Origin of the sequence: Aliiruegeria haliotis (assembly GCF_003003255.1) — a bacterium.
In the GTDB taxonomy this organism is placed as follows: Bacteria; Pseudomonadota; Alphaproteobacteria; order Rhodobacterales; family Rhodobacteraceae; genus Tropicimonas; species Tropicimonas haliotis.
Genome location: NZ_PVTD01000001.1, coordinates 744813 through 856230, shown reverse-complemented (window position 1 = coordinate 856230; position 111418 = coordinate 744813). Strand labels below are relative to the sequence as shown.

The 111418-nt window shown below is 64.3% G+C and carries 106 protein-coding genes, 1 tRNA gene and 1 pseudogene (1 of these 108 running past the window's edge); 54 read left to right on the top strand and 54 right to left on the bottom strand.

Features of this window, described 5'->3' with window-relative positions:
• Positions 1–461, top strand: the end of a protein-coding gene (locus CLV78_RS03880) for an AbrB family transcriptional regulator (protein WP_106203419.1). It extends 580 nt beyond the left edge of the window; only the last 461 of its 1041 coding nucleotides appear in the window; its start codon lies beyond the left edge, outside the window; its stop codon occupies positions 459–461.
• Positions 462–512: 51 nt separating this feature from the next.
• Positions 513–689, top strand: a complete 177-nt coding sequence (locus tag CLV78_RS24115; protein ID WP_170111643.1) for a hypothetical protein — start codon at positions 513–515, stop codon at positions 687–689.
• 90 nt (positions 690–779) lie between these two features.
• Here the strand turns inward: CLV78_RS24115 and nqrM are convergent, their stop codons facing one another.
• Together nqrM and CLV78_RS03870 are read right to left on the bottom strand one after the other, a co-directional pair.
• Complete coding sequence (gene nqrM, locus CLV78_RS03875; RefSeq protein WP_106203418.1) at positions 780–1010, bottom strand: (Na+)-NQR maturation NqrM; 231 nt, start codon at positions 1008–1010, stop codon at positions 780–782.
• A gap of 30 nt (positions 1011–1040) precedes the next feature.
• A complete protein-coding gene (locus CLV78_RS03870; protein WP_106203417.1) occupies positions 1041–2078 on the bottom strand; it encodes an FAD:protein FMN transferase in 1038 nt (345 codons plus the stop codon).
• 258 nt (positions 2079–2336) lie between these two features.
• On the opposite strand from CLV78_RS03870, the gene CLV78_RS03865 reads away from it, so the two are divergent.
• From CLV78_RS03865 to CLV78_RS03830, 8 genes are all read left to right on the top strand, one after another.
• Complete coding sequence (locus CLV78_RS03865; protein ID WP_106203416.1) at positions 2337–3683, top strand: Na(+)-translocating NADH-quinone reductase subunit A; 1347 nt, start codon at positions 2337–2339, stop codon at positions 3681–3683.
• 3 nt (positions 3684–3686) lie between these two features.
• The gene (locus CLV78_RS03860) at positions 3687–4901 is read left to right on the top strand and encodes an NADH:ubiquinone reductase (Na(+)-transporting) subunit B (protein WP_106203415.1); all 1215 of its coding nucleotides are present in this window, start codon (positions 3687–3689) and stop codon (positions 4899–4901) included.
• The gene (locus CLV78_RS03855; RefSeq protein WP_106203414.1) at positions 4894–5706 is read left to right on the top strand and encodes a Na(+)-translocating NADH-quinone reductase subunit C; all 813 of its coding nucleotides are present in this window, start codon (positions 4894–4896) and stop codon (positions 5704–5706) included. The genes CLV78_RS03860 and CLV78_RS03855 overlap by 8 nt, the downstream gene beginning before the upstream one ends.
• Positions 5706–6359 carry an NADH:ubiquinone reductase (Na(+)-transporting) subunit D gene (locus CLV78_RS03850; RefSeq protein WP_106203413.1) on the top strand — a complete coding sequence of 218 codons (654 nt, stop codon included), beginning with the start codon at positions 5706–5708 and terminating at the stop codon, positions 6357–6359. The genes CLV78_RS03855 and CLV78_RS03850 overlap by 1 nt, the downstream gene beginning before the upstream one ends.
• On the top strand, positions 6359–6967 hold the full coding sequence (gene nqrE, locus CLV78_RS03845; protein WP_106203412.1) for an NADH:ubiquinone reductase (Na(+)-transporting) subunit E: 609 nt from the start codon (positions 6359–6361) through the stop codon (positions 6965–6967). Before CLV78_RS03850 ends, nqrE begins: the two co-directional genes overlap by 1 nt.
• A gap of 12 nt (positions 6968–6979) precedes the next feature.
• Positions 6980–8203, top strand: coding sequence for an NADH:ubiquinone reductase (Na(+)-transporting) subunit F (gene nqrF / locus CLV78_RS03840; protein ID WP_106203411.1), 1224 nt, complete (start codon positions 6980–6982; stop codon positions 8201–8203).
• Between the two features lie 321 nt (positions 8204–8524).
• Positions 8525–9046, top strand: a complete 522-nt coding sequence (locus tag CLV78_RS03835) for a CBS domain-containing protein (protein ID WP_106203410.1) — start codon at positions 8525–8527, stop codon at positions 9044–9046.
• 419 nt (positions 9047–9465) lie between these two features.
• Positions 9466–10458 carry a zinc-binding metallopeptidase family protein gene (locus CLV78_RS03830; protein ID WP_106203409.1) on the top strand — a complete coding sequence of 331 codons (993 nt, stop codon included), beginning with the start codon at positions 9466–9468 and terminating at the stop codon, positions 10456–10458.
• Here CLV78_RS03830 and CLV78_RS03825 read toward each other — a convergent pair.
• From CLV78_RS03825 to ypfJ, 4 genes are all read right to left on the bottom strand, one after another.
• Positions 10455–11807, bottom strand: coding sequence for a TRAP transporter large permease (locus CLV78_RS03825; protein WP_106203408.1), 1353 nt, complete (start codon positions 11805–11807; stop codon positions 10455–10457). The two genes, CLV78_RS03830 and CLV78_RS03825, sit on opposite strands and share 4 nt — an antisense overlap.
• Complete coding sequence (locus CLV78_RS03820) at positions 11804–12397, bottom strand: TRAP transporter small permease (RefSeq protein WP_106203407.1); 594 nt, start codon at positions 12395–12397, stop codon at positions 11804–11806. The genes CLV78_RS03825 and CLV78_RS03820 overlap by 4 nt, the downstream gene beginning before the upstream one ends.
• Position 12398: 1 nt before the next feature.
• Positions 12399–13691: a flavin-dependent oxidoreductase gene (locus tag CLV78_RS03815; RefSeq protein ID WP_106203406.1), complete on the bottom strand. Its 1293-nt coding sequence runs from the start codon at positions 13689–13691 to the stop codon at positions 12399–12401.
• A gap of 136 nt (positions 13692–13827) precedes the next feature.
• Positions 13828–14685, bottom strand: coding sequence for a KPN_02809 family neutral zinc metallopeptidase (gene ypfJ / locus CLV78_RS03810; RefSeq protein WP_106203405.1), 858 nt, complete (start codon positions 14683–14685; stop codon positions 13828–13830).
• Positions 14686–14757: 72 nt separating this feature from the next.
• Between ypfJ and CLV78_RS03805 the strand changes: the two genes are divergently transcribed.
• Together CLV78_RS03805 and CLV78_RS03800 are read left to right on the top strand one after the other, a co-directional pair.
• A complete protein-coding gene (locus CLV78_RS03805; RefSeq protein WP_106203404.1) occupies positions 14758–15336 on the top strand; it encodes a YqaA family protein in 579 nt (192 codons plus the stop codon).
• Positions 15333–15800: a disulfide bond formation protein B gene (locus tag CLV78_RS03800; protein WP_106203403.1), complete on the top strand. Its 468-nt coding sequence runs from the start codon at positions 15333–15335 to the stop codon at positions 15798–15800. Before CLV78_RS03805 ends, CLV78_RS03800 begins: the two co-directional genes overlap by 4 nt.
• A gap of 25 nt (positions 15801–15825) precedes the next feature.
• Here CLV78_RS03800 and CLV78_RS03795 read toward each other — a convergent pair whose 3' ends face one another.
• A complete protein-coding gene (locus CLV78_RS03795; protein ID WP_106203402.1) occupies positions 15826–16092 on the bottom strand; it encodes an usg protein in 267 nt (88 codons plus the stop codon).
• Between the two features lie 507 nt (positions 16093–16599).
• Between CLV78_RS03795 and gyrA the strand changes: the two genes are divergently transcribed.
• The 5 genes from gyrA (at position 16600) to gluQRS (ending at position 23022) form a co-directional block, all read left to right on the top strand.
• Positions 16600–19359, top strand: coding sequence for a DNA gyrase subunit A (gene gyrA / locus CLV78_RS03790; protein ID WP_106203401.1), 2760 nt, complete (start codon positions 16600–16602; stop codon positions 19357–19359).
• Between the two features lie 539 nt (positions 19360–19898).
• Positions 19899–20489, top strand: coding sequence for a hypothetical protein (locus tag CLV78_RS03785; RefSeq protein WP_106203400.1), 591 nt, complete (start codon positions 19899–19901; stop codon positions 20487–20489).
• A 114-nt stretch (positions 20490–20603) separates the two neighbouring features.
• Positions 20604–21983: a methylenetetrahydrofolate--tRNA-(uracil(54)-C(5))-methyltransferase (FADH(2)-oxidizing) TrmFO gene (gene trmFO, locus CLV78_RS03780; protein WP_106203399.1), complete on the top strand. Its 1380-nt coding sequence runs from the start codon at positions 20604–20606 to the stop codon at positions 21981–21983.
• Positions 21980–22168 (top strand): hypothetical protein, encoded by a 189-nt coding sequence (locus tag CLV78_RS03775; RefSeq protein WP_106203398.1) that lies wholly within the window; start codon positions 21980–21982, stop codon positions 22166–22168. Before trmFO ends, CLV78_RS03775 begins: the two co-directional genes overlap by 4 nt.
• Positions 22165–23022 (top strand): tRNA glutamyl-Q(34) synthetase GluQRS, encoded by an 858-nt coding sequence (gene gluQRS, locus CLV78_RS03770; RefSeq protein WP_106203397.1) that lies wholly within the window; start codon positions 22165–22167, stop codon positions 23020–23022. The genes CLV78_RS03775 and gluQRS overlap by 4 nt, the downstream gene beginning before the upstream one ends.
• A gap of 15 nt (positions 23023–23037) precedes the next feature.
• Here gluQRS and hisI read toward each other — a convergent pair whose 3' ends face one another.
• Positions 23038–23397: a phosphoribosyl-AMP cyclohydrolase gene (gene hisI / locus CLV78_RS03765; protein WP_106203396.1), complete on the bottom strand. Its 360-nt coding sequence runs from the start codon at positions 23395–23397 to the stop codon at positions 23038–23040.
• A gap of 66 nt (positions 23398–23463) precedes the next feature.
• On the opposite strand from hisI, the gene CLV78_RS03760 reads away from it, so the two are divergent.
• The gene (locus CLV78_RS03760; protein ID WP_106203395.1) at positions 23464–23910 is read left to right on the top strand and encodes an iron-sulfur cluster assembly scaffold protein; all 447 of its coding nucleotides are present in this window, start codon (positions 23464–23466) and stop codon (positions 23908–23910) included.
• Positions 23911–23986: 76 nt separating this feature from the next.
• A complete protein-coding gene (locus tag CLV78_RS03755) occupies positions 23987–25405 on the top strand; it encodes a methyl-accepting chemotaxis protein (RefSeq protein ID WP_106203394.1) in 1419 nt (472 codons plus the stop codon).
• 179 nt (positions 25406–25584) lie between these two features.
• Here the strand turns inward: CLV78_RS03755 and CLV78_RS24735 are convergent, their stop codons facing one another.
• The 5 genes from CLV78_RS24735 to sciP form a co-directional block, all read right to left on the bottom strand.
• Positions 25585–25707: a hypothetical protein gene (locus CLV78_RS24735; RefSeq protein WP_281261123.1), complete on the bottom strand. Its 123-nt coding sequence runs from the start codon at positions 25705–25707 to the stop codon at positions 25585–25587.
• 110 nt (positions 25708–25817) lie between these two features.
• Entirely contained in the window at positions 25818–27908 is a 2091-nt protein-coding gene (gene recG, locus CLV78_RS03750; protein WP_106203393.1) for an ATP-dependent DNA helicase RecG, read from the bottom strand.
• The gene (gene ligA, locus CLV78_RS03745) at positions 27905–30025 is read right to left on the bottom strand and encodes an NAD-dependent DNA ligase LigA (RefSeq protein ID WP_106203392.1); all 2121 of its coding nucleotides are present in this window, start codon (positions 30023–30025) and stop codon (positions 27905–27907) included. The genes recG and ligA overlap by 4 nt, the downstream gene beginning before the upstream one ends.
• Before the next feature lie 170 nt (positions 30026–30195).
• Positions 30196–30909, bottom strand: coding sequence for a response regulator transcription factor CtrA (gene ctrA / locus CLV78_RS03740; protein WP_106203391.1), 714 nt, complete (start codon positions 30907–30909; stop codon positions 30196–30198).
• A gap of 127 nt (positions 30910–31036) precedes the next feature.
• Positions 31037–31321 (bottom strand): CtrA inhibitor SciP, encoded by a 285-nt coding sequence (sciP, locus tag CLV78_RS03735; RefSeq protein ID WP_106203760.1) that lies wholly within the window; start codon positions 31319–31321, stop codon positions 31037–31039.
• A gap of 125 nt (positions 31322–31446) precedes the next feature.
• Here sciP and mnmA point away from each other — a divergent pair, with 125 nt between their 5' ends.
• Both mnmA and CLV78_RS03725 read left to right on the top strand, forming a co-directional pair.
• Positions 31447–32589: a tRNA 2-thiouridine(34) synthase MnmA gene (gene mnmA, locus CLV78_RS03730; protein ID WP_106203390.1), complete on the top strand. Its 1143-nt coding sequence runs from the start codon at positions 31447–31449 to the stop codon at positions 32587–32589.
• 16 nt (positions 32590–32605) lie between these two features.
• A complete protein-coding gene (locus CLV78_RS03725; RefSeq protein WP_106203389.1) occupies positions 32606–33685 on the top strand; it encodes an NAD(P)/FAD-dependent oxidoreductase in 1080 nt (359 codons plus the stop codon).
• Positions 33686–33807: 122 nt separating this feature from the next.
• Here the strand turns inward: CLV78_RS03725 and lpxB are convergent, their stop codons facing one another.
• From lpxB to pyrH, 13 genes are all read right to left on the bottom strand, one after another.
• Entirely contained in the window at positions 33808–34974 is a 1167-nt protein-coding gene (gene lpxB / locus CLV78_RS03720; protein ID WP_106203388.1) for a lipid-A-disaccharide synthase, read from the bottom strand.
• On the bottom strand, positions 34974–35786 hold the full coding sequence (locus CLV78_RS03715; protein WP_106203759.1) for an LpxI family protein: 813 nt from the start codon (positions 35784–35786) through the stop codon (positions 34974–34976). Before CLV78_RS03715 ends, lpxB begins: the two co-directional genes overlap by 1 nt.
• Positions 35787–35791: 5 nt before the next feature.
• The gene (gene lpxA / locus CLV78_RS03710) at positions 35792–36589 is read right to left on the bottom strand and encodes an acyl-ACP--UDP-N-acetylglucosamine O-acyltransferase (protein WP_106203387.1); all 798 of its coding nucleotides are present in this window, start codon (positions 36587–36589) and stop codon (positions 35792–35794) included.
• A gap of 4 nt (positions 36590–36593) precedes the next feature.
• Positions 36594–37070 (bottom strand): 3-hydroxyacyl-ACP dehydratase FabZ, encoded by a 477-nt coding sequence (gene fabZ / locus CLV78_RS03705; RefSeq protein WP_106203386.1) that lies wholly within the window; start codon positions 37068–37070, stop codon positions 36594–36596.
• Positions 37071–37220: 150 nt separating this feature from the next.
• Complete coding sequence (locus tag CLV78_RS03700; RefSeq protein WP_106203385.1) at positions 37221–37949, bottom strand: OmpH/Skp family outer membrane protein; 729 nt, start codon at positions 37947–37949, stop codon at positions 37221–37223.
• Positions 37949–40354, bottom strand: coding sequence for an outer membrane protein assembly factor BamA (bamA, locus tag CLV78_RS03695; protein WP_245924821.1), 2406 nt, complete (start codon positions 40352–40354; stop codon positions 37949–37951). Before bamA ends, CLV78_RS03700 begins: the two co-directional genes overlap by 1 nt.
• A gap of 121 nt (positions 40355–40475) precedes the next feature.
• Positions 40476–40607, bottom strand: coding sequence for a hypothetical protein (locus CLV78_RS24730; RefSeq protein WP_281261122.1), 132 nt, complete (start codon positions 40605–40607; stop codon positions 40476–40478).
• Positions 40608–40681: 74 nt separating this feature from the next.
• Positions 40682–42019: an RIP metalloprotease RseP gene (gene rseP / locus CLV78_RS03690; RefSeq protein WP_106203384.1), complete on the bottom strand. Its 1338-nt coding sequence runs from the start codon at positions 42017–42019 to the stop codon at positions 40682–40684.
• A 6-nt stretch (positions 42020–42025) separates the two neighbouring features.
• On the bottom strand, positions 42026–43204 hold the full coding sequence (gene dxr / locus CLV78_RS03685) for a 1-deoxy-D-xylulose-5-phosphate reductoisomerase (RefSeq protein WP_106203383.1): 1179 nt from the start codon (positions 43202–43204) through the stop codon (positions 42026–42028).
• Positions 43201–44019 (bottom strand): phosphatidate cytidylyltransferase, encoded by an 819-nt coding sequence (locus CLV78_RS03680; RefSeq protein WP_281261121.1) that lies wholly within the window; start codon positions 44017–44019, stop codon positions 43201–43203. Before CLV78_RS03680 ends, dxr begins: the two co-directional genes overlap by 4 nt.
• Complete coding sequence (gene uppS / locus CLV78_RS03675) at positions 44012–44737, bottom strand: polyprenyl diphosphate synthase (protein ID WP_106203381.1); 726 nt, start codon at positions 44735–44737, stop codon at positions 44012–44014. Before uppS ends, CLV78_RS03680 begins: the two co-directional genes overlap by 8 nt.
• A gap of 40 nt (positions 44738–44777) precedes the next feature.
• A complete protein-coding gene (gene frr, locus CLV78_RS03670) occupies positions 44778–45344 on the bottom strand; it encodes a ribosome recycling factor (protein ID WP_106203380.1) in 567 nt (188 codons plus the stop codon).
• Positions 45345–45625: 281 nt separating this feature from the next.
• A complete protein-coding gene (pyrH, locus tag CLV78_RS03665) occupies positions 45626–46363 on the bottom strand; it encodes a UMP kinase (RefSeq protein WP_106203379.1) in 738 nt (245 codons plus the stop codon).
• Between the two features lie 83 nt (positions 46364–46446).
• Between pyrH and miaA the strand changes: the two genes are divergently transcribed.
• Both miaA and CLV78_RS03655 read left to right on the top strand, forming a co-directional pair.
• Entirely contained in the window at positions 46447–47319 is an 873-nt protein-coding gene (gene miaA, locus CLV78_RS03660; RefSeq protein WP_106203757.1) for a tRNA (adenosine(37)-N6)-dimethylallyltransferase MiaA, read from the top strand.
• Positions 47320–47423: 104 nt separating this feature from the next.
• Positions 47424–48230: an AraC family transcriptional regulator gene (locus CLV78_RS03655; protein ID WP_106203378.1), complete on the top strand. Its 807-nt coding sequence runs from the start codon at positions 47424–47426 to the stop codon at positions 48228–48230.
• A gap of 824 nt (positions 48231–49054) precedes the next feature.
• Here CLV78_RS03655 and CLV78_RS03645 read toward each other — a convergent pair.
• Together CLV78_RS03645 and CLV78_RS03640 are read right to left on the bottom strand one after the other, a co-directional pair.
• On the bottom strand, positions 49055–50224 hold the full coding sequence (locus tag CLV78_RS03645) for a cytochrome-c peroxidase (RefSeq protein ID WP_106203376.1): 1170 nt from the start codon (positions 50222–50224) through the stop codon (positions 49055–49057).
• 111 nt (positions 50225–50335) lie between these two features.
• The gene (locus CLV78_RS03640; protein WP_106203375.1) at positions 50336–50932 is read right to left on the bottom strand and encodes a lytic transglycosylase domain-containing protein; all 597 of its coding nucleotides are present in this window, start codon (positions 50930–50932) and stop codon (positions 50336–50338) included.
• Positions 50933–51113: 181 nt separating this feature from the next.
• Between CLV78_RS03640 and ssb the strand changes: the two genes are divergently transcribed.
• Both ssb and CLV78_RS03630 read left to right on the top strand, forming a co-directional pair.
• The gene (ssb, locus tag CLV78_RS03635) at positions 51114–51632 is read left to right on the top strand and encodes a single-stranded DNA-binding protein (RefSeq protein WP_106203374.1); all 519 of its coding nucleotides are present in this window, start codon (positions 51114–51116) and stop codon (positions 51630–51632) included.
• A 264-nt stretch (positions 51633–51896) separates the two neighbouring features.
• A complete protein-coding gene (locus CLV78_RS03630; protein WP_158263411.1) occupies positions 51897–53003 on the top strand; it encodes a porin in 1107 nt (368 codons plus the stop codon).
• A gap of 326 nt (positions 53004–53329) precedes the next feature.
• On the opposite strand, the gene CLV78_RS03625 is transcribed toward CLV78_RS03630, so the two are convergent.
• Positions 53330–53911 carry an outer membrane protein gene (locus CLV78_RS03625; RefSeq protein ID WP_106203372.1) on the bottom strand — a complete coding sequence of 194 codons (582 nt, stop codon included), beginning with the start codon at positions 53909–53911 and terminating at the stop codon, positions 53330–53332.
• A 337-nt stretch (positions 53912–54248) separates the two neighbouring features.
• Complete coding sequence (locus CLV78_RS03620; protein ID WP_106203371.1) at positions 54249–56090, bottom strand: ABC-F family ATP-binding cassette domain-containing protein; 1842 nt, start codon at positions 56088–56090, stop codon at positions 54249–54251.
• A gap of 537 nt (positions 56091–56627) precedes the next feature.
• On the opposite strand from CLV78_RS03620, the gene CLV78_RS03615 reads away from it, so the two are divergent.
• A complete protein-coding gene (locus tag CLV78_RS03615) occupies positions 56628–56996 on the top strand; it encodes a hypothetical protein (protein WP_106203370.1) in 369 nt (122 codons plus the stop codon).
• On the opposite strand, the gene CLV78_RS03610 is transcribed toward CLV78_RS03615, so the two are convergent.
• Complete coding sequence (locus tag CLV78_RS03610) at positions 56993–57754, bottom strand: GNAT family N-acetyltransferase (protein WP_245924819.1); 762 nt, start codon at positions 57752–57754, stop codon at positions 56993–56995. The two genes, CLV78_RS03615 and CLV78_RS03610, sit on opposite strands and share 4 nt — an antisense overlap.
• Positions 57755–57933: 179 nt before the next feature.
• Here CLV78_RS03610 and msrB point away from each other — a divergent pair, with 179 nt between their 5' ends.
• Complete coding sequence (gene msrB, locus CLV78_RS03605; RefSeq protein ID WP_106203369.1) at positions 57934–58335, top strand: peptide-methionine (R)-S-oxide reductase MsrB; 402 nt, start codon at positions 57934–57936, stop codon at positions 58333–58335.
• A gap of 214 nt (positions 58336–58549) precedes the next feature.
• Here msrB and CLV78_RS03600 read toward each other — a convergent pair whose 3' ends face one another.
• A complete protein-coding gene (locus tag CLV78_RS03600) occupies positions 58550–59017 on the bottom strand; it encodes an outer membrane protein assembly factor BamE (protein ID WP_106203368.1) in 468 nt (155 codons plus the stop codon).
• Between the two features lie 85 nt (positions 59018–59102).
• Between CLV78_RS03600 and CLV78_RS03595 the strand changes: the two genes are divergently transcribed.
• The 8 genes from CLV78_RS03595 (at position 59103) to CLV78_RS03560 (ending at position 65185) form a co-directional block, all read left to right on the top strand.
• A complete protein-coding gene (locus CLV78_RS03595) occupies positions 59103–59642 on the top strand; it encodes a YceD family protein (RefSeq protein ID WP_170111642.1) in 540 nt (179 codons plus the stop codon).
• Positions 59643–59946: 304 nt separating this feature from the next.
• Positions 59947–60153 carry a 50S ribosomal protein L32 gene (gene rpmF, locus CLV78_RS03590; RefSeq protein ID WP_106203367.1) on the top strand — a complete coding sequence of 69 codons (207 nt, stop codon included), beginning with the start codon at positions 59947–59949 and terminating at the stop codon, positions 60151–60153.
• Positions 60154–60184: 31 nt separating this feature from the next.
• Positions 60185–61276: a phosphate acyltransferase PlsX gene (plsX, locus tag CLV78_RS03585; protein ID WP_106203366.1), complete on the top strand. Its 1092-nt coding sequence runs from the start codon at positions 60185–60187 to the stop codon at positions 61274–61276.
• Positions 61277–61333: 57 nt separating this feature from the next.
• A complete protein-coding gene (locus tag CLV78_RS03580) occupies positions 61334–62305 on the top strand; it encodes a beta-ketoacyl-ACP synthase III (protein WP_106203365.1) in 972 nt (323 codons plus the stop codon).
• 172 nt (positions 62306–62477) lie between these two features.
• Entirely contained in the window at positions 62478–62780 is a 303-nt protein-coding gene (gene ihfA / locus CLV78_RS03575; protein ID WP_106203364.1) for an integration host factor subunit alpha, read from the top strand.
• A 13-nt stretch (positions 62781–62793) separates the two neighbouring features.
• Positions 62794–63879 carry a MerR family transcriptional regulator gene (locus tag CLV78_RS24415; protein WP_245924818.1) on the top strand — a complete coding sequence of 362 codons (1086 nt, stop codon included), beginning with the start codon at positions 62794–62796 and terminating at the stop codon, positions 63877–63879.
• A gap of 64 nt (positions 63880–63943) precedes the next feature.
• Positions 63944–64020, top strand: a tRNA-Pro gene (locus tag CLV78_RS03565).
• Between the two features lie 88 nt (positions 64021–64108).
• Positions 64109–65185, top strand: coding sequence for a 2'-deoxycytidine 5'-triphosphate deaminase (locus CLV78_RS03560; protein WP_106203363.1), 1077 nt, complete (start codon positions 64109–64111; stop codon positions 65183–65185).
• Between the two features lie 85 nt (positions 65186–65270).
• Here CLV78_RS03560 and CLV78_RS03555 read toward each other — a convergent pair whose 3' ends face one another.
• The 10 genes from CLV78_RS03555 to CLV78_RS03510 form a co-directional block, all read right to left on the bottom strand.
• On the bottom strand, positions 65271–65666 hold the full coding sequence (locus CLV78_RS03555) for a VOC family protein (RefSeq protein ID WP_106203754.1): 396 nt from the start codon (positions 65664–65666) through the stop codon (positions 65271–65273).
• 198 nt (positions 65667–65864) lie between these two features.
• Entirely contained in the window at positions 65865–66911 is a 1047-nt protein-coding gene (locus tag CLV78_RS03550; RefSeq protein ID WP_106203362.1) for a fasciclin domain-containing protein, read from the bottom strand.
• A gap of 185 nt (positions 66912–67096) precedes the next feature.
• Positions 67097–68359, bottom strand: a complete 1263-nt coding sequence (locus tag CLV78_RS03545; RefSeq protein ID WP_106203361.1) for a carbohydrate porin — start codon at positions 68357–68359, stop codon at positions 67097–67099.
• Between the two features lie 149 nt (positions 68360–68508).
• Entirely contained in the window at positions 68509–69186 is a 678-nt protein-coding gene (scpB, locus tag CLV78_RS03540) for an SMC-Scp complex subunit ScpB (RefSeq protein ID WP_106203360.1), read from the bottom strand.
• Complete coding sequence (locus CLV78_RS03535) at positions 69179–69982, bottom strand: segregation and condensation protein A (protein WP_106203359.1); 804 nt, start codon at positions 69980–69982, stop codon at positions 69179–69181. Before CLV78_RS03535 ends, scpB begins: the two co-directional genes overlap by 8 nt.
• Positions 69975–70991, bottom strand: a complete 1017-nt coding sequence (gene nagZ, locus CLV78_RS03530) for a beta-N-acetylhexosaminidase (RefSeq protein ID WP_106203358.1) — start codon at positions 70989–70991, stop codon at positions 69975–69977. The genes CLV78_RS03535 and nagZ overlap by 8 nt, the downstream gene beginning before the upstream one ends.
• The gene (locus CLV78_RS03525) at positions 70988–72031 is read right to left on the bottom strand and encodes an SPOR domain-containing protein (RefSeq protein WP_106203357.1); all 1044 of its coding nucleotides are present in this window, start codon (positions 72029–72031) and stop codon (positions 70988–70990) included. The genes nagZ and CLV78_RS03525 overlap by 4 nt, the downstream gene beginning before the upstream one ends.
• Positions 72032–72125: 94 nt before the next feature.
• Positions 72126–73871 (bottom strand): arginine--tRNA ligase, encoded by a 1746-nt coding sequence (gene argS / locus CLV78_RS03520; protein WP_106203356.1) that lies wholly within the window; start codon positions 73869–73871, stop codon positions 72126–72128.
• A gap of 63 nt (positions 73872–73934) precedes the next feature.
• Positions 73935–75758 (bottom strand): cation:proton antiporter, encoded by a 1824-nt coding sequence (locus CLV78_RS03515; RefSeq protein WP_106203355.1) that lies wholly within the window; start codon positions 75756–75758, stop codon positions 73935–73937.
• Between the two features lie 112 nt (positions 75759–75870).
• Entirely contained in the window at positions 75871–77013 is a 1143-nt protein-coding gene (locus CLV78_RS03510) for a deoxyguanosinetriphosphate triphosphohydrolase (RefSeq protein ID WP_106203354.1), read from the bottom strand.
• 84 nt (positions 77014–77097) lie between these two features.
• On the opposite strand from CLV78_RS03510, the gene CLV78_RS03505 reads away from it, so the two are divergent.
• Both CLV78_RS03505 and xth read left to right on the top strand, forming a co-directional pair.
• Entirely contained in the window at positions 77098–77415 is a 318-nt protein-coding gene (locus CLV78_RS03505) for a HesB/IscA family protein (protein ID WP_106203753.1), read from the top strand.
• A 132-nt stretch (positions 77416–77547) separates the two neighbouring features.
• Positions 77548–78330 (top strand): exodeoxyribonuclease III, encoded by a 783-nt coding sequence (gene xth / locus CLV78_RS03500; RefSeq protein ID WP_106203353.1) that lies wholly within the window; start codon positions 77548–77550, stop codon positions 78328–78330.
• Between the two features lie 111 nt (positions 78331–78441).
• Here xth and CLV78_RS03495 read toward each other — a convergent pair whose 3' ends face one another.
• The 5 genes from CLV78_RS03495 to pdxH form a co-directional block, all read right to left on the bottom strand.
• A complete protein-coding gene (locus tag CLV78_RS03495; protein ID WP_106203352.1) occupies positions 78442–78933 on the bottom strand; it encodes a hypothetical protein in 492 nt (163 codons plus the stop codon).
• A gap of 368 nt (positions 78934–79301) precedes the next feature.
• On the bottom strand, positions 79302–82991 hold the full coding sequence (locus tag CLV78_RS03490) for a vitamin B12-dependent ribonucleotide reductase (RefSeq protein ID WP_106203351.1): 3690 nt from the start codon (positions 82989–82991) through the stop codon (positions 79302–79304).
• Between the two features lie 858 nt (positions 82992–83849).
• Positions 83850–84329: a DUF192 domain-containing protein gene (locus CLV78_RS03485; protein ID WP_170111641.1), complete on the bottom strand. Its 480-nt coding sequence runs from the start codon at positions 84327–84329 to the stop codon at positions 83850–83852.
• Complete coding sequence (locus tag CLV78_RS03480) at positions 84329–84868, bottom strand: cold-shock protein (protein ID WP_106203350.1); 540 nt, start codon at positions 84866–84868, stop codon at positions 84329–84331. Before CLV78_RS03480 ends, CLV78_RS03485 begins: the two co-directional genes overlap by 1 nt.
• A 247-nt stretch (positions 84869–85115) precedes the next feature.
• Positions 85116–85718 (bottom strand): pyridoxamine 5'-phosphate oxidase, encoded by a 603-nt coding sequence (gene pdxH / locus CLV78_RS03475; protein ID WP_106203349.1) that lies wholly within the window; start codon positions 85716–85718, stop codon positions 85116–85118.
• Between the two features lie 166 nt (positions 85719–85884).
• Here pdxH and fabI point away from each other — a divergent pair, with 166 nt between their 5' ends.
• The 6 genes from fabI (at position 85885) to trpE (ending at position 93575) form a co-directional block, all read left to right on the top strand.
• Positions 85885–86703, top strand: a complete 819-nt coding sequence (fabI, locus tag CLV78_RS03470; protein ID WP_106203348.1) for an enoyl-ACP reductase FabI — start codon at positions 85885–85887, stop codon at positions 86701–86703.
• 7 nt (positions 86704–86710) lie between these two features.
• On the top strand, positions 86711–87229 hold the full coding sequence (gene gpt / locus CLV78_RS03465) for a xanthine phosphoribosyltransferase (protein ID WP_106203347.1): 519 nt from the start codon (positions 86711–86713) through the stop codon (positions 87227–87229).
• A gap of 257 nt (positions 87230–87486) precedes the next feature.
• A complete protein-coding gene (locus CLV78_RS03460; RefSeq protein ID WP_106203346.1) occupies positions 87487–88260 on the top strand; it encodes an L-iditol 2-dehydrogenase in 774 nt (257 codons plus the stop codon).
• A gap of 603 nt (positions 88261–88863) precedes the next feature.
• On the top strand, positions 88864–90054 hold the full coding sequence (locus CLV78_RS03455; RefSeq protein WP_106203345.1) for an aminotransferase: 1191 nt from the start codon (positions 88864–88866) through the stop codon (positions 90052–90054).
• 153 nt (positions 90055–90207) lie between these two features.
• Positions 90208–92055, top strand: a complete 1848-nt coding sequence (locus CLV78_RS03450) for a peptidyl-prolyl cis-trans isomerase (RefSeq protein ID WP_106203344.1) — start codon at positions 90208–90210, stop codon at positions 92053–92055.
• 5 nt (positions 92056–92060) lie between these two features.
• Entirely contained in the window at positions 92061–93575 is a 1515-nt protein-coding gene (trpE, locus tag CLV78_RS03445; protein ID WP_106203343.1) for an anthranilate synthase component I, read from the top strand.
• Positions 93576–93635: 60 nt separating this feature from the next.
• Here trpE and CLV78_RS03440 read toward each other — a convergent pair whose 3' ends face one another.
• Entirely contained in the window at positions 93636–94082 is a 447-nt protein-coding gene (locus CLV78_RS03440; RefSeq protein WP_158263410.1) for a GNAT family N-acetyltransferase, read from the bottom strand.
• 102 nt (positions 94083–94184) lie between these two features.
• Here CLV78_RS03440 and CLV78_RS03435 point away from each other — a divergent pair, with 102 nt between their 5' ends.
• Positions 94185–95267, top strand: coding sequence for an AI-2E family transporter (locus CLV78_RS03435; protein WP_106203341.1), 1083 nt, complete (start codon positions 94185–94187; stop codon positions 95265–95267).
• Between the two features lie 336 nt (positions 95268–95603).
• Here CLV78_RS03435 and CLV78_RS03430 read toward each other — a convergent pair whose 3' ends face one another.
• Together CLV78_RS03430 and cls are read right to left on the bottom strand one after the other, a co-directional pair.
• Positions 95604–96359: an endonuclease/exonuclease/phosphatase family protein gene (locus tag CLV78_RS03430; RefSeq protein ID WP_106203340.1), complete on the bottom strand. Its 756-nt coding sequence runs from the start codon at positions 96357–96359 to the stop codon at positions 95604–95606.
• 157 nt (positions 96360–96516) lie between these two features.
• Positions 96517–97929: a cardiolipin synthase gene (gene cls / locus CLV78_RS03425; protein WP_106203339.1), complete on the bottom strand. Its 1413-nt coding sequence runs from the start codon at positions 97927–97929 to the stop codon at positions 96517–96519.
• A 232-nt stretch (positions 97930–98161) separates the two neighbouring features.
• Between cls and speB the strand changes: the two genes are divergently transcribed.
• Positions 98162–99112, top strand: a complete 951-nt coding sequence (gene speB, locus CLV78_RS03420; protein ID WP_106203338.1) for an agmatinase — start codon at positions 98162–98164, stop codon at positions 99110–99112.
• A 2-nt stretch (positions 99113–99114) separates the two neighbouring features.
• Here speB and CLV78_RS03415 read toward each other — a convergent pair whose 3' ends face one another.
• The 3 genes from CLV78_RS03415 to CLV78_RS03405 form a co-directional block, all read right to left on the bottom strand.
• On the bottom strand, positions 99115–99756 hold the full coding sequence (locus CLV78_RS03415; protein WP_106203337.1) for a TIGR02453 family protein: 642 nt from the start codon (positions 99754–99756) through the stop codon (positions 99115–99117).
• Positions 99756–100118, bottom strand: a complete 363-nt coding sequence (locus CLV78_RS03410; RefSeq protein WP_106203336.1) for a TfoX/Sxy family protein — start codon at positions 100116–100118, stop codon at positions 99756–99758. Before CLV78_RS03410 ends, CLV78_RS03415 begins: the two co-directional genes overlap by 1 nt.
• Positions 100119–100187: 69 nt before the next feature.
• Positions 100188–102200: a divergent polysaccharide deacetylase family protein gene (locus CLV78_RS03405; protein WP_106203335.1), complete on the bottom strand. Its 2013-nt coding sequence runs from the start codon at positions 102198–102200 to the stop codon at positions 100188–100190.
• A 143-nt stretch (positions 102201–102343) separates the two neighbouring features.
• Between CLV78_RS03405 and CLV78_RS03400 the strand changes: the two genes are divergently transcribed.
• The 7 genes from CLV78_RS03400 to lexA all read left to right on the top strand — a co-directional run bounded on the left by CLV78_RS03400 (position 102344) and on the right by lexA (position 107847).
• On the top strand, positions 102344–102925 hold the full coding sequence (locus CLV78_RS03400; protein ID WP_106203334.1) for an anthranilate synthase component II: 582 nt from the start codon (positions 102344–102346) through the stop codon (positions 102923–102925).
• On the top strand, positions 102922–103941 hold the full coding sequence (gene trpD / locus CLV78_RS03395; RefSeq protein ID WP_106203333.1) for an anthranilate phosphoribosyltransferase: 1020 nt from the start codon (positions 102922–102924) through the stop codon (positions 103939–103941). The genes CLV78_RS03400 and trpD overlap by 4 nt, the downstream gene beginning before the upstream one ends.
• On the top strand, positions 103938–104606 hold the full coding sequence (locus CLV78_RS03390; protein ID WP_106203332.1) for a uracil-DNA glycosylase: 669 nt from the start codon (positions 103938–103940) through the stop codon (positions 104604–104606). The genes trpD and CLV78_RS03390 overlap by 4 nt, the downstream gene beginning before the upstream one ends.
• Entirely contained in the window at positions 104603–105427 is an 825-nt protein-coding gene (trpC, locus tag CLV78_RS03385) for an indole-3-glycerol phosphate synthase TrpC (protein WP_106203331.1), read from the top strand. The genes CLV78_RS03390 and trpC overlap by 4 nt, the downstream gene beginning before the upstream one ends.
• Positions 105427–105903 carry a cyclic pyranopterin monophosphate synthase MoaC gene (gene moaC / locus CLV78_RS03380; RefSeq protein WP_106203330.1) on the top strand — a complete coding sequence of 159 codons (477 nt, stop codon included), beginning with the start codon at positions 105427–105429 and terminating at the stop codon, positions 105901–105903. Before trpC ends, moaC begins: the two co-directional genes overlap by 1 nt.
• Entirely contained in the window at positions 105900–107072 is a 1173-nt protein-coding gene (locus CLV78_RS03375; protein WP_106203329.1) for a molybdopterin molybdotransferase MoeA, read from the top strand. Before moaC ends, CLV78_RS03375 begins: the two co-directional genes overlap by 4 nt.
• A gap of 79 nt (positions 107073–107151) precedes the next feature.
• Positions 107152–107847, top strand: a complete 696-nt coding sequence (gene lexA, locus CLV78_RS03370; protein WP_106203328.1) for a transcriptional repressor LexA — start codon at positions 107152–107154, stop codon at positions 107845–107847.
• A 13-nt stretch (positions 107848–107860) separates the two neighbouring features.
• Here lexA and CLV78_RS03365 read toward each other — a convergent pair whose 3' ends face one another.
• Positions 107861–109882: a ComEC/Rec2 family competence protein gene (locus CLV78_RS03365; protein WP_245924817.1), complete on the bottom strand. Its 2022-nt coding sequence runs from the start codon at positions 109880–109882 to the stop codon at positions 107861–107863.
• 431 nt (positions 109883–110313) lie between these two features.
• Here CLV78_RS03365 and CLV78_RS24410 point away from each other — a divergent pair.
• Positions 110314–110838, top strand: a pseudogene (locus CLV78_RS24410) (peptidylprolyl isomerase); the annotation flags it as partial.
• Positions 110839–110853: 15 nt separating this feature from the next.
• Complete coding sequence (locus CLV78_RS24725) at positions 110854–111387, top strand: calcium-binding protein (protein WP_281261130.1); 534 nt, start codon at positions 110854–110856, stop codon at positions 111385–111387.
• Positions 111388–111418 lie beyond the last annotated feature (31 nt).

Below are 111418 nucleotides of genomic sequence, written 5' to 3'. Positions count from 1 at the left end.
CGCTCGGATTGGTGTTCCTGAAACTGAAACTGCCCGCCGCCTTCCTGCTCGCCGGGATGGCGGCCAGTGCGGCCGGTCACCTGGGAGAGATCACCCCGGGGCGGATGCCCGACGCGCTCGCCGTCGCCGCGCTGCTGGTGATGGGGGCGCTGATCGGCACCCGGTTCCGTGGCGCCGGAATGGTGGCGTTCCGCAATTGCATCCTGGCCGGTCTCTGCATCACCGGCATCGCGCTGGCCTTTGCGCTGCTCGGCGCGACGGTGGTGATGGCGACCCTTGGCCTGCCCATCGACATGCTGATCGTTGCCTTCGCACCGGGCGGGGTCGAGGCCATGGCGGCCATTGCGATCCAGGCCGGGCTTGATCCGACCTTCGTCGCCGCCCATCACGTTGCCCGGCTTGCGCTGCTGACGGTCATGATCCCGCTCCTGGCACGCCATACGCTTGGAAAGACCGATTGACCCGCGTGCCTGCGCCGCGTTACCCGGACCCGAACCAATCCGGAGAATGACATGACCCTGACACCGCTCGTCGCGACGATCCTCGTTGTGGTCATGGTACTGTGCGGCCGCAATTTTCGGGTCAACTGGAAGGCGCAGGAAGACGGATGGGTCCTGAGGGCCTGGCTCTATGGTGTGCCGGCCGCGGCGAGCCTGCTGACGCTCGCCTTCGTCCCATTCAACGTCTAGTCACCGGGGACCGCCTCCCGAAAACGCGGTCGGAAGACGCACATGTTCGACTGTCGGCTCCAAAAGGCGCAGGGACGGAACAGCCCTTGGTCAGAACTCCCTGACGGTTTCGCAGGCGCGTTTGCAGGTCAACTGGTCGCGCAACGGGCTGTCAGGATCGACATCCTTCTTGCAGACCACGCATTTGTCGGCCCCGGCAATTGCGTTCAGCCCGCCGCAGCTTCCCTTGATCCGCATCTTCTGTCCCACCAGCATCACGCCGATGGACATGCCTGCAACGATCAGGCCCATGAAGAGGAAAACGAGGAAGAATGTCGCCATGGTTCAGCCTTTCCGATCGCTCCCGCGAACCTAGTCCTTCTCGCGCAGCTTTTCAAATGCCGGGCTGGAGGTCTTCACGTAGTCTTCATCCGCGCCCGCCTCGGCGCGGGAGATGAAAAACACCGCGAGATCGTTGGCTTCGGCCACCCGCATACCGTCGACCTCCCCCAGCACCATCATCGCCGTGGCCAGCGCGTCGGCCATCATGCCGTTCTCTGCGAGCACCGTGACGGAGGTCGCACGGTGGGTGATCGGCCGGCCTGTCGTGGGGTCGATCAGGTGCGAGTAGCGCACGCCGTCTTCCTCGAAGAAGTTCCGGTAGTCGCCTGATGTCGCCATGCCAAGATCGCTGACCGGCAGGATCATTTCGACGGCCGTCGAGCCCGCGTCCGGGGTTTCGATCCCGATCTTCCAGGGCTCGCCCTTGTCGTTCTGGCCAGTGGCCACGAGGTCGCCACCGATCTCTACCAGGTAGCGCTCGATACCGAAGCCGCGCAGGGTCTCGGCCACGGCGTCGTTGCCATATCCTTTCGCGATGGCGGACAGGTTGACGGAGACGGGCTCCGCGGCCTTTTGCAACATCTGACCATCGAGCGTGACAAGGTCCGCCTGACCGACATTTTCAAGTGCGGCTTCAATCTCCGCATCGGAGGGGATGGGTTCCCCCGGCTTCTTAGCCCCGAAGCCCCAAAGCTCGATCAACGGGAACAGGGTGACGTCGAACTTGCCCTCCGACAGCGCGTGAACCTCGTTTGCAGCGGCCATCACATGGGCGAACTCAGCCGAAACCTCGAAGGGTTCGGTGCCGGAATCGCGGTTGAAACGCGACACCTCCGAGTCCTTGTCCCAGTTCGACATCGAGCTGTTGACCCGTGCCAGCGTCTCCTCCACGGCCACCGACAGCTCGGTCTCCGTCACCTCTTCGGGCACGTCCACGGCCACGACATTGTAGGTCGTGCCCATAGTCTCCCCGGACAGGCGCAGCACGATCGGTTCGTCTTCGCCAAAGAAACAGCCCGAGGTCATGGGCACCACGAGGGCGAGGGAAACAAGGACAGAAAGGCGCATGGGTGCGGGTCCGGAATTGCCTGAAGGATCCCCTGCGGGATCTCAGATTGGCCATGGCCTGTCAACTCGCCAGAGCTTCCGTAGCGCCCCTGAGACAATCAGCGCGCCGAGTTTTGTTGCGCTGCGGCGAGACACTCAATATGAGGTGTAAAAATGCCTGCATGCCAATGGATACCGTGACTTTCGGAGCCTTTCGGGAGATGGTCGGCGCAGGACGGGAACGAACAGACAAACGAGACGGATACTCCAGCGAAGTACATGCCCGAGTTTGCTTTCAAAAAGGGTCTGGACCTGCCGATCATCGGCGATCCGGAACAGCAGATCCACGACGGACCCGAGGTCCGTTCCGTGGCTGTCGTCGGGGACGATTATGTCGGCCTCAAACCGAAGATGCTGATTGGCGAAGGGGACGAGGTCCAGCGTGGGACACCGCTCTTCTGCCACAAGGACTCGCCTGAGGTGATGTTCGTTGCGCCCGCCACCGGCCGGGTCCGCGCGATCAACCGTGGCGCGCGCCGGGTGCTGGAAAGCGTCGTGATCGACGTCGACAATGCCTTCGACGCAGGCGTCGAGTTCGGCCGGATCGACACCGGCACCGCCACGGACGAAATCGTAGAAAAACTTCTGAATTCAGGTCTCTGGACGGCATTCCGCACACGTCCCTACTCAAAGATTCCGGCCGGGAGCAGCCGCCCGGCGGCGATCTACATCCAGGCCATGGACACCGAGCCGCTGGCGGCAGATCCAACGGTGATCATCGCCGAGCGGTCCGAGGATTTTGCCGCTGGCGTTGCCGTGGTTGCACGGCTATCCGAGGGCAAGACCTACCTGTGCAAGGCCACGGGCGCGGATGTTCCCGGCGGCGATGTCGAGGGTGTCGAGGTGGCGAGCTTTTCCGGCCCCCACCCAGCCGGCCTGCCCGGCACGCATATGCACTACCTTGAGCCGCCCACAGCACAGAAGGTCGTCTGGACGATTTCCTACCAGGACGTGATCGCGATTGGCGCACTGGCCCGGACCGGCTTCCTCGATACCTCCGTGGTGGTGTCGCTCTGTGGTCCGCGCGCGGCGAACCCGCGATTGATTCGGACCAACCTTGGCGCGAGCATCACCGATCTCACCACCGGTGAGATCACCGGCGACGAGCCCTTGCGCCCGATTTCCGGATCGATCCTGACCGGCCGCATCGCCGAGGATTCCTTCGACTACCTCGGTCGGTATGCCCGCTCCGTGACGTTGATCACCGAGGATCGCAAGCAGAGTTTCCTCGCCTGGATTGCCCCCCGCAGCGACCAGTTCGCCGTGTTGCCGGTGCTTGCCTCGGCGTTCGACCGAGCCAAGAAGTTCTCCATGGGCTCCAACCTGCATGGCGGACGGCGCGCGATGGTGCCGATCGGCACGTTCGAGGAGTTGATGCCACAGGACTTCCTGCCGACACAGATCCTGCGGGCGCTGCTGGTCATGGATACCGACGCGGCCCAGCAACTGGGCGCGCTGGAACTCGACGAAGAAGACCTTGCACTCTGCACCTTTGCCTGCCCGGCCAAGTACGAATACGGCCTGGCGCTGCGCGACAGCCTGACCAAGATCGAGAAGGAGGGCTGACCCATGAAGTTCATCCAGAATTTCTTCGACAAGATCGAACCGAACTTCGTGAAAGGCGGCCGCTACCAGAAATGGTATCCGCTCTATGAGTCGATCGCGGCCCTGTTCTTCTCGCACCGGACCGTAACCTCGGTTGCCCCGCATGCCCGTACTTATACGAACATGCAGCGGATCATGATCTATGTGCTGATCGCGGCGCTGCCCTGTGCATTCTTCGGGATGTGGAACGCCGGCCACCTGGCCAACGAGGCGATTGCCGCCATCGGCGACGACGCGCTGGTCGGCTGGCGCATCGGCCTGATGCAGATGCTGGGCGGCTTCGGGCTCAACCCCGATAGCCTCATCGCCTGCCTGTTCCACGGGTTCCTGTATTTCCTGCCGATCTACGCGGTCACGATGATCGTCGGCCTGTTCTGGGAGATCCTCTTTGCGATCGTCCGCGGGCATGAGGTCAACGAGGGTTTCTTTGTCACCTCCATCCTCTATGTGCTGATCCTGCCGGCCTCCACGCCGCTGTGGCAGGTCGCGCTTGGCATCACCTTCGGTGTGATCATCGGCAAGGAAGTCTTTGGCGGCACGGGGAAAAACTTCCTCAACCCCGCGCTTGTCGCCCGTGCCTTCCTGTATTTCGCCTACCCGGCGCAGATGTCGGGAGATTCGGTCTGGACCCCGGTTGACGGCTTCTCCGGCGCCACCGCGCTCGGTATCACCGCGGCCAACGGCGTCGAGGCGCTGGCCGGAGAGGGCATCACCTTCATGTCGGCCTTCTGGGGTACGATCCAGGGCTCTCTCGGGGAAACCTCGGTGGCGATGTGCCTGATCGGCATGGTCTTCCTGCTGGTCACGAAGATCGCCAACTGGCGCCTGATCGTCGGCTGCCTCGCGGGGACCATCGCCTTCTCGACACTGCTGAACCTGATCGGGTCGGATACCAACCCGATGTTCGCCATGCCGTTCTGGTGGCACATCGTTCTGGGCGGCTACGCCTTCGGGCTGGTCTTCATGGTGACGGAGCCGGTGACGGCCTCCCACACCAACATGGGCCGCTACTGGTACGGCGCATTGATTGGTTTCATGGTCGTGATGATCCGCGTCGTGAATCCGGCCTTCCCGGAAGGCATGATGCTCGCCATCCTGTTCGCAAACATCTTCGCCCCGCTCATCGACTACTTCGTCGTGCGGGCCAACATCGCTCGGAGGGCAAAGCGCAATGCCTGAGAACGACGCCAATCAGGGCGGTTTCCTCGCCCGCTGGAAGGCGCTCCCCGTCGACTCGGTTCCAAAGACCGTCTTTGTCGCCGTCTCTCTCTGCCTGTTCTGCTCCATGGTGGTTTCGGCCGCCGCGGTCAGCCTGCGTCCCGCGCAGGAGGTCAACAAGCTCAAGGACAAGCAGATGAACATTCTGCAGGTCGCCGGGCTCTACGAGGACGGGATCAACGTGCGGGAGGCCTTCGCGGCATTCGAGCCGCGCGTGGTGGACCTGGAGACCGGCACGTTCACCGATGATTTCGACGCCGCAACCTTCGACGACCGCGCCGCGGCAAGCGATCCGTCGCTCTCCCGCGCGCTCGAAGACGACCCGGCGGGGATCGGTCGGCAGACGAACTATGCCGTCGCCTACCTGCTCAAGGACGACGCCGGCGATCTCGACAAGATCGTGCTGCCGATCCACGGCTATGGCCTCTGGTCCACGCTCTACGGCTTCATCGCCCTGGAAGAGGACGGCAACTCGATCTACGGGCTGCAATTCTACGACCACGGCGAGACCCCCGGCCTGGGCGCAGAGGTGGACAACCCGCGCTGGAAGGCAATGTGGTCGGGCAAGGAACTGCGCGATGACAGCGGGGATCTGAAGATCACCGTGGCCAAGGGTGTCCCATCCCCGGACATGAAAAACCATCAGATCGATGCGCTGGCCGGTGCCACGCTGACCTCGGTCGGCGTCGACAACCTCGTGCGTTTCTGGATGGGAGAAGAGGGCTTCGGCCCGTTCCTCGACAACCTCAAGGCGGGAGACGTGTAATGGCGCAGACGCGACGCACCTACCTGGTCGATCCGCTGGTCGACAACAACCCGATCACGCTGCAGGTGCTGGGCATCTGCTCGGCGCTCGCGGTGACATCGAGCCTCCAGGTCTCCTTCGTCATGGCGCTTGCCGTGACCTTCGTGACGGCCTTCGCCTCGATGTTCATCTCGATGCTGCGCAACCATATCCCCAGCTCGATCCGGATCATCGTGCAGATGGTCATCATCGCCAGCCTCGTGATCCTCGTGGACCAGGTCCTGAAGGCCTTCCTCTACGACATCTCGAAGACGCTGTCGGTCTTTGTCGGGCTGATCATCACCAACTGCATCGTAATGGGCCGCGCGGAGGCCTTCGCGATGAAGAACCCTCCGATCGACAGCTTCATCGATGGGGTCGGAAACGGGCTTGGCTATGGTCTGATCCTGATGCTGGTAGGCTTCTTCCGGGAGCTGTTCGGCGCCGGCACGCTCTTTGGCTTCACCGTGCTTCCGACCGTGAACAACGGCGGCTGGTACGTGCCGAACGGCATGCTGTTGCTGCCGCCCTCCGCTTTCTTCCTCATCGGCCTGATTATCTGGGCCTTCCGCACCTGGAAGCCGGAGCAGGTCGAGGAGCGTGAATTCAAGATCCAGACGGTGGAGGCGCACTGATGGAAGGGCTTATCTCCCTCGCCGTAAAGGCGATCTTCGTCGAAAACCTCGCGCTGTCCTTCTTCCTCGGCATGTGTACCTTCATCGCCGTGTCGAAGAAGATCTCCACTGCAATCGGGCTCGGCATCTCTGTCATGGTGGTACAGACTATCACCGTGCCGGCGAACAACCTCATCCTCAACGGGCTGCTTAAGCCTGGTGCGCTGGACTGGGCCGGCTTCGGGGATGTGGACCTGACCTTCCTCGGGCTGATCTCGTATATCGGCGTGATCGCGGCGATGGTGCAGATCCTGGAAATGGTTCTCGATAAGTACTTCCCGCCGCTCTACAACGCGCTCGGGATCTTCCTGCCGCTCATCACCGTGAACTGCGCCATCCTCGGCGGCTCGCTCTTCATGGCGCAACGGGACTACAACTTCGCCGAATCCGTCACCTACGGCGCGTCCTCCGGTTTCGGCTGGGCGCTGGCGATCACCGCCATGGCCGGGGTGCGCGAGAAGCTGAAGTATTCGGACATTCCGGACGGGCTGCAGGGCCTTGGCATCACCTTCATCACCGCCGGCCTCATGGCCATGGGCTTCATGTCCTTTTCCGGCGTGAAACTGTAAGGAGGCGCGGAGATGAGCACATTCATCCTGGGCGTTGCCCTCTTCACACTGATCGTCCTCGCGCTGGTGACGATCATCATGTTCGCACGGTCCAAGCTCGTGTCCACGGGCAACGTGACCATCAGGATCAACGGCGAAAAAGAAGTCCTGGTTCCCGCCGGTGGCAAGCTGCTGCAGACGCTGGCGGAACAGAAGCTCTTTGTCCCCTCCGCCTGTGGCGGCGGCGGCACCTGTGCCCAGTGCCGGGTGCGGGTGCATTCGGGCGGCGGGTCGATCCTGCCCACCGAGGAAAGCCACATCACCAAGCGGGAAGCCGCTGCCGGGGATCGCCTGTCGTGCCAGGTGGCCGTGAAACAGGACATGGATGTCGAGGTTCCCGAGGAGGTCTTTGGCGTCAAGAAGTGGGAGTGCACCGTGCGCTCCAACGAGAACGTCGCAACCTTCATCAAGGCCCTGATCCTGGATCTGCCGGAAGGCGAGGACGTGAACTTCCGCGCCGGCGGCTATATCCAGATCGAGGCGCCGGCCCACGAGCTCAAGTACACCGAGTTCGACGTCGAGGACGAGTACCGGGAGGACTGGGACAAGTTCAACCTGTGGCAGTATGAATCGGTCGTCAACGAGCCGGTCGAACGCGCCTATTCGATGGCCAATTACCCGGAAGAAAAGGGCATGATCATGCTCAATGTCCGCGTGGCTTCGCCGCCGCCGGGCACGCAGGGGATCCCGCCCGGCAAGATGTCGTCCTATATCTTCAACCTGAAGCCCGGCGACAAGGTCACGATCTCCGGCCCGTTTGGCGAGTTCTTCGCCCGCGACACCGACAAGGAGATGGTCTTCATCGGCGGCGGTGCCGGCATGGCCCCGATGCGCAGCCACATCTTCGACCAGCTCAAGCGGCTGAAGAACAAGGATCGAAAGATCACCTTCTGGTACGGTGCGCGGTCGAAGCGGGAAATGTTCTTCGTCGAGGATTTCGACGAACTGGCCAAGGAGTTCCCAAACTTCACATGGCATGTGGCGCTGTCGGATGCGCTGCCCGAAGACAACTGGGATGGCTACACCGGCTTCATCCACAACGTGCTCTATGACGAGTATCTCAAGGATCACCCGGCGCCCGAAGATTGCGAATACTACATGTGCGGTCCGCCGATCATGAACTCCTCTGTGATCAACATGCTGCTGGAACTGGGCGTGGATCGCGAGGACATCATGCTGGACGATTTCGGCGGTTGAGCCGATTTCAACGAAGACAGGACGGAGGCCGGGGCGTGTTCCCCGGCCTTTTTTTGCTGAGGGCTCCCGCCCGTCGTCAGGCATCAAAGATGCCCTCCTCCCGTTGGGCCGGGCCGCGCGCTGACGCGCGCGGCGGGTGGCACCCGGAGAGGGGCCCGCAGAACAGTAGAGTGCCCGAATCGATCCCGATGCCCCCCCGGGGGGATGCGTTCGATTGTTGCAGGTTCGAATCAGGGCTGGGGAATCCTGCAAACAGGATTAAACTCGCCCCGACGCACCCGAGTCGGCGCAGCGACGTCGCAACAGGAACGAGAGAGAGAGATGGTATCCAAGAGCAAGAAGCCGCATTTTGGCCATGAGAGCATGCACACCCACAGCCAGTCGATTGAAGCCGCCGTTGTCGAGCGCTCCAAGGCGACGGCTGCGCATATCCTTGAGACCAAGGGGCACGACGTTGTCTCTGTCCGGCCGAAGGACTCGATCCACAAGGTCACCGAGGTCATGAAGGAGCATGGTATCGGCTCCGTGATCGTCAAGGATCAGAACGGGCACATGGTCGGCATCCTGACCGAGCGCGACATCGTCCGTGGCTTTGCCGACGAACCTGACAACACCTTTGACGAGATCGCCGAAGACTTGATGACCCGCGATGTCGTGACTGCCACGCCGGAGACGCCGCTTCTGGTTTTGCTGCACAGCATGTCCGAAGGCCGGTTTCGGCATATCCCGGTGCTCGACGGAGAGCATATCGCCGGGCTGGTTTCGATCGGCGATGTTGTGAAGTTCCGTCTGCGGGAACTGGAATACGAAGCGTTGAAGCTCAAGCAGATGATCGTCGGCTGACACCGGCACGTCGGGCTATCCCGGACTGAGATCTACCGGGCTGGCCGATTTCGGTTGTGGTGTCCAAAGCCCCCGCGGCGGGTCGCCACAGGGGGCATGCCTGCGACGGGCCGGTCGGCCGGTCTGATGGCCAGAGCGCGGCCAATACCCTTATGGCTCCGCAGGATCGCGCACCGCTCTGGTCATGCACCAGATTGCATGCGGTGGAGGGGTCGATCGTCCTATGCCCCCACGCGTCGGTGGTCTACGGTTGTGCCACGGTTTCCGGCCGCCGACCCTCCCGCGCAATTCGTGTCGCCCGAGGTATCCCAATCCAACGATCCGGGCTTATATCAGAGCAGTGCCAAGACGACGTGTCCGACAACGTAGGGCTGCGCCGCGCTGCACCGCGAGGCGACCCCGGTCCACGAGGATCTGCGATGAAGCTCCATGAATGCCCGTCCTGCGGCGCGACCGCATATTTCCGCAACTCCAGCTGCGGCAGTTGCGGCGAACAGCTTGCCTACCACCCCGGAGAGGCTGCGCTGGTCGTGGCATCAGGGACCTGCGCCAACAGGGAACGTATCGGCTGCAACTGGGCCGAGGACAATCCCGACGCCCACTTGTGCCTGAGCTGCCGAATGACCGACGTCATCCCCGATCTCGCGATCGGACCGAACCAGGACCGTTGGGCGGAGGGCGAGGGGGCCAAACGCTGGGCGCTGGCAACGTTGGCCCGCTGGGGATGGTTTGGCCCGGATGACAGCGGCCCGCTGCCGGTCTTTCACTTCAAGGCCGAGCAGACCCGCAGTGGAAAGACCCGCGTAACCATGGGCCATGCGAACGGCGTGATCACGTTTAATGTCGCCGAGGCCAACGACGCGATCCGTGCCCGTAACCGGGACATGTTCGACGAGGAGTACCGCACCATGCTCGGGCATGTGCGCCATGAACTCGCGCATTTCCTGTTTGATCGGTTGAGTGCGGAACCCGGCTTCATCGAGTCCTTCCGAGCGCTTTTCGGCGATGAACGCGCCGACTACGGCGCGGCACTCCAGCGCCACTATGCCGAAGGCCCGCCCAGCGGCTGGGAGGCGCAGCACATCACCCCCTACGCCAGCGCGCACCCGCACGAGGACTGGGCCGAGACCGCAGCCCACATGATGCATCTGACCGACATGGTCGACAGCGCGGTCGCGGCCAGTCTTGTGTGGCCGTCGGCCTATGCTCCGCCCGAGGACGCCTATGCCACGACCGAATCCGACGCCCTGATCCATGTGGCCATCGATCTCGGGATCGCCAGCAATCAGTTGACCCGGGCGATGGGGCTCAACGATCTTTATCCGTTCGTGTTGACCGATGGCGTCCGGGACAAGCTGGAGTTCGCGCATTCCTGGCTGAACCGGCGCGCACGAGGCGACAGCCCTGCCTAGGTCGTCACGCCCACGAGCCAGAGCGTGATCCCGGGAAAGGCCACCAGCACCGCGACCCGCACAAGGTCGGAGGCAACGAAAGGTGCGACGCCGGCATAGGTCCGGCGCAAGGGAATGTCGGGCGCGACGCCGTTCAGGATGAAAAGGTTCATCCCCACGGGCGGGGTGATCAACCCGACCTCCACGACGATCAGGGCAAGGATGCCGAACCAGATCGCGGTCTGTTCTGCCGTCATGCCGAAATCGAGAGCCTCGATCACCGGCAGGAAGATCGGCACCGTAAGCAGGATCATCGACAGGCTTTCCATCACGCAGCCGAAGACGAGGTAGCAGCACAGCATCGCCACCAGCACGACAATCGGTGCGTAGCCCTGCACGAGAACCCATTCGGCGAGTTGGTCCGGCGCCCGGGTAAGTGCGAGGAAACCCTTGAAGATTTCCGCCCCCAGCAGAATGAAGAAGATCATGCCGGTTGCCTTCGCCGTTTCAAGAAACGCGTCCAGCAACCCGCCGAGGGTCAGTCGGCCCATGACGATCCCGTAGAGCGCGGTGGCGGTGGCGCCGAAGGCTGCGGCCTCGTTGGGCGTAAAAAGCGCCTGATCGCCCGGGCGTGACCAGTCCCAGTCCCCCACGATGCCGCCCATGGTCAGGCCGAAGATCGCGAGCACCGGCCAGGTTCCAGCCAGTCCACGCCAGCGTTCGGTGTAGGGTTTGCGCGGCACCGTCGGCCCGGCGGTGGGGTTCAGGCGGACATAGAGCGCGACGGTGATCATGTAGCCCACCGCGGCAAGAAGACCGGGCACGAGGGCTGCCATGAACATCTTCACGATGTTCTGTTCGGCGAGGATCGCATAGAACACGAGGATCACCGACGGCGGGATCAGGATGCCAAGCGTGCCGCCAGCCGCGAGAACCCCCGTCGACAGCGCATCGGAATATCCCCGCCGGCGCATCTCCGGCAGGGCCACCTGCCCCATCGTCGAGGCCGTTGCCAGAGAGGAGCCACAGATCGCGCCGAAGCCAGCGCAGGCCCCCACCGACGCCATCGCGATACCGCCCCGCCTGTGTCCCAGCCAGTCCGACGCCGCCCGGAAAAGGGCCGCCGACATCCCCGTGCGCGTTGCCACCTGCCCCATCAGCAGGAAAAGCGGCACGATCGCGAGGCCCTGGTTGGAAAAGGTCTCGTAGGACAATGTCTTGAGCTGCGCCATCGGCCCGGCTGCCGTGCCGAGCAGATACCATGTGCCGAAGAACCCTGTGAGCCCCATGGCGATGGCAATCGGCACCCGCAGGAAAACGGCCACCAGCATCAGCGCAAGAGCGACAAGCGCGAGTTCCAGCCCCGTCACGGTGTCCCCTCCGCCCCGTCCAGAACCCAGAGAAAGGCACGCAAGACGGTGTAGACACCGACGATGACCATCATGACAGCGCCCACAAGGGCCGCGCCATAGAGGGTCCAGACAGGGATCAGCAGTTCGTAGGTCGTCTCGGCGAAATAGGGTTTGTACCCCATGCCGAGCATCTCCCGCAGGCTGTCGGAGCCGAACGGGAGCTTCTCGCCGAAGCCGAACCAGAGTTGGCGCAGGATGATCGCGGACGCGAGGGTCACCAGCAGGTCCCCGAGCAGACCGAACACGGCCTGCACCCGCGGCGGAAACGCGTCGGTCAGCAGATCAACGGTGACGTGTCCGCGTTTCAACTGGCACCAGGGCAGAAAGAAAAAAACCGCTATCGCGCAGCCATTGGCCACCAGTTCATAGTCGCCGGGAACCGAGTTCAGCCCGTAGCCATCAAGCGCCCGGCCTATAATGGACACAACCGTCATCACCGACAGCGCCGCAAGGATTGCCCCGCCTAGCCAGGCCAGCCATCGCGCGCCGGCTTCGACCGCACGCCCGCCAATCCCCGGCGCACGGGGCGTCCTTCCCGCGTCGTCCATGTCAGTCCTTCAGCGGTCCGGTGTAGTTCGGCTGGTCGCCCATCGGCCCGATGATCGACGGCTGGGCATTGACTTCTTCGACCGTGAGGCCGGTGGCCTCCTTGTAGCGGTCGGAAATGGCCCGGCGGTCGGCTTCCGGCATGACGGCGTCGATATCGTCGAACCCGTCGGGGGCAAGATCCGCCACCCGGTCAAGGATCGCATCCGGCCCCTGTGTCCGGTTCGCCAGGATGATGGCATTGACCGCTTCGCGGCGGTCGGCATCGTAATCCTGCAAGGCCAGCGTGGTTTCCCCATGGTCCCGCAGCGAACGGGCCATGACCCGCGCGTCGAGGATCCCCTGGGAGGCACCGTTGGAACCGATCGGATACATCGGATGGGCGGAATCGCCCAGCAGTGCAATACGCCCCTCGGTCCAGCTCGGCAGCGGGTCCCGGTCGACCATGGGCCATTCCCAGACGGCTTCGGTGCCGCCGATCAGGGCCGGGATATCGAGCCAGTCGAACCGCCAGTCGCCAAAGCTTGGCAGCACGTCGTCGATGCTGCCCTTCCGGCCCCAGCCCTGCGTGTCGTAGTCGCGTTCCGGTGCATTGGCGAGGTCGGCGATCCAGTGCACGAAGCTCTGGGTCTTGCCGCGATCGCCAATCGGGTAGGCCACGAACTTCTGGCCCTTGGTGCCGGAGATGGTCATCGTCCGCCCGTCAAGGAACCGCTGCGACCGCGCAACACCGCGCCACATCATCGAGTTCCGCCGGTTGGGTCCGCCGACATCCGGAAAGAGCGTCTGCCGCGTCTCGCTCCGCGCCCCGTCGCTGGCAATCAGCACCGAGCCGCGCATGCGGTCAAGTTCGAACCCGTATTGACGGTCCGTGAGGATCACCTCCAGGCCACGCGGCGTCTCCAGCCATTCAGAGACCTTGGCCCCGGCAAGGATGGCCTTGGGGCCGCACCGTTCCAGAAGCGTCTCGTGAAGCATCATCTGCAGCGCGCCGCGATGCACCGAATACTGCGGGTACGCATAGCCCGCCTCCAGCCCGCGGGCTTCGGACCAGATCTCCTGGCCCTGCGAGTTGAAGTAGGAGGTCTTGCCGGTGCGAAGACCGATCCGGTCCATTTTCTCTTCGAGGCCGAGGTCATAGAGTTCGCGCACGGCATGGGGTTGCAGGTTGATCCCGAAACCGAGGGGGCGCAGCTCCGCGATGGCCTCGATGATCCGGAAGGGAATGCCGACCTGGTGCAGCGACAGGCCAAGTGTGAGACCGGCAACACCGGCGCCGGAAATCAGGACAGTCATCGGAATGCTCCCTCTGTTGGCATAGAGCCGGGGGGATCCCCCGTGCGCCATCCTATGCGTTGCCCGGGCGCCGGAATGCAACCGGGGATTGCCCTTCGGTCGGCATGCATCAGATGCATGGCTTGCCGGGAACCGGTCAGAGCCGGTCGCTCCCGAAGGTATCGCACGCGGCGATCTGGCCGGACTGGAACCCTGTCGCGAACCAGCGCTGCCGCTGTTCGGACGTGCCATGTGTAAAGGTGTGCGGGCGCGGGATCTGCCCTGCCTGCCGTTGCAGCGTGTCGTCGCCGATCGACTTCGCCGCATTCAACGCCTCCTCTATGTCGCCGCGTTCGAGCGTTCCCAGTTGGGCCTGCGCCTGGCGCGCCCAGATCCCGGAGAGACAATCGGCCTGCAACTCGATCCGGACAGAGATCGCATTGGACTCCGCCTTCCCCACCTGGGCGCGGATCTGGTTGGCCTGCCCCAGGATGCCTAGCTCGTTCTGCACGTGATGCGCGATCTCGTGGGCCACGACATAGGCTGCCGCGAAGTCGCCACCGGCGCCGAACCGGTTCTGAAGCTCCGCGAAGAATGCCGTGTCGAGATAGGCCTTCCTGTCAACCGGACAATAGAACGGGCCGGTTGCCCCCGAGGCCCCGCCGCAGGGCGACTGCGTCACGCCGGAAAACAGCACGAGCACGGGCGGCGAATAGGGCGCGCCGACCTGCTCCGCGAAGACATTGGCCCAAACCTCTTCGGTATCTGCGAGAACCACGGACACGAACTGCGCCGCCGCCTCCTCCTCCGCCGAGGGCGGCTGGCCGGAGGGGGTGCTCGTCTGCACGCTGCCGCCGGTCGTGTTGAGCAGAAAGGTGGGATCGATCCCCAGCAACCAGCCGATACCGAGGATGAGCAACAGCCCGATCCCGCCCACGCCTCCTGCCCGCGCGGGACTGCGCGCGCCCCTCCGGTCCTCGATATTGCGGCTTCCACGTCGACCTTGCCATTTCATCCCGGGATCCTCCGCCTTGACCCTGCCGGCTCCTCGTGTTCACTGCGTCGCAATTGAACAGGAACCCGACCATTGCTACGCGGACTCTACGACTGGACGATCACTCTTGCAGCCGGAAAGTACGCACTCTGGGCGTTGGCGGCGGTTGCATTCGTCGAAAGCTCCTTCTTTCCGATCCCGCCGGACGTGCTGATGATCCCGATGATCATCGCCACACCGAACCGCGCCTTCCTGATTGCAGGTGTCGCGATGGTGGCCTCGGTCCTCGGGGGGATTCTGGGCTATGGCATTGGAATGTTTGCCTTTGAACAGATCGGCCAGCCGATCCTCGAAAGCCTCGGCAAGGCGGACAAGATCGAGGCGTTCAATGCCCGTTTCAACGATTTCGGCTTCTGGGCCGTGCTCGTCGCCGGGCTGACACCCTTTCCCTACAAGGTCATCACCATCATGTCAGGCTGGACGGGCCTGCCCTTCTGGACTTTCATGATCACCTCGCTGATTGCCCGGGGCGCACGGTTCTTCCTCGTCGCGGCCTTGCTGTTTAAATACGGCGAACCGATCCGGTACTTCATCGAGAAACGGCTCGGGCTGATGTTGGTGGTCTTCTGCGTGCTGCTCTTCGGCGGCTTCTACATCGTGAAATTCCTATGACCCAGACACGAACACAGCTGGTCGTTCTCGCCACGATCATTTCCGCCGGGACGCTGGCCGGTGCGTTTTTCCTCCAGCATGTGGGGGGGCTTATTCCCTGCGAGATGTGTTTCTGGCACCGCTACCCGCATGCGATCCTGATCGGGCTCGGTCTCCTTGCCCTGATATGGCGTTCCCCCCTGCCCGCCCTCCTCGCGGCATCGGTCGCCGCCATCAGCCTCGTCATCGCGATCTACCACAGCGGCGTCGAACGCAAATGGTGGGCGGGGCCGGATTCCTGCACCGGCGGACAGGACCTGAGCGGTCTGTCAGGGACCGACCTGCTGGATTTCAACGCCGCCTCGGCAATCGTCAACTGCGACGAGGTGTCTTACGCGCTCTTCGGGATGACGCTGGCCAATGCAAATGTCTTCGTCTCACTGGTCCTGATCGTGATCTGGGGTGCCGCCGCCCGCCGGACGTGACCCCGGCCCGGGATCGGTATCCCGGTCAGTTCAGCCAGTATTCACCCGTGACATGACGCCATTCCCCGGCGGCGACTTCCTTGCGGTGGACGAACCGAACCGAATGCAGCGGCCCCTCGATCCGGTCCTGCCAGAACTCGATGAACCGAAACAGCCTCGGGTGGTCCGGCGCGAGGTCGTATTCCTGCCAGACGAAGGTGTTCAGCACGTTCTGGTGATCGGGCATGCGGTAGAAGATCTCCGCCGTTGTAAGCCCATATCCCGTCAGCATCCGCTCCACATCGCTGGTCATCTACGCATCTCCTGTCGTTGCCTGTCGGGGATCAGGATGGCCTATGAAGTCGATTTCTCAAACAAAACAATCTGTTATCAGGCCGGTATCGCGGCTGCCACTTCGTCTGTGGACGCGATGGCAAACCGTTCCGCAAAACGGCCCCCTGTTCCACCACGCCACGCGACGTGACCTGCCCGGCCACCAAGGGAGAGCCTTGCAAATCACGCAATGCGTGCGCGAGCGGTCATCCTTCATTGCAGGTGGTCGGATACGGCAGACCGACAGACCACACAGCGCCTTGACGCCCGGGGCTCTCGCATTTTCGCCGCAGGTTGCCCTCCCCGAACCGACACAACGCCCGCTTTGCACAGCGCAATGCCTCTCCACCGGTCGCAAACGTTTTTTTCGCTGCACTTTTGGCAGGTTTAAGGGCCACAAGACCGCCCTTGCCATTGCGCCTCTCCGGTCCAGCCGGTACAGTGAGCCGTCAAGATATAGCGGTGCGAAAAGACACAAGACACAATAATGACAGACACACCGGAACCCCCTGAAACCCAGGAAGAAGACGGCCCGGAACGCCCGGTCCACGATGGTCCCACGATCTCCATCTCGGACGAGATGCGGGCCTCCTATCTCGACTACGCGATGAGCGTGATCGTGAGCCGGGCCATTCCTGACCTGCGCGACGGGCTGAAGCCCGTGCATCGGCGTATCCTCTACGCCATGCACGAGACCGGCAACTCCAGCGACAAGCCCTACCGCAAGTCCGCCCGTCCCGTCGGCGACACGATGGGCAAGTATCACCCCCATGGCGACTCGGCGATCTATGATGCGCTGGTTCGGATGGCACAGGACTTCTCAATGTCGCTGCCGCTGCTCGATGGACAGGGCAACTTCGGCTCCATGGACGGCGACAACGCAGCCGCCATGCGATACACCGAGGTGCGGATGGACAAGCCGGCGGCCTTCCTGCTCTCCGATATCGAGAAGGACACGGTCGACTTCCAGGACAATTACGACGGCAAGGACAGCGAACCGACCGTCCTGCCGGCACGGTTCCCCAACATGCTGGTCAACGGCGCGGGCGGCATTGCCGTCGGCATGGCGACCAACATCCCGCCGCACAACCTTGGCGAAGTCGTTGATGCGACGCTGGCGCTGATCGAGGATCCGGACCTTTCATCCGAGGACCTGATGCAGTACATCCCCGGCCCGGATTTCCCGACCGGCGGCGTCATGCTCGGGCGTGGGGGGGCGCGCAAGGCCTATCTCGAGGGCCGCGGCTCGGTGATCATCCGCGCCAAGACCCGGGTGGAGGAGATCCGCAAGGACCGCTATGCCATCGTCCTCGACGAGATCCCCTACCAGGTGAACAAGGCCTCGATGATCGAGAAGATCGCGGAGATGGTTCGCGACAAGAAGATCGAAGGCGTCGCCCATGTGGCGGACGAATCCGACCGGGTCGGTGTCCGCGTGGTGATCGAGCTGAAGCGGGATGCCACCCCGGACGTGGTGCTCAACCAGCTCTGGCGCTTCACGCCGATGCAGACGTCTTTCGGTTGCAACATGCTGGCGCTGAACGGCGGACGGCCGGAGCAGCTGACGTTGCGCCACTTCCTGACAGCCTTCCTCGATTTCCGTGAAGAAGTCGTCGCCCGCCGCACCGCCTATGAACTGCGCAAGGCGCGCGAACGCAGCCACATCCTGTGTGGCCTGGCGGTCGCGGTGTCCAACGTGGACGAGGTCGTCGCCACCATCCGCAGCTCTGCCGACCCGGCAGAGGCGCGCCAAAAGCTGATGACCCGCCGCTGGCCGGCCGAGGATATCGCAAGCTACATCAAGCTGATCGACGATCCGACTCACACGATGAACGAGGACGGCACCTACAACCTGTCGGAAACGCAGGCCCGTGCCATCCTCGACCTGCGCCTGCAACGCCTGACCGCCATGGGCGTCAAGGAAGTCACCGACGAGTTGCAGGAGCTTGCCGCCAAGATCGTCGACTATCTCGACATCCTGCGGTCGCGGGAGCGGATCATGGCGATCATCTCCAGCGAACTGGCCGAGGTGCGGGAGCAGTTTGCCGTGCCACGCCGGACCGAGATCGTCGAATGGGCCGGCGACATGGAGGACGAAGACCTCATCGAGCGTGAGGACATGGTCGTCACCGTCACCCAGTCCGGCTATATCAAGCGGACGCCCCTGGCCGACTTCCGCGCGCAACGGCGCGGCGGCAAGGGCCTGTCCGGGGGCGGCCTCAAGGATGACGACGTGGTGACCACGCTTTTCGTGGCCAACACCCACACGCAACTGCTTTTCTTCACCACCGACGGCATGGCCTACAAGATGAAGACATGGCGCCTTCCGCATGGTGGGCGGGCCGCGCGCGGCAAGGCGATCGTAAACATCCTGCCGATCCCGACGGGTGTTTCGATTGCCGCGATCATGCCGGTCGATCGGGACGAGGACGAGTGGAACGATCTCCAGATCATGTTCGCCACCTCCGCCGGCACGGTCCGCCGCAACCGGCTTTCGGATTTCACCAACGTCATGCGCAATGGCAAGATCGCGATGAAGTTCGAGGATGAGCATGCGGATACGCGGTTGATCAATGCGCGGATCTGTTCCGAAGATGACGACGTCATGCTGGTCACTCGATCCGGCCGTGCGATCCGGTTCCGGACGACGGATGTGCGGGTGTTCAACAGCCGTGCCTCTGTCGGTGTGCGGGGTATCCGGCTCGGCGAGGATGACGAGGTCGTCTCCATGTCCGTGATCAGGCACTTCGAGGCCGATGCCGCCGAACGCGCCGCCTATCTCAAGCAGCGCCGCCTGATGGCCGGTGCCGTCGACGAGGAGGTCGAGCCCGACGAGGACGAGGACCAGGTGGCCGAGGGTCAGTTGAGCCCCGAGCGCTATGCAGAGATGTCAGCGGCCGAGGATCTGATCCTGACGATCACGTCTGCCGGTGCAGGAAAGACCTCCTCCAGCCACGACTACCCGGTCCGCGGACGTGGCGGCCAGGGCGTGGCGGCGATGGATCGCGCCATGCGGGGCGGCCCGCTCGTGGCCTGCTTCCCCGTAGAGATGGACGACCAGATCATGCTGGCGACCTCAACCGGGCAGTCCATCCGGTGCCCGGTCGACGGGATCTCGTTCCGGTCGCGTGGCGCCGGCGGTGTGCGGGTGTTCAACACCGCGCAGGACGAAGAGGTCGTGTCGGTCGCGCGCGTGGTCGAGCAGAACGACGAGACCGACGACGAGGATGGTGGCGAAGAGAGCTGAGCCACTCGGCGGGCCTCGCGCGCCTCCCCCTGATCGAGTTCACAACGCGGCGCCGGGTCCTGGCGCCGCGTTTTCCCTTTCAAGCGCGCGTCAACGGCCCGATTCCGCTCGCGGAACACTGTGCTCGCATGAGGGCTGCAAACCACCCCCGTTGGCCAATCTGCGCCGCAGGCCCCCCGCTGTTTCTGCATCGTAAACCCATTCAGGCCAGAATCCGGCAAAACTGCCGCAGCGTCGCGCCATTCGGGCGAGACCAAGGCGCCAATGTGGCGCGCGGCCCGGGGGCCGCCGCGCTAAATCAATAAATCTTTGGGATTCCTCATCACAATTCACTGACTGGAAACACTCTGTCGCCAGTCGGAACCACATTCATTTACCGAATATTCCCTTTTTCATCCCTGCAACCGCCCCTTTCGGGGACAATTCTGGACCCAGCCGAAAATTGTCGCTGGCTGTGTAATGGTACGGGCTTTTGAAGAGTGAACTGCGCGACAGAATGCAGGGACGACGTAGAAATGCATGAAACGAGCGGAGACCGCATGGTTCTGAGTGCCGCCGCACAGAACCTTCTGAGGATTCTCATCGCCTCCTACTTCCTGGCCGGGGCCATCGGAGTCATTCCCGGCTCCGACCTGACCCCGCTGACCGAGCGCATCTTCTCCGAAACGCTCGCAGGGCCGGTCTCAGCCTCGATCGTGTTCGTTCTGGCCTACATGGTGATGATCGGCATGTGGCTCCGGGGTGCAGCCCTGTTGCTGGGGATCCTTACCTTCTGGTCCAGCTACCTGAAGATGATCGATCTCGGCATGGCCGACCAGCTTGGCCATTTCTGGCGCGACCTTGCTTTGATCGCATCGCTGATACTCACATACGCAGAGACCGATCCGCGCAATCACCACAAACGGGGTGTCCTGCGCCGGGGTCTGCAACCGCGTCGGGTCCACCCGCGCGTCCATGCCGCCGGGGCCGATGGCGACCTGCGTGTCCGCCGTCCCATGCAGGAGCAGAATGGTCCGGAGACAGTCAACGCGACACCTGCGGATGGAAATGGCCACCTGCGAAAGCCGGTCTCGATCGAGGAACTGGAAACGATCTTCCGCGAAGAGTTCGAGATCGCCCGCTCGAACTGACACAACCGGGAACGCCCCAGGTCCCCCGCAGTCCCGAACACAGTCCCGTGCATGGGGCCGGCCATGAACGCGGCCGGCCTTTCCAAATCGGCCGCGATCCCCTAGATCGCCTTCATGAGCAAACCCATTCATATCGTCGGAGGCGGCATGGCCGGTTCCGAAGCCGCGTGGCAGGCCGTCCAGCAAGGCGTGCCTGTTGTTCTGCACGAAATGCGCCCCACCGTCGGGACGTTCGCCCACAGGACCGGGAACCTGGCCGAGATGGTCTGTTCCAACTCCTTCCGGTCGGATGACGACGAAAACAACGCCGTGGGATTGTTGCATTGGGAAATGCGCGTGGCCGGCGGCCTGATAATGTCGACCGCCGATGTCCATGCCATACCTGCGGGCGGCGCACTGGCCGTCGACCGCGATCCGTTCGCCGAGGCGGTGACGCGCAAGCTGCGCAACCATCCCCTGGTCACGGTGGTCGAGGGCGAGATCACCGCCCTGCCCGGTCCGGAAGACGGCCCGGCAATCATCGCAACTGGTCCGTTGACGGGCGGCAAACTGGCTGATGCCATCGCCGCAGAGGCCGGCCAGGAGAGCCTCGCCTTCTTCGATGCCATCGCGCCCATCGTCTATTTCGACTCGATCGACATGGATACCGCCTGGATGCAGTCGCGCTACGACAAGGGCGATACCGAGGAGGAGCGCACCGCTTACCTCAACTGCCCGATGACGAAGGACCAGTACGAGGCCTTCATCGACGCGCTGCTCGCCGCCGAGAAAACCGAGTTCAAGGACGGTGAGACGGCGAAATACTTCGATGGCTGTCTGCCGATCGAGGTCATGGCCGAGCGCGGCCGCGAAACCCTGCGGCACGGGCCGATGAAACCCGTGGGCCTGACGAACCGGCACAAGCCGGAGGAAAAAGCCTATGCGGTGGTGCAGCTACGCCGGGATAATGCACTGGGAACGCTGTACAATATCGTCGGCTTCCAAACCAAGATGAAGTACGGCGCCCAGACAGAGGTCTTCCGGATGATCCCGGGACTGGAGAATGCCCGTTTTGCCCGGCTCGGTGGCATTCACCGCAACACCTTCATCAACTCGCCCAGGTTGCTCGACGCGCAGATGCGCCTGCGCTCACAGCCGCATATCCGGATGGCGGGCCAGATCACCGGTGTCGAAGGCTATGTCGAAAGCGCCGCGATGGGGCTGCTTGCCGGGCGGATGGCCGCAGCGGAGGTGCTGGGCGAAACGCTGCCGCCAGTGCCGCAGGACACGGCCATGGGTGCGCTTCTCACCCACATCACAGGCGGCGCGGAGGCAAAGACCTTCCAGCCGATGAACGTGAATTTCGGCCTGTTCCGCCCCGTTGATGCCAAGGGCGGTCGCAAGGGCCGCAAAGTGCGCTACAAGCTCTACACCGACCGCGCCAAGGCGGCCTGGGCCGAATGGCTCGGCATTCCTGCGCCAGCGCCCGTCGTGGAGGCCGCGCAGACGTCATGAACTACCTGTTTGCCCTGCTGCTGCCACCGCTGTCGATCATGATCGCCGGTCGACCGATCCTCGGGATCGTGGTCTTCTTGATCTGGATCCCGGCGATTATCCTGTCCGGCGGCCTGACCCACCCGATGTTCATCCTTCTGGCGTGGTTCCTGATCCATCAGGGCGCCGTGACCCGAGGGAAATGAGAACCCGTTTCGCACCTTCTCCTACCGGCCCGCTGCATCTCGGCCACGCCTATTCGGCCATGCTGGCGTCGGACATAGCCCGGGCGGCGGGCGGGGCATTCCTGCTTCGGATCGAGGACATCGACCAGTCGCGCGCAAGGCCGCAATGGGAGTCGCAGATCTTTGACGATCTGCACTGGCTCGGGCTGGACTGGCCGCGACCCGTCATGCGGCAATCGGAGCGGATGGACTCCTATCGCGATGCTCTGGAAGATCTCTGGTCGCAAGGGCTGCTTTACCCGTGCACCTGCAAGCGGCGGGACATCCTGGAGGCCGCGAACGCCCCGCAGGAAGGCGGCGCACCTCCGGTCGGGCCAGACGGGATCGTCTATCCCGGCACCTGTCGGCGTACCGCGCGCACCGGGCCGCTTCCCTCCGAAACCGCCCTTCGTCTTGATATGAGCCTCGCCATGCACGGCATTGATTTCGTATCATTTACAGAGACGGGCGTCGCTCAGAATGGAGAGACAGGAGCGGTCCGAATCCCCGCGAAGGATATCCTGACCGGCATCGGTGACATCGTCGTCGCGCGCCGCGAAATGGGAACCTCCTACCACCTCGCCGTCGTGATCGACGATGCCGCCCAAGGGATCACCGATGTCATCCGTGGACAGGACCTGTTCGAGGCGACGGCCATTCATGTCGTCCTGCAACGCCTGCTCGCCCTGCCGACGCCAACCTACCACCACCATCGGCTGGTCCGGGACGACGACGGAAAGCGGCTGGCAAAGCGGGACGATGCACGCGCAATCGGCAGATACCGTGCCGATGGGCTGACACCGGACGACATTCGGGAAAAGGTCGGCCTCGCCTGATCCCCGGTCGAGGCCCTAGGCCATCGGCTCGGACAGGATCACTTCCACGTCATCGCGTACAGCGGTGTAGAAGCAACTCCGGCGGTTGGTGTGACACGCCGCCCCCACCTGGTTGATCAGCACCAAAAGGCAGTCACGGTCACAATCCAGCCGGAAATCCACCAACTCCTGCGTATGCCCGGAGGTCTCCCCCTTCACCCAGAACGATTTACGCGATCTGGACCAGTAGGTTACACGGCGTGTTTCAAGTGTCCTTGCAACCGCCTCCGCGTTCATCCATGCCATCATCAGGACCTCGCCGCTCTGCGCATCCTGAGCAATTGCGGGGATGAGCCCCTGTGCATCAAAACGCAGGCTTTGCGGGTCGAAATCCATGACAGGTTCCTTTGCAATTGAACATGACGAGTCTATATCCGGGGGACCCGTCTCGGAGGATAGCCAATGGCCAGCGATCTCGACCTCGTCAAGCTCTATTCCGGGCGGATTCTCGCTTTGGCCGCAGACATCCCCCACCTTGGCAAGCTCGACAGCCCTACCGCGACGGTGCGGAAACGCTCGCCGCTCTGTGGCTCGACCGTGAGTGTCGACCTGATCGTGAACGACGGTCGCATTGTCGATTTTGCGCAGGACGTGAAGGCCTGCGCACTTGGGCAGGCCTCCGCCGCGGTGCTCGGGCGCCATGTGATCGGCCGGAACCGGCAGGAGATCGAGACCGCGCGCGATCAGCTTCGGGCCATGCTTCAGGCCGACGGACCGGTCCCATCCGCCCCGTTCGATGACTTGGAAGTGCTTCTGCCGGCACGGGATTTCAGCAATCGCCATGCGTCGATCCTGCTTGCGTTCGATGCCACCGCCGCGGCATTGGTACAGGCCGAGGAAGCCGCCTGAGCCGCGTTTACTCCGTGGCAAGGGCTCTCCGCTAGGGTCGCGATCGACCGATCCGCGCAGAGAGCCTCAGCAACAGATGCAGCCCAATCCACCATTCGACCTGGCCGAACCGATTCAGGCGCGCGACGCCACGATTCTCGCGCGGCTAGTCCGGCAAGCATCGGACATCGGTTTCGACGTCGTCGACATTGCCGGTCTTCTCGACGAGATCGAGGAGACGGCGCGGGGGCAGCTCTCCACGCTGGAAGACGCCCACGGCGCCGCCAACCAGATCATCGCCGCAAACTCCTCGGTTCAACAGGTCATCTCCGATGTTTCGGCCGTGAGCGAAACGGCGCAGGCGGAGGTCCAGGGATCGGTGGCCGACCTACGCAAGGCCGGTGAACGGACGCGCAACATCGCCGAATGGGTCCGCCAGATCGAAGACCGTATGGCCGCCGTCGAAGACACGCTCGCCAATGTTCAGAAGAACAACAGCGAAATCGGGACCATTGCCAAGCAGATCAACATTCTGGCAATCAACGCGAAAATCGAGGCTGCGCGGGCTGGCGACGCGGGTCGGGGGTTTGCCGTGGTCGCCGATGCCATCAACGAACTGAGCCATCAGACGGAAACCGCAGCCGAAGGGATATCGGTCTCCGTGGACAGCCTCGGCAATGTCATCTCCACCTTTCGGGAGGAATCCACGGGTGTCTCCGATGACGCTGCCGTGGTCTTGCAGGAGTCCCATCAGGCGGATATCGCGCTGTCCCGGATCGCCGAACGCGTGAACACCACCGCCACTTCAGCCACGAAGATCTCGGCGGAGGCATCGCTTGTCGGCAACGCCATCGACCGGTTTCAGCCGGCATTCTCCCGGATTGCGGCCTCCGTTCAGGAAACCGCAAGCGGAATCGAGAAATCGCGGAGCCGCGTGCACGCCCTCGTCGACTATTCCGAAGCGATCGTGCAGGGGAGTGTGGAACTCGGCGGCACGTCACAGGACGCCGCCTTCATCGAGCGGGTGCGCAAGGATGCCACCACGATCGGCAAAATGTTCGAACAGGCCATCGAAGATGGGAAAATCAGTGGCCAGGCCCTGTTTTCAAGTGACTACCAGCCCATCGCCAACACCAACCCGCAGCAATTGCTGGCGCCTTTCACCACGCTGACGGACACATTGCTGCCGCCGATCCTCGAGGCTGCGCTGGAGCTTGATCCGCAGGTTGTCTTCTGTGCAGCGGTTGATCGGAATGGCTACCTCCCCACTCACAACCGCGCCTTCTCCCGGCCACAGGGGAGCGATCCGGTCTGGAACACTGCAAATTGCCGGAACCGGCGGATCTTTGACGACCGCGTCGGCCTGAAGGCTGGCCGCAACACGCTGAGCTTCCTCGTACAGGTCTATCGGCGCGATATGGGGGGCGGGAACCATGTGCTCATAAAAGACGTGTCCGCGCCGATCCTCGTCCGGGGGCGGCATTGGGGCGGTTTGCGGCTGGCCTACAGCGTCTGACAGAAAAAACCGCCGCACGTCCTGTCGGACGGCGGCGGCAAAGTCGCGAATCTGTGAGGCCGGTTGGTCAGGGCGAGGCGCGCCCAGAGGCCAGCGGGGACAGGCAGTGTACCGTGGCAGCGCGTACTTGGGGACATTGACGCGCGGTACCGGCTTCAGATCGCAGGCAGAAACAGGTGTCAGAATCCTCCCGGCAGGTGCAGGCCAGCCACGAGCGTGACCATCAGCGCCACGACGCCTACGAAGTCGAGAAACAACGTGGTGTCTGAGCGGCGCAGCATCGCCTTGATCTCGGTCAGCATGGGCAAGTCCTGTGGGTTTTGAACTCTTGTGTTGTCTCTTTGTTCTCATTCCGGTGGCCAAAAGTAAAGAACTTTTTAAGAACATTTGCGAACATTACGTGTACTCGGGTCTAACCCACTGAAATCAGGCGGATTGCGCGATCCTGCTCCATCAACCACAGCAATACGCGCACGGCCTCTCCCCTCGGGCTTTCCAGTCCCGGGTCATCCGACAGGAGCTTCCGCGCGTCCTGTTGCGCCATCTGCATCAATCCCGCCTGCCGTTCGAGGTCGGCAACCCGGAACCTCGGCAATCCGGATTGGGCGGTTCCAATCAGATCTCCGGCGCCCCGGATCGCGAGGTCTTCCTCGGCAATGCGGAAACCATCCTCGGTTTCCCGCAGGATCTCCAACCGCTGTCGGGCGGTCTCTCCCAACGGACCCTGGTAGACCAACAGACAGGTCGAGGCCTCTGCACCACGTCCAACCCGCCCCCGCAGCTGATGCAATTGCGCCAGCCCGAAACTCTCGGCCCCTTCGATCACCATGATCGACGCATTCGGAACGTTCACGCCGACCTCGATGACTGTCGTGGCCACAAGGACGGATGTATCGCCGGCCACGAAGCGCGCCATCGCAGCGTCCTTTTCGGCCGGCGGCATCTGTCCATGCACGAGCCCCACGACCCCGTCGCCAAGCGCGGCCCTGAGGGTACGGAACCGGTCTTCGGCGGCCGCCATCTCCACCGTTTCGCTCTCTCCCACCAAGGGGCAAACCCAATAGGCCTGCCGCCCGGCCCCGATGGCCCGCCGCAAATGGTCGACGACCTCCTCGATTCGCCCGGCCGACACCAGCGCCGTCTTCACCGGTGTCCGTCCGGGCGGTTTTTCGTCCAGAACCGAGAGGTCCATGTCCCCGTATTGCGCCAACGCCAGCGACCGCGGGATCGGCGTCGCGGTCATCACCAGCACGTCCACGGCATAGCCCTTTGCGCCGAGTTCCATCCTTTGGGCGACGCCAAACCGGTGCTGTTCGTCAATGACGGCCAGCCGAAGATCGCGAAAGCTCACATCCTTCTGAAACACTGCATGTGTCCCGACCAGGATCTGGATATCGCCGCGCGCGAGCGCGGCCAGCTTGGCCTCCCGATCGCTCCCCTTGTCGCGTCCCGTCAACACCTCGATGACCACACCTGCCGCCTCCGCCAGTGGCCGGATGGATTCCAGATGCTGTCGTGCGAGGATTTCCGTCGGCGCCATCATCACGCCCTGCCCGCCCGCCTCCACCGCGACAAGCAACGCCATGACCGCGACGAGCGTCTTGCCCGCGCCGACATCCCCCTGCAGCAAACGGGTCATTCGCCGCGCGCCGGCCATATCCCCGGCAATCTCTGAAATGGCGCGGTCCTGTGCCCCAGTCGGCTCATAGGGCAGCGCGGCCCGAACCTTCGCCTGCAACACACCGGTGGATTTCGAGACACGCCCCTTGCCCCGGCGTTCGACGCTCCGCGCCAGCGCAAGTGTCACCTGATGCGCCAACAACTCGTCATAGGCCAGCCGCCGGCGCGCCGGGGCATCCGGCGACAGGTCCCGGCCATCATCCGGCGCATGGGCCGCCTGCACGGCATCCCGCCACGCCGGCCACCCTTCACGCGCCACAAGGGTCGGATCGATCCACTCCGCCAGGTCGGGCGCCCGCTCCAGGGCCGCACGCGCTGCCCGGGTCATCACCTTGAGAGTCACGCCAGCCGTCAACGGGTACACCGGCTCAAAGGGCGGAATATCGTCACCGTCCTCCGGGTCGAGAATATAGTCAGGGTGGACCATTTGCGCGACGCCATCAAAGACTTCGACGCGCCCGGACACCAAACGCCGCTGCCCGGTCGGCAGTTGTTTTTGCAGATAGTCAGGATGGGCATGGAAGAAAACCAGTTGGAGATCGGCTTCCGCATCCCTGACCGTCACACGATATGGCCCGCCGCGCCGACTGGCGGGCCGATGCTGCCCCACCAACACCTCCAGCGTGGCCGTGCACGGCGGTGTCAGCGCACGGACCGATGGCACCAGCCGCCGGTCCACCCCCGATTGCGGCAGCGTGAACAGCAGGTCACGCGGCTTTTCTATCTCGATCTGCTCCAGATGCCGGGCCGTTTTGGGACCGACACCCGGCAGCGATTCGATCGCCGCGAAGAGCGGGAACAGGATCGATGGACGACCGGTCATGAGCTGCCGATCAGCTCCAGCCAGGCGTCTTCGTCGAGAACCTCGATGTCGAGTTCTGCCGCCTTTCGCGCCTTCGAGCCGGCGCCCGGCCCCGCCACGAGAATGTCGGTTTTCTTCGAAACAGATCCCGACACCTTGGCCCCAAGGGCTTCGGCCCTGGCCTTCGCCTCGGCCCGGGTCATGCGTTCGAGCGTCCCCGTGAAAACAACGGTCTTCCCGGCAACCGGGCTCCCATCGAGAGATGGCGCCTCCACGTCCTCGATCTCCAGTTGCGCGGCCAATCGATCGATCATTTCCCGCTCTGCCGGCTGTGCGAAAGCTGTCACGAGAGACGTCGCCATGACCTCTCCGACCCCATCGATCGACAGCAAATCCTCCCAATCCGCGCCTTCACATTCGGCCGCGCCCTCCATCCCTTTCAGGAACGCATCCCAGGATCCGTAGTGCCGGGCGATGAGCGCCGAGGCGGCTTCGCCGACATGGCGGATCCCGAGCGCAAACAGAACCCGATTCATCGGTATTTTTCTTTTGTGGTCAATGGCTTCAAATAGGTTATTCGCGCTCCTTTCGCCCCAGCCGTCCCGGTTCCCAAGTTGCCGCAAACCGCCGGAAAACCTGTCGCGCATGCGGAAAATGTCCGCAGGCTCCCTGATCCACCCATCGGCATGAAACTGTTCGACCTGTTTCGCTCCCAGCCCCTCGATATCGAAGGCAGCCCTGGACACAAAGTGCTTCAGCTTCTCGACGGCCTGCGCCGCGCAGATCATACCGCCGGTGCATCGCCGAACCGAGTCACCCGCCTCCCGGATTGCGGCCGACCCGCAGATCGGACAGCTATCGGGAAAGCTGAAGGGCTCGGCATCGACCGGTCGACGTGCCAGATCCACGTCTGCGATCTTTGGAATGACATCCCCCGCGCGGTAGACCTGCACCCAGTCGCCAACCCGAATGTCGCGCCCCTCGCGAATTGGCTGGCCGTCACCCCCACGTCCGGCAATGTAGTCCTCGTTGTGCAGGGTCGCATTGGAGACCACCACGCCGCCAACGGTCACGGGCTTCAGGCGGGCGACGGGGCTCAGGGCGCCCGTTCGACCCACCTGAATGTCGATGCCTTCGAGCCGGGTCCAGGCGAGTTCGGCCGGAAATTTGTGCGCGATTGCCCATCGCGGCGTGGTTGACCGGAAGCCAAGACGGTCCTGGTAGGCCAGATCGTCGACCTTGTAGACGACGCCGTCGATATCGTAGCCCAGCGTGGCACGCTGCGCCTCGATGCTTTTGTAGTGTTCAAGCAGATCATCGACACCGGTGCAGCGACGGGTCAGCGGGTTGGTCGCGAATCCAAGGGTCGCAAGGCGCGCGATTGCGTCGGACTGGGTGTCGGCGAGCGGCGCGGAGACCTCGCCCCAGGCATAGGCGAAGAAGCGAAGCGGGCGTTGCCGGGTGACAGATGAGTCAAGTTGCCGAAGGGAGCCGGCCGCAGCATTGCGGGGGTTGGCGAAGGCCTTCTGGCCGCGCTCCGCCTGCCGCACATTGAGGGCGGCGAAGTCCGCGTGGCTCATATAGACCTCGCCCCGGACCTCAAGGACATCGGGCGCATCGACGAGGCTCTCGGGGATGTCCTCGACCGTTCCGGCATTGGCGGTCACGTTTTCGCCAACGGTCCCGTCGCCACGTGTCGCAGCCTGCACCAGTTTACCGCGTTCGTATCGCAGCGACAGCGACAGGCCGTCGATCTTCGGCTCGGCGGTATAGGCAAGCTCGGCATCTTCGGCGAGGCCAAGGTACTTCCGGATGGACCGGTCAAACTCCCGCACGTCATCGTCGGAAAAGGCATTCCCGAGCGATAGCATCCGGATGGAATGGGTGACCTTGGAGAATCCCTCCGCCACGGGGCCACCTACCTGCAGCGACGGGCTGTCGGAACGTACAAGCTCGGGGAAACGCGCTTCGATCTCCGCGTTCCGGCGTTTGAGGGCATCAAATTCGGCGTCACTCATGACCGGCATGTCAGCCGTGTGATACGCCCTGTTCGCGTCGGTCAGGAGATTGGCCAGGCGCGCAAGTTCATCCCGCGCGGTGGCTTGATCCATCGTCTCGATATCGGGGCCGTCGGTCATATCGCTCTCCGTTTGCCGCCCAGTGATAGGGCGGTGGCACGAAGCGGTCCAGATCCCCTGAACAAAGAAGCGGCGTGTCGAAGACACGCCGCGAAGTTTGCCACTGGGAGGGAAAATTTTTCGGCGGCGCCACCTCGGCCCCGAGATGGCGCGCCACCACTGCTCTTTGCTCAGGCGCCAAGGGCGACGCGTTGATCCATTTGTTGTGGTTCGGGGTCCCGCAGCACATAGCCACGCCCCCAGACCGTTTCGATGTAATTGTCGCCGCCGGTCGCCTGGCTCAGCTTCTTGCGCAGCTTACAGATGAACACGTCGATGATCTTGAGTTCCGGTTCGTCCATGCCGCCGTAGAGGTGGTTCAGGAACATCTCCTTCGTTAGCGTCGTTCCCTTGCGGAGGCTCAGGAGTTCCAGCATCTGGTACTCCTTGCCAGTCAGGTGAACGCCCTGCCCTTCCGCATCCACCGTTTTCGCGTCCAGGTTGACAGTGATCCGTCCCGTCTGGATCACCGATTGGGCGTGGCCCTTGGAGCGGCGAATGATAGCGTGGATGCGCGCAACCAGTTCCTCACGATGGAATGGCTTGGTGAGGTAGTCGTCGGCTCCGAAACCGAAACCCTTGATCTTGTTGTCGGTGTCATCGGCACCGGATAGGATCAATGTTGGCGTTTCAATGCGTGCCAGGCGCAACTGACGCAGGACCTCATGCCCGGTCATGTCCGGTAGCCCCAGATCCAGCAGGATCAGGTCATAATCGTAGAGCTTGGCCAGATCGATCGCTTCCTCGCCCAGATCGGTGCAGTAAACGTTCAAATTGGCATGGGTGAGCATCATTTCGATGCTCTTTGCCGTTGCCGGATCGTCTTCGACGAGGAGGACACGCATTCTTTCGTTACTCCGCTACTATCCCTTTGGTGCGACCATGGCCTCAATTGGTTAATCCGCGATTACCAAGACTGCGTTTGATCGCCTTCAATCAAAGGTTGCATTTTAACGAAGTAAGGGAACCTCGCTATTTTGGGGGAGTGCGGTACTTCTGAAGGCATGTCGACTTAAGAGCAACTTCGCCATGGAGGTTCACGGCCATGCGCCAGCTGTCGAATTCCTCCTCCGAAAGCCCGTATTTCGTCTTTGCCTCGTCGATTGTTATCAACCCGCCCGTGACCGCCTTGACGACGGCGGCCTTTCGGCTCGCGACCCATCGTCGGGTGTCGTCGGAGGGAAGATCGGCGCGGGTCATGATACTTCCATCCGGAAGCGTCACGGCACGAGGACCATCGATCTTCTTGATAAACATGAGCAGCACTCCCATCTCACCACTGCCCGGCACCCTGAGCCGGCGCACTTAAGGAGTGGTGAAACCGGGACTTGAGAGTATATCCAATTTTCCTATAGTCTCGCGCTTCCCGACCCGGAGCCCCTATGCCCCTAGACGCAGATACCCCGCTGAACTCTCTCGGCTTTGCCAAGCCGCCCGCAGACACACGAGTCGTTGTCGCCATGTCCGGTGGCGTCGATTCCTCTGTCGTGGCCGCTGAACTGGCGAGCCAGGGCTACGATGTCGTGGGCGTGACCCTCCAGCTTTACGATCATGGCGCGGCGCTGGCAAAGAAAGGCGCCTGTTGCGCCGGCATCGACATTCACGATGCCCGACGCGTCGCCGAGGAGATGGGCTTTCCGCACTACGTTCTGGACTACGAGAACATCTTCAAGGAAACCGTCATAGACGAGTTCGCCGACAGCTACCTTGCCGGGGCCACGCCGGTGCCCTGCATCCGCTGCAACGAGCGGGTGAAGTTCAAGGACCTGTTGCAGACCGCGAAGGATCTCGACGCGGATTGCATGGCCACGGGCCACTACATCCAGCGCAAGATCGGCGACCGGGGGCCTGAGCTGCACGCTGGAGCCGATCCGCGGCGCGACCAGTCCTATTTCCTGTTCTCCACCACGCCGGAGCAACTCGACTACCTGCGATTTCCGCTCGGGCACCTCGCCAGCAAGGAAGATACCCGCGCGCTGGCGAAGAAACACGGGCTGGTGGTTGCGGACAAGCCCGACAGTCAGGACATCTGCTTCGTCCCCGACGGCAACTACGCGTCGGTGATCGAGAAGCTGCGCCCCGGTGCCGGTGAACCCGGCGAGATCGTGCACATGGACGGGCGCGTTCTGGCGCAGCACGACGGTGTCATCCACTACACGATCGGTCAGCGGCGCGGCCTTGGCATTGGCGGGCTGTCAGTGCCGCTCTACGTTGTCCGGCTCGACCCCGACGCGCGGCAGGTCGTGGTCGGCCCTAAGGAGGCGCTCTCCACCCGCATCGTGCCGGTCCGCGAAATCAACTGGCTGGGGGATGAGCCCTTCGAGGCGCGCGCCGAATGGCCGCTGTCGGTCAAGGTGCGGTCGACCCGTCCACCGCGGGAGGCGATCCTGCGCCCCACCGGGCCAACCACGGCGGAGGTGGAGCTCTTTACGCCGGAAGAAGGCGTATCGCCGGGCCAGGCCTGCGTTTTCTATGACACCGACAGCACCCGCATCTACGGCGGTGGCTGGATCTGGCGCGGCTGATGCCCAAGGAGACCCAATGCCCCATGTGATCATCGTCGGCGGCGGCTATATCGGCGCGGAACTTGCCCGCGAACTCGACCACCACATGGACGTGACGCTGGTGGAGCCGCGGGAGGCCTTCGTCCACACCCCGGTGATGATCCGGGGTGTGGCCGTGCCCGAACTGGTCGAGCAGGCGCTCTTTCCCTACGACCGGCTGCTGACCAACGGCGTGGTCCGGCGCGCGCGAGTCTGTTCCGTGCAGGGCACGGGCGTCACGCTGGAGGACGGCACGGAGATTTCCGGCGACTACATCGTCATCGCTACCGGCTCTTCCTACGCGGCCCCCTTCAAGCCCGAAAACGCGGAGGTCGGCGGCCTGATCAAGGCCCAGAAGGACGCCCATGCGGCACTGCGCGACGCAGGCCACATCGCCATCGTCGGCGCAGGGGCCGTGGGGACCGAGCTCGCCGGTGAGATCAAGGTGGCGCATCCGTCCAAGACGATCACCCTCATCTCCGACCTTCCCAGCCTGTTCCCGGAATATCCTGCACGGCTGGGGCGCGAGCTGCGGCGCAAGCTGCACATGCTGGGCGTTGAAGTGATCCTCGACCAGCATGTCGAGAACCTTGCCTCGACGACCCGCCCCTTCAAGGACCCGCTCGTTCTGCGGACCGGCACGGAAATCCCCGCCGACGTCGTCTTTCCCGCCATCGGCGCGCGGCCGAACACGGACCTGCTCCGGGACTTGCCGGGCACCCACCAGCAGCCCGACGGCCGAATCCTCTCAGACCGCCGCATGCGCCCCTCCGACCTGCCGAACGTCTTTGCCGCCGGTGACGCGGTGGATATGGGCGACCCGATGACGATTGTCGGCACGTCCCGACAGGTGCTGTGGCTGATAAAGACGCTCAAGGCCGTGGCCCGCGGCAAACCGGTGGAGCGGTGCCTGCCCTACGGCCCGTGGCGCAAGGCGCCGATCCTTGTCCCGCTTGGACCGCAGCTCGGAAACAGCTACCTGCCCCCGGCAACGGTCGGCAATGCGCTGACCCGCCAGGTCAAGGGGAAGCAACTCTTCCTGCCGAAATATCGCAAATTGTTCCGAACCGGCACTTGAGACCTGCCAAGGGCCGACCTGGCAGTGCCTCTCGTGGTGATTGCAGACGGACACACCCTCTGGTGGACCTGTATTCTCGCCGGGATGGGATCTGACGCCCGGTCCCTGCCCGTTCGAACGTCCTAGCGGCGATCCAGCCCGTCCAGAACCGCACGCGCGGCCCGAAGCCCCGGCGCATCCTGTCCGCGCCCCAGCCGGTCCATGGAAAGTGCCATCGCCGCGTGTTGCGAGGCGCTGTCACGCAGCACGTCCAGCACCGCCGGCGCGAGATCCTCCGCCTTGCACGCCTTGCCAAGAAACTCCGGCACAGCCCGCGTTTCCGACACGAGGTTGACCAACGTGACGGTGTCCACCAGCAGCATTCGCGTGATGTAGACCCGATTCAACCAGGCACCGTCATATCCGATTACCATCGGCGTATCCGCAGCCGCCAGTTCCAGCGACACCGTGCCCGACGCCGCCAGCGCCACGTCGGCGGCACGGAAGGCGGCGCGTTTTTCTGCCAGCACCACCGCCTCGTCCCGCCCGCGCGGGTCCAGCAGGATCGGCCCGCAGGGCCAGTCGCCCACGACTTCTTGTGCAAGGTCTGCGCGTGCCGCGACCGTGGGCACCACGACCCTCGCATCCGGAACCGACTCCACGACCCGCGCAAGCGCGTCCCCGAAGATCGGGCCCAGCTTGGCGATCTCCCCCCGGCGCGACCCGGGCAGGCCGAGGATCAGCGGCGCGTCCGGCGCAATCCCATGGCGCTCCCGAAAGGCCAACGCCGCCGCCGCATCCGCCTGCGGCTCCGCCACGACCGGATGACCGACGAAATCACAGCGCATTCCCACGGCTTCCATGTAGGGTGGCTCGAAGGGCAGCAGTGCCAGCACCTGGTCGATGTCCGGCGCCATTTTCTTTGCTCTGCCAGGACGCCAGGCCCAGACCGTCGGGGCCACGTAGTGCACTGTGTGCTGCTCCGGCGCCGCCTTGCGCACCAGCTTCGCCACGCGAAGACTGAACTCGGGGATGTCGATGGTGATCAGCGCATCGGGCGCCATTTGAACCACCTCGGCGGCGGTTTCCTGGATCCGGCGCTTCAGGTCGAAATACTTCGGCAGGATTTCCGACAGGCCGACGACGGACAGTTCCGACATCGGGAACAGGCTCTTCATGCCCTCGGCTTCCATGAGCGGCCCACCGATGCCGTGGAACTCCACGCCCGGTGCGAGTTGCTTGAGCCCCGCCATCAACGCAGCACCCAGCTTGTCACCAGAGGGTTCGCCCGCCACCAGGAACAGCCGCATCACCCTGTCTCCTCAGCCCGTGCCCAAAGGAAGAGCCCCAGCCGGTCGGCTTCGGCGGTCGCCTCGTCGCGGTCCAGCACCATGACACTTCCGGCAACGATCGCCACGCCCCGCAGACCTGCGCGCGCCGCAGCCCGCATCGTGTCCGGCCCGATGGCCGGCAGATCGACGCGGCGATCCTGATTGGGTTTCGGTCCTTTCAAAAGCACACCACCGTCCGGTAGCCCCTCCCGGTTGGCGGCCAGCGTGGACAGCATCCAGTCCGTGCCCGGCATGGCCTCTATCGCCAGCGCCTGACGTCGCGACACGACGCAGCCCTGCCCGACATCGAGCGCGCCCAGCGTGCGGACGATGTCCGCGGCGCGAGCGGCGTCCTGCCGGTCATCGTCGCTGGGCTGGACCTGCCCCAACACGCCCTCGGCGGGGAGGAGGCCCGGGATGATCTCATGCGCGGCCCGCACCGCCATGCCGCGGCTCTCGAACAGCTCCAGAACCACGCGCAGCGCGCCATCGTCTCCCTTGCCAAGCGCAGACAGGAACTTTGGCACCAGCGGCGCCGTGGCCAGGTCGAGCTTGCTCGGCTCCAGCTTCGGGCGGCGTATGCCACCGGCAAAACAGACCTCCGATGCGCCACGCTTCTGAAGTTTTCTGAGCAACCCGCCCAGAGTCTCCAGCCGGAAGACCAGATCCGGCTCCAACGCCCCCGGCGGGGCATCGTGGTAGGCGCAATAGATCACCTCGCGCCCCTCGGCGCGCACGGTCTCGGCCACCAGTTGCGGCAACCGTCCCTGGCCCGCGATCAACGCCAGCACGTTGTTCACTCCGGAACGATGAAAGAGCGGTCGGATTCGCCGGTGATGAAGTCGACGATCTTCTGGACATACTCGTTGTCGCTTTCGGCGCCGACACGTTTCGCACGTTCCTGGAAGGTGCCTTCACCTTCAACGAGGCTCTTGTAGGCGGCACGAAGCTCCGCGATGTCGATTCGCTCCAGGCCGCGCCGCTTCAGCCCGACCAGGTTCAGCCCGACGACATGGCCGCCCTCGCTGTTGACCATGGCGAAGGGCATCACGTCCTTGTCGACCTTGCTCAGGCCGCCGATGATCGCGCCCTGCCCGATCCGCACCCATTGATGCACGCCGGAGATGCCGCCGATGATGACATCGTCCTCGATCCGGCAATGCCCGGCGATGCCGACATTGTTCACAAGGATCACGCGGTTTCCGACCCGGCAATCATGCGCGACATGGACCCCGGCCATCAGCAGGCAATCGTCGCCGATCGAGGTGATGCCGCCGCCGCCTTCGGTGCCGGGGTTGATGGTCACATGCTCCCGGATCCGGTTGCGCGCGCCGATCACAAGACAGGTGTCCTCCCCGTGGAACTTGAGATCCTGCGGGATCTCCCCGATCACCGAGAACGGAAAGATGATGGTGTCGTTGCCGATCGTCGTATCCCCGGTGATGACGACATGGGACTTGATCTCCACGCCTTCCGCCAGTTTCACCTTTGGTCCGATCACGGAGAACGGTCCGATCCTTACGCCGGGGCCAATCACGGCCCCCTCGTCGATCACTGCCTGTGGGTGAATGCGGGCCGTTGGGTCGATGCTCATCGGATCAGCCCTTCGTCTCGCTCTTCGGAAGCTGGACCATGGCAGAGAACTCCGCCTCCGCCGCCAGTTCCCCGTTCACCAGCGCCTTGCCCTCGAACTTGCCGATCCGCGAGCCGGCGCGCTTGACCGACACGTGCAGTTCCAGAACGTCGCCGGGCACCACTGGGCGCCGGAACTTGGCCTTGTCGACAGTCGTGAAGTAGATCATCAACTCTTCGGTGATCCCGCGCGACAGGCCGATGAGAACCGCGGATGTCTGCGCCATGGCCTCGATGACAAGGACGCCGGGCATCACCGGATGCCCCGGGAAGTGGCCTTGGAAATGCGGTTCGTTGAAGGTCACGTTCTTGATGCCCACGGCGCTCTTGTCGGCCACGACGTCACGCACGTGGTCGATCAACAGGAACGGGTACCTGTGGGGCAGGATCTTCAGGATGGTCTCGTGATCCGCCTCGATCAGCGGGCTCGGGGTCTCGGTCATCTCTCGGCGCCTTGGCTCTGTGGGCCGGGCGGCATTCATGCGCCCGTGGTTCTAGGCGTCCTACACGCCCCGCACGGCCACGACAAGCCAGCGAGACCGAGCATCTGTCGGGGACGACCCATCACACGCCCGGCGCGTGCCGGCACCGGGTCACTCCTCGGGGGGCTCCGGAAGGCTGAGTGCGGTCGGGTCGGGAAGGTCGTCGGTCTCAGGATCCACCGCTTCGAGTTCCTGTTGCAGCGCATCTTCCATAGCGTCGTCTTCCGGCGTCTTGCCGTCACCTATGGCGGCGTCGATCCGGGCAATGGCCTCGTCCGTGACGTCCACCTGTTCCACCGCCAGCACCAGCGCCCTGTCGTCGAGGATCGCGACCGCGTTCGACTCGCGCAGCAATTCCAGCAGGATCGGCAGGACCCGTTGCGAGAAGGTCCGCCGCTCACGTTCCCGCAGACGTTGCAACGACCGGATGCGGGCATCCTGTTCGGCGCGCAGGGTCGTGACCTTCTCGTCGAAGGCATCGGCCAGTTCGCGGAACTCCGCGGCCGGGAGGTCGGCACGCTGCTCCGTGAGCGACCGTTCCTCCTCCGCAAGTTCGGTGGAAATCACCCGGTTGCGCTCCGCCAGCGCCACGGAGATCCGATCGAACTCCGACACAAGCCGCTGCCCGTACAGGGTCTCGCTAAAGAGCCGCTCCTGATCGAGGGTCAGAAGGGGGGCCTGCATGTCTCCGGTTGGACCACCGACTTCGACCCCCATGCTGAACCCGCCCTGCGCCACGGCCGACACCGCACAGAAGCCCGCCGGCAGGGCCACTGAAACCACAAGGCCCGCGGCGCCGAGCGCACCGCGGACCCTGGATCTGTAGTCGTGTCCTGCCATCAGAAACGCGTGGAGACCGTGAACTCGAAGTTCTGCTCCTCGTCGTACTCTTCCTTGATCAACGGACGCGAGAAGTTGAACCGCAGCGGGCCAAGCGGCGTGTCCCAGAAGATGGAGACACCGGCGGCAGAGCGCAGGTAGAACTTGTCATCAACCTCGTCGTCGCCATCCGGGCCACCATTGGTGTTGTCCAGCCCCCAGACCGAGCCGATATCCCAGAAGACACCGCCAAGGATCCCGTATTCCTCGGGCAGCCCGAGCGGGAAGTCGGCCTCCAAACGTGCCACGGCAAAGGTGTTGCCGCCCAGCACGTCCTCGTTTTCGACCGCGAGATCCCGTGGGCCGACGCCATTGGGCTCGAAGCCGCGGATCTTGTTGGACAGCGTGTAGCGTTCGATAATCCGGCTGTCGCCGCCCTCGTAGACCACCGCACCACCTTCCAGTTCGGCCCGAAGGGTCACTTCCTCGTTCCAGATCGCCTTTCGGGCGCGGAGCAGCGCCTCGGAGCGGACATAGCTCGCGCCATCGTCCCGGACCCCGAAATCCTGGCTCCAGCGCAGCACGATGCCAGCCGTCGGGTCGAGCCCGGTGGAAAGGGTTTCGTAGGTGAGCGTGTAGCCGATCGAACCGCCGTAGAGACCGCCGAGGTTCTGTTCCTGTTCCAGCACGTTGGAAGAGCCGGTCCTGAATTCGTCTTCCGGTGTGGTCGGATCGTCAGGCGTACCGGTGTCGACACCGAAGACCTCGCCGTATTCCAGCGCCACTCGCGTGCCAAGCCGCCACCGCTCCGTGAGCGGGAAATTAAATGTCGGCCGGAAGAGCCCGCGCTTGGTGTTGTAAAGCGAGTTGTCCTGTTCGGTTTCGCGGTAGAAGGCGTTCAGACCGGCCGAAACGTCTCGTCCAAGGAATGCGGGCTCGTTGAAGTTGAAGCCGAAGGTCGATGTCTGCCCGGTGGTCCCGAGGTCAAAGCCCAAAGACTGGCCCCGCCCCAGGAAGTTCCGCTCGCTGAAGGTGATATTGAAGCCAATGCCCGAGTTGGTCGAGTAGCTGGCACCGAAGCCGAGCGACCCGGTGGGCTGTTCCTCGACATCCACATCGACGATGACCCGGTCCGGCGACGTGCCGTCACGGGCTTCCACGGCGGCGTCGGCGAAGAAACCGAGGCTGCGGATTCGTTCCGCCCCTTCGCGGATCTCCCGAGGGTTGAACGGATCGCCCTCCACCGACGCGAACTGGCGCCGGATCACACGGTCAAGTGTCGTGGTATTGCCTTCGATGTCGATCCGCTCGACGAACACGCGCGGGCCGCGCGAGATAACGTAGTTCACGTTCAGGCGCAGGTTGCGGCTGTCACGGGTGATGCGCGGCTCGATGCGGATGAAGTTGAGGCCCTGTTTCACGGCCAGACGTTCCAGACGCGCGATGTCGGTATCGATCGGCGTCGGCGAATAGACGATGCCGGGGCGCACCTTGATCGCGTTCAGATAGGCATCGGTGTCGATCTCCGGCAGTTGGGAGCTAACCGAGACCTCGCCGATCCGGTACTTGTTCCCCTCGCGCACATTGAAGGTCACGAGGACCCCCCGGCGGTTGCGGTCCACCTCGTTGGTGACGGCCAGAACCTGGAAGTCGACAAAACCGCGCGACTGGTAGAAATCCGTCAGCAACTGCTTGTCGAACTCGATACGATCCTCGATCAGCGTATCGGCGCCAACCAGTTGCCGGAAGATGCCCGCCTGCTTGGTCTGAAGCACACGCCGCAGGCGATAGTCGGAATAGGAGCGGTTTCCGACGAAGGAGATCCGCTCCACCTCGCTGACCCGTCCCTCGCGGACCTCGAACACCAGGTCGACGCGATTGTCGGAGCGGCGGATGATCTTCGGCGTCACGTTGGCAGCGTAGCGACCGCTCTGGCGGTAGGCCTCCGCGATCGCCGCGGCATCGGCCTCAGCCGCAGATGGCGAATAGACGCGCCGCGTTCTGGACTGAATGATTTCTTCCATTGCCTCATCATTGAGGCGCCGGTTGCCCTCGAAGGCGATCTGGTTGATCGTCGGGTATTCCTTGACGCGGATCACGAGGGTGTTGCCCTGCGGGACCAGTTCGACACTTTCGAACAGCCCTGTGCCTGCGATCCCCTGAAACGCGTCGTTCAGCCGCCCTGCGCTGACCGTCTCGCCACGACCGATTCCCGCGTAGGTCACAATCGTCGAGGCATCGACGCGCTGGTTCCCCTCGATTTCAACATTGTTGAACCGATAGGTCTGCGCGTTTGCATACGTTGCGGCGAAGCCACTCAGAACGAATAGAAATATCGTGAAAATCCAGGCAGCCGGTGTGGAGATCCGTGTTCCACTTCCGTCCCGGGCGTGCCTGCTCGTGCCGCCCGATTTTTTCTTTGTCATGCTCCGCTCCCCAAGGGCGAGGTTCTTAAATTACCTCTTTGCTAGCGATCATCGCATGTCTTGTCAAAACGACAAAGGGCGACGCATCAGCGCCGCCCCACGGGACAGGTCTGGGCTGGTGTCAGCCTATGAGCGAGCCAAGGGCCGCGCCGCCGAGCAGGGCTGCGGCGATCGTGCCGATATAGAACAGTCGATCCCAGTTCAGTTCGACCAGTAGGCTCAAGCCCTGATATCCAGCGTTGATGGCCTGCATTGGATAATCCTCGCATAGTATCCTGCGACAATTCATAGCCGATGATTGTGTCTCAATTTGGGCGGAGTGACCCGTCAGGGACAGAACAGGTCGTTCGTGAGGGCAAAGACCATGAGGCTCAGCATCAACGTCAGCCCGACCCCCATCAAAACCCGCAGGGCGCCGTCACTGGGCGGTTTGCCCGCAATCGCCTCGTAGGCGTGGAAGACCAGGTGGCCGCCATCGAGCACGGGAATCGGAAAGAGGTTCAGCAGCCCCACCGCCGTGCTGAGCACCGCGATGAACCAGATGAAGTTGGATGCCCCCTGGCTCGCGGCCGCGCCGCTGGTCTCCGCAATGCCGATTGGCCCGCGCAGATTGCACGACGAAATGGCGCCCGTCACCATGTGCCACAGGCCCGACAAGGAGGACTGGACGATGAACACCGTCTGGTCGACGCCATATTGCAGCGCTTCCACGGGGCCGGGCCGTTCCGTGCCGGGGGTGAAGGCCAGCCCACCGGTCATGCCGATGAGCCAGCGGGTCTCGAACCCGCCCTCGCCGGTGGGCATGTCGACCCGCCGTGGGGCCAGCACAAAGTCCAGCGTCTCGCCATCGCGCCAGACGTCGATCTGCAACGCCTTGCCATCGGAGGCCGCGACGATGTCCTGAAGTTCGCGGAAGGCCGTGATCGGCTGGCCGTCGACCGCAACGATCACGTCGCCGATCTCGATGCCGGCATCCATTGCCGCCGAACCGGCCTGAAGCCCCTGAACCAGCGGCGGGAAGGGATAGGCGGCCTCGACAACCCTGCGCTCCCCTGCCCGTTCGATCCCGTATTCGGTCAGCGGACCGACCGGAAGTTCCCGAATGGCGGCGATGAACGCCTCGTAGGTCGCGACCTCCTGCCCGCCGACGGACAGGATCGTGTCGCCCTGTTGCAGCTTCTGGACCTCTGCCGGCAGCGGCACATATTCACCGACTTCGACCGGTTCCTTCGGCGTGCCCTGCACCAGCACCATGGCGCCAAAGACGAGAATCGACAGGATGAAGTTGAACACCGGACCGGCGGCCACCGTCGCGGCCCGCGCCCAGAGCGGTGCCCCGTGCATCGTATGCCGCTTGGTTTCCTCGTCCAGATCCTCGTAGGTGTCAGACGCCTTGTCGCTCGCGGCACTTGCATCGCCGAGGAACTTCACGAACCCGCCGAAGGGCAAGGCCGCAAGCTGCCACCGGGTGCCGTGCCTGTCGGTCCGCGAAAACAGCACTGGCCCGAACCCGATCGAGAAGACCTCGGCCTTGATGCCGGACCACTTGCCGACGATGTAATGCCCGTACTCGTGGACAAAAACGATGACGCTCAGGGCGACGACAAAGGCGGCCAGTGTCCAAAGAACACCGCCGAATTCGGGAATCAGCGAGGTCATTTCCATCCTTGTTCAGGCATTCATTGCGACGTGCGCGGCCAGTTCAGAGGCCCGCTTCCGTGCCACATGGTTTGCTTCGGTGACAGCATCAAGGCACATCCGGTCACATTTCAGGGCACCGTCGCGTTCCATGGCCTCGAGCACCGCCTCGACGACGCTTGCCATGTCGGTGAACCGGATCTCCCGCGCGAGGAAGGCATCGAGCGCCTGTTCCTTGGCGGCATTGAACGCGGCACCGGCAAGACCGCGAATCTCCATGACGTGACGGGCCAGCCGCAGCGCCGGCCAACGCGCCTCACAGGGTTCGCGAAAATCGAAACGCCCGATCTTCACGAGGTCCAACCGCTCTACCGGCAGGCTGCGCCGTTCTGGGTGATGCAGCGCATAGCCGATGGCATGGCGCATGTCCGGCGGCCCGACATGGGCCATCAACGCGCCGTCATTGAACCCGACAAGCGCGTGGATCATCGACTGCGGGTGAACCACGACCTCGATCTGTCTCGGCTCAAAACCGAAAAACTCACGTGTCTCAATAACTTCCAGAGACTTGTTGAACATGGACGCGGAATCGACCGTGATCCGTTGCCCCATATCCCAGTTCGGATGCGAAGAGGCCTGTTCCGGTGTCGCCCGGGCAAGATCCTCTAGCGGCCAATCGCGGAATGCCCCGCCCGATGCTGTCAGGATAACCCGCTCGACGGCAGAAAGATCCTCGCCGACGAGCGCCTGCGCGACTGCACTGTGTTCGCTGTCGACCGGCAGCACCTCGGCTCCATGCGCCTTGGCCGTGCCCATCAGCAATTGGCCCGCACAGACCAGCGACTCCTTGTTGGCCAAGGCCAGCGTCGCTCCCTGCTCCAGAGCCCGCAGCCCCGGCGGCAAACCCGCCGCGCCGACAATCGCCGACATGACCCAGTCGGCCGGCCGCGAGGCCGCCTCCTCGATCGCTTCGGGTCCGGCCGCCACCTCCACGCCAGAACCTGAAAGGTGGCCTGCAAGTTCTTCTTTTTTCTCCGGAAAACACGTCACCGCGACTTCCGCACCAAGCGAGATTGCCTGCTCGGCCAACCGTTTCACATTGCGCCCGCCACTCAGGGCAACAATCCGGTATTCTTCCGGCGCGCGTTCAATCAGGTCCACGGTGTTTTCGCCAATCGAGCCCGTTGCTCCGAAGATCGAAACACGTCTCATATGTTCACCCGCGGCACGTCGACAATAAGAGCCAGAAGCAGCATGAAGAGCGAGGCCCCCAGAAGCCCGTCGAACCGGTCGAACAGCCCTCCATGGCCGGGGATCAACGAGGAACTATCCTTCACCCCCAGGCGTCGCTTGAGCGCGCTTTCCATAATGTCCCCGGCCTGCGAGGCCATGGACAGCAACATGGAAATCCAGATCAGGTCGCGCCCGGAATCCGTGAAGGTCAGGAACAATGCGCCAACCAATCCGGCGCCGATCCATCCGGCTGCGGTCCCCGACCATGTTTTCTTGGGACTGATTGCGGGCCAGAATTTCGGTCCGCCAAAATGCCGTCCGGCAAAATACCCCGCGACGTCGGTGACAACGACGACAATGACCATCCAGAAAAGCCAGGTGCCGCCAAAGGAGTCCCGTGCGGTCACGAGGCCCCAACCGGCAATGGTGATGCCAAGTGCGAACAGGAAAAAGGTAAACCTTTCCCGTGGCATGACCGCCGATCCTGCGACAGCGGGAACAAGGAGGAGAAGCAGATGCCAGTCCGGCGCCTGTGACAGCAGTCCAGAAATGACGGAGGCGCTGAAGGCCGCCAGAAGCATCGACCCCACGTCCCAGCCCGGGCGGATCATCCGGGCCAGTTCCCAGATCATGACCGCCGTGACGAAGACAACGAGCATCTGGAACCAGACGCCGCCAAGGCGGATCCCGACGATGCCGACGGCGACCATGCACAGCCCCGTCCAGGTCCGGGCATTCAGGTCGGACCAGCGGTTGCCCGCCGGCGCAGGTGTCTTTTCGGGGGTGTCAGCCAAGGACCGCACCATAGCGCCGCTCCCGCTTGCCGAACCCGGCAAGCACCTCGGCGAATCTCTCGGCCGTGAAGTCGGGCCAGAGCGTGTCGATGAACTCGTACTCCGAATAGGCCGACTGCCACAGGAGGAAATTGGAGATCCGCGCCTCGCCGCTGGTGCGGATCACCAGGTCGGGGTCGGGCAGCGTGTGCGTGTCGAGGAAACGGCCCAGGGTCTCCGCATCGACCTCTTCCGGGTCGATCCTGCCGGCGGCCACTTCACGGGCGAGGCGGCGGGTCGCGCGGGTCACCTCGTCCCGCCCCCCGTAGTTGAGGGCGATGGTCAGGTGAACGTCGTCATTGTCCTTGGTCAGGTTTTCAAGATCATCCATCAGTTTGACCAGTTTCGGATCGAGCCGATCCCTGTCACCGATGAACCGCACCCGGACCCGCTTGGACAGCAACCGCTGCGCCTCCTTCAGGATGTAACGACGGAACAGCGTCATGAGTCCCGTCACCTCGGCCTGGGTCCGTTTCCAGTTCTCGGTCGAGAACGCGAAGATGGTCAGATAGCGCACACCGAGGTCCGGGCAAGCCTCGACAATCTCGCTCACACGTCGCGCGCCAGCCTGGTGGCCGAAAAGGCGCGGTCGCCCGCGGGCCGTTGCCCACCGACCATTGCCGTCCATGATGATGGCTACATGTTCCGGGGCCGTTTGGCTTCGGTCGGTGGAGGGCATGAATGGCCCCTTTCGCTCCTGGAAAATACGCGGGCGCAGGTCAGACCTGCATTATCTCTTCCTGCTTGTTCTCCAGCGAGGTGTCGACGAGCTTGATATGCTTGTCCGTCATCTCCTGAATGTCGTCATGCCAGATCCGTTCCTCGTCCTCGGGCATCCCGTCGGACTTGGCCTTCTTGAGCTGGTGCATGCCGTCCTGGCGGACATTGCGGATCGCGATACGCGCGTTCTCCGCATAGCTGGCGGCGACCTTGGACAACTCGCGCCGGCGCTCCTCGTTGAGCTCGGGGATCGGCAGGCGGATGATGGTGCCGTCGACCACCGGGTTGATGCCCAGGCCGCTCTCGCGCAGGGCTTTCTCGGCCTTGGAGACCATGCTCTTGTCCCAGATGTTGAGCGTGATCATCCGCGGTTCCGGCACGTTCACGGTGCCGACCTGATTCAGTGGCGTCATCGCGCCGTAGGCTTCCACCTGTATCGGGTCGAGCATCGAGGCCGAGGCCCGGCCTGTCCGCAGCGAGAGGAATTCGTTCTTCAGCGCCTTGATGGCCCCGTCCATACGGTGCTTCAGGTCATCGATGTCCGGTTCTGTATACTCTACGGTCATGTGCCTGTTTCCCTTCCAAGCATCTCGTTTGTTCGCAACGGTTCTAACGCCGGGTCGGACGATTGTATAGGTTTCAAAACCGCGCTGCCTGACCCGCTCCCCCACGCTTCGCGGGACCCGCGCGCCGAAGGCGCGCCCGGCCCAACCGGCGGGTCACATCCATGATGTGGCGCTCCGGGCGGGAACGCCCGCCTCCGCCATTCGGTGACAGTGCGTTCTGCCGGGCCCAGCCAGCCACGCGGGCACTGCTTTCAGGGTGATCGCTGCCCCTTGGGAACGGCTCAGCCCTGGACCCGGGTATAGGTCCCCTCGCCCGCCAGAATGCCGCGGAATCCTCCGGGCTCGTCCAGCGAGAACACGATGATCGGCAGGTTGTTGTCCCGGGCCAGCGCGATTGCCGAGGCATCCATGACCTTCAGCCGCTTGGCAAGGCATTCATCGTAGGTGACATTGTCGTACCGCACCGCATCGTCGAACTGCACCGGGTCCTTGTCGTAGATCCCGTCGACCTTGGTGCCCTTGAAGATCGCCTCGCAGGCCATCTCGTTTGCGCGCAATGTCGCCGCCGTGTCGGTTGTGAAATAGGGGTTGCCGGTGCCTGCGGCGAAGATACAGACACGTTTCTTTTCGAGGTGCCGGACGGCGCGACGGCGAATGTAGGGCTCGCAGACCTCGTCCATGCGGATGGCGGAGATCACGCGGGTGAACACCCCGAGTTCTTCCAGCGCCGACTGCATCGCAAGCGCGTTCATCACCGTGGCCAGCATGCCCATGTAGTCGGCCGTGGTCCGTTCCATCCCCTGCGCCGACCCCGAGAGCCCGCGGAAGATATTTCCGCCGCCGATCACCATGCAGATCTCGACCCCGAGATCATGGACCGATTTCACCTCGTTGGCGATGCGCTGGACGGTTGGCGGATGAAGACCGAAGCCCTGGTCGCCCATCAGCGCCTCTCCGGAAATCTTCAGAAGCACCCTCTTGTAGGTCGGCTTCTGTTGATCCACTGCATCGTCCAACATATCAAAACCCCCTGATCCGGCTCAGGCGCCTTCCTGTCGGAAAAACGCGCCGGCATCAACAGGCATCGACAGCGAAGGAGCCAATTGTCGTGATCCCGCTCAAGGACATTCCGCCCGACCGGCCGGTGCTCATCGCTGGCCCGACCGCGAGCGGGAAGTCGGCGCTTGCCTTGCGGATCGCCGAGACGCAGGGCGGTGTGATCGTCAATGCCGATGCCTTGCAGGTCTTTGCCAACTGGCGCGTACTGACCGCCCGACCCAGCGTCGAGGAGGAGGCACGCGCGCCGCATCGCCTCTATGGGCATGTCGCTCCGCGACAGGGCTATTCCGTCGGGCACTGGCTCCGCGAGGTTGCGCCGATGCTCGACGGGCAAAACCGCGCGATCATCGTCGGCGGCACAGGCCTCTACTTCACCGCGCTGACGCGGGGCCTGGTCGAGATCCCGGAGATCCCGTCCCACATCCGCGCCGAGGCGGACGCGGCGACGCATGAGACGATGCTGCAAGACCTCGATACCGCCACGCGGGATCGAATCGACACTGCCAACCCGGCCCGGGTCCAGCGGGGCTGGGAGGTCCTTCGGGCCACTGGCCGTGGTCTTGCGGATTGGCAGGACGATACGCCGCCGCCGTTGCTGCCACTCGCCCGGGCAACGCCACTCGTTGTCGATGCGCCGAAGGAATGGCTCACACCACGGATCGAGCGGCGGTTCGACCAGATGCTGGAAGACGGCGCGCTGGAGGAGGCCCGGGCCAACCTTGCGGATTGGGACCCATCGCTGCCCTCGTCCCGCGCCATAGGCGGTCCCGAACTCATCGCCCACCTGCGCGGCGACATCACCCTGGACGAGGCCCGGACGGCCGCGCAGATCGCGACCCGGCAATATGCCAAGCGTCAACGCACCTGGTTCCGGGCACAGATGAAAGACTGGCGGATCACGAGCCTCGCCGGGTAGCGCCGCGACCGGACCACGCAGGGTGGAAATGCGCAACGGGCTTGATTCGTACTTATCCACAGGGCAAGACTTCACAGATCGAACTTCGCTGCCCGAGTTCCCGAATGACCGTGCTGCCCGCTGCCCCTGTCGGACCGCTGCGTCTGGTCCCCATGCAACGCCTGACCAACGGCGGTCGCTGGCGCACGGAAGCGATGCGCAGCTACCGGATGCCGGTGCTTCTGTGGTTCACCCGTGGACAGGGCCGGATCACGGTCGCGGGCCGGACACGTGGCTACGGCGCCCACAACGCGGTCTATGTGCCGCCGCGAACCATGCATGGGTTCGAGGTCGCCGCGCAGGTCTTCGGGACCGCGATCTTCTTCAACGAAGCCTCCGGGTTCGAGGTCCCTGACGTGCCCTGCCACTTGCGAATCCGCGATGCCCGCGCCCAGGGAGAGATCAGTTCCCTGCTGGAGCAGCTTCAGCGCGAAGTTCACGGCGACCGCCCCCTTAAAGAGCAGGCCATTGCCCACTACGGTGGATTGCTCGGCGTCTGGCTACAGCGGCAACGCGACGAGACAGAGGCCGAAGAGCCCGAATCGCCCGCAATGTCGCTCGTGCGCCGGTTTACCGAAGCCGTGGAAAACCAGCTCTACACTGGCCAGTCCATCAGTGACTACGCCGAGCTTCTGGGGGTCACGCCAACCCACCTCAGCCGGGTCTGCAACCAGACCTGCGGACGTCCGGCCTCCGAACTCCTCGCCGATCGGCTGACGTTTGAGGCTCGCCGCCTGCTGCTCGACACCTCGTTGCCGATCAAACGCGTCGCCGAGGTGCTGGGCTACAATTCCGCCGCCTATTTCACCCGCGCCTTTCATAACCGGACCGGACAGACGCCGAGCGACTTTCGAGATGCCCGCCGGGCGTGAGTCCATCGCATTCAGTCGCAGGATTTTCCTGATGCATCGACCCGCAATATATTGATTTATATTATTTTACCCGATTTACCCTCCGCCCCCTAAACGACCTGCCCGCCCGGTCGTCCTTCGCATACCCGGCAGCTGGCGCTGGGCAGTGGACAACGGCTCCGTCTGATCGCGACCAACCGCTCCGTGGGATAGGCGCGGACGGTCCTGTCGCAGCGTTGAGCGACGTGCGTGAGCCGATCAGACACGCTCACATCGCGACGGGCTCGCGAAAAATGGCTGGGGCACCGCCCTGCCCAAAGATGCCATTCGCCAGAGGGTTTGCCATCGCGGATATCGCCTCCGCAAACACCACGGCTCCGGCAAAACACCGGGTCGGCAGGGCAAGCAGGATTGGAACGGAACTCCTTGCATAGCCGAGTTCATGGCGGCGGCTGGCAGCGCCTGCGTCGCGGGACACCAAGTCACCGCGCGCCCGTTCCGGGTTCAGGAGTGTGAAGGCCATCCGGGAAAGAGCGGCAGATGTGCTCTTCGACGCCGGCCCGCTGCGCGACTTGGCGCCCAGTCAACGCGCACCATTGAGCCGGGGAAATCAACCTTGGCGCAGCCCGGCCAAGGCTGGGGACAACGTCTTTTGGATCGTGTTTCCGGCGCCGCCCAACATGCGCGCCGGAGATCAATCACACTTGCGGATGAATGCTTGTTGCCAACAAGCGTCACGGTCGCCCCATGCAAAAAGCCGAGCCAAGACCCGCGTTCAGGACCCTGCCCTTGCCCCCGGCCTGGACTGCGCGCGGCAGGTCGACACATCGCCCGCAGCCACCCGGTTAGTCTTCGAGCAGGTGTTCGTACCGGGCATCGGTGAGCGTTTTCAAGAAGGCCACGATGGCGTCGATCCGCTGATCGTCCAGCGCCGGCCCGGTCTCCAGCTCGTCGAGCGACAGCGTCCCGTCGACCTCCGGCGCCCGCCACGGCTGGCCGGTTTCCGGGTTGATCTGCCGTTTCTCGGAAATCGAGTTGTACTTGTCGTAGAACAGCACGACGGTTCGAAGATCCTCGAAGACACCATTGTGCATATAGGGGCCCGTCACCGCGACATTGCGAAGGGTCGGAACCTTGAACTTTCCGGCCTGTGCGGGATCCTCGACCGCCGGATTCATCAGCAACCCGGTGTCGACGAACCCCTCCGCCACGCCGTTGAGCCCGCGCAGCGCCACATGTTCGGGCACGCCGATATTGTGGTATTCATAGTTGGAAAACGTCTCCTGCGGGTCCATCGCGCTGCGGCCCAACTGGTGACAAAGGTTGCAGTTGGTGAACTGCTGGGAGAAGAACAGCACCCTGCCAAGGTCTTCCTGATCCGTCAGTTTCACCTCGCCGCGCAGAAACCTGTCATACTTGCTGTCAAAGGGTGCGAATTCCGCGGAGCTTTCGAAAGCGGCGATGCTCTCGGCCATTGCAGCGTAGGCCGCCTCCACATCTTCAAAAACTAGGGTTCCGAACAGGGCCTGCATCGACGCCACATAGGCATCGTTCTCCTGCAACCGCGCCACCACGCTGGCCTTGTCCGGCATCCCCATCTCGATCGGGTTCAGTGGTGGCCCGCCAGCCTGACCGGCAAGATCCGCCTCCCGCCCGTCGTGGAACTGTCCGCCGACATAGGGGCCATCCTCGCCCTCGACCTTGTGGAACGGCGGAGAGAACATGGCGTACGCCGCCGTTGGAGCGTTCCTGTCGCCGATCGAAACACCATCGTCGCCGAGCGACACGGCCTTCCCGGCCACGGTCTCCCGCGGATCGGCGAAGCCGAAGGCAGGGTCATGGCACGTCGCGCAGGACTGGCTCCGGTTGGCCGAAAGATTGACGTCGAAAAACAAGGCCGCGCCGAGGTCGGCCGGCGTGTCGTACCCCGGCTCCGCAGCGAGCGGATCGGTCAGGGCGGCGAGCAAGACGGCGGTCAGCGCCGATTGTCGGCCAGAAAGGGGTGAACCGGGCATGGAGGATTCCTCGGGATGTCATGCGGAGCGGACCAGATATGCGGTCCCCTATGACATCGTTTTGCCGAGGCACAAGTTCCGACTCTTTCAGTCGGACATTCTGCCGCGCCCTCAGCTGCCGAGGATCTTGCGGACGTAGGTCTTGGTCTCCCGGTAGGGCGGCACGCCGCCGTACTTGTCCACAGCGCCCGGCCCGGCATTGTACGCGGCCAGCGCCAGACGCCAGCTGCCGTAGCGGTCGTACATCATGCGCAGATACCGTGCTCCACCTTCGAGGTTCTGGCGCGGATCGTGCGGGTTCACCCTGAGCTTGGCGGCCGTGCCCGGCATCAACTGCGCCAGTCCGATCGCACCCTTGTGGGACTTCGCGTTGACGTGCCAGTTGCTCTCTTGTTGCACCAGTCGCAGGAACAGGTCCTCGGGAACGCCATGCTTGCGCGCCATGTCCTTGGCGACGGGAAGGTACTGGCCCTTGTAGCGACCGCGATACTTCGGAGCCTTGAAGCTGACGGAAGCCTTGGAGGTGGACGGTTGCAGACGGGTCGAGTGGGCGTATTGCTTGGAGGCGCGTTTGTCGAGCAGACGTGTCTGCGAGGCGAAGAGCTTCGCCCGGGATTTGGAAGAATAGGTTTCGGCGCCCACACCGCTGCCCTGCGTTGTTCCCAACGCGAAGACCGCGATCATACTCGCCCCGACCAGCCTCAACATATGGCCTGCCCCACACCGTTTCTCGTTGCGTGGGCGAGTATAAGGAAGCCTCGGATTTTTGCTAGCGTCACGCGAAGGGATCGGCGGATTTTGCGTGTTTTTCCCACCGCCCGGTTGGTATAGCGTCCTTCCTCGAAGCGGAATCGATGCAAACGTACAACAAGCAACAGGAGTAAGCCGCATGGCTGGATCGGTGAACAAGGTGATCCTGGTGGGAAATCTGGGACGGGACCCGGAGGTCCGCACCTTCCAGAACGGCGGAAAGGTGTGCAACCTGCGCATCGCCACCTCGGAGACCTGGAAGGACCGCAACACGGGTGAGCGCCGGGAGCGGACCGAGTGGCATTCGGTGGCGATTTTCCAGGAGGGACTTGTGCGGGTGGCCGAGCAATACCTGCGCAAAGGCTCCAAGGTCTATATCGAGGGACAGTTGCAGACCCGCAAATGGCAGGACCAGAGCGGCGCCGACCGCTACAGCACCGAAGTCGTACTGCAAGGCTTCGGCGGCACGCTGGTGATGCTCGATGCCCGTGGCGGTGAAGGCGGCGGCGGTGGCGGTGGCTATGACGACCGCGGCGGCTATGGCGGCGGCGGCGGAGGCGGCTACGGCGGCGGCCAGCAGGGTGGCGGCTACGGCGGCGGATCCCCGGCAGGCGGTGGCGGCGGCGGTGGCGACATCGACGACGAGATCCCGTTCTGATCCGAGCTACAGGATTGCCCACAGACCCGCCCCGCCGTCACCGACGTGCGGGGCGTTTTCTTTAGGACCGTTTCTTTCTTCCTGACCGGGCAGTGTCGCGATGGCGGGGCATGTTCGCAGCGTTCCGTTGGCGAAAGCCTGCCTGTGCCCGGGCCGTGTCGCATCGGGTTCACGCTTTGCCACCGGAAACGCGGTATGCAGGGTGTATTAACCCGCGCGGCGCCCCTCACGCGACACCGCCGCCTCTCGATTGGAGATACCGTCATGACCCCCCGGTTCGTTTTGATTGCCAGCACCCTTTCCACCGTCGCAGCGGGATCCGCCCTCGCCGATCCGCTGACCTTTGCCAACGATAGTGGCGGTACCGTCAATTTCTATGGCCAGTTTTCACCGGCCTACGTCAGCTTCGACGACGGCGAAAAAGAGACCGGCAACCTGGTCGACAACACCAACTCCAACACCCGCGTCGGCTTCACTCTCGACCAGCCCATCGGATCGGGCGCCACGCTCGGCTTCGTCTTTGAAACCGCGCTTGGACTTCCGGCGTCCTCGGCCTTCAGCCAGAACGTCGACCCGATCTGGGAATGGGACAAGACGAAGCTCCGCAAGATTGACGTCACCGTTTCCGGGGCCTTCGGCAAGGTCTCCCTCGGCCAGGGCAGCATGGCCTCGGACGGGATCGCGACGGTGGATCTGTCCAGAACCGATATCGCCGGCTACGTCTACCGCCCCGACCTTGCGGGCGCCTATTTCTTGCGCGACAAGGCCACGGGTGATCTGTCGGACGTCAAGATCAGCGATATCTACACCGATTTCGACGGCAGCCGCCGTGCCCGCATCCGCTATGACACACCGTCATTCAGCGGGTTCAGCTTCGCCGCCGCCTACGGCAAGGAGGTCCTGACCGATGGCGATGACGCGGAGTATTACGACATCGGCTTGTTCTACGAGCGGACCACCGGCAGCGTCCAGATGCAGGGCGCGCTGGGCTATGCCTGGAAGGACAACGAGGGCGCGTTGACCGAGGTCTACGCCGGTTCATTTTCGCTCCTGCACGAACCGACCGGGATCGTGGGCGTTCTGGCGGCCGGCGCCGATCAGGACGGCGGCAGCTATGGCTACGTCAAGGCCGGTTGGACCGGAACGGTCTGGAACGTGGGCTACACGGCGGTGTCAGTTGACTACTATGGCGGGCAGGATCTGTTGAGCGACGGATCAACATCGGATTCGTGGGGTGTTCAGGCCGTGCAGAAGTTCGACGCTGCCAACCTGGAGGCCTATCTCGCCTATTCCAGCTACAGTTTCGATGAGACATCGGCCAACTATCAGGACGCCAATTCGACCACACTGGGCATTCGCTGGAAGTTCTGAGAACCGGCGACCTGACCCTCCCGGAATCCCGTGAACAACGCTGGCTACATGGATCGCGGGTTTGATGGGTTCGGTCTTTTTCGTCCCGGGCATCACCGCCCCGAATGGCGGCACGCCGGAACGCCTGTCCGGTGCGCCTGCGACCCATAGGCGACGCCGGCAATCGCCGGGCGCTATCCAGCAGCGCGCCTCTGATCCGCCACTTCAAGATCGCCCCGGGTGTGAAACCGTGAATGGCACCTGCCATTGCAATGCCGCCACCGCAGATCGATGAGCCAACAAAAAGGGGCGGCCAGGCCGCCCCTTCCCGTGTCGTCCGGTTCCGGTCAGAAACGGTAGTTCACGCCGATGGTGGCCGTGTTGGCCGTCGTCGAGCCGTAGCTGCCATACTCGTCGAACCGATGGGTCGCGATCTCGCCGGTCAGGGACACCGTGTCGGTCAGCTTTGTTTCGACCCCGATCCCACCGAAATAGCCCCATTCGTCGCCCAGATCGCTGCTGGCGGCATAGCTGGCACCGGTGGTTGCGTAGACCAACGTCTTGCCGAAGTCATAGCCGCCGCGCACCTTGAGCCGACTCAGCGAGTCCAGATCTCCGGCGGAGGTTTCGATGGAGCCGAAATTCGCATCCGCGCCGATACCGACGACCCAGTCGCCCAGGTCCCAGTCATAGCCGGCCTGAACACCGCCGATGGTTTCGTTGCCTTCCAGCCCATCGGTCACTTCGCCGTAACCGAGTTGAAGGCCGACGTAGCCGCCGGTCCAGTCGCTGGAAGAGGATGCCACCGGCATCACGACCGGAGCGGGCACGGCTTCCGTCTGGACGGGTTCGGCCGATCCGGCGAAGGCCGGAACGGCAAGGCTCGTCATGAAGGCAGCGCCCAGCAGGCGGGTGGTGTGAGTGGTCATTTTTAATGTCCTTTGTCTTGTCTGGTTCCCGCTTCCCCGGCCTTTGCGGCAGCGCAGCGAAACGGGTGCCCGGGTCTTTGCCCGGCCCCGTCGCACCTAGAGGTTGGACCGGAGAGACCCAATGGCAAATCGACCGCGAACACGCGCGGCTTCAAACACTTGGCGGAAGGTCGCGGATGACCGTAGGGTAATCGGCGGGGCTTCGCTGCGTTGCAGAGAAAGCTCACACGGGGTTGATTTGAAGGCAGGCGTCCCCATCTCGGTCAGTGGAGGAGTATGCCCACCCGCCGCAGGGGGTACGCGGCACCGGATCTGGATCAAATAGCCGCGTTGGCCTTTAGCCGGCGGCCTTTTCCTCCAGTTCGAGCCACTCCTCCTCCGCCGTTGACAATGCCGTCTGCCGCTCGACCAATGCCTCAGACGCCTTGCGGAACTTCACCGGTTCTTCGGTGAACAGGTTCGGGTCGGCGAGGAACGCCTCCAGACGCGCGATCTCCGCCTCAAGGCGCTCGATCTCGTCGGGCAGCGCCTCCAGACGGTGTTTCTCCGTGAAGGTCAGCCCGCTGGCCACCGGTGCCCGGGTTGGCGCGGCATCGGGCTTGCCGGAGGGCTTTCCGCCCCTCGGTTTCGACGAGGATTGCTCCTTCGGCGCCGCCTGCCCCATGCGCTCCGCGCGTTGGGCCTGGTAGTCGCTCCAGCCACCGGCATAGATGACCGCGCGCCCGTCGCCCTCCATCGCAATCGTGGTCGAGGCGATGCGGTCGATGAAATCACGATCATGGCTGACGACGAAGACCGTGCCATCATACTCCGACAGCATCTCCTGAAGCAGGTCCAGCGTCTCGATATCGAGGTCGTTGGTCGGCTCGTCCAGCACCAGGAGGTTCGCGGGCTGGGCAAGGATCTTCGCCAGCAGCAGCCGCGCCTTCTCGCCACCCGACAGGGAGCGAACCGGCGCACGGGCCTGTGCTTCGGAGAACAGGAACTCCTTGAGGTAACCCACCACGTGTTTCGGTGTGCCCCGCACCATGACCTGATCGCCGCCACGCCCCTGAACGCGCAACGCCTTGTCGCCGGTGAGGCTCTCCCACAGCGTCGCGTCAGGATCCAGTTGAGCACGCGTCTGGTCGAAGACCGCCACATCGAGATTGGTCCCGAGCCGGATCGTTCCGCTGTCGGCCTCTTCCTGGCCGATCAGCATCTTGAGCATCGTCGTCTTGCCGACACCGTTCGGCCCGACCAGGGCAATCCGCTCCCGGCGCTGAATCCGGGTTGAAAACCCGCGGACGATGAGCTTGTCCCCGTATGACTTTGAAATATCCTTCACTTCCGCGACGAGCTTGCCGGACGCCCGCCCGGTTTCGATGGCCAGACCGGCCCCACCCTGTCGCCGGATCTGCGCCGCCCGTTCGGCCCGCAGATCCTGCAGGGCCCGGACGCGCCCCTGGTTCCGGGTCCGCCGCGCGGAGATCCCCTCCACCGCCCACTTGGCTTCGTGCTTGATCTTGCGGTCGAGCTTGTGGCGTGCCTCGTCCTCCTCCGCCCAAACCTTGTCCCGCCATGCCTCGAAGGAGGTGAATCCGTGTTCCTGCCGTCGCACGACGCCGCGATCGAGCCAGAGCGTGGCGCGGGTCAGGCGGTTGAGAAAGGCCCGGTCGTGAGAGATCAGCACGAAGGCGGCTCGGGTTTCGGCGAGCTGATCTTCCAGCCAACGGATTGCCTCGATATCGAGGTGGTTGGTCGGCTCGTCGAGCAACATCAGCTCGGGCGCCTCTGCCAGAAGCTTGGCGAGTGCGGCGCGCCGACGCTCGCCACCAGAGGCGGTCTCGACCGAACGGGACAGGTCGAGCTTCAACCCCTCCCCCGCCATTTCGACGCGATAACTCTCTCCCTCGGGCAGGCCGCTCGCGGCGAAGTCGCCAAGCGTCGCAAAGCCCGCCATCGTCGGATCCTGCTCCATGTAGCCCACGTGCTGCCCGGGCGGCACGATCCGCTCCCCGGTATCCGGCTCCACGAGTCCGGCCATGACCTTCATCAGCGTCGACTTGCCCGAGCCGTTTCGCCCGACCAGCGCCACCCGGTCGCCCTGCTGGATGACAAGGCCGAGATCGGAGAACACGGGGTTCCCGCCGAATGTCAGCGAGATATCGGAAAGCTGGAGAAGGGGTGCACGTGCCATGGCGGCGAGCTACGGCAGGGGCGCCGAAAGATCAAGCGGCGCAAGCACCATTGGCTGGGTGGCCCCCGCATCGCCTGCAGCACGGCCGCCCCGTTCTCCGCTGGCGGAACCCGAACCGCCCGCACAAAGCTGGGCAAATGCTCCGGGACGGCGGTTTCGGCGCGCATGGGGCTGTGGACTGCGGCGGATGCGCCCCGCCCGTGGTCCCGGTTTTGCGGCAGGCGCCCCTCTCGAGGTGGCGTTTCTGCCCGCAATCCGTGACCAAAGCCGCATGGTCGGCGCAGATTGGAGGACGACCTTGAAGCCTGGTGCTGACGGCCTGCCACGGGAGCGTCTGCGGTCTGTCGCGACGGATCGGCGCGCCCATGCCCCCTGCACATCGCAACGTTCGGCCACCGGAGACCGCCGTTCCAACGGCTGCCCCCTGCCCGCGCAGCTCACATCTGCGCAATGGCGTCGCCTTTCCCGCCGTTTCTGGTTGATTTGGCGCCATGGACGCGCCAGATCATGTCTCGACCACGCTGCGGAGGAGGTTTCATGAAAGCTCATTGGACAGCGCAACTTGCCGCCCTTCTGCTGCTCGCGGGATGCGCCGGTACGTCCGTCACGAATGTGCCGCTCACCCCCGCTGTTGCCGACGCGCAGGTGGGTTTGACTTCTGAGCAACTGGTCGAACGCCTCGGTCCGCCGGCGGTTCGTTCCGACAGAACCGTCAGCTACCAGACGAGCCGGGCCGGGCCGACTGTCGGCCAGAGCATCGGCCGCATCTCGCTCAGCGGCGGCGGCGTCAGCATGAGCCGTGGGGCACAGCGGCAGGTCCTGACCTGCGCCTGGACATTCCGCATTGGCGCGGACGGCAAGGTCGCGGGCTGGAGCAACAGCGGCGCGCTGTGCGCGAGCCTCTAGGCCGGCCCGGCCAGCGCCCTTAGAAGCCGTTTCCGTGCGGGGGGAATCGCCCTGATTTCCAACCCGGTAAAGACATGCAGCGTGTCCAGGTCCCGGTCCACCACAGCGTGGTCAGAGACCCACCCCCCCATCAGCAGGTAGGTGCGCAGGAGCGGCGGCATCCCCAGCATGGCACGCCTCGCATCGGGCTTGCGGCGCAATTTCTGCGCGAAGCGAAAGACATTGGGGGCCTTCACCCTCGGCAACCAGCGACCCGGTGCCAGGTGGCGCTCCGTCAGCAGGGCGAAGGCATCCATGTAGTCCTCCGCCCCGGTCCCCTTGAAGGAAGAGCATCCGAACAGCATCTCGACCCCTTCGGCCTCGACGAACCCTGTCATTGCCCCCCAGGCCACGCGCAGAATGTCGGGATCCTTCACCTCCGGGTCGATGCAGAAACGTCCCATCTCCACCATCGGGCCATCGAACTCCTGCAACCCGGATAGCTCGTAGTACTGCGCCGAGTAGCTGCGCCCGATCTCGCTGCCTCGACTCAGGGGCAGCAACCGGAACGTACAGACCAGCCGACGGCTCCGAGTGTCCTCGACCAGCACCTGTCGACAAACCCCGTCGAACTCGTCGCGATCCTCCTGCTGCCCTCCACGAAAACACCGGCTGCGCAACGCCAGCGCGGCGTCCACGTCCTCCTGCCCACCGGCAAGTCGGGCCGCGTAGCGACCCCGGCGCAGTTTCAGCATCTCCCACTCCTCGCGTCGACGCATGGCCTGTCCTGCCACCGTTTGAATCTGGTTCCCCGTCCGATAGCATACAAGGCGTGTCGATTTTCTGACAGAATATCGGGCATTTGGTGCGCGTTGCCGGGAAACGTCACCGCTTTGTCATTGGCATGGCCGCGCCGGCGCGCCTAGGTACGGACAGGACCGGACAAACGGAGGCCGCAATGAGCGACAAGGTAACCAAGAAAGAGACCGAATGGCGTGCCCAGCTTGGTGACCTCGGCTTCGAGGTCATGCGCAACCATGGCACCGAACGTCCCTTCACCCACGACGATTTTCCGTCGGATGCCGGCACGTTTCACTGCAAGGGCTGCGGGGCGGAACTCTTCGTGCAGGACGACAAGTTCGACGCCGGCTGCGGCTGGCCCAGTTTCACCCGCCCCGCAAGCGGCGCCAGGCTCGGCGAGACCCGTGACACCCGCCACGGCATGGTCCGCACCGAAGTGCATTGCGCCAATTGCGACGGCCACCTTGGGCACGTCTTTCCCGATGGCCCCGCGCCGACGGGGCTTCGCTATTGCATCAATGGCGTGGCGCTGGATTTCGAGAAAGACGACGCGGGCTGACGCGGGACTACGCTACGGGCAAACCCGGAGCCGCACCACTTGCAGGCCCTTGCCCGAAGCGCCCCAGCAGCCTTGTTGCGATACGCTCAGCAGAGCAAACCTGCGACGGGAAAACCGCTCAGATGCGCGCCAACGCAAGCGGTCGGATGACTGCCGGCCCGGCGCCATGGCTGGTGCGCCAATTCTCAGGCGACGTCCCGCAAGCCGGTCTGCCCTACAGGTTGGATCCGAGGTTGAAACGCCCGACGTTGCCCATCAACTGACGCAGAAAGCCCACGCCCTGAACGTTGCTGTCCGTCACGCGACGCGACAACGCGACGACATTGCCGTCCTGAAGGCCGAAGCGTTCGATATTGGTCACGACGCCCCTGGAGTTGAAACTGATCGCCACGACCTGGCGCTCGATCACTTCCGGCGCCTGGTAGGTGTAGGTTCGCACCCGTTGGGACACGTAGTAATAGCCCGAATCGCGCAGGACACCCGAGGCCGACGGCGAGCCGACCGTCTCTGCAACGCTCTCACGGGTATCGACGCCCACCTTGATCTGCGCCAGATCCGCGTCGCTGGGGGTGTAGCCGTGGTTGTCGTAGAGCGGTGTGCAAGCGGTTGCCGCAGCCAGAGCCGCGCCGACGATCAGCGCGCGCGTCACCCGGCCAAATGCCTTTCGGCTCTGCCTGCCCATCACTGCCCTCACGCCTCTTGCTCGTCAAACTGCTTTCCGGCTTATATCAATGGCATCCTTTTCTTCAAGGAAGGAAGAACACCCGATGAGCCTCTCCGAACCTCCGCGTCACCTGCGGCTGGCGAAATTGCCCACCTCCGAGCCCACCGATATCCGCCTGGTGCCAGAAGCCGGCGAAATCCAGCAATTGATCAGGGATCTGGACCTTCTGGGCCTGCGAAAGGTGCGGCTCGAAGGCACTCTGCGCCCTCAGGGGCGCAGCGACTGGACCCTTGATGCGACGCTTGGCGCGACAGCAATCCAGCCCTGTTCGGTGACGCTGGCGCCGGTCACGACGCGAATCGACGTGCCGCTGCGCCGCCAGTACGTGGCCGACTACAGCCTGCCCGAGGAGGCAGAGGCAGAAATTCCGGAGGATGACAGCCTCGAACCCCTGCCCGAGGTCCTCGACCTGATGGCGGTGCTGGGCGAAGCCCTCGCCCTTGCCTTGCCCGATTTCCCCCGCGCCGAGGGCGCGGAACTCACCGGGACGACCTTCGCCGAAGACGGCGTCGAGCCGCTCACAGACGAGGACGTCAAGCCCTTTGCCGGACTCGCGGAGCTCAAGAAACAACTGGAATCCTGACGCCAGCGCGCACAGCGGGCGCATCCTACGCGGCACGCGCAGCCCACCGCAGGTGCCCGGCCCAACGGGAGCGGTACATCTGCGATGCGCCAGCGACGGGCGGGAGCGCTCCGCCCACGCACCCGCGTGCCCCGAAAAAGCAGGGAAAACCGCCACGCCCCTTGCATATGCCACCGGAATGCGTATGTTCGCGCACCTTCCACACACCCTTGATCGGGAAGCAAAGCCGGCGTATGAGGCGCCGACAATCGAAACACTTGCCGCCGGGATACGCCCGTCGCGCCAATAACATCGAGGTTGAGACATGGCTGTCCCTCAGAACAAGATCACCAAGTCGCGCCGCAACATGCGCCGCTCCCACGATGCGCTCGTCGCCGGCAACCCCGCCGAGTGCCCGAACTGCGGCGAACTCAAGCGCCCGCACCACGTCTGCGCCGCCTGCGGCCACTACGACGATCGTGAAGTCGTCGCACTGGTCGAGGATGTCGATCTCGACGAAGACGCCGCCTGAACCGGTAAACCTCCGGACAGGGGCATCTCGGATGAAACCTGACGTGCAGGCCGACCTGCCTTCCGCGGTTCCGCCGGAACTCGCCGGCAAGATCGTCATATCCGTCGATGCCATGGGAAGTGACAAGGGGCCGGCAGCCGTGGTTGCCGGCTGTGCCATGTCGGCCAAGAAGAACCCGGATATCGGGTTCATTCTGCATGGCCGGGAGGCAGAGTTGCGCCCCCTCGTGGTCAAACGCCACCTACTGGACCGGTGTATCATCCGGGACGCCGCGGAGGTGGTGACCATGGATGCCAAGCCTTCTGTGGTGATGCGGCGCGGCAAGGACACTTCCATGTGGTCGGCCATCGAGTCGGTCCGCAATGGCGAGGCGACAGTCGCGGTTTCCTGTGGCAACACCGGGGCGCTGATGGCCATCTCCATGGTTCGGTTGCGCAAGTTGCCGGGCGTGAACCGTCCCGCTATCGCCTGCCTGTGGCCGTCGCGAAACGACACCGGCTACGCGGTCATGCTTGATGTCGGCGCCGATATCCGCGCCGACGAACGTGACCTGCTGCAATACGCCCTGATGGGCGCCTCCTACGCCCGCAACGGCCTGAGCATCGAGCGCCCGCGGATCGGCCTGCTCAATGTCGGCACGGAGGAACACAAGGGCCACCCCGAACTCAAGGCCGCCCAGGGCCTTATCGCGGAGGCCGCGCCGCATTCGGACTTCGAATATGTCGGCTACGTCGAGGGCGGCGATATCCCGCGCGGCAAGGCCGATGTCATCGTCACCGACGGGTTCACCGGCAATGTCGCCCTTAAAACCGCCGAGGGTACGGCCTCGCTCATTCGCGAGCTTCTGGGGCAGGCGTTCCGGCACACGATCCTGAGCCGCATCGCCGCACTGCTTGCCGTGACCTCGCTGCGCCGGCTCGCAAAACGCACCGACCCGCGCCGTGTGAACGGTGGCGTCTTCCTCGGCCTCAATGGCACGATCGTCAAATCCCACGGCTCGGCCGACGCCACCGGGGTCTCCGCGGCGATCAAACTTGCGTTCCAACTGGCACAGGCCGGATTTTCCGACCGCCTTGCCGCGCGCGTGGCCTCGACCTCCGCGCCTCGACAGGATATGCCGTGACGCAACGTTTCTGTTGACCGAAACAGGGACGGGCAAAAAACGAGCTAGGCAAGAACCATGCAAATCAGGGCTGTTGTCCGTGGGGTGGGCCACTACCTCCCCGAACGAATCGTCGAGAACGCCGAATTCGAGAAGATCCTGGACACGAGCGACGATTGGATCCGCAGCCGCAGCGGCATCGAGCGCCGGCACTTTGCTGCCGAGGGCGAAATGACGTCAGACCTCGCAGCCAATGCAGCCCGCGCCGCCCTGGAAAATGCCGGGCTCACGCCCGATGACGTCGATGCCATCATCGTCGCCACCTCCACCGCCGATCTGACGTTCCCATCCGCAGCCACGATGGTGCAGGCCAAGCTGGGCATGACCGGAGGGTTCGCCTTCGATGTGCAGGCGGTCTGCGCCGGTTTCGTCTTCGCGCTCGCCAACGCCAATGCACTCATCCTGTCCGGCCAGGCGCAGCGCGTGCTGGTGATCGGCGCAGAGACCTTCAGCCGCATCCTCGACATGGAAGACCGCGGAACCTGCGTCCTCTTCGGCGACGGCGCCGGGGCCCTTCTGCTGGAAGCACAGGACGGCGCCGGAACCACCGACGATCGCGGTATCCTGGCCACCGACCTCAACTCCGATGGGCGTCACAAGGACATTCTCTATGTCGATGGCGGTGTGTCCACGGGCAGCACCGGCGTGCTAAAGATGCACGGCAAGGAGGTCTTCCGCCATGCGGTGGAGAAACTCGCCGATACCGCCCACCGTTCCTTGGAGAAGGTCGGTCTGACCGGCGAGGATGTCGACTGGATCGTCCCGCACCAGGCCAACCTCCGGATTATCAAGGGCACCGCCCACCGGATGAAGGTGCCGATGGAACGGGTGATTCTGACGGTTCAGGACCATGGCAACACATCCGCCGCCTCGATTCCCCTTGCGCTGTCGGTGGGTCAGGCCGAAGGGCGTCTCAAACCGGGCAACCTGGTGGTCACGGAAGCGATCGGCGGCGGTCTTGCCTGGGGGTCGGTGGTTCTGCGCTGGTAACGGGGCGCAGCACAAAGCTGTCTGAAAACAGATGCTTACCCGTTGTATCTCATCCTTTTCGGCGACATTCGACCCGACACGAGAGTTGAAATGCTCCGCCCAAGCCATTGATATTGACTGAAATAGGCCGCTCCCCTACCCTTCCCCACAGTAAATCAGGGATGGAAACACAATGAGTAACAAGACCTTGACCCGTATGGATCTGAGCGAGTCGGTGTTTCGCGAAGTCGGCCTTTCCCGAAACGAATCCGCTCAGCTTGTCGAAAGCGTGTTGAAACACATGTCCGACGCGCTTGTGGACGGGGAGCAGGTCAAGATTTCTTCCTTCGGCACATTCTCTGTCCGGGACAAGGCCGCCCGTGTCGGGCGCAATCCCAAGACCGGTGAAGAGGTCCCGATTCATCCCCGGCGTGTGCTCACCTTCCGTCCGTCGCACCTGATGAAAGACCGGGTCGCCGCAGGAAACCGCTCGTAGGAACGTCCAGACCATGACAGGCAAGGCCCCCGACGCATTCCGCACCATAAGCGAGGTGGCGGATTGGCTAGGTGTGAACGCACATGTGCTTCGCTTCTGGGAAAGCAAGTTTTCGCAGGTCAAACCGGTCAAGCGCGCCGGCGGGCGCCGGTACTATCGCCGTGCGGACATGGAGCTTCTGGGCGGGATCCAGAAGCTGCTGCACGAGGACGGGATGACCATCAAGGGCGTGCAGAAAGTCCTGCGGGAGCAAGGCGTTAAGGCCGTCGCCGAACGGTCTCGACCGGTGGGCGCAGGCCCGCCCGAAAAGCCTGTGTCAGAGCCCGCAACCGTCGATGCCGCCGAAGTGTCGGAGGAAACTGCGGATCCGCTTGGCGTTGCAATGTCGATGTCCTTGCAAGGCGACGGGCACGACCGTCCGTCCCCACCGGAGGCCACGACCGCAGCGGAGATTCCCGAACAGCCAACCGAACCGGTGTCGCCCGAGCAGGATATGAAGGCATTTGCCGAGGTCCTCACCTCCACGCAGCCGCCGGAGAATGATGCCGCGCTCACTGCTGAGGATGAGGATACGGAGGAAACCGAGGATCCCACTCCGGGCGCCTACGTGGAAGCGGCCACCGATGCCGTCGAAAGCGCCCCCGAATCCACCATCGCGCCCGAGCAGAACGATCCAACCGAGGCGGAACTCTCGGAAGGCCCGGCCGGTCAGGACAGAACCGAACCTGGCAAGGACTTGTCCGCCGTTGCAGAGGATGCCCCGGAAGAGGGTATCGAAACCGCGCCGGAGGATGCCCAGCCCGCGCCCCTGCCTGACAGTGTCGATGGGGATGCCGAACCGGCAGACATCGAGTTTGCGGAGGTCCCGCAAAAGGCGGAAGTCATGCCGCTTTTCACGCATCGCCCGCCCGACGAGGCAGAAGACGCCGACGATTCCGAGGACGCGCCCGGACCGGTGATCGCCCCGCTTCCCGGCTCGGAACTCACCGTTGCCGAGGCTTTGGAGCGCCTGCAGCCGTTGCAGGTTCGCCCCGAGTTGCTGCGCCCTATCCATGCCCGGTTGGTCGCCCTGCGCGAACGGATGGACAGCCGGGGGTGAGTGCGAATTTCGTGTCGGTTTGGTTCTTGCCCTCACCGCAGAATTCGCTATTACAGCCCAACGTCGGGCTATGGCGCAGCCTGGTAGCGCGTCCGTCTGGGGGACGGAAGGTCGCAGGTTCGAGTCCTGCTAGCCCGACCATCTACAAAACCGCCCGCACCCTTCGGGGAGCGGGCGTTTTGCTATCCCGCGCCCGGTTCCCGGGTTCGGATTCAGAAGGGAGGCCGTGATGACAGGGGTTCTGCCGAGCCAGAGGCTCACCGCGATGATCGGGCGGGGCGAAATCGCCGCCGACCAACCCTTTGCCACCGGCCAGGTCCAGCCAGCGAGCCTCGATCTGCGCCTCGGTCGTGTTGCCTACCGCGTGCGCGCCTCCTTCCTGACGGGAGAGGGTCAGACCGTCTCCGACCGGCTGCCGCTGTTCGAGATGCACAAGATCGACCTGAGCGACGGCGCCGTGCTGGAAAAGAACTGCGTCTACGTCGTGGAACTGCAGGAGCGCCTCGCCCTGCCGGCCGGGATCGGTGCGGTCGCGAATGCCAAGTCCTCCACCGGTCGGCTGGATCTGCTGACCCGCGTGATCACCGATGGTGGTGTCGAGTTCGACCGGATCGGAAAGGGCTACGCCGGCCCTCTCTATGCGGAGATCTGTCCCCGCAGTTTCTCGGTGCTGGTGCGCCCGGGCATGCGGCTCAACCAGATCCGCTTTCGCGATGGCCAGGTGGTGCTGGACGACGACGCGCTCGCCCGCCTGCATGCGGATGTCGGGCTGGTCTCCGGAGAGGCGGTGATTTCCGAAGGCCTTGGGTTTTCCGTCGACCTGCGCCCGCAGGGAACGACGCTCGTCGGCTGGCGCGCCAAACCGCATACCGGTGTGATCGATCTCGACAAGCTCGACCACTATCCGGTGGCGGAGTACTGGGAGCGGGTTGAAAGCGCGGATGGCCGTATCATCCTCGACCCCGGCGCCTTCTACATCCTCGTGAGCCGCGAGGCCGTCCACATTCCGCCGGACTACGCCGCGGAGATGGCGCCATATGTCGCCATGGTCGGCGAATTCCGTGTCCACTACGCCGGGTTCTTCGACCCCGGGTTCGGCCATGCCGCCGCCGGAGGAACCGGGGCCCGGGGGGTGCTGGAAGTGCGCTGTCACGAGGCGCCCTTCGTGCTGGAGCATGGCCAGATCGTTGGCAGGCTGGTGTACGAACGCATGGCCGAGCCGCCGGAGCAGCTCTATGGTCAGGGCATCGCCTCGAATTATCAGGGCCAGGGGTTGAAGCTGTCCAAGCACTTCCAGGCACCGTGATCTTGCCCCGACCGTCGCGGCGGGGCCGGTCCACCACGCCGGTACGCCTGTCGTCCGTCAGGGCACCCGCCGTCGCTGACAGGGCCTAGTTGAAGCGCCCGAGCCGCTTCAACACCTCGATCTGGTAGCCATCCGGATCGGTCAGGAAGAAAAACTGCGCCATGACCTTGCCGTCCCGTTCGAAGGTCACGATATCGCGCGGCGCAAGGCCTGCGGCCGAAAGGCGGGCATGTTCACCCTCAAGGTCGTCGACGCTGACCGCGAGATGCCCGTAGCCGTCGCCCAACTCGTAGGGCGCCTCGCGCCCTTTGTTCACAGTCAGTTCCAGCTCGAACCCGCATTCCGCGTTCCGCAGGTAGATCAGGGTGAAGCTGTCGAAATCGAACCTGTCCACCACGTCGAGCCCAAGAGCCTCCCGGTAGAATGCGACCGAACGGGTTTCGTCCAACACGCGGATCATGGTGTGAATTGCCTTTGCCATGCGCACCTCGCTTATTTGGCTGCGATCGACTGTCGAGTAGCGCCTAAGCGCCGTGAGTCCGAGTCGAAAGGCATGGTGCCCGAACTTCAGACCGTCGCGTGTCCGGGGATTGACGATGCGGCCTGCGTTCAAGATGCCGGAAAAGAAAACGGGTGGCACAAGGCCACCCGTTCCCATCGTCTTTTCCGAGAGACCGGATCAGGCGAACATGAAGTCGTCCGCACTGAGGGTCACGTTGGAGCCGTCGGCACCTTCCAGCAGCAGGTTGCCCTGGCCACCGGTGCGGATCAGCACACCGTTGTCGTTTTCACGGATGGTAAGGTCGTCAAAACCACCAAGGCCGAGCGCGCTGAGATCGATCATGTCCATCCCGTCCTGGAAATCCGTGATGACGTCGCGAGCGCTGTTCTCGCTGAAGACAAAGGTGTCCTTGCCGCGACCGCCAGTGAGCGTGTCAATCCCACGGCCGCCTTCGATGACGTCGTCACCGCGACCACCAAAGATGGTGTCGAACCCGACCTGACCCAGCAGAGTGTCATTGCCGTTGTTGCCCCGCAGCACGTCTGCCTGACGGCCACCGGCGATGGTATCATTACCCTTGCCACCGAACAGCTTGTCGAAGCCGAAGTTGCCATCGATCAGGTCGTCGCCCATGAAGCCATGGAAGAAATCGTCGTCCCTGCCACCGATCAAAAGGTCGGTCTTCTCCGCCCCGAGGATCCCGGTAACCGACACCGGCAGCAACACGCCGTCGATCACGTGGATCACGCCATTCGACGCCTCGATGTCGGTTGCGACCAGACCCGGATCGGGAAGGCCCGGATCGGCGTCGATGAAGCTCGGCGGGGTCGTATCGAGGTTCAGTTCCAGCACGCCGCCCTGCAGGGTCTGCACTTCACCGGCAGCGACCACATCGGCCTCGCGCGCTACGGCGCCTGCGACGTGGTAGGTAAGAACATCGGTCAGGAGCGGGATCGGATCGCCGCCACCGAGCAAGGTCAGGAGGTCGGTAACCACGCGCAGGGAGCCGGCCTCGGAGGAGGGTCCGCCGAGAGCGGCAGACAGGCCGATGAAGGCGTCGTCGTTTGGTGCCAGAACGGTGAAGGTGCCGTCCTTGTCATTGAGTGTGTCTGCCAGCCCGGCTGCGACAACTGCGTTCAACAGGATGTCGAAATCGTCGCCGTTCCGGTCGAACTGGCCCGGGCCACCGCTTGCCAGAACCGTTTCAGTGATCGTCATGTTCATCGTCGTACTCCTTGGGCACACTCCACCCGGCAGGCCCGAGTCCTTCGGGCCCGTCTGACCAAGTCAGGCGGAGAGGTGTCACCCCCTGTGGGGCATGTGCTCAAGGTTACGGAGCCACTCGGAGATTGGATCTCAGATTATGCTATCACGGATGCGTGAGGGCGTGTTTCGACGTGATCCGGCGCCTACCACCAGGTCTCGAACTGCGCACCGACGGATGTCCCCTCAGTGTTGCTGCCATAGGCGGCCTGGTTGGTGATCGCCCCCTGGTCGCTCCATTCCGCCCATGTAGCAAACAGCCGAAGCTGGGGGCGGGCAAAGTAGCCGCGCTTGCCGAAACTGTAGAACGGGGCCAGCGTCACCTTGGCGAGCGAGGCATTGTCGTAGCTGTCGCCGTTGACATGATCGTAGCCGACCTCAAGCGCCACGCCCCAGTCATCGGTGAAGTTGTATTGCGGCCGCGCGCCGACAGAGATCCAGGTATCCTTACTGTCGGCAAAATCGATCTGCTGCCAGACGAAGGTTGCCTGTGTTTCGAGGCTCTCGCTGGAGCGAAGCAGGGTCTGGTTCACGAACCGTATTGCACTGTCGTCCAGACGCGCCGTGGCCCGACCGGTGGAGTCGATCGACATGCCCACACCCGTTCCGTACTGAAGTGCATTTCGCATCTCGCCCCAGGGCAGTTCGGTATTCTCCAGATGAAACCGCAGTGTGAACCCGTCCTGTCCGGTGAAATCGCTTCCGTCGCCGACCGTGTAGGAGGCCCCGACTTCGCCGAGCCAACCGTCCTGACCAACCGCGATGTCATGCACGCGGACGTCCAACGTGTAGGCGCTGTAGTCGATGTCCTCGTCGTCGTAGTAAAAGAGCGCTGTGGACATCTTCGCCCTGCCGACGGCGAGGTTCTCAAGGCCGATCCCGTCACCGGAGAAGTTCTCGTAGTAGAAGTCGGTCATGTGGACATCGCGCCGTCGATAGAAACGGCGTCCGGCCCACAGGAAGGCTTCGGCTGCGGCGCCATCTCCGAGCCGTTCGATCCCGACATAGGCCTGCACGGTTCCGCCATTCTCGTTCAGTGGCGTATCACGGATCAGCGCGTTGGAGTTCCCAGAGCCGTTCAGCATCAGTTCGCCCACGAAATCGGAGCCGTTCGCCATCGTGTTGCGGAACCCGATCGATGCCTCCCCATAAAGGTCGTCTTCGTTGCCCAGCCGGTATTTCGACGCCGCGCCGTCGAGGCGAAAGGCGGCAAAGTCGTCGCTGTTCGCGCCACTGGACGACCCGGCACCAAAGCGCAGGTAGCCGTTGGAGAAGATGCCGACGCCGCTTTCGCTGGCCGCGTCGGGACCTTCGGTTTCGCCGGCACCCAGATCGACATCCTGTGCGAACACCGGTGCCGCGATAAAGGCAATCAAGCTTGCTGCTGCTCCCAGATATCCCGTCCGCATGGTGCCACCTCCTGAAATCTCCGCCGTGTGCTCCGGTGCAACGCGGCCCACTGCTGTTGAGGAAATGCTATCGTCAGCCGATTGGCCCGATCAACGGGCGCCCGGAATCCGGAGGGTGAATGCGGCGGGAAAGACGCAGAGGTGCCGAGTCATTCCTCGGCCAGCGGGTCGGGTGGCCCCTCGCCATCGAACATGTCCGACTGTCCCTCGTCCTCGTCCTCGCCGTCGTCGAGGCCGAAGCCCGGCGGTGGACGGTTGTCGAGAAGGCCGGCAGCCCGCAGATCGCGCAGCCCCGGCAGATCGCGGGCGCTTTCGAGCCCGAAGTGGTCGAGGAAGTCCGGCGTCACCACGAAAGTCACCGGGCGGCCCGGTGTCATCCGGCGGCGGCCGAAGCGAATCCACTCCATCTCCAGCAATTGGTCGATGGTGCCGCGAGAGACGGAGACACCACGGATCTCCTCGATCTCGGCCCGGGTGACGGGCTGATGATAGGCGATGATTGCCAGCGTCTCGATGGCCGCGCGGGACAGTTTCCGTGTTTCGACGGTTTCCTTCTGCATCAGGAAGCCAAGATCCGGTGCCGTGCGCAGCGCCCATCTGTCGGCGACCTTCACCACATGCACGCCGCGGCCTTCGTAGCGTTTGCGAAGGCGCTCCAACGCCTGGGCGGCATCGGCGCCGTGGGGCATGCGCGCGTTCAGATCTGCGATCGAGACAGGCTCGGAGGTGGCGAAGAGGATGGCCTCCACCATCCGCTCCTGTTCGCCCTCGGGCGGCGCCTCGAATAGGCTCTCCTCCTCCTGCGGGGACGCGCTGTCGTCAACCATCCCGGGCGCCCTCCTCGCTGGCGCGGATCTGGATCGGTGCGAATGTCTCCGGCTGGCGGATCGTGATCTTGCCCGCCTTCACCAACTCCAGCGAGGCCGCGAAGGTGGCCGCCGTGGCGCTGCGCCGCTTGGAAGGGTCGAGTTCCCAGCCGTCGGGGAGATAGGACATGAGGTCGGTCCACTCACCGGCGAATCCCACCAGCGGGCGCAGACGTTCCAGCGCCATTTCCATGGTGAAGAGGTTCTCCCGGTCCATCACGAAGGGCCGGAACTCGTCCTTGGTCCGGATGCGGGCATAGGCCTGCATCAGGTCCATGAGTGTCGCCGTATAGGTTACGGAGCGGGTTCGCTCGACCTGTTCGATGAAGCCGCGGACGAAGAAATCCTTGCCCTTCTGGTCCCGCGCCATCAGCTTTGCCGCGCTGTCGCGCATCGCCTGAAGACGTTCCAGCTGGTAGGCGAGGTGCGCGGCGAGATCTTCGCCCGAGGGGCCCTCCTCGTCCGGGTCAGGCGGCAGCAACAGGCGGGACTTCAGGAAGGCCAGCCAGGCGGCCATGACCAGATAGTCGGCGGCCAGTTCGATCCGCAGCGACTTGGCGCGCTCCACGAAGCTCAGGTATTGCTCGGCAAGCTCCAGGATGGAGATCTTTCGCAGGTCCACCTTCTGGGTGCGCGACAAGGTCAGCAGAAGATCGAGCGGGCCTTCGAAGCCGTCCACGTCCACGATCAGCGCCTCGGCGGCAAGCCGCTCTGCGACCGCCTCGTTCACCGCCTGGTGCACCATGTCTTCAGCCATAGACGTCCCCGTTCAGAAGGTCGGCAAGTTCGGCTTCCACCGCCGGAATGTCAATCGGATCGGGCGCCTTCCGGTGGGCAAGCGCACGCTCCGCCCGAGCTTCGGCGGAGGCGGACATCGCACCCGCGGCCTCGACCACCGCGCGCATCTCTTCCAGTTCGCCGTTGCAATGCAGAACCAGGTCGCAGCCAGCCGCGACCGAGGCGGCGGCCCGCTGGCCGACGCTGCCCGACAAGGCCTCCATCGAAAGGTCGTCGGTCATCAACAGCCCGTCAAAGCCGATCTCGTTGCGGATCAAGCGGACCATGACGTCCGATTGCGTTGCAGGACGCGCAGCATCGAAGGCGGTGTAAAGGAGGTGCGCGGTCATCGCCATCGGCAGATCCCGAAGCGCCGCGAAGGGAGCGAAATCCTCGTCGCGCAATGCCTCCGCCGTCGCATCAACCCGCGGCAGATCCTTGTGACTGTCATTTCGGGCGCGACCGTGGCCGGGGATATGCTTGACCACGGGCAGGACGCCGCCTGCAAACAGGCCCTCGGCCGCCGCACGCGCGCCTGTCACGACACTGGCGGCGTCCTCGCCAAAACAGCGATTGTAGAGAAAGGGATGCGTCTGCGTCCGTGCAATGTCGGCTGCCGGAGCGCAATTGACGTCGATCCCGACATCCGACAGTTCCTGCGCGATCAGCCTGTGGCGCAGGAACATCGACCGCGCCGCCGCTTCCAGCGACCCGACGCGGCGCATCTGGTCGAGTGGCGGGTGCCACAGCCGCCAATGCGGCGGGCGCATGCGTTGCACGCGGCCGCCTTCCTGATCGATCAGGACCGGGGCCTTCCATCCGACGCTGCCACGCAGATCCGCCGTCAGTGCACGAAGCTGCTCCGGGCTGTCGACGTTGCGGGCAAAAAGGATGAACCCCCATGGCTGCGCCTCGCCGAAGAACGTGGCCTCCGCAGCACTCAGGCGGGTCCCCTCGCAACCGAGGATGGCGGCGCAGCGACCTGTCACCGGGCCACAACCGGGATGCAATCGGCGCTTTCGGCCACCAGCGCGGCACAGAAACGACGCGCCTCGGAGAGATCAGAGAAACCCATCGCCCGCAGGCGCCAGAAATCCCGTCCGCCGGCACTCGCCTCAAGGATCACCTGGGCCTTGTCCTCCATCAGCGCCCCGAAGCGGCCAGAGATCCGGCCCCATGCGGCCTCTGCTTCGTCCTGGGTGTCGAACGCGCCCAGTTGTACGAGCCGTGTCCCGGCGGGCACATCGGCGGCCGCAACCTGCTGTGGTGACTTGGTGCTGGTGCTGCGTGTGACAATCGCGCCTTCCCCTGTGACGCCATTCGACGACGGGGAAACCGCGCGCACCGGACGGACGACGGGACGGATCGAGCGGATCACCCCCTCCTGGGTCACGATGGACCGCGCCGTACCGGAAATGTCTTCATCAGTCTTGGTTGAAAGCGGCTCGGACCCTGCCGTGGCAGCGGTGGCCAGCGCCAGCGCCTTCGCGATCGGATCGTCCGCCGGGATGTCCTCGGTCAGCGATGCGGGGGTCACCGGCGCATCATCGACTGTCACCTGCGCCAGCGCCTCAGTCGCGCTCTCGGCCTCCTTCGCGGCCTTGGCCTCCGCCTTGGAGGTATCGGCCTCCGTCAGGGCCACGGGCTCGGGCGCAAGGACAAGCTGGGATTCCGGCACCGATGCCACCCCGAGCGCCTGCACATCGTTGACCGCAAGGCCCGCATGATCGGAGATGGCGCCCCCCGGCGTCTCCGGCGCAACGCGCATGGGGCCTTCCAGCGCGCGCACCACGGGAACACCGTTGAGGTCACGCATGACCTGGCTGTAGCCCCAGTAAGCACAGCCACCGATCAAGCCAAGCGACACCACCGCGCCCATGACATGAATGAAAAGCCGCGCCTTGCCGGGACCGGCGACCTGGTAGGCCTCCGCACCCTCGGGAACAGCACCGAGTTCGAATGCTCTGTGTTCAGATCCATAGGACGCCTGCACAACGTCCCTGCCCTGACCATACGCCGGGTCCAACATGCTCCGCCTCGTTCTTTTTCTCCGCGGAGTCCTGAAATGTCGGAATGCTCGCGCGGGGTCTTGCCTGCCAAAGTTGCCCCGCGCACGCCGTTGATCAGCGCATTTCTTCAACCGGGGTCACGCCAAGGATACCAAGACCGGTGGAAATCACAACGGTTACGGCTCGGGCGAGCGCAATTTTAGCCTGACTCGTGGCCGGATCGCCCTCCTGGAGGAAACGCAGCCCAGTCTCCTCGTTGCCCTTGTTCCACAGAGCGTGCAGCAACCCGGCGAGATCGTAGAGGTAGAATGCGACCCGGTGCGGCTCGTTGGTCCGCGCCGCAATCTCCAGAAGGCGGGGCCATTCGGCGATCTTGGCCGCCACCGCCAGTTCGGAGGGATGCAGCATGTCGGAGAGGTCGGCGGCCATCAGCGTCGCGTCGTCCACGGCGATCCCGGCCTCGTCCGCCTTGCGGAGCACCGACTTCACCCGCGCATGTGCGTATTGCACGTAGAAGACCGGGTTGTCCTTCGATTGCTCCAGCACCTTGTCGAAATCGAAGTCCAGCGGCGCATCGTTCTTCCGCGTCAGCATGACGAAGCGCGTCACATCCGGCCCGACCTGGTCCACCACGTCGCGCAGGGTCACGAAGGTGCCGGCCCGCTTGGACATCTTGAACGGTTCACCGTTCTTGTAGAGCTTCACCAGCTGCGTGAGCTTGATGTCCAGCGGCACCCGGCCGTCCGACAGCGCCGACACGGCGGCTTTCATCCGTTTGACATAGCCGCCATGATCGGCGCCGAACACGTCTATCAGCGCGTCGAAGCCGCGCTCCACCTTGTCGTAGTGATAGGCGATATCGGGCGCGAAATAGGTCCAGGCGCCATCGGATTTCTTCACCGGGCGGTCCACATCATCGCCATGTTCGGTCGACTTGAAGAGGGTCTGCTCGCGCGGCTCCCAATCCTCGGGCTTCTTGCCCTTCGGTGGCTCCAGTACGCCCTCGTAGATCAGGCCCTTGCTCTCAAGTGCTGCCAGTGCCGCCTCGATCCGCCCCGTGCCGTAGAGCGACTTCTCGGAGTAGAACTCGTCCATTGTCACGCCGAGCGCGGCGAGGTCTTCCCGGATCAAGCCCATCATCTTGTCGGTGGCGTAGTCGCGGATCTCCTCCAGCCAGACGGATTCCGGCTGCCCGACATAGGCATCGCCCACCTTTTCCTTGAGCGCTTCGCCCACCGCAATCAGGTAGTCGCCGGGATACGTGCCGTCCTCGAAGGCGACCTCCTGCCCATGCGCTTCGAGGTAGCGCAGGTAGACCGACCGCGCGAGCACGTCGACCTGTGCCCCGCCATCGTTGATGTAGTACTCGCGCGTCACGTCATAGCCCGCGAAATCCAGCAGCGCGGCCAGCGCGTCGCCGAAGACCGCGCCCCGCGTGTGCCCCACGTGCAGCGGCCCGGTCGGGTTCGCGGATACGAACTCCACGTTGATCCGCTTGCCCTGCCCCATGTCGGACTTGCCGAAGGACGCCCCCTGCTCCAGCGCGGCCTTCACCACGTCGGCCCACACAGCCGGCGCAAGGCGTAGGTTCAGGAACCCCGGCCCGGCAACATCCGCCGTGTCCACACGGGCATCCTCACCCAGCTTCGCGGCGAGCGCCTCGGCAATGTCGCGCGGCTTCTTTTTCGCCGGCTTGGCCAGCACCATCGCGGCATTCGTCGCCATGTCCCCATGCGCCGCATCGCGCGGCGGCTCCACCGACACATTGGCGTAGTCGAGCCCTTCGGGCAGTGTGCCATCGGCGACCAGCCCGTTCAGGGCGTCGACAACAAGGGCACGGATATCGGCATAGATGTTCATCGTTCAGGCTCCGCAGACGTTGCCGGGCGGTGTATCAGAGGCACATGCGGCGTCAATGGCCCCTCAGCCGACGTCCCCTGCCCCTGCCTCCGGCTCCGGCGGTACCATGGCGATCAGTTGCACGCCCGGCGCGGGGGTGAACTCCGCGTCATCCCGCATCAATCGCATCCGACCGTTCTCCACCCGGCCGATCAGGAACCCCTCCGGATGCATCTCGCGCCAGTTTTCCAACGTGAACTCCTCCGAAAGCCGCGTCGCGCGCAGCTCCCAGCCCTCGACCATCAGTCGGTCCATGTCGACGAACCCCGCGCCCCTGCCAAACGACCGCCCCCCCAGCGTGGCGGGGAGCGCGTGGCGTGCCAAATGCTCTTTCTCGCGCTGGAACTGGAACACGTTGTCCCGCCCGAATTCCGGCGCCAGGTCGGTGGCCACAAGCGTGTTGTAGGGATCGTTCTCGCTTCCCGCGAGCACCATGCCATAGTTCATCAGGTCAACCCCGACCTCCGCACCCTCCGACAGGACGTCTCCATAATAGTTGGGCAGTCCCGCCTTGCGCGCCTCGCGCAGCCGGTAGAAGTTGCGGTCGGTCACCATGACCGGCACCTCGATCGACTGGCAGAGCTTGCCAAGCGCGGTCGAGAACCGGGAGCCGCCGACGATCAGCAACCCCGGCGTATCTGTGCTGGCCAACCCCAGTGCGCGGGCCAGCGGCGCCAGTGTGAAGCCGTGCAGGATCACTGTGGTCGCAACCAGCGCGAAGGCAAGCGGCACGATCCGGTGTCCATCCTCGACGCCGATCCCGACGAGCCTCTCGCCAAAGAGCCCGGCCACCGCGACGAGGACCACCCCGCGCGGGCCGGTCAGCCCAACCAGCAACTGCTCCCGGAACGGGATCGCGGTTCCGAGCAGCGACAGCAGGACGGTGGCGGGACGAACGACGAAGATCACCACCAGCAGGAAGGCAATGCCCTGCCAGCCCAGCAGCTGCAACGAACCGAGGTCCATCGAGGCCGCCAGCAGGATGAACACGCCGGAGACCAGCAGGATCGTCGCGTGCTCCTTGAACCGTCTCAGTTCGATAAACGACGGCAGGTCCGAGTTCGCGATCACCAGCCCCATCATCGTCACCGCCAGCAGCCCGCTTTCGTGGGTGATGAAATCCGTCAGCACAAAGATCGCCAGGACCGCCACGAAGAGCACCGGGACCTTCATGTATTCCGGCACCAGCGCCCGACGGAAGGCCTGCACCACGAGCCATCCGGCCAGCCAGCCCACGGCCCCGGCCAGAACGAAGGCCAGCGCCAGCCGGATCAGGGAGCCGTCGAAGTCGAGCCCCTGCCGGAACTCCACCACAAAACTGAAGGCCAGGACCGCCGCCATGGCCCCGAGCGGATCGTTGACGATGGCCTCCCACTGCAACATCATTGCCGGCCTGCGCGACAACCGCGCCGAGCGCAGCAGTGGCGCGATGACCGTCGGGCCGGTCACGATCATGATGCCGCCGAACACGATCGCGGCCGCCCAATCGAGCCCGGCCACGAAATACAGTGCCGCCGCGGACAGAAACCAGCCCACCGGGGCGCCGACAATCACCAGCCGCTTCACCCCGTCCGCCGCATCCCGCAACCGGTGCAGATTCAACGTCAACCCGCCCTCGAACAGGATGATTGCCACCGCGATGGATATCATCGGCTCGACGATCGCGCCGATGTCCCGCGACGGCACCATCAGCCCCGTTACCGGCCCCACGATCAGGCCAGCCACCAGCATCAGCACGATAGCCGGCATTCGCAGCCGCCATGCGAGCCATTGCGCGCCGACCCCGATCACGCCGATCATGGCCAGGGCAACTTCCGGGGACAGGGCGCCGGTGGCAGCGGTGGACATGGTCGCTCTCCTGAATTCCTGCCACCAGCAGGCAGGCTCCCTGCCCGCCCGTCAAGCCGGAATACCGTCAAGCCTTTCTGATTTCCGAATTAATCGCGCACCGAATGTCCAGCTATTCGTCAAAAAGCCGCCCGTGTTCCTGCAGGGCGAACCTGTCGGTCATCCCGGCCACGTAGTCGGCCACGATCCGCGCGAGCGCAGTATCGCCTTTGGCCGATGCCACATCCGCCTGCCAGGCCGTCGGCAAGAGATCCGGCCGCTCCATGTAGAGCGGGAAAAGATCCTCCACGACCCGGGTCACCCGCTCCCGTTCCCGCATCACCGACGGCGCACGGTACATGCGGTGGAAGAGAAACGCGCGGATCACCTCGATTTCGACCCAGACCGGCTCGGAGAACCGTACCACCGGCCGGCCAAGATCCCGGACCGCCTGCGCGCAGCCCGGCGCTGCCTCTTCCAGGGTCGCGCGGGCGGTATCGATGACGTCGGTGACCATCACGCCAAACACACGCCGAAGCGCCTCGTGGCGGCGCCGGATCCCGTCGATCTCGGGCCAGAGGGCGTCGATCTCGGCATAAGCCGGCCCGACGATCGGCAGCTCCGCCACTTCCGCATCTGAGAAAAGCCCCGCCCGGAGACCGTCCATAAGGTCGTGGTTGTTGTAGGCGATGTCGTCGGACAGGGCCGCCACCTGCGCCTCGGCGCTGGCATGGGTGTGCAGTTCCAGATCGTGAACCGCATTGTACTCGGCCAGACCGTAGGGCAGCGGCCCCTCGACCGGACCATTGTGCTTGGCAATCCCTTCCAGCGTCTCCCAGGTCAGGTTGAGCCCGTCGAACCCCGCGTAGTGCCGCTCCAGCGAGGTCACGATACGGATCGCCTGCGCATTGTGATCGAAGCCGCCATAGGGTGCCATCAGCGCATGCAGCGCGTCCTCGCCGGTGTGCCCGAACGGCGTGTGGCCAAGGTCATGGGCCAGGGCGACGGCTTCCGTCAGTTCCTGGTTCAGCCCCAGCGTGCCCGCGATCGTCCGCGCCACCTGCGCGACCTCGATGGAATGCGTCAGGCGGGTGCGGAAATAGTCGCCCTCGTGTTCGACAAACACCTGTGTCTTGTGTTTTAGCCGCCGAAACGCCGAGGAATGGATGATCCGGTCGCGATCCCGTTGAAAAGGCGAGCGGAAGGTGGAGAGTGCTTCCGGGTGCAACCGCCCACGGCTGTCCGCGGGCATGCAGGCATAGGGGGCCAGGCTCATGGGAATCCTTGTTGTACCGTTCCGAGGGCCATATATCCCGGTTGTGAACGGAATGCGACGAGGCAATGGAGCCAGATCATGGACTTGACCCTGCCACCGACAGTGACAGAGCGGGCGTTCGCCCGGCTGGCGGAGCTTGAAGCCGCGCCGAAGGCATTGCGGGTTGCCGTCGAGGGCGGCGGATGCTCCGGCTTTCAATACGAGATCACGCTCGACGAGCCGAAGGAAGACGACCTGGTGCTGGAGGGTCAGGGTCAGAAGGTCGTCGTGGATACCGTGTCGCTGCCGTTCCTGGAAAACGCGACCATCGATTTCGCGGACGAGCTGATCGGCGCGCGTTTCGTGGTGAACAACCCGAACGCGACCTCGTCCTGTGGCTGCGGGATCTCCTTCTCCATGTAAGCGCAGGCCGGCGCGTGCATTGCGCCGGGAATGGGCCGAACCACCGGAACAGCGCGCGATCATTTGCATCGCCCAACCGCGCCTTGCGTCGCCTCCAACGGTCTGGGATGGTGCATCGCAAAAGGGGGCGCCATGAAAATCGCGACATTCAACATCAACGGGATCAAGGCGCGCCATGTCGCGCTCTGCGAGTGGCTGGACGAGGCGCAGCCCGATGTGGCGCTGTTGCAGGAGATCAAGTCCGTCGACGAGGGCTTCCCCCGCGAGATGTTCGAAGACCGCGGCTATAACGTCGAAACCCACGGGCAGAAGGGGTTCAATGGCGTGGCGATCCTGTCGAAACTGCCGCTGGAAGATGTGACCCGCGGCCTGCCCGGTGACGACAGCGACGAACAGGCCCGCTGGATCGAAGCGACTGTGATGGGCGAACACACCTCCGTCCGCCTCTGCGGGCTGTACCTGCCCAATGGAAACCCCGTGCCGGGGCCGAAATACGACTACAAGCTGGCCTGGATGGAGCGGTTGAAATCCCGCGCCAAGGCATTGATGTCGCGGGAAGAACCGGCCCTCATGGCTGGCGACTACAACATCATTCCGCTGGACGAGGACGCCGCCCGCCCGGAGGTCTGGCAGGAGGATGCGCTGGCCCGCCCCGAGAGCCGAAGGGCCTATCGCGAAATCGTCAACCTCGGCTTCACCGAGGCATTCCGCGCCCGTGTCAGGGGCGGCGGTCACTACTCTTTCTGGGACTATCAGGCGGGTGCCTGGGATCGCAATGACGGCATTCGAATCGACCACTTCCTGCTGACACCGCAGGCCGCCGACCTGCTGCGGGATTGCGCGATCGACAAGGACATACGCAACCGGCCGAAGCCATCGGACCATGTGCCCGTGTGGATCGAACTGGCGGCCTGACGGCGGGTTATCCCCTCCGTCCGGGCCATCTTCTGATGAGATCGATCGACCAGAGACCCCGACGCAGTTTCGCTCTCCGCCGGGAAACCCAAGGCCCGCGAAGCCGCCCTGCTATTCGGCAAGCTCCATCTGGCAGGCGCGGGTCGCCTCCATCGCCTCACCGGCGCCACTCAGGTCGACGGTGAACTCCCGGCCGCTTCCCGGGTTCACGACCATCTCCGACTGCGTGGACAGGTCGAACCCCATCAGGGGATTGTTGCCGATGAAGTAGCCGCCGGAATAGCCGTCGCGCTGCACTCCCTGGGCCACACCGTTGTAGACCAGCCCGCCGAGTCCGATCCGGATCTCCCCGGTTTCGCCATCGCGAATGCCCGTCTCGCCTTCCGTGTAGAGACCGAGATAGCCCATATCCACCTTGCCCCCGGTGCCCATCTGCATGACGAGGCCCTCGTCGGTGACGATCTCCATGAAACAGCTGCTGTTGGCCTCGTTGACGAAAATCCGCCATCCCGCGACCTCGCCCTTGGAGGCGTAGGGCTGCGCGAATGTGACCGTCGCGCCAAACAGGGCGGCGACGGATACGAGACACTTGAGACTGGGCATGGGACCTCCGAAATAGATGATGTGCAACGACCCTATCTGCCTATCGGTAAGGGTTTTTTGACACTCTGCCCAGAGGGTCGCGACAGGAACGGCGGAGTGGCGCCACCGCGAGGGGTATTCTCCTCACACAGGGATTTGGGCGCCGGGTCTTCGACCGGCCACCCGACCTCGGACAAAACATCACCTTCGCACCACAACCGTATGTCTTGAAAAGAAATTGGGGCGCCGCAAGGGCGCCCCAGTTTGGCTTATCAGGCTCGGTTTTTTGTACCGCCCGGTTTTCTGCCTGCGGCCTGATCCGCCCGGAGCGAGCGCACTCGCCCCTGAAACCGCGCCATGCCCGGGGAAGCAGGCATGGCGGGGTATCCCTAGCTGCAGCCCGACGTGGCGCCGCAGGTGTTGCACTTCATGCAGGTGCCGTTGCGCACCAGCGTGTAGTTTCCGCATTCGCCGCAGGCCTCGCCCTCGTAGCCCTGCATGCGGGCCTTGGTGCGATCGTCCATCGCGGAGACCGAACCGACGGCGGTCTCGGCGCTTGCGGAGGTTTCCGGAACCAGCGTCTGCAACGTCGCCAGCGGGTCGGCTGCGCCGTCCAGAACCGTGCCCCCGGCCATGCTCTCGCCGCCACCCTGCAAAACCACGAGTTCCTGCGGGAGGCGCTTGCGGAGGTAGCCGGTGGACGAGATCTGCTTGAGCACCTGGAGGGACTTGCTCGCAGCTGTCTCGCTCAGTTCCTGAAGGTTCTCGATGCCCTCGTTCTGATCGCCCCGTCCCAGATCGTCGAAGGTGTGCCCCGAGGGTTTCACATGCGCCAGGTCGGTACGGTCGAGGTAGGAGACCGCGAGTTCCCGGAAGATGTAATCGAGGATCGAGGTCGCGTTCTTGATGCTGTCGTTGCCCTGAACGATGCCTGCAGGCTCGAACTTGGTGAAGGTGAAGGCGTCGACGAACTCCTCCAGCGGCACGCCGTACTGAAGGCCGACGGAGACCGCGATGGCGAAGTTGTTCATCATCGCCCGGAAGCCAGCGCCTTCCTTGTGCATGTCGATGAAGATCTCGCCAAGCGAACCGTCACCGTATTCGCCCGTGCGCAGGTAGACCTTGTGACCGCCGACATTGGCCTTCTGGGTATAGCCCTTGCGGCGCTCCGGCATCTTCTCGCGGTGGGAGCGAACGATTTCCTTGACGATGACCTTCTCGATGATCTTCTCGGCCAGCACTTCCGCCTTCTGCTGCGGGGTGCCGGTTTCCAGCGTCTCCTGTGCGTCCTCGTCATCCTCGACCAGTGCCGCGGCCAGCGGCTGGCTCAGCTTGGACCCATCGCGATAGAGCGCGTTCGCCTTGGTGCCGAGCGACCACGACAATTCGTAGGCGCGTTGGCAATCCTCGATCGTCGCATCGTTGGGCATGTTGATCGTCTTGGAGATCGCGCCGGAGATGAAGCTCTGCGCGGCGGCCATCATCTTGATGTGGCTATCGACCGACAGGAAGCGCTTGCCCTTTTTGCCACAGGGGTTGGCGCAATCGAAGATGCCGTAGTGCTTCGGATCCAGATGTGGCGCACCTTCCAGTGTCATGGTCCCGCAAACGTGGTCGTTGGTTGCCTCGATCTGCGCCCTGGTGAAACCGAGATCGGTCAGCATGTCATAACCGGGATCGTTCAGCTTCTCGGCCGGGATGCCAAGGACATCGGTGCAGAACTCCGTCCCCAGCGTCCACTGGTTGAAGACGAAGCGGATGTCGAAGGCCGACGGCAGGGCCGCCTCGATCTTGTCGATCTCCGCCTGGCCGAAACCATTCCCTGCCAGCGATGTGTGGTTGATGCCCGGGGCATTGCCAAGCGTGCCGTGGCCGACCGCGTAGGAGACGATCTCCTCGATCTGGCTGGAGGAATAGCCCTGCTTTTCAAGCGCGGCGGGAACCGAGCGGTTGATGATCTTGAAGTAGCCACCGCCGGCGAGCTTCTTGAACTTCACCAGCGCGAAGTCGGGCTCGATGCCAGTGGTGTCGCAATCCATCACGAGGCCGATGGTGCCGGTTGGAGCGATCACCGTGGCCTGCGCGTTGCGGTACCCGTTGATCTCTCCAAGGCGCAGGGCCTCGTCCCATGCGTGCTTGGCCAGCTCCGAGAGGGTCTTGTCAGGGTTGGAAGCGTGATCCAGTGCCACAGGCTTCACCGCGAGATCCTCATAGCCTTCGGTGTTGCCGTAGGCCGCGTTGCGGTGGTTGCGGATGACCCGCAGCATGTGCTTGCTGTTGCGTTCATAGGCGGAGAACGGCCCCAGCTCGCCCGCGATCTCGGCGGAGGTCGCGTAGGCCACACCGGTCATGATCGCGGACAGCGCGCCGCCAAGCGCCCGGCCCTCGTCGCTGTCGTAGCTGTAGCCCATGTTCATCAGCAGACCGCCGATATTGGCATAGCCAAGACCGAGGGTGCGGAAGTCATAGGACAGTTGCGCGATTTCCTTGGACGGGAACTGCGCCATGGTCACGGAGATTTCGAGCGTCAGCGTCCAGAGCCGCGTGGCGTGCATGTAGTCCTCGGCCTGGAACTTGCCGTCCTTGAGGAAGGTCAGCAGGTTCATGGAAGCGAGGTTGCAGGCCGTGTCGTCGAGGAACATGTACTCGGAACACGGGTTGGAGCCGCGAATCTCACCGTCTTCCGGGCAGGTGTGCCAGGCGTTGACGGTATCGTGGAACTGGATGCCCGGGTCGGCGCAGGCCCAGGCGGCATGGCCGATCTGTTCCCAGAGTTCGCGCGCCTTGATGGTCTTTGCGACCGAACCGTCGGTGCGGCGCAGCAGTTCCCAGTCGGCGTTGTCCCGAACCGCCTGCAGGAAGGCGTCCGTCACGCGAACAGAGTTGTTTGAATTCTGCCCCGAGACCGAATTGTAGGCTTCGCTGTCCCAATCCGTGTCATAGGTCGGGAACTCGATCGAGGAATAGCCCTGACGCGCGTACTGGAGAACGCGGTTGATATAGGTCTCGGGGATGGCGACCTTCTTGGCCGCTCTGATGGCGCTCTTCAGCGCATCGTTCTTCTTGGGGTCGGTGGCGTCTTCGATCGTACCGTCCCACTGCCCGATAGCAGAGAAGATCTCGTTCAGTTTCGCCTCGTGCATCTTCGAGCCCGCGACAATGCTGGCGACCTTCTGCTCTTCCTTCACCTTCCAGTTGATGAATTCTTCGATGTCCGGGTGATCGGCGTCGCAGATCACCATCTTCGCGGCACGACGGGTGGTGCCGCCTGACTTGATGGCACCAGCGGCGCGGTCACCGATCTTCAGGAAGCCCATCAGGCCGGAGGACTTGCCGCCACCCGAAAGGGCCTCACCTTCGGCGCGCAGCGACGAGAAGTTGGTGCCGGTGCCGGAGCCGTACTTGAACAGGCGCGCCTCGCGCACCCACAGGTCCATGATACCGCCTTCGTTGACCAAGTCGTCGGAAACGGACTGGATAAAGCAGGCATGCGGTTGGGGGTGTTCGTAGGCAGAGTTGGACTTGGTCAGCTTGCCGGTCTTGTGGTCGACATAGTGGTGCCCCTGGCTGGGTCCGTCGATGCCATAGGCCCAGTGCAGGCCGGTGTTGAACCATTGCGGGGAGTTCGGCGCCGCGCGCTGGGTGGCCAGCATGTAGCGAATTTCGTCGAAATAGGCGCGGGCATCGGATTCGCTGGTGAAATAGCCACCTTTCCAGCCCCAGTAGGCCCAGGCACCGGCAAGGCGATCAAAGACCTGCCGGGCGGAGGTTTCACCGGCAAAGCGCTCTCCTTCGGGAAGCTCCGCCAGCGCCTTCTCGTCGGGCACCGAGCGCCAGAGAAACTCGGGCACGCCCTTTTCCTTTACCTTCCGCAGTTTCGCGGCGACGCCGGCCTTGCGGAAGTATTTCTGCGCGATGACATCGGAAGCAACCTGGCTCCATGCCGCGGGCACGTCGATGCCTTCAAGGCTGAACACGACCGTTCCGTCGGGATTGCGGATCTCCGACGTGGTCGTGGAAAAGGCCAGCCCGGCGTAGGCATCTTCACCGGCGGTGGTAAACTTTCTGTCGATCTTCATGGTCGCCCCGTGCGCTATCTCTGCCGCCTGAACTGCGGTCTTTGTCCCAGCCGTCCCGGTCTTCCCACCGGAAACGAAATTCGTGCGAGCCGTGGAGGCAAAGAGGTACCCTGCGCGCCCTTGGGGTGGCACGCATTGAGGGGCGGCATTGGGGCCGTCCGGCTGTTCAGGTATCTGTCCCCTTTGCGATCCGGAGCCACTATATGTTGTGGCCTTCTCAGCTCGCTCCCACAAACTGGCGTAGGTAGCCCCAAGGGGTCAACGGGAAAATTTGAAGCAAACGGCAAAACTTTCCCTTGACCGATGCACCGGATTTTGCGCCGCCCGACGCCATCCGATTCACTTCGTTAACGGGTCGTGAACACCAATACTGGCGGTACCGGTTGTATTACGAACAAAATATGGGGCTGAGCGCCGGACCCGGTCGCGCCTTCCGGGGCGGAACCCGTTAATGTTCAGAATGGTTCCAAACTGCGCAGGCGTGCAGAAGCGCAACACAATATCTGGTGGGTTTTGCCCAAGAATGGGGCAACTGGCGCAAGTGCAGCCGCAGCATTTTTTTGCTGCATTGCTGCATAAAAGTGCGTCGCAAACCGCCCAGTTTGGCGCCCTGCCCGACCTCTCGAAGCTCGCTCACGCGCCCGAAAGCCCGGATCTGCCTGAAATCAAGGGGATCTTGCCCACATCCGCCGATCCCCACACCACCGTCAGCGCGCACCTCACGGTCGGCGCCAGCCTCACGCTGCCTGACGCGAGCCCCGCACCAACGATTCGCACGAGAGACGTGAACACCGGCCTTTGGGTAGACTTGCGCCGCCTTCCGAGACACGTGGCTCGTTCAGGCAGGCGCGGGCCGGATCAGTCGTCGCAACTCCACACCGCATCGTCACCGATCGCCGGGTGGCGGATCTCGACCCCGGGCGCGATGCCCATCGCCTTTGCCAACCCGCCATTGATCTCAAGAACGAACCGGACGCCCTTGCCTCCGTCGATGGCTGTCAGGTCGCCGGGGATGGCGTTGGAATGCACATGTGTCACCACCCCGCGCGGATCCACGAAGATCATGTCGAGCGGGATCAGGGTGTTTTTCATCCAGAAGCGCGCGTGAACCGGTGTCGGGTAGACGAACAACATGCCGGAGGAGCGCGGCATCTGCTCCCGGAACATCAGACCGCGTGACCGCTCCGCCTCGTCGTCCGCAACCTCGACGGTAAAGCGGGCGGCGCCAAATGCGCCGCGCAGGTCGATCCGGTTGTCGGAACACTCGGCGACAGCAATGCCCGGAAGCATCACGGCGCCCAACAGAAGTCCCATCCAGCGCCGCCATATCCGTTGCATCACTCGGTTTCCCTGATCGCCCTTTCCCATGCGGCAACTTCGATTGCCATGCGACCGCGCCGTCCGTCGACCACGCGCAGCCCCACGGCCTCGCCCGGTTGCAGATCGGCCAGCCCGGAGCGCCGCAAAACCTCTATATGCACGAAGATATCTTCGGCGCGACCGAAAACATTGGCAAATCCGAAACCCTTGCCCTTGTCGAACCACTTCACCCGGGCAGGCTCCAGCGGCAGTTTCGCGAGGTCTTCGGGAGAGATCGAGGCCACGTCCTCAAGCGGCAGCGCGGCTTCCTCTTCGGGCGGACGGATGTGCACAACCTCGACGGCCTGCATCCCGCGGGCTGTCTCCTGGACATAGATCTCGACTTCGGCGCCATCGGCAACCGAGCTTTGACCGAAGTTTCGCAGCACATTGGCATGCAGGAGGATATCCGGCCCCCCTTCTTCGGCAATCACGAAGCCGAAGCCCTTTCCCGGATCGAACCACTTCACCCGGCCGAGTAGCAGCCGCGCCTTTCCGGTTTCTTCATTGTTGCTCACAAGCGGTTACCTTTGCACATTTCCCCATTCCCTCGCGGGGTACACCCATTTTCGGGCTATTCTTGTTGCGTACCAGTGCAAGAATGAAACGCTTGCAGAACCGAAACCAGCCGATTGCAAAATGCAATGTCACAGGCCCAAATGACTAGGCTATTGCTCGATTTCCATCAAGCTTTGGCCTTCATTTCGGGGAAAAAGCCCCGAAATCGCCCGAATTGGCAGGACAATGCCATAGTTCCGACCAAGTTCAAGGCGAAAGGCGAACCGTTTGCCAGTTTCCGCCCATATCGTTGCGCCACTGGAAACGATCATGCAGCCGGAAGGCGCCGTCGGCCCAGAACTCGACCTCGACGGGCCTCAACCGATAGCCGCCCCAAAAGGGCGGGCGCGGCGGGGTCGTGCCGTATTTCGCGGTGACCTTCGCCACCTCCGCCATCAACGTCTTGCGGGAGGCAAGTGGCTGGCTCTGGTGCGATGCCCATGCGCCAAGCCTTGATTTCAGGGAGCGCGAGGCGAAGTACTCATCCGCCTGTGGCCCGTCCTCGCGTTCGATGCGGCCACGCACCCGGATCTGACGGCGCAGGCTCTTCCAGTGCATCACGAATGCGGCCTGGGCATTCAGTTCCAGTTCCGCCGCCTTCGCGCTTCCATAGTTGGTATAGAACACGAACGCGTCGTCCTCGATCTCCTTGAGCAACACCATGCGCACGTTCGGCAGCCCGTCGGCGTCGCTCGTGGCCAGCGCAATCGCATTGGGATCGTTGGGCTCGGAGGCCTCGGCCTCGGCCAGCCAGCGGCGCGCGATCTCGAACGGGGTGTCGCCTGCAAAGATGCCGGTACGGTCGCTCATTCTGCTCTCCTGTGTCGCGGATCCCTTCACGCAAGGGCTACACTTGTCGCGGACAAAGTGCCAGCATCACCGGCGTATTGCCTGCGGGATTGCACGCCAGAGGCTTGCGCCCCGCCCGTACCATGGCCTAAACGGGTTCAATGATTTCCGACCACAGGAGGAAGAGATGACGACAGGACTGATGGCCGGAAAGCGTGGCCTTGTTATGGGGCTTGCGAATGACAAGTCGATTGCATGGGGCATCGCCAAGGCCTGCGCCGATCAGGGCGCGGAACTGGCGCTGACCTACATGGGCGACGCTTTGAAGAAGCGCGTGGTGCCGCTGGCGGAATCGATCGGCTGCACCAAGGTCTACGATTGCAACGCCACCGAGGAATCCGACCTGGATGCCCTGTTCGCGGATCTGGAAAAGGATTGGGGCAAGCTCGACTTCGTCGTGCATGCTGTCAGCTTCTCGGACAAGAACGAATTGCGTGGCCGCTATGTCGACACCAGCCGCGCCAACTTCAACAATACAATGGACATCTCGGTATTCACCTTCACGGCGGTGGCGCAACGCGCCGAGAAGATGATGCCCGATGGCGGTTCGCTGTTGACGCTCACCTATTATGGCGCCGAGCAGGTTATGCCCCACTACAATGTCATGGGCATTGCCAAGGCCGCGCTGGAGGCCTCCGTCAAGTACATGGCCGAGGATCTCGGCAAGGACGGCATTCGGGTAAACGCGATCTCCGCGGGGCCGATCAAGACGCTTGCGGCCTCCGGCATCGGCGATTTCCGCTACATCCTGAAGTGGAACGAACTGAACTCGCCCCTGCGTCGGAACGTGACCCAGGAAGAGGTTGGCAAGGCCGCGCTCTTCCTGTTGTCAGACCTCGGAACCGGCACCACCGGCGAGAACCTGCACGTTGACGCGGGATACCACATCGTCGGCATGAAGGCCGTGGATGCGCCCGACATCGACGCCGTGACCGGAAAGAAGTGAGAACGACATGAGCGACCGTCCCCGCCCCGACCGCCTGCCCCATGAAAAGGGGTTCCACATCAGCTGGGACCAGATCCATCGCGACAGCCGGGCCCTCGCCTGGCGGCTTGACGGACAGGGACCGGGTGACGGTTCATGGAAGGCCATCGTCGCCATCACGCGCGGCGGCATGGCCCCGGCGATGATCATCGCGCGGGAACTGGATGTAAGGATGGTCGATACGATCTCCGTGAAGTCCTACAACCACCAACACCAGATGGACGCGGTAGTGCTGAAAGCGCCGGACGCGGAGATGATGGGCGACGGCACCGGGATCCTCGTCATCGACGATCTGGTGGATTCCGGCAAGACGCTGGAACTGGTGCGCAAGCTCTATCCGAATGCGCATTTTGCCACCGTCTATGCCAAGCCGAAGGGCCGGCCGATGGTGGACAGCTTCATCACCGAGGTGAGCCAGGACACCTGGATCTTCTTCCCCTGGGACATGGCGCTGCAATACGTGGAACCCTATCGCGGCACGGACTGACCGGTCCGCGTGTTGTTTCCGATGCGAGGCGATCGCATCCTGGCACGCCGGTTTTTCTCACATTCCCCGCCGCTCTGCTCCGCGCATCCTTTGGGCGGTTTGCCGATGATGGCCGGTGCAGGCCTGCGAAATCGCTTGAGCGGCCGGGCCGGACGATCAACACTCGAAACAGGCGATGAGAGGAACGGTCGGCGGACCAAAGCGGCCTGTTGGTCCTTCGCGGCGCCGATCTCTCAACCAATGAAAGGGTGAGTGACATGAACCGACTGGACGGAAAGGTGGCCCTCGTGACCGGCGGCGCCCGTGGGATCGGCCGTGCCATCTGCGAGGCCTACATGGCGGAAGGTGCAAAGGTCGCCATTGCCGATCTGCTGGCGGAGGAGGCGGAGACGCTGGCGGCAGAGCTGGGGCCCAATGCGATGGCCTTGGCGCTCGACGTGACGGACCTCCCCGCGATTTCTGCTGCCGTAGCCCGGGTTGAGGCGGCCTGGGGACAGATCGACATCCTCGTGAACAACGCCGGGATCTTCACGATGGCCTCGATTGAGGAGATCACGCTGGAGGAATATCGCCGCCAGTACGACATCAACGTCGCGGGGACCTTGTTCATGATCCAGGCCGTGGTGCCGGGCATGAAAGCCCGCGGCAACGGCGGCGCCATCATCAATTTCTCCTCGCAGGCCGGGCGACGCGGTGAGCCCAATATCTCGCTCTACTGCTCGACCAAGGCGGCGGTCATCTCGATCACCCAATCGCTGGCGCTGGAACTGGCCGGCGACCGCATCCGGGTGAATGCCATCGCGCCCGGAGTTATCGACACCCCGATGTGGGAGGTCGTGGACGGGCTCTTTGCCCGGTATGAGAACAAGGCCGTAGGGCAGAAGAAACGCGAAGTCGGCGAGGCGGTTCCGCTTGGCTACATGGGGCACCCGGAAGACGTGGCCGAGCCCTGCGTCTTCCTCGCCTCAGAGGAATCGCGCTACATCACGGCGCAGACCCTGAACGTGGACGGCGGAAACTGGATGAGCTGACGGCGCGCCCGGCGTTCCCCGGAACCTTCGGCACGGCGACAGGGTCGATTGCTAGCAGTCAGGCGCAGCACCAACAGTATGTGCCGACAGCGGACGCGCTGTTGGACGTCGGTGCGTGCCGACGGGTGCCGAAGTCCGGTTGGCCTATGCACGCTGTACGCGCACGCGGGTCCTAGCAGGCCCGCCAACAGAGAGAACAGAATAACTGCCGCTGCCTGTAGCAATAGCCGCCGTGCGGCAACTCGGGCAGGCGCCCCGTATCGAAAGGCCAGTGGCGCCATGACTCTCGCCTGCACCACGGAAAGCAGCGCGCCAGCAAAACGCAGGGGGTGGCGGCGGACGTTTCCATATCCTCAGCAGCGGCCGCAACTGTCGCCCTTCCACAAGCGCCGGAGCGCTGACCCGCGGCTGACCGCGCGTTCTCGCCGCCCGTTCTTCCCGTCCGCAACGCACAGTCCGGCCGTGGCAGTCCACCTGCGCGGACCGTGCCCGGCGCCTGCTGACGCCCCTGACAATCCCCGGCCTGCGGGCTGCCTTGCCCTTTCCCTGCGATTCCCCGCCTGCTAACACCGGCCGGAACCCGCCCGAGACGTGGAGACTCGCATGCCCCTGAACCTCAACCCGGCCATGGCGGCCACGGATGTCTCGCCGGTGCCTGAAGCCGCGCGCTGGGTCTCAGGCGTCGACTTTCCCGCCAACCGACCGCTGATCAATGTCAGTCAGGCTGCACCGGTCGCCGCGCCACCGGAGCCGATGCGGCGTGCCATGGCCGATGCCGTGCTCAACGACCAGGCGCTGCACCTCTATGGCCCGGACCTCGGCATGCCGGAGCTTCGTGCCGAAGTGGCGGCACAGGTGTCCCGGCTTTACAACGGGTCGGTGCAGGCCGAACAGGTGGCGATCACCTCCGGCTGCAACCAGGCCTTCGCGGCCACCATTGCAACTCTTGCCGGTCCGGGGGATGAGGTTCTCCTCCCAACCCCTTGGTATTTCAACCACAAGATGTGGCTCGACATGAGCTCAATCACAGCCGTTCCACTGCCCGCCGGCGCCAACCTGATCCCGGATCCGGAGGTCGCACGCGGGTTGATCACAGACCTGACACGGGCCATCGTTCTGGTCACACCCAACAATCCCGGTGGCGTGGAATACCCCGCCCCTGTGATCGCCGCCTTCCGCGATCTCGCGCGCGAACACGGCCTTGCCCTGCTGATCGACGAGACCTACCGGGATTTCCACAGCCAGACTGGCGCCCCGCATGGGCTGTTTGAAGATCCCGAATGGCAGGACACGGTGGTGCAGCTCTATTCCTTCTCCAAGGCCTACCGGCTGACCGGGCACCGGGTGGGGGCAATCGTCACTTCCGCATCGCGGCTGGCAGAGGTGGAGAAGTTCATCGATTCCGTCACCATATGTCCCAGTCAGGTCGGCCAGTTCGGCGCAGTCTGGGGCATGCGCAACCTCGGCGACTGGCTGGCAAGCGAGCGGCTGGAAATCCTCGACCGCCGCGATGCGATGATCGAAGGGTTCGCCTCGCTCGAAGGTGAAGGCTGGCGGCTGAAGGGATGCGGTGCCTATTTCGCCTATGTCGAACACCCGTTCGAGATGCCATCGGACGTCGTGGCGCGGCGCCTTGTGGAAGTGGCCGGCATTCTCTGCCTGCCCGGGACGATGTTCACGCCGAAGGGTGATGCCTCCGGCGCGCGGCATCTGCGGGTGGCCTTCGCCAACATCGACCGCGCGGAAATCGGGGTGCTGGTGGAGCGGCTTCGTGGCGTGACACTGACGGACTAGATCACCGCCCGGCACCGTGACTGCGCGCCCGGCCCCACCGATCCACCCCATCGCGCATGCTCGGCGGCGCAAACAACCCCTGCTGGCCCCTTGCCCCTGCCCCCCGGGCCGCTTAGACAAACCCGACGAGATCCGCAGGAGGCAGGGCGAGACATGAGCAAGGGCAAGAAGGCCAGCAACATCTTTATGTATGGCCTGATGGGCATGTTGATCCTTGGCCTGACCGGCTTCGGCATCAGCAACTTCGGCGGCTCCGCGACCTCTGTCGGGTCGGTGGGCGACGAGGAGATCAGCGCCGAGGAATACTTCCGCGCCCTGTCGCAGGCCGTCCGAGCCGCGGAAGCGCAAGGCGTGACCGACATCAGCCTCGCCACCATGGATGCCCTCGGCATCCCGGTGCAGGTGCGCGGCCAGCTCGCCGGCACCAAGGCGATGGACGGCGAGGCCGCGCGGATGAAACTCTCCGTCGGTGACGACGAAGTGGCCCGTATGATCACCGCCTCCTCCGCTTTCCAAGGCATCACCGGTGGTTTCGACCGGGAAGGGTACGATTACTTCCTTGAGCAGAACAACTGGTCCGTCTCCGATTTCGAGGAGACCATCCGCAAGGAGGCCACGCGCAATATCCTTCAGGCCAGTGTCGCCGCCGGTGTCGCCCCGCCGGAGGGGTATGTCGATGTCCTGGCCCAATGGTTCGGGGAGCGCCGCAGCTTCCGCTGGGTGCGTTTCGACGCCGCCAGCATGGGCGACGACCTGCCCGCGCCGACCGACGAGGAAATCACCGGGTACTACGAGGCCAACGAGGCCGACTTCACCCTGCCGCAGATGAAGCGCATCACCTATGCGTGGCTGACCCCGGACATGATCGCGGCCACCGTCGAGGTCTCCGAGGACGAGTTGCGGGCGGCCTATGCCGAGCGAATGGACCAGTACTTGATGCCCGAGCGGCGGCTGGTGGAGCGGCTGGTCTTCGGCTCGGCCGAAGAGGCCGTGGAGGCCAAGCAGAAGATCGACTCAGGCGAGACCGACTTCGAGACCCTCGTGGCGGACCGGGAGCTTGCGCTTGCCGATATCGACCTTGGCGATGTGACCGAAAGCGAGCTTGGCGGTGCGGGCACTGCCGTCTTCGGACTGACGGAGCCGGGTGTCGTCGGGCCCTACCCCTCCGACCTCGGTCCGGCCCTGTTCCGGATGAACGCGATCCTCTCGGCGCAGGAAACGAGCTTCGATGAGGCCCGCGAGGCGCTCCAGGCCGAGTTCGGCCGTGAAAAGGCCAGCCGCGTGATCGAGGACATGATCAATGACCTCGACGACCGTCTGGCTGGCGGCGCCACCGTGGAGGACCTTGCAAGCGAGACCGACATGGAACTCGGCACGCTTGACCACGCCCCGGGCGTGCAGCACGCGCTCTCCGATTTCGAGACCTTCCGCGCGGCCGCGGAAACGCTGACGGAAAAGGACTTCCCCGAGATCCTCGAACTGGACGGCGGCGGGATCTTCGCCATGCGCCTCGACGAGGTGCTGGAGCCCCGCCTTCAGGCACTTGAGGAAGTGCGGGACGATGTCATTGCCGGTTTGCAGGAAAAACGCCGCCTCGACCTGGCACGGGAGACAGCGGGAGAGGCCCGCGCCCAGCTCGACGTCGGTGGTTCGCTCGGCCAGAACGGCGCAGTCGTGGAATCCGCGACCAAGGTCACACGCACCGGCTTCCTGCAATCTGGCGACCCGATTCTGGCGGAGGCCGTGTTCGGGCTTGAGGAAGGCGAAAGCCAGCTGGTGGATCTTCCCGGCGCCGTGGTTCTGGTGCAGCTTGACGAGGTTCTGCCGCCCGACGCGGAGGACAGCCAGATCGCCATCTTCCGCTCCGCTGTGGCCCAGCAATCGGCGCAGGAGCTGGCCAATGACATCTTCACCTACTACGCACGGGCGCTGACGGCCGATGCGGGCATTCGCTTCAACGACGCCGCGCTGAACGCCGTCCACACCCAGCTGTTCCGCTGATCACGATGGCCCAGCTTCTACCCGCCTTCGACGAATTCGCCTCCCGCTACGATGCCGGCGAAAACCAGGTCGTCTATGCACGGCTTGCGGCCGATCTCGATACGCCGGTCAGCCTGATGCTCAAACTCGCCGGAGCGCGCACCGACAGCTTCATGCTGGAATCGGTGACCGGCGGCGAAGTGCGCGGGCGCTATTCCATCGTCGGAATGAAGCCGGACCTGGTCTGGAAATGTCACGGCAAGACCGCGCGGATCAACCGGCAGGCCCGGTTCGATGCCGATGCCTTCGCGGAGGAACCGGGCGATCCGCTGACGTCTCTGCGGGCACTGATCGAGGAGAGCCGGATCACCCTGCCCGACGATTTGCCTTCGGCGGCGGCCGGGCTGTTCGGCTACCTTGGCTACGACATGATCCGGCTGGTTGAGCATCTGCCAGACGTGAACCCCGACCCGCTCGGCCTTCCGGACGCTGTGATGATGCGGCCCTCCGTGGTGGCCGTTCTGGACGGTGTGAAGGGAGAGGTGATCGTTGTCTCTCCGGCATTCACAGGCGGTGGGTTGAGCGCGAAAGCGGCCTATGCCCAGGCCGCGGAGCGGGTCATGGACGCGGTACGCGACCTCGAAAACGGCGTGCCGGGCGAGAGCCGGAGCCTGGCCGAGGAGGCCGAAGTCGGAGAACCGGTGTCGAACTTCACCAAGTCCGCCTACAAGGAAGCGGTCGAAAAGGCGAAGGACTACATCCGGGCGGGCGACATCTTCCAGGTCGTGCCCTCGCAGCGCTGGACGGTGAACTTCCCCCTGCCGCCCTTCGCGCTCTATCGCTCGCTGCGGCGCACGAACCCGTCGCCCTTCATGTTCTTCTTCAACTTCGGCGGTTTCCAGGTGATCGGGGCCAGCCCGGAGATCCTCGTGCGGCTGCGCGAAGGCGAGGTGACGATCCGGCCGATCGCCGGCACCCGCCACCGTGGTGCCAACGAGGAGGAGGACCGCGCATTGGAGGCCGACCTGCTGGGCGACCAGAAGGAAATGGCGGAGCACCTGATGCTGCTGGATCTCGGCCGCAACGACGTCGGCCGGGTGGCGCGGATCGGGACCGTCAAACCGACGGAGGAATTCGTCATCGAGCGGTATTCCCACGTCATGCACATCGTCTCCAACGTGGTGGGCGAGTTGAAGGACGGCGAGGATGCGCTGTCCGCCCTGCTGGCTGGCCTGCCCGCGGGCACGGTCTCCGGGGCGCCGAAAGTGCGCGCGATGGAAATCATCGACGAGCTGGAACCAGAGAAACGCGGCGTCTACGGCGGCGGTGTCGGTTATTTCTCGTCCGACGGCGACATGGACATGTGCATCGCGCTGCGAACTGCGGTGCTGAAGGGAGAGGACCTCTTCATCCAGGCCGGAGGCGGTGTCGTCTATGACAGCGACCCGGAGGCCGAATGGCTGGAAACCGTCAACAAGTCCCGCGCCATCCGTGCCGCCGCGCAGGACGCCGGCCGTTTCGTCCGGCACGGCAACGGCTAGGGCATCGGACGGCGCGGTCCGGGCTGATCGCATCGGCGCCAGCCCCGTCTACACCGAGGTTCATTCCAGCGGCTTCTCCATGAAGATCCTGACCCCTTCGCGGCCGACCTCCTCCCAGCCGTCGTTGCGATAGAACCGCAGCGTCGGTGTCATGTCCCGGTGTGTGGCCAGCGCGATCCGCCGGTGTCCGGCACGGTGCGCCGCCGCGAGAGCGACCCCCATCAGCGCCCGCCCGATCCCTCGTCCACCGCAATCGGGATGCACCGCGAGATTGGCGATCCGCGCCTCCTCCGCCGACACATGCAGCACGATGCCACCAACGATCGTGTCCGCCTCTCCCGTGGAAGCGAGCCACACGTGGTGGTCCGCGATTTCCCCGGCGATCCCGGCACTGACATCCGGTAGCCCCTCCAGCCGCCCGATCCAGGGACCATAGGCGGCGCGGACCACGGCCTCGAATGCGGCTGCGTCGTCGGCGCGGGCGGGGCGGATCATGATGTCGGACATGAGGCGAGTCTGACCCAGCCCCGCGCACCGCGCAAGACCATACACCCTCTTGTGAAAAAACCGGCCGCGTGGCCAACTGCACCTGTAACGAAAGGACATTGCATGCCTGCATCCACCGACGCCAGGGTGATCGATCTCACGGTCCGCATCGGCTTTCTCGCGCTCTTCATCTATGGGTCGCTCACCCTTGTGGCGCCGCTTATCGGTCTCATGCTTTGGGCCACCATTCTGTGCATCGCCGTCTACCCGCTGCACGACGTGCTTTCCGGTTGGCTCGGAGGCAGGAAAAAGCTCTCCGCGACGATCCTGACCCTTGTCGGTCTCGCGATCGCGCTCGGGCCGGTGGCCATCCTGACCGGCGGCATTCTCGACCTCGGGCAATTTGTCCACGAAGGTCTGTCCGATGGGACGCTCGTACTGCCACCGCCAAACGAGGCACTGCTGGAACTGCCACTTGTCGGCGAACCGCTGCATGCGTTCTGGAGCAAGGCACATTCCAACCTCGAAGCCGTGCTGACGCAATACGCCACCACCCTGCTGGGGATCGTGCAGGCCGTGCTTGCGAAGGTCGCCGGGCTCGGCCTCAGCATGCTGGGGCTGGGGCTGGCGGTGATCATCATGGGCGTCCTTCTGGTCACCGGTCCGACGCTGGTCGACTACACGCGCCGCTTTGCAGAGCGTGTCTTCGCCGGAAACGGCGCGGCCCTGATCGACATGGCAGGCGCGACCGTCAGAAACGTGTCGCGCGGGGTGATCGGCGTTGCCGTCATCCAGTCGCTGCTGGCCGGCATCGTGATGGCACTCTTCGGGATCAAGTCGGCGGGACTGCTGGCGCTGGTCATCCTGATCCTGGTAATCGTCCAGATCGGGCCAACGGTGGTGATGGTCCCGGTGATCATCTGGAGCTGGACCGCGATGGACACAGGGCAGGCGCTGATCTTCACGGTGCTGATGCTGCCGATCATGTTGCTCGACAATGTCCTGAAGCCGATCTGGATGGCGAAGGGGCTGGACACACCGATGCTGGTGATCCTGATCGGCGTGCTGGGCGGATTGATGACCTACGGCATGGTCGGCATCTTCATCGGGCCGGTGATCCTGTCGGTATTCCACCAGCTTTTCACCTTCTGGATCGACAACGATCCCAAGGATCGTGTCCCGGCACCGCTGACGGAGGGTGACTGACCGCGCGCCTCTCAGGGGAGCGGTCTCCCTCCGGAATGGCGGTTGAATCCTACCAACCGCCACTTTGCCCGCCCTTGGAAACAACCACGAGCTGGATACGGGCGTCTGCGTGATTGCTTGTCGTAGATCCTGTCGGACACCCGCCGCTGACTGCTGACCGCCGTCGCGCGACCGGCGGAGGCGCGGCAGATTTCTGGGGAAGCGCACGAGAGAGTTGGGACAACCAGCGGTCGGCGATCTGGGTGGTTAAGGGCGTCCCTGCCGAAGGCATACCTGTGTGTCACCCGGCATGACGATGGCGATCCCGGCCCACGTTCAAGGCCGGGGGCGGCACATTCACCCGGTGGCGGGGGTATAGACCAGCCGCATTGGCGCCTCGTCGACGGCGACGACCGGCGACACCGGATCAAGCTGCACATCACTCCAGATCGGCAGGTGGTCGGAAGCCCAGCTTGCCAGATCCCCTTCCTCGACGCCGGCATCATGAAGGCGCGCCGCCTTCCCAAGTGCGAAGCGATCGAGCCCCGCGATGGGCCGTGCCGCGTGGAACGAGTTTCCGGGGTTCACGATATCGAAGGCACCGGCAAGCGGCTCCATCCCCCGGTCTTCGGACCATTCGTTGAAATCGCCCATGATCACCGAACGGCCGAGGCGACCGCCCAGCCGGGCCCGGATCGTTTCCAGTTGCAGGCGACGGTAGTAACGGACCAGCCCAAGGTGGGTGCCGACGACGGACAGAGGTCCGGCCTCGGTCTCCACGTCTACCCGCACCGCCCCGCGCGGCTCAAGCCCAGGCAATTCGATATGCTCGGTTGCGGTGATCTCGAGGTCGCGATGAACCAGAACGGCGTTCCCGTGCCAGCCGAGGCTGACCTCGTTGCGGGACAGTGGCGCAATGCGGAAATCCGTCTCTTCCTCGATATACTTGCGGCACAGGACGGACGGGCGTTCGCCCAACCGCTTGTCCACTTCCTGAAGCGCGACGACATCGGCGTCCAGCCCGTTCACCACGTCCAGGATGCGCATCGGATCGCGGCGAAAATCCACACCGACGGCCTTCTGAATGTTGTAGCTGGCAAGCCGAAGCTTCATGCTGCGCATATCCTCCCGAAAAACCGCGTGCCACCAAAGATGGGGGCATCCCGGCAATCATGCAAGGAACGCGGCCACGCGACTTGCACACAAGACCGCGAGAGCCACTCCCTGAGACGCAATTGCCCAAATCTGCGGCGATACGATACCGTGAGCCCTAGAGGATCGGCGCGAAGAGGCGTGCGAAGGGGGCACCGATGCGAATGGCCAAGGGCTGCTGCGCGAGGCGCTTCTCCAACAGGAAGGAACGGGCGAAGTCCGCCTCCAGCATGAGCGCCACATCCGCAACGGCCCCTTCGTCGAAAACCATGACCGTGGCCTCGAAATTCAGACGGCAGGAGCGGTTGTCCATGTTCGTCGTCCCGACAGAGGCGATCTCCTCGTCCACCAGGAGCACCTTCTGGTGCATGAACCCCTCCGCATAGCGCCAGACCTGGACACCGGCTTCCCGAACCTCGTCGAAATAGTCGAACGCCGCGAGCCACGGGGTCTTGTGATCGATCGCATCGGGCACGAGGATCCGCACATCCACCCCGCGCAGTGCCGCGAGTTTCAACGCGGTCAGAATATCCACGTCCGGCACGAAATAGGGCGACGCGATCCAGACACGTTTCCGCGCCCGCGTGATACAGGCACAGAAATAGAGCGACCCCGTCTCCATCACATCGCCCGGCCCGGTGGCGAGAACCAGCGCGTCGACGTCGTCCTCGGCGCTCTTGGGGTCCCACAGCAGCTTCGTGGCCGGCAATTGCTGTGTCGCCCAGTGCCAATCCTCCGCAAAGACCAGCTGTAGCTGCAACACGACCGGCCCGGACAGCCGGCAATGCGTGTCCCGCCACGGACCGAAAGCCTTGCTGCGGCCCATGTACTCGTCCCCGACGTTGAGCCCGCCGATAAAGCCGATCTGTCCGTCCACCACCACCGTCTTGCGATGGTTCCGGAAGTTGACCTGAAACCGGTGCCGTGGCCCGTAGATTGCGTTGGCATTGACGACCTCGACGCCCGCAGCTCGCAGATCTTCGAGAAAGGGCTTGGGCAGCTTCACCGAGCCAACGGAATCGAACAGCAGCCGCACCTCGATCCCGCGCGCGGCGGCCCGCTTCAACCGTTCAGCGAAGGCCCGGCCAAGCGTGTCGTCATGGATGATGTAGAATTGCGCGAGGACGTAGTGCTCGGCGCCATCGATCGCCGCGAAGATGGCGTCGAAAGTCTGCTGCCCGTCGATCAGCAACTCGAAGGAATTGCCTGAGACAACCGGCAACTCCGCGATCCTCTCGAAGGACCCGAAGCCGAATTCGCCACCCGTCCCGCGCGCCGGATGCCCCTTCGCAAAGGCGCCGATCCCGGCGATGACCTCCTCCGAATCCCGCCGGGCGATGACGTAGCCGCGAAACCGGAAATGGCCGAAGAACAAGTAGGCCGGGACCGCCAGCAGCGGTGTGGTAATCAGAAACACGACCCAGGCGATGGACCCCTGCGGAGTGCGCGCACGCGCGACCGCGCTGTAGGCAAAGCAGATGGCGGTGATCTCCAGAACCAGGTAGCCAAACGCGTATAGCGACAACCACATAGCGGCCTCTCCTCCCCCCGGACGAACCAAGGCCGATCATCCACGCGCATGGCGTCTTATGCAAGGCTGACAAGTACCTGCCCGTATTTTCGGCAGCGTCGAATGAGACCGCCCTTGTGGCGCCACACGGTCGCCCGGGACCCGGCGGGCTGGCACGCCGCGGGATTTCCGGTCGCAGCAAAACCCGGCCGGCCCTAGGCTCGGAGACGAAACGACTCGCCCCGGAGACCCCATGTCCAACGACTTCCAACCCGTATCGGGATTCGACCTGCCCCGTTTTGCCGGAGTGCCGACCTTCATGCGGCTGCCCCATGTTCCGCTCGGCGCGCCCGGGCTGCGCGACGTCGGCATCGGGCTGATCGGCATCCCATGGGACAGCGGCACGACCAACCGCCCCGGCCCACGCCACGGACCGCGGCAGCTGCGCGACCTGTCCACCATGATCCGGGCCGAGCATGCCGTCACCGGCCACCGCCCCTTCGAGGCCGCCAATTGCGCCGATCTGGGTGATGTCGGGCCCAATCCGGCCGATATCCTCGACACGCTGGAGCGTGTCTCGGCCTTCTATAGCGAGGTCCGTGCCGCCGGTATCCGGCCGTTGACGGCGGGGGGCGATCACCTCTGCTCGCTGCCGGTGCTGCGCGCGCTTGCCAAGGACGGCCCGCTCGGCATGGTTCATTTCGACAGCCACACGGATCTCTTCCATTCCTATTTCGGTGGCACGATGTACACCCACGGCACCCCCTTCCGCCGCGCGGTGGAAGAGGAGCTTCTGGATCCGAAACGAGTCGTGCAGATCGGCATTCGCGGCACCGCCTACGACCGTGAGGATCGGGATTTCGCCGAGGCCGTCGGCATACGGGTGATCCCGATCGAGGAGGTCTTCGACCGCGGCGTGGCCGACGTCATGGCTGAAGCCCGCGACATCGTCGGCACCGCGCCCACCTACGTCTCCTACGACATCGACTTCGTCGACCCTGCATACGCACCTGGCACCGGCACGCCGGAAGTCGGCGGGCCCAACTCCTATCAGGCGTTGCAGGTGGTTCGCGCGCTGTCCGGGCTGGATATCGTCGGTGCCGACATGGTGGAGGTCTCCCCGCCGTTCGACACCTCGGGCGGCACGGCCTTCCTCGCCGTTTCGATCATGTTCGAGTTGCTTTGCGTGATGACGGGCGGCTGACCTCAAGTCGCCATCAGCTGATCATGGAGCGGGCGCAGGCGGACGAACCCTTCCATGGCACGCGCGGTCAGATCCGGGCCAAGCCCCTCCTCAGGCTTGGCGCCATCGCGCCAGCCCATCAGGCTCTTGCGCCGCAGCAATGCGCCACGCGGATGATCGGCCCCGAAGGGTGCAGGCACGCGTTTCAACTCGGGCGGCGGAATGCGCACGCCCTCGGCTTCAAGATCGACCAACAGCTGCACGATCCTGTCGCCCTCCGGCCCGGCTGCGCGTTCTCGGAAGGCAGCGAGCCCCGCCTTGTCGAATCCCATCGCCCCACACCCGAGCGCGAAGTACTCCGGCGACAGGCCCAGCATGTAACTGGGCCGGGTGGCTGGACCGCTTTCCGGCACGAACGCCATGTGGATATGGGTGTTATAGGGCGTCTTGTCCTGAGAAAACCGCAGATCCCGGTTGATCCGGAAGATCTTCTCCCGGTGCGGCACGCCCGTCTGCTGTGTAACCTCTGCCGCCAGCGTGGCCGCCAGCGCCTTCGCCGGCGCGTTGACATGCGCCTCGTATCGAGGCTTGTTCTCGGCAAACCATGCCTTGGAGTTGTTGATTGAAAGGTCCCGCAGGAACCGGAGCGTCTCCGCGGTGAACATCACGAGGCCTTTGGTTTCTTCGGCGGCTTTGGCGGCAGGCTGCCCACGAACTCAAGTGCAAGCGACACCCATTCCGCCACTACCCTGTCCGGCACTTCTTCGTCCACGTAGAAGAACCCGCCCATCCTGCGCCCGCCCATTTCCACCTGCACGGCTTCGGCACGTTGCGCAGCCACGGCTTCGTTGTCCTTGCCGACGCGGAACATGAAATGGCCTGCGCCCGATTTCTCCCGACGCACGCCACCGATCATGTTGCCATACAGCAGGAAACAGATCCCACCCATCATCCGGGTCTCGGACACGCCGGGCAGACCACCCAGGGCATCGCGCATCCGTGCGGCGAGGGCTTCGTCATCCGGCATCGAGGCGTCCTTCCTGTTCGCACGACCACTCTAGGCGGATCGCAACAGGAATCCAGACGGCTCTGCGGCTCAGCGGGCGTCGCGCTCCTGCCGCAGGACCGCCGACACCGGCGCCAGCGCGACCTGGGAAGCCTTGCCATCCAGCGCCCATTCAAAGAGCGCCTTCACCGTCTCCGCCGTGCTTCGACCGGCCATGATCACGGAGCCATCCTGCGTTGCCTTGAAGGCCGCACGGTCAAGGTAGCGACGGATGACCGGGCTTTTCTCGCCATCTGCATCAAGCGCGCGGAAGATCAGCGCGGCGGGCTGGTCGACCTTGTCGGCCGAGGCCTTGAGCGATTTCAGTCCACGGTCCCAGCCGATCAACCCGTGGCCATCCTCGGCCAGGATCTCCAGTACCTGTTCAGTCACCTGCCGGTTGCCGGCGATGCTGACCTCCGGCGGGTCCATCAGGGCCACGGCCTGCGGAACCGTTGCCAGCATGGCGCCAAGCGCGACTTCGACATCCTTCGGCTGTGCGGCCTCCGGCAAGCCGGTTGCCAGCGCAACGACCTCGAACCCCGCGTCGGCGAAATCGGCCGCAGCGGTTTCGGCCAGCGGGTCGGTCGGGTCGATGGCGAAGGTCACTGGGAAGGAAAACGTGCTCAGGACCGAGCGATCCAGCCCGGTGGTGGGATCATAGACCAGCACAATGGAGAAGAGCGGCTTGCCTTCGGGGTTGGCAAAGGGCGCGGCATTACGTGACAGCGCATCGAGCGATGCCGGTTCGGGGGCTTCCGCGTCCTCGGCGGCTTCGGCCTCGGCCTCTGCGGTCTCCGTGGCCGGCTGGTCGGTACCGATCTGAACGAGCCGGTTTGACCCGCCTCCGCGTTCGGTCAGGGGCCGGACCCGGGCGCCGACGCCCGTCGGTGCCGCGCCAGAGTTGCGGGCCGCCTGCCCCGGCTCGGCGGAACTCTCCTCCCCGGGCGACGGCACGTCCGGCACGGCGGGGACGGTGAAACTGACATCCGGCGGGATGGCCGCGACGACAGTTTCCGCATCGGCACGCTCCGCGTCGGCCGTCGCCGGGCTCGTGCTCTCCGGCGCCGGCTGCGCGGCGGGGTCGGCCTGCGGTTGCGGCACAATGGTCTGAGGCTGCGGTTGCGCAGCGGCCATGGCGGTTTCGGTGGTGGCTTCGACCGCTGTGTCGGCCGGCGCCAAGGACGCCGCGCCGTCGCCTGCCACGACACCGCTGGCAACCTCTGTCTGCGGGGCCGGAGCCACGGCTTGCGCGGCCTGCCCCGGGATCGTGGCGACCTCACCCGAAGGCTGGGCCGCCGGGCTCTGGTCCATGACGGCCGGAGCGGCCTCGGGCGCCGCCACGGCATCCGCTTCCGTGGCGGTCCCGGCCGGCGCAAGGGACTCGCTGTCGCTCCGCGGGGAAAGGACTGTCTCGCCAACCACGCTCTCGGCGGTGATCGGCGGCGGGAACCCTTGCGTGGTCTGCGCATCGGGGCTGTTTTCGGCGGCGGGCGTGGCAACCTCTCCCGGCCCGGGGGCGGGATTGATACCGCCCTCCGGCGCTCCGGCGAAAATCTCGGCGAGCGTGATCGCATCGTCGCCGACCGCCGGGGCATCGGGCGCGGTCACGGATTGCTCGGGTGTGTCGGGGCGCCTGGCTTCCTCGGCGCCCGGCAGGGAGGCCGCGCTGTCGGCCTCCGGTTGCGGCACGGCTGGCGTACCGCCGGCGCGCGGAGTGGCGTCGCTCTCGGGAAGCGCGGCTTCGGCTTCCGGCAGCCCACGGCGGAACTCGGACCCGGCTGGCACGTCCAGCTCAGCGGTCACATCGGTGTCGCCGGCCTCTGCCGCCGGTTGCCCGACCGGATCCGCCGGGCTTGGTGTGCTCTCGGCCTCCGGTGCGGGCAATGTTGCGACGTCTTCCGTGCCGGTGCCATCGGCGCCCTGCGGGACGTCGTCGGTCGCCGGCACCTCGCCGGACGCGGCCATCTCTCGCGGGAGCGGTGTCAATTGCGACACAGCCCCCAATACCAGAACCGAAATGACGCTGCCCCAGAACAGGCCTGACAGGATACCACGACCCATGTCTTACCCCCGTTTTTTATCGTTGCGCTCTCGCCTCGCGCCTCGTCCGGAGCCCTGGATGACCTTGACCCCGGAAGAAGCCTCTGAACATGTATAGCCCGACCCGCCCGGCGGTTCACCCCCAATTGCTCGGAACGACGCCAATGCTGCTACTTATCGATAACTACGACAGCTTTACATACAATCTCGTTCACTATCTTGGCGAGCTTGGGGCCGAAATCGAGGTCTGGCGCAACGATGCGATCGACGTGCAGAAGGCGATGGGGATGGGCGCGGAGGCGATCATCCTCAGCCCCGGCCCTTGCGATCCCGCACAAGCAGGTATCTGTCTGCCACTGACAGCCGCCGCTGCCGAGGCCCGGGTGCCGCTCCTGGGCGTCTGCCTTGGCCACCAGACGATCGGGGAGGCCTTCGGGGGCAACGTGGTCCGGTGCCACGAGATCGTGCACGGCAAGATGGGCCATATCCACCACGACGGCAGGGGCGTTTTCGCCGGCATCGACGGTCCGTTCGAGGCCACCCGGTATCATTCGCTGGTGGTCGACCGAGAGACCCTGCCCGACTGCCTCGAGGTTTCTGCCTGGCTTGACGATGGCACGATCATGGGCCTGCGCCACAAGGATCTGCCCATCGAGGGCGTGCAGTTCCATCCCGAGAGCATCCGGTCCGAACATGGACACCTGATGTTGCAGAATTTCCTCAAGCGCATGAAGGTGCCAGCATGAGCGACAGCCTTAAACCCCTGATCGGATTGGCCGCCGACCGACCGCTGACCGGCGCCGAGGCGGAGACCGCCTTCGATGCACTCTTCGAAGGCGAAGCCACGCCAAGCCAGATCGGTGGCTTCCTGATGGCGCTGCGCACCCGTGGCGAAACGGTCGAGGAGATTGCCGCCGCCGCCCGCGTCATGCGCGCCAAGTGCAATGCCGTGACCGCTCCAGAGGGCGCCATGGACATCGTCGGCACAGGCGGCGACGGCAAGGGCACCCTGAACATCTCCACCGCGACCGCCTTTGTCGTGGCCGGCGCAGGCGTGCCTGTTGCAAAGCACGGCAATCGCAACCTGTCCTCCAGATCCGGCGCGGCGGATGCGCTGGGGCAGATGGGAATCGACGTGATGGTCGGCGTCGACGTGGTTCAGACAGCACTCGAAGAGGTCGGCATCGCCTTCATGATGGCCCCGATGCACCATCCCGCGATGCGGCACGTCATGCCCACCCGGGCGGAACTCGGCACGCGGACGATATTCAACATTCTCGGGCCGTTGACCAACCCCGCGGGGGTGAAACGCCAGTTGACCGGTGCCTTTTCCGACGCGCTGATCCGCCCCATGGCGGAGACGTTGCACTCGCTCGGCTCCGAGGCCGCATGGCTCGTGCACGGCGGCGACGGCACCGACGAGCTTTCCATCGCCGCGCCGAGCAAGGTGTGCGCCCTGAAGGATGGCACCGTCACCGACATGGAGATCGCCCCGGAGGATGCCGGCCTGCCGGTCCACCCGTTCGAAGCGATCCTCGGCGGCACCCCGGAGGAAAACGGCCGCGCCTTCGCAGCACTTCTCGACGGTGCGGCGGGCGCCTATCGCGACGCCGTGCTGTTGAACACCGCCGCGGCACTCGTGGTTGCCGGAGTGGCTGACGACCTGAAGCAGGGTGTGGAAATGGGGCGCGTCAGCATCGACAGCGGCGCGGCCAGGGCGAAAGTCACCGGCCTTGCCAGGGTTACCACGGCGACGTCATGACCCTGAGTGTCCGACATATCGGCGCCTGGGGGGATCTGCCGTTCTTTGCCCAGGACCTGCCGCGCATTGCCGCCGCACTCGACGCGGAAGAGCGGGACGTGCTTCCAGCGGAGCGCGACGTCTTCGCTGCACTGGAACTGACCCAGCCCGACCAGACCCGCGTGGTGATTCTCGGGCAGGATCCCTACCCGACGCCGGGCCATGCCCATGGGCTGGCCTTCTCTGCGGAGGCGGATGTCAGGCCCCTGCCCCGCTCGCTCGGCAATATCTACAAGGAAATGGAAGCCGACCTCGGCGCCGCGCCCCCGAATGCAGACCTGCGGTTCTGGGCCCGTCAGGGCGTTCTTCTGCTCAACGCGGTGCTCACCGTGCCCGCAGGCGAGGCGCATGGCCACAAGTCGCTGGGTTGGCAGGCGCTCACCCGGCAGGTGATTGCCCGCCTGTCGTCCATCCCCCGGGCCTTCCTGTTGTGGGGCAAGCCCGCGCAGGCCACCGCGGCCGGGGCCCTCACCGGCACCGACCATTTCATCCTCGAAACCGCCCATCCCTCGCCGCTTTCGGCGCGGAAGGGCTTTTTTGGGTCACGCCCCTTTTCCCGCACCAATTCCTGGTTGCAGGCGCAGGGTCACTCTCCCATCAACTGGACATCCCCGGAGGCCGCATGAGCACCCCAACGATCCTCGAGAAGATCAAGGCCTACAAGCTCGACCACATCGAGGCCTGCAAGGCCGAACGCCCGCTCGCGGAGGTCGAGGCCGCCGCGAAGTCCGCCGCCCCGATCCGCGGCTTCGAGGCGTCGCTTCGCAAGGCTGTTCACCAGGGATACGGGCTGATTGCCGAGGTGAAGAAGGCAAGCCCGTCCAAAGGTCTGATCCGGGAGGATTTCGACCCGGCCGAGCTGGCGCAAGCCTACGAACGCGGCGGCGCGACCTGCCTGTCGGTGCTGACAGACGGCCCGTCGTTCCAGGGAGATGACAGTTTCCTCACCGCCGCCCGCGCGGCCACGTCGCTTCCGGCGCTGCGCAAGGACTTCATGTACGACACCTACCAGGTGGCCGAGGCCCGCGCGCTCGGCGCCGATTGCATCCTGATCATCATGGCGTCTGTCACCGACAGCCAGGCCGCCGAACTGGAGACCGCTGCCTTCGAATGGGGCATGGACGCGTTGATCGAGGTTCACAATCGCGCGGAACTGGACCGTGCGCTGACGCTCAGGTCCCGCCTTGTCGGTATCAACAACCGCGACCTGAACACGTTCGAGACGACGCTGGACACCACGCGCGGGCTGATCAAGCACATCCCGGAAGATCGCCTGATCATCTCCGAGAGCGGGCTGTCGGGGCCGAAGGAACTGGCCGAACTTGCCATGTATGGCGCACGCTGCTTCCTGATCGGCGAAAGCCTGATGCGGCAGGACGACGTGGAAACCGCGACGCGCACGTTGCTGGCCAATCCGCTCACGGCGGCCCATGGCGGGGGCATCTGATGTCGCTCACCCATTTCGATGGCGAAGGCCGCGCCCACATGGTGGATGTCTCCCGCAAAGAAGTGACCTCGCGGATAGCCGTGGCGGAGGGCTGGGTCCGCATGTCGCCCGCGACGCTGGACCTCGTACAGCAGGGCACCGCGAAAAAGGGCGATGTGCTTGGTGTGGCACGGCTTGCCGGCATCATGGCCGCCAAGAAGACATCCGACCTCATCCCGCTGTGTCACCCGCTGCCGATCACCAAGGTTGCCGTGGAACTGGAGGCCGATCCGGCCCTGCCCGGCGTGCGGATCGCGGCAACGGTGAAGACCACCGGCCAGACCGGAGTAGAGATGGAGGCGCTGACGGCGGTCTCCACCGCCGCGCTCACCATCTATGACATGCTCAAGGCCGCCGAGAAGAGCATGGAGATCGGCGGCATCCGCGTGGTGCTCAAGGACGGCGGCAAGTCGGGGCTCTACGAGGCCGGCGCATGATCCCGGTCTCGGAGGCGTTGGCGAAAGTCACCGCGCTGGCGACATTGATGCCCACCGAAACCGTCCCCCTGACGGAGGCCAACGGCCGGGTCCTGGCCGAGCCGGTCGTGGCAACACGCAACCAACCACCCTTCCCTGCCTCCGCCATGGATGGCTATGCCGTGCGACAGGCCGATGTCCGGTCCGGCGCCACGCTCGACGTGGTCGGCGAGGCCCCGGCCGGGCGCGCCTGGACCGGGACCATCGCATCCGGCCAGGCCCTTCGCATCTTCACCGGAGCCGTGGTTCCCGAAGGCGCCGACATGGTCGTGATCCAGGAAAACGTGACCCGCGACGGCGCGCGGATCACCATCACCGATGCCGACAGCCATGGCGACAACATCCGCCCCGCCGGAGGCGACTTCAAACCCGGGGACAGGATCGAGGCGCCGCGACGGTTGGCACCCGGCGACGTTGCCCTCGCCGCGGCCATGAACGTGCCGCTCCTGAGAGTCCGCCGCAGGCCCGTGGTCGCGATCCTGGCCACCGGTGACGAGTTGGTCATGCCCGGCGAAGCGCCGCGCGCCGACCAGATCATTGCCTCCAACTCCTTCGGCCTGAAAGGGATGCTGGAAGCCGCCGGCGCCGAGGTCCGCATGTTGCCCATTGCCCGGGACACCGAGAGCAGCCTGCGGACAGCCTTCGAGCTTGCGACAGGCGCCGACCTCGTGGTGACGATTGGTGGTGCCTCGGTCGGAGACCACGATCTTGTCGGCAAAGTCGCAGGCGATCTTGGTATGGAGCGTTCCTTCTACAAGGTGGCCATGCGCCCGGGGAAACCGTTAATGGCCGGTCGCCTGAACGGTGCCGCCATGGTTGGCCTTCCGGGAAACCCTGTATCCGCAATGGTTTGCGGGACGATCTTCCTGCTGCCGCTGGTTCGTGCGATGCTTGGACTCGACGCTGGTCCGGCCCCGCGGACCCAGGCGACGCTCGCCTGTGACATCGCTGCGAACGGCCCTCGGGAACACTACATGCGGGCGATTGTCGAGAACGGCGTTGTCACCCCCTTTCGCCGCCAGGACAGCGCGCTGCTGACCGTGCTTGCCAGTGCCAATGCGCTGCTGGTCCGCCCCGTTGCAGACGGGCCACGCTCCGCTGGCGAGACGGTGGAGGTGGTGGCAATTTAGGCAGTGCGGTTGACACAAAACGTGAACACTGGCAGAACATGGCGTAAACGCAGAGCTTTGCAGCCAGCGAGGGCACGCCATGTTGACGAAGAAACAACTCGACCTTCTGGAGTTCATCCACGCGCGCACGCAGCGCGACGGGGTGCCCCCTTCCTTTGACGAGATGAAGGACGCGTTGGACCTGCGCTCCAAGTCGGGCATTCACCGCCTGATCACGGCACTGGAGGAGCGTGGATTTATCCGCCGTCTCGCCCACCGTGCCCGCGCAATCGAGATCGTGAAACTGCCGGATGCCTTGCAGGCCAAGGGGTTCCAGCCGGTCGTCATCGACGGGGACGCGGCGGCCTCCCCGGCCCCGCAACCGGCCAATTCCATTCCGCTCCAGATTCATGCCACCGAACTGCCGGTCATGGGCCGGATCGCTGCCGGCGTGCCAATCGAGGCGATCAGTCAGGTCAGCCACACGGTTGCCGTGCCCGGTCAGATGGTCGGCAACGGTCATCACTACGCGCTTGAAGTCAAAGGCGATTCCATGATCGAGGCCGGGATCAACGACGGCGATGTCGTGGTGATCCGTGAACAGACCACCGCCGATGACGGCGATATCGTCGTGGCGCTCGTGGTCGAAAACAGCGAGGCAACGCTCAAGCGTTTCCGTCGCCGTGGCCATACGATTGCGCTTGAAGCGGCGAACCCGGCCTATGAAACCCGGCTTTTCCGCGACGACCAGGTGAAGGTGCAGGGCCGGTTGGTGGGCCTCATCCGAAGCTACTGAAGGCCGCTCCGGCTCACGGTGACCACATCCGTGCTCCTTCCGTATCGCGCACGGACAGGATCCGGACGCCCTCCGCCTCCGGCCAGACCGCCAGCGCCCCGGAACGACGCAGCGTTTCGGGCGTGACGAGTCGGCAACCCGTGCGCGGCAATCGCTCTACGCTTGTGTTGATCACCACGATATCGGCGCCGCAGCCCTCCTGTAGCCGATCGACCGCCCCCCGCCCGGTCAGGTGCCGGAGGCTGACCCCGCCATCCAGGATGGTGGTTCGGTCGCCTTTTGGCCCCACGAACCCGGGGCGCCCGGCAGCGGTGGCCTGATCGGCCCCGTCACCGTCATTTTCCAGCCAGGTCAATGCAGAGAACCCGTCGCCACGTGGCTTGCTCACCGTGCGACCCTCTGGTCCCATGACCCCGACCAGCCCACCCGTATCGGCAATCAGGACCGGTGGCCGCTCCGCCGTGAGCCAGAGCGCACCGGCCACCGCCACCCCCGCCAGCCCAAGGAACCGCCCCCGCCCTCGCCAGATCAGGAAGACAAGCACGCCGAGGCTGAGGCAGGGCAGCACCGCGCGTCCCGGCGCCACGACATGGGTGACCGCCCCCTCCCAACCACTGACAGTTTCGGCAACAAGAAGGATCCACTCCAACCCGAGCCGGAGCACGGAAAGCGGGATCCACTCGAGCCCAAACGGCGCCATCACGGCGGCAACGACGGCTGACGGCATGACGAGGGCGCCCATGACGGGCACGGAAAACAGGTTCGCAATCAACCCGTAATCCGCAATCCGATTGAAATGGGCCGCGCCGAAAGGGGCCGTGGCGGCACCGGCAACCGCCGAAGAGATCAGGACTGTCAACGCCGGCATCCCCCAACGCGGCACCCGCGCCAGAACGCCGGGATGATCCCGCAGCCAGCCAAAGACCGCGACAAGACCGGTGGTGGCGGCAAACGACATCTGAAATCCGGGACCAAAGAGCGCCTCCGGGCTCCAGCACAGCAGGAGGGTGGCGGCGATGGCGACCGACCGAAGCGAGACTGCCCGCCGGTCGAGCAACACCGCCCCGAACATGACCGCAACCATGACAAGGGCCCGTTCCGTGGAAACGCTTCCCCCTGAAAGCGCAAGGTAGCCCGCCCCCGCGGCCAACGCCGCCATGGCGGCGATCTTCTTGATCGCAAAGCGCAGTGCCAGCCAGGGATACAGCGACAGGATGGCCCGCAGTCCGGCAAAGACCACCCCGGTCAGCAGCCCCATGTGCAGGCCGGAGATCGCCAGCAGATGGGCCATGTTGGAGTTGCGCAAGGCCTCGACCACGTCATGGTCCATTGCGGACCGGTCGCCCGCAAGGATCGCCGCTGCAAAGCCGCCCGCATCGCCGGGGACGCGGGACCGGATGGCCTCTGACAGGGCCATCCGGGTGCGGAAAACGCCCAACCCCGCCCGCCCCTCCTCGGCCGGGGCCAGCACCAGGACCGGTGTTCGCGTGTAGCCGACAGCGCCAAGGCTCTTGAACCAGACCATCCGGCGGAAATCGAAGCCGCCCGGCTCGACCGGCCCGGACGGCGACGACAGATGCCCGGTCAGGATCACCGTGAGTCCCGGTTCCGGAACGACGAACCCTTGCGCGCCATGGAGAGAGATCCGGACCTTTCGGGGCACCCTGTCCGGATGCATGTCCGCCAGCACCACCCGGTCAAGCGTCAGCCTCGGTTTGTCGGAACTGGACCGGTCCAGCGCCACGATCCTTCCCTCGATCGGCCCGTAGTAGCGGAAACCGAGCACCGGGGCGGACACCAGGTGCGCCCTCGCCCCTGCCAGCAGGAACCCCGCAAGTACCAGGCAACAGGCGAGAAAGAACGGAGAGACGGCGTCCCCGGCCCGCAGCCCCAATAGCAGGAGGAACGCAGCGGCAAGCCCCGCGGCCCAGTAGGCGCCGGCGCCGGGCTCGACCCGAAGCGCGAACCAGATCGAGACGCCAACAGCGAGGAACACCGGCACCCAGAGGAGCAGCGTGCCGCGTTGCGCGAGCATCATCCGCTGCGCAGCCCGGGCCGGACCGGCCCGGCGCACGGACGAACGGGAGACCACGGGCGCAGCAAACATCGCAGCGACGCTAGGGTAATCATGGTTGAAAAAGGGTTAACCTCGGCCGTGCAGGTCGGGACAAAATGGCCGATTTCGGATGGCAAATCCGCACGCTCCGGATGGCGCCAAAGCCATCCATAGCCCCCGGCGCGCAGATACCCGTACGTGTCGGCCGGTCGTTGCGGGGCGGGTTCGGTGTGTCGCAACACAGGCGTGTCTGGCCCGGGTTGGAGCAGAGCCGGTGATACGATGCAAGATGTCGGGCATGTTGCGAGGCCAACCGGTCGTTTCCGACGGGTCCGACCGGTCGGTCACTCTCGACAGTGGCACCACGTCAAAGTACCCTCACATGGATGCACGAACCGCCGAGGGCAAACATGGCCGGAAATCCGCTGAATGATCCCACCAACATCCTGATGTTGGAGCTGAAGTACGGGACCGTCGCGATAGGGCTTGCGCCCCATGTCGCGGAAAAGACCGTGGACCAAATCAAGGCGATCACCCGTAGCGGCGACTATGACAATGTCGCCTTTCACCGGGTGATCGACGGCTTCATGGCGCAGACGGGCGACGTGCAATACGGCGACCTGAAGGATGGCTGGGACCGCGATCTTGTCGGCACCGGTGGATCGTCCCTGCCCGACGTTCCGCTGGAGCCCTCGGGGAACTCCTTCCAGCGCGGTATCGTCGGCATGGCACGTGCGGCCGATCCCGATAGCGGCAACAGCCAGTTCTTCATCATGACAGATCCGGCGCCGTCGCTGGACGGGCAATACACGGTCTTCGGATTGGTCCGGGACGGGATGCCGTTCGTCGACCAGATCAAACAGGGCGACAGCGCTCAGAACGGCAAGGTCAAGGGCACGCCGGACCGGGTCCTCGACGCCTATATCGCCGACGATCTGGCCCCGGGACATGTGCTGGTCGGAGACGGCGGAAACGACAAGCTGAATGGCGGTGCTGCCTCGGAGGTCCTGTTCGGTCTGCGCGGCAGGGATGTGCTGAGCGGCGGCAAGGGCGGCGACACGCTGCGAGGCGGCGCGGGCAATGACAAGCTCAATGGAAACAAAGGCAAGGACGCACTAAAGGGCGATGCGGGCCGGGATATTCTCAAGGGCCACGCGGGCAATGACAAGCTGTTCGGAAACGTGGGCAAGGATGTTCTGGACGGTGGCAAGGGCAACGATGCGCTGACCGGTGGCCGGGGTGGTGACGCGTTTGTCTTCCGAAAAGGCTACGGCGTCGACCGGATAAAGGACTTCGTCAACGACGTGGATACGATCCGGCTCGATGACAGCCTGTGGAACGGCACCCTGAACAAGGGCCAGATCATTCGGAAGTTCGCGAGCGTGGAGAAAGGGGATCTCGTCTTCGATTTCGGCGCTGAACGGCTGGTAATTGAGGATCGTGGGACGCTGAACGACCTGAAAGACGACCTGGCGATTGTCTGAGCCACTGAGATCGTACGGAACGACCAGCCCG

What these genes read in the sequence shown, in the direction of transcription:
- CLV78_RS24115 (WP_170111643.1), top strand. Translation starts at nt 513, where the DNA reads ATGACCCTGACACCGCTCGTCGCGACGATCCTCGTTGTGGTCATGGTA.
- nqrM (WP_106203418.1), bottom strand. Translation starts at nt 1,010, where the DNA reads ATGGCGACATTCTTCCTCGTTTTCCTCTTCATGGGCCTGATCGTTGCA.
- CLV78_RS03870 (WP_106203417.1), bottom strand. Translation starts at nt 2,078, where the DNA reads ATGCGCCTTTCTGTCCTTGTTTCCCTCGCCCTCGTGGTGCCCATGACC.
- CLV78_RS03865 (WP_106203416.1), top strand. Translation starts at nt 2,337, where the DNA reads ATGCCCGAGTTTGCTTTCAAAAAGGGTCTGGACCTGCCGATCATCGGC.
- CLV78_RS03860 (WP_106203415.1), top strand. Translation starts at nt 3,687, where the DNA reads ATGAAGTTCATCCAGAATTTCTTCGACAAGATCGAACCGAACTTCGTG.
- CLV78_RS03855 (WP_106203414.1), top strand. Translation starts at nt 4,894, where the DNA reads ATGCCTGAGAACGACGCCAATCAGGGCGGTTTCCTCGCCCGCTGGAAG.
- CLV78_RS03850 (WP_106203413.1), top strand. Translation starts at nt 5,706, where the DNA reads ATGGCGCAGACGCGACGCACCTACCTGGTCGATCCGCTGGTCGACAAC.
- nqrE (WP_106203412.1), top strand. Translation starts at nt 6,359, where the DNA reads ATGGAAGGGCTTATCTCCCTCGCCGTAAAGGCGATCTTCGTCGAAAAC.
- nqrF (WP_106203411.1), top strand. Translation starts at nt 6,980, where the DNA reads ATGAGCACATTCATCCTGGGCGTTGCCCTCTTCACACTGATCGTCCTC.
- CLV78_RS03835 (WP_106203410.1), top strand. Translation starts at nt 8,525, where the DNA reads ATGGTATCCAAGAGCAAGAAGCCGCATTTTGGCCATGAGAGCATGCAC.
- CLV78_RS03830 (WP_106203409.1), top strand. Translation starts at nt 9,466, where the DNA reads ATGAAGCTCCATGAATGCCCGTCCTGCGGCGCGACCGCATATTTCCGC.
- CLV78_RS03820 (WP_106203407.1), bottom strand. Translation starts at nt 12,397, where the DNA reads ATGGACGACGCGGGAAGGACGCCCCGTGCGCCGGGGATTGGCGGGCGT.
- CLV78_RS03815 (WP_106203406.1), bottom strand. Translation starts at nt 13,691, where the DNA reads ATGACTGTCCTGATTTCCGGCGCCGGTGTTGCCGGTCTCACACTTGGC.
- ypfJ (WP_106203405.1), bottom strand. Translation starts at nt 14,685, where the DNA reads ATGAAATGGCAAGGTCGACGTGGAAGCCGCAATATCGAGGACCGGAGG.
- CLV78_RS03800 (WP_106203403.1), top strand. Translation starts at nt 15,333, where the DNA reads ATGACCCAGACACGAACACAGCTGGTCGTTCTCGCCACGATCATTTCC.
- CLV78_RS03795 (WP_106203402.1), bottom strand. Translation starts at nt 16,092, where the DNA reads ATGACCAGCGATGTGGAGCGGATGCTGACGGGATATGGGCTTACAACG.
- gyrA (WP_106203401.1), top strand. Translation starts at nt 16,600, where the DNA reads ATGACAGACACACCGGAACCCCCTGAAACCCAGGAAGAAGACGGCCCG.
- CLV78_RS03785 (WP_106203400.1), top strand. Translation starts at nt 19,899, where the DNA reads ATGGTTCTGAGTGCCGCCGCACAGAACCTTCTGAGGATTCTCATCGCC.
- trmFO (WP_106203399.1), top strand. Translation starts at nt 20,604, where the DNA reads ATGAGCAAACCCATTCATATCGTCGGAGGCGGCATGGCCGGTTCCGAA.
- CLV78_RS03775 (WP_106203398.1), top strand. Translation starts at nt 21,980, where the DNA reads ATGAACTACCTGTTTGCCCTGCTGCTGCCACCGCTGTCGATCATGATC.
- gluQRS (WP_106203397.1), top strand. Translation starts at nt 22,165, where the DNA reads ATGAGAACCCGTTTCGCACCTTCTCCTACCGGCCCGCTGCATCTCGGC.
- hisI (WP_106203396.1), bottom strand. Translation starts at nt 23,397, where the DNA reads ATGGATTTCGACCCGCAAAGCCTGCGTTTTGATGCACAGGGGCTCATC.
- CLV78_RS03760 (WP_106203395.1), top strand. Translation starts at nt 23,464, where the DNA reads ATGGCCAGCGATCTCGACCTCGTCAAGCTCTATTCCGGGCGGATTCTC.
- CLV78_RS03755 (WP_106203394.1), top strand. Translation starts at nt 23,987, where the DNA reads ATGCAGCCCAATCCACCATTCGACCTGGCCGAACCGATTCAGGCGCGC.
- CLV78_RS24735 (WP_281261123.1), bottom strand. Translation starts at nt 25,707, where the DNA reads ATGCTGACCGAGATCAAGGCGATGCTGCGCCGCTCAGACACCACGTTG.
- recG (WP_106203393.1), bottom strand. Translation starts at nt 27,908, where the DNA reads ATGACCGGTCGTCCATCGATCCTGTTCCCGCTCTTCGCGGCGATCGAA.
- ligA (WP_106203392.1), bottom strand. Translation starts at nt 30,025, where the DNA reads ATGACCGACGGCCCCGATATCGAGACGATGGATCAAGCCACCGCGCGG.
- ctrA (WP_106203391.1), bottom strand. Translation starts at nt 30,909, where the DNA reads ATGCGTGTCCTCCTCGTCGAAGACGATCCGGCAACGGCAAAGAGCATC.
- sciP (WP_106203760.1), bottom strand. Translation starts at nt 31,321, where the DNA reads ATGTTTATCAAGAAGATCGATGGTCCTCGTGCCGTGACGCTTCCGGAT.
- mnmA (WP_106203390.1), top strand. Translation starts at nt 31,447, where the DNA reads ATGCCCCTAGACGCAGATACCCCGCTGAACTCTCTCGGCTTTGCCAAG.
- CLV78_RS03725 (WP_106203389.1), top strand. Translation starts at nt 32,606, where the DNA reads ATGCCCCATGTGATCATCGTCGGCGGCGGCTATATCGGCGCGGAACTT.
- lpxB (WP_106203388.1), bottom strand. Translation starts at nt 34,974, where the DNA reads ATGCGGCTGTTCCTGGTGGCGGGCGAACCCTCTGGTGACAAGCTGGGT.
- lpxA (WP_106203387.1), bottom strand. Translation starts at nt 36,589, where the DNA reads ATGAGCATCGACCCAACGGCCCGCATTCACCCACAGGCAGTGATCGAC.
- fabZ (WP_106203386.1), bottom strand. Translation starts at nt 37,070, where the DNA reads ATGACCGAGACCCCGAGCCCGCTGATCGAGGCGGATCACGAGACCATC.
- CLV78_RS03700 (WP_106203385.1), bottom strand. Translation starts at nt 37,949, where the DNA reads ATGGCAGGACACGACTACAGATCCAGGGTCCGCGGTGCGCTCGGCGCC.
- bamA (WP_245924821.1), bottom strand. Translation starts at nt 40,354, where the DNA reads ATGACAAAGAAAAAATCGGGCGGCACGAGCAGGCACGCCCGGGACGGA.
- CLV78_RS24730 (WP_281261122.1), bottom strand. Translation starts at nt 40,607, where the DNA reads ATGCAGGCCATCAACGCTGGATATCAGGGCTTGAGCCTACTGGTCGAA.
- rseP (WP_106203384.1), bottom strand. Translation starts at nt 42,019, where the DNA reads ATGGAAATGACCTCGCTGATTCCCGAATTCGGCGGTGTTCTTTGGACA.
- dxr (WP_106203383.1), bottom strand. Translation starts at nt 43,204, where the DNA reads ATGAGACGTGTTTCGATCTTCGGAGCAACGGGCTCGATTGGCGAAAAC.
- uppS (WP_106203381.1), bottom strand. Translation starts at nt 44,737, where the DNA reads ATGCCCTCCACCGACCGAAGCCAAACGGCCCCGGAACATGTAGCCATC.
- frr (WP_106203380.1), bottom strand. Translation starts at nt 45,344, where the DNA reads ATGACCGTAGAGTATACAGAACCGGACATCGATGACCTGAAGCACCGT.
- pyrH (WP_106203379.1), bottom strand. Translation starts at nt 46,363, where the DNA reads ATGTTGGACGATGCAGTGGATCAACAGAAGCCGACCTACAAGAGGGTG.
- CLV78_RS03655 (WP_106203378.1), top strand. Translation starts at nt 47,424, where the DNA reads ATGACCGTGCTGCCCGCTGCCCCTGTCGGACCGCTGCGTCTGGTCCCC.
- CLV78_RS03645 (WP_106203376.1), bottom strand. Translation starts at nt 50,224, where the DNA reads ATGCCCGGTTCACCCCTTTCTGGCCGACAATCGGCGCTGACCGCCGTC.
- CLV78_RS03640 (WP_106203375.1), bottom strand. Translation starts at nt 50,932, where the DNA reads ATGTTGAGGCTGGTCGGGGCGAGTATGATCGCGGTCTTCGCGTTGGGA.
- ssb (WP_106203374.1), top strand. Translation starts at nt 51,114, where the DNA reads ATGGCTGGATCGGTGAACAAGGTGATCCTGGTGGGAAATCTGGGACGG.
- CLV78_RS03630 (WP_158263411.1), top strand. Translation starts at nt 51,897, where the DNA reads ATGACCCCCCGGTTCGTTTTGATTGCCAGCACCCTTTCCACCGTCGCA.
- CLV78_RS03625 (WP_106203372.1), bottom strand. Translation starts at nt 53,911, where the DNA reads ATGACCACTCACACCACCCGCCTGCTGGGCGCTGCCTTCATGACGAGC.
- CLV78_RS03620 (WP_106203371.1), bottom strand. Translation starts at nt 56,090, where the DNA reads ATGGCACGTGCACCCCTTCTCCAGCTTTCCGATATCTCGCTGACATTC.
- CLV78_RS03615 (WP_106203370.1), top strand. Translation starts at nt 56,628, where the DNA reads ATGAAAGCTCATTGGACAGCGCAACTTGCCGCCCTTCTGCTGCTCGCG.
- CLV78_RS03610 (WP_245924819.1), bottom strand. Translation starts at nt 57,754, where the DNA reads ATGCGTCGACGCGAGGAGTGGGAGATGCTGAAACTGCGCCGGGGTCGC.
- msrB (WP_106203369.1), top strand. Translation starts at nt 57,934, where the DNA reads ATGAGCGACAAGGTAACCAAGAAAGAGACCGAATGGCGTGCCCAGCTT.
- CLV78_RS03600 (WP_106203368.1), bottom strand. Translation starts at nt 59,017, where the DNA reads ATGGGCAGGCAGAGCCGAAAGGCATTTGGCCGGGTGACGCGCGCGCTG.
- CLV78_RS03595 (WP_170111642.1), top strand. Translation starts at nt 59,103, where the DNA reads ATGAGCCTCTCCGAACCTCCGCGTCACCTGCGGCTGGCGAAATTGCCC.
- rpmF (WP_106203367.1), top strand. Translation starts at nt 59,947, where the DNA reads ATGGCTGTCCCTCAGAACAAGATCACCAAGTCGCGCCGCAACATGCGC.
- plsX (WP_106203366.1), top strand. Translation starts at nt 60,185, where the DNA reads ATGAAACCTGACGTGCAGGCCGACCTGCCTTCCGCGGTTCCGCCGGAA.
- CLV78_RS03580 (WP_106203365.1), top strand. Translation starts at nt 61,334, where the DNA reads ATGCAAATCAGGGCTGTTGTCCGTGGGGTGGGCCACTACCTCCCCGAA.
- ihfA (WP_106203364.1), top strand. Translation starts at nt 62,478, where the DNA reads ATGAGTAACAAGACCTTGACCCGTATGGATCTGAGCGAGTCGGTGTTT.
- CLV78_RS24415 (WP_245924818.1), top strand. Translation starts at nt 62,794, where the DNA reads ATGACAGGCAAGGCCCCCGACGCATTCCGCACCATAAGCGAGGTGGCG.
- CLV78_RS03560 (WP_106203363.1), top strand. Translation starts at nt 64,109, where the DNA reads ATGACAGGGGTTCTGCCGAGCCAGAGGCTCACCGCGATGATCGGGCGG.
- CLV78_RS03555 (WP_106203754.1), bottom strand. Translation starts at nt 65,666, where the DNA reads ATGGCAAAGGCAATTCACACCATGATCCGCGTGTTGGACGAAACCCGT.
- CLV78_RS03550 (WP_106203362.1), bottom strand. Translation starts at nt 66,911, where the DNA reads ATGAACATGACGATCACTGAAACGGTTCTGGCAAGCGGTGGCCCGGGC.
- CLV78_RS03545 (WP_106203361.1), bottom strand. Translation starts at nt 68,359, where the DNA reads ATGCGGACGGGATATCTGGGAGCAGCAGCAAGCTTGATTGCCTTTATC.
- scpB (WP_106203360.1), bottom strand. Translation starts at nt 69,186, where the DNA reads ATGGTTGACGACAGCGCGTCCCCGCAGGAGGAGGAGAGCCTATTCGAG.
- CLV78_RS03535 (WP_106203359.1), bottom strand. Translation starts at nt 69,982, where the DNA reads ATGGCTGAAGACATGGTGCACCAGGCGGTGAACGAGGCGGTCGCAGAG.
- CLV78_RS03525 (WP_106203357.1), bottom strand. Translation starts at nt 72,031, where the DNA reads ATGTTGGACCCGGCGTATGGTCAGGGCAGGGACGTTGTGCAGGCGTCC.
- argS (WP_106203356.1), bottom strand. Translation starts at nt 73,871, where the DNA reads ATGAACATCTATGCCGATATCCGTGCCCTTGTTGTCGACGCCCTGAAC.
- CLV78_RS03515 (WP_106203355.1), bottom strand. Translation starts at nt 75,758, where the DNA reads ATGTCCACCGCTGCCACCGGCGCCCTGTCCCCGGAAGTTGCCCTGGCC.
- CLV78_RS03510 (WP_106203354.1), bottom strand. Translation starts at nt 77,013, where the DNA reads ATGAGCCTGGCCCCCTATGCCTGCATGCCCGCGGACAGCCGTGGGCGG.
- xth (WP_106203353.1), top strand. Translation starts at nt 77,548, where the DNA reads ATGAAAATCGCGACATTCAACATCAACGGGATCAAGGCGCGCCATGTC.
- CLV78_RS03495 (WP_106203352.1), bottom strand. Translation starts at nt 78,933, where the DNA reads ATGCCCAGTCTCAAGTGTCTCGTATCCGTCGCCGCCCTGTTTGGCGCG.
- CLV78_RS03490 (WP_106203351.1), bottom strand. Translation starts at nt 82,991, where the DNA reads ATGAAGATCGACAGAAAGTTTACCACCGCCGGTGAAGATGCCTACGCC.
- CLV78_RS03485 (WP_170111641.1), bottom strand. Translation starts at nt 84,329, where the DNA reads ATGCAACGGATATGGCGGCGCTGGATGGGACTTCTGTTGGGCGCCGTG.
- pdxH (WP_106203349.1), bottom strand. Translation starts at nt 85,718, where the DNA reads ATGAGCGACCGTACCGGCATCTTTGCAGGCGACACCCCGTTCGAGATC.
- fabI (WP_106203348.1), top strand. Translation starts at nt 85,885, where the DNA reads ATGACGACAGGACTGATGGCCGGAAAGCGTGGCCTTGTTATGGGGCTT.
- gpt (WP_106203347.1), top strand. Translation starts at nt 86,711, where the DNA reads ATGAGCGACCGTCCCCGCCCCGACCGCCTGCCCCATGAAAAGGGGTTC.
- CLV78_RS03460 (WP_106203346.1), top strand. Translation starts at nt 87,487, where the DNA reads ATGAACCGACTGGACGGAAAGGTGGCCCTCGTGACCGGCGGCGCCCGT.
- CLV78_RS03455 (WP_106203345.1), top strand. Translation starts at nt 88,864, where the DNA reads ATGCCCCTGAACCTCAACCCGGCCATGGCGGCCACGGATGTCTCGCCG.
- CLV78_RS03450 (WP_106203344.1), top strand. Translation starts at nt 90,208, where the DNA reads ATGAGCAAGGGCAAGAAGGCCAGCAACATCTTTATGTATGGCCTGATG.
- trpE (WP_106203343.1), top strand. Translation starts at nt 92,061, where the DNA reads ATGGCCCAGCTTCTACCCGCCTTCGACGAATTCGCCTCCCGCTACGAT.
- CLV78_RS03440 (WP_158263410.1), bottom strand. Translation starts at nt 94,082, where the DNA reads ATGTCCGACATCATGATCCGCCCCGCCCGCGCCGACGACGCAGCCGCA.
- CLV78_RS03435 (WP_106203341.1), top strand. Translation starts at nt 94,185, where the DNA reads ATGCCTGCATCCACCGACGCCAGGGTGATCGATCTCACGGTCCGCATC.
- CLV78_RS03430 (WP_106203340.1), bottom strand. Translation starts at nt 96,359, where the DNA reads ATGAAGCTTCGGCTTGCCAGCTACAACATTCAGAAGGCCGTCGGTGTG.
- cls (WP_106203339.1), bottom strand. Translation starts at nt 97,929, where the DNA reads ATGTGGTTGTCGCTATACGCGTTTGGCTACCTGGTTCTGGAGATCACC.
- speB (WP_106203338.1), top strand. Translation starts at nt 98,162, where the DNA reads ATGTCCAACGACTTCCAACCCGTATCGGGATTCGACCTGCCCCGTTTT.
- CLV78_RS03415 (WP_106203337.1), bottom strand. Translation starts at nt 99,756, where the DNA reads ATGTTCACCGCGGAGACGCTCCGGTTCCTGCGGGACCTTTCAATCAAC.
- CLV78_RS03410 (WP_106203336.1), bottom strand. Translation starts at nt 100,118, where the DNA reads ATGCCGGATGACGAAGCCCTCGCCGCACGGATGCGCGATGCCCTGGGT.
- CLV78_RS03405 (WP_106203335.1), bottom strand. Translation starts at nt 102,200, where the DNA reads ATGGGTCGTGGTATCCTGTCAGGCCTGTTCTGGGGCAGCGTCATTTCG.
- CLV78_RS03400 (WP_106203334.1), top strand. Translation starts at nt 102,344, where the DNA reads ATGCTGCTACTTATCGATAACTACGACAGCTTTACATACAATCTCGTT.
- trpD (WP_106203333.1), top strand. Translation starts at nt 102,922, where the DNA reads ATGAGCGACAGCCTTAAACCCCTGATCGGATTGGCCGCCGACCGACCG.
- CLV78_RS03390 (WP_106203332.1), top strand. Translation starts at nt 103,938, where the DNA reads ATGACCCTGAGTGTCCGACATATCGGCGCCTGGGGGGATCTGCCGTTC.
- trpC (WP_106203331.1), top strand. Translation starts at nt 104,603, where the DNA reads ATGAGCACCCCAACGATCCTCGAGAAGATCAAGGCCTACAAGCTCGAC.
- moaC (WP_106203330.1), top strand. Translation starts at nt 105,427, where the DNA reads ATGTCGCTCACCCATTTCGATGGCGAAGGCCGCGCCCACATGGTGGAT.
- CLV78_RS03375 (WP_106203329.1), top strand. Translation starts at nt 105,900, where the DNA reads ATGATCCCGGTCTCGGAGGCGTTGGCGAAAGTCACCGCGCTGGCGACA.
- lexA (WP_106203328.1), top strand. Translation starts at nt 107,152, where the DNA reads ATGTTGACGAAGAAACAACTCGACCTTCTGGAGTTCATCCACGCGCGC.
- CLV78_RS03365 (WP_245924817.1), bottom strand. Translation starts at nt 109,882, where the DNA reads ATGCTCGCGCAACGCGGCACGCTGCTCCTCTGGGTGCCGGTGTTCCTC.